This window comes from Rhodoferax sp. ZS1R8, from assembly GCF_056521325.1.
Map to the genome: position 1 here is coordinate 400,344 of NZ_JBWMBA010000004.1, position 111,997 is coordinate 512,340.

Consider the following 111,997-nt stretch of genomic DNA (forward strand, 5'->3'; position numbering starts at 1 on the left):
TGGCTGTGTGCGGGCATGGGTTCGCGCGGCCTGAGTTTTTCCGCACTATGTGCCGAGTTGTTGGTGGCACGCTTGGGGGGCGAGCCGCTACCGATTGAATTCAGCCTGTCTAGAAGCCTCGACGCGAACCGCGTGCGTCGTGGCTAACATCGGCCGCCGGTACAACCCTGCCTGGCCGCGCTCAGACTTTCTGCAACAAGCCCATCACTTGTGGTGGATTGAAAGGTATCTCAAGCAAACCTGCACACCCCATTTGCTCCGCTCTTTCCATCGCGGACCAGGACGGTTTTTCTGTAGCGATGATCACCGCATGGGGCGGATTAGGCGCCGCCTTCAAGGCCTGAACCAGCGTCCACGAATCGGTATCCGCGATTTCCAGGCTGACGATGGCAAGATCGTATCGGCGGTGGGTAACACTCATGCTGGCTTCGTCGGCTGTATCAACTTCATCTACATCGGTCAGCCCGGCCAGCGACAGGCGTGCGCGCAAGTACATGCGGTCTTCTGGCCGAAGGCCTACGACCAAAGAGACGCGCATGCCGGGCGGCGCGGAAGGTTCATCCAACTCGTCAAAACCCGTAACTACATCCACGTAGGCATGGGATGCAAAAAGGCCATCCAGCACTTGCACCATGGCATTCCAGTCCACTGGGCGTTGAAAGGATCGCCAGGCGCTACCGTGGGTCTTGGCCCCGACACAAATAATCTTCAGGTTGGGATTAAAAGTGGGTGAAACGAGTTCGACGTCAGCCTCGTGGCAATCCATGTCGATCAGCGACACGTGCGGCGGCGCAGGCGCATCTGGGGTCCACAGGCTGTAGGCCGGCGTCTGGCGCACAGAGAGGCGAAACAGCGTGTTGAGTGAATGCCGCTCCACTGCGCTAAACCCGACGACTTTGACCCAAATGCTCGAGGACATGCTGGTGCTGGCTGCTGGCTATGTTGTAACTACCGGACTCTAGCAGTGTTTGGCAGACTCAACCTGATCAGCGATCCTTGCTGTACGGTCGTCCCAAGGCCTTTGGCGCAACCGCCGTGCCGATGAAACCTGCGAGCAACACCACTGTCAGCACATAGGGCAAGGCCTGGATAGCCTGGACGGGTACCTCGCCAACGATAGGAAGAGCGACACCTTGCATGCGGATGGCGGCGGCGTCCAAAAAGCCGAATAGCAGACAGGCCCAGAACGCACCCACCGGGTACCAGCGCCCAAAAATCAATGCTGCCAATGCCATGAAGCCGCGGCCCGCAGTCATGTTGGGCGAGAAACTGGCGCTCTGTGCCAGCACCAGGTAACTGCCCGCCAGTCCACAAAATATGCCGTTCAGCGTAAGTGCGGTGTAGCGTAGGCGGGCTACCGAAACCCCCGCAGCTTCCACCATCTGGGGGTTTTCGCCTACTGCGCGAAGCCGCAGGCCAAAGCGGGTCCGGAACAACAACCACCAGCACACGGGGACCATGGCCAGCGCCAGGTACACCATTGCGTTGTGGCTCAGCAGCCCTTCGCCCACCAGCGGGCCAATCCACGGAATGCCACCAAGGGCCGTGGCAGCGTCCGGAAACAATGCCTGAATGCGTACCGCAGCGGTTACGGGCGGCGTCTGCCCGCCCTGCGCGAACCAGGCAATGCCCAGCACGACGGTCAGCCCCGAGGCAATGATGTTGATGGCAACGCCCGATACCACCTGATCACCCCGGTAGCTGACGCAGGCCAATCCATGCATCCACGACAGGGCGATTGCAACCCCAACCGCTGCCAGCAATGCCAGCGCCGTAGAACCCGCCAGGGCACCCGTGGCCCCGGCTGCAAAAGCCGCGAACAGCATCTTGCCTTCCAGGCCGATGTCGACCACCCCCGATCGCTCAGAGAACAACCCGGCCAAGGCACAGAAAATCAGCGGTGTTGCCAGGCGCAAGGTAGACGCCAGCATGGTCGCCAACAAAGCTTCATCCATGGGTGGCTCCCGAGGCGGGTGCTGCAGGCACGGAGCGCTGCAACAGTCGCGTGGCGTGCCTGATCACCCATCCCACCATGGGCGCGATCACATAAGCCATGGCGCCCGAAAACAGAACGATAAAGCCTTGCAGCATGACCACCATCTCGCGGCTGAACCCGCGCACCTCAAACGCAACCTCAGCGCCGCCCTGAAACAGAGCACCGAACAACAGGCTGGCCAGCACGATGCCCACCGGGTGGTTACGCCCCATCAAGGCCACGGCAATGCCGGTGAAGCCTGCGCCGCTGACAAACTCCAGCAGCAGCTTGCCGTTGACACCCGCTATTTCGTTCATGCCCACCAGACCGGCCAGAGCGCCGGACACGGCCATTGCAATCATGATCTGGCGCCGCGGGCTGATGCCGGCATACTCGGCCGCACTGGGGCTGGAGCCAACCGCTCGCAGGTGGTAGCCCGCGCGGGTGCGCCACAAAAACAGGTACACGCCGATGGCTGCCAGCACTGCCAGCAGCACGCTGAGGTTCAGCGGTGAACTGGGCCACTCCACACCCAGCCAGGCCAAAGCCTCGTGCATCGCAGGCAATTTGGCGGAGTCTGCAAACGGCCCGCTCTCCACCGACATCGAGCCCGCAGGCCGCAGATGGTTGACGAGCAAGTACACCAGCAAACTGCTGCCAATGAAATTGAACATGATGGTGGTGATCACCACATGGCTGCCGCGGTAAGCCTGCAAATACGCGGGCACCGCAGCCCAAGCCATTCCAAACAAGGCGCCAGCCAGCAGCATCAGTGGCAACATGATCCACGCAGGCAAAACCGGCGATAGCCACAGCGCAATGAGGCCGGTACCCAGTCCTCCCAGGATGGCCTGCCCTTCCCCGCCGATATTGAACAGCCCGCCATGAAAAGCCACTGCGACCGCGAGGCCGGTAAAAACAAAAGTCGTCGCGTAGTACAGCGTATAACTGAAACCGCGCGCTGTACCAAAGGCCCCGTGCACCAGTACGGCGATGACCTCGGCAGGGCTTTGACCAACCAGCGCCACTACGCCGCCTGCGGCCAGCAGGGCCACGCCCAGGCAGACCGCCGGCAACAGCACCAGATCCGCCCAGCGTGGCAATGCGTTGCTACTGCTGCTCATGCGGCCTCTCCCACCGCATCTCCCACCATCAGCAGGCCAATGCTGGCCTCGGTGCAATCTTCAATCGCCAGCTCACCGGTCACACGCCCTTGGTTCATCACTATTACCCGATTGGCAAGCGCCAGTATTTCGTCCAACTCGCTGGACACTACCAGCACCGCACAGCCCGCATCGCGCATGGCGCGCAACTGGCCGTAAATAAATTCGATGGCGCCGATGTCTACGCCGCGTGTGGGCTGGCCTACCAGCAACACTTTGGGTGTTTGCCCGATCTCACGCGCCAACACCAGTTTCTGTTGGTTGCCGCCTGAGAAGCTGCGGCTGCGCAATTCGGGTGCGCGCGGACGCACGTCAAAGCGTTCCATCATGTCGGCAGTTGCCCGGCGCATGGCCTTGTGGTTCATCCAGCCGCCAGCGGAATACTCGGGCTGGCTTTCATAGCCCAGCACGGCCGATTCCCAGGCTACAAAGTCCATGACCATGGCGCGCGCATGTCGGTCTTCCGGCACGTGCGCCAATCCGAGCGCGCGAGCGGTATGGGGTTCCAGCCAACCACTCGACTCGAACGTAACGCCGCCGAGTTGAAGCTGGCCTTGGGTCGGCTGCAACAAGCCAGACAGCACGTCCAGCAATTCGCTTTGGCCATTGCCCGAGACCCCGGCTACGCCCACGATTTCGCCACCACGCAGCGTCAAGTTCAAACCCTTCAAACGCACTACATTCAGCGCGTCACGCACTACAACATTCGTGGCCTGAAGCAAGACTTCGCCAAGGGGTTTTTCTTCTTCATCGACACGGCCCGTGTGAACTTTGCGCCCGACCATCGCCTCGGCGAGGCCTTCGCAAGAAGCCTGGGCAATCGGCAGCTCGTGCACCACGCGGCCGGCACGCATTACGGTCACCTGGTCGCACAAACGCATTACCTCTTTGAGCTTGTGGGTGATCAGCAAAATGGTCGTGCCCTGTTGGCGCAGTACGCGCAATACGTCAAACAGTTGCTCTGTCTCTTGCGGTGTCAACACCGCGGTGGGCTCGTCCAGAATCAGAATCTTGGCGCCGCGGTACAGCGCCTTCAGAATCTCAAGGCGCTGGCGGTCACCCACCGGCAGGTCGGCGACCTGCACGTCAAGGGCCACATGCAGCCCGGTGGACTGCATCAGCGCATTGAGTTTGCTGCGCACCTGTGCATCGGCGCGCTGCAGCAGCCAATGCGGCTCTGCACCCAGCATGACATTTTCGAGCGCAGTCAGAGTATCGACCAGCATGAAATGCTGGTGCACCATGCCGATGCCCAAGGCGATGGCGTCATCCGCATTGCGGATGGTCGCCGGTTTGCCAAAGACTTCGATGGTGCCAGCGTCGGCTTGGTAGAAGCCGTAGAGAACGGACATCAGCGTGCTCTTGCCCGCACCATTTTCGCCAACGATGCCATGCACCGTGCCAGAACAAATAGCCAGATTGACGTCAGCATTCGCTGCCACAGCGCCGAAGCGCTTGTGGATGCCGGTCATGCGGACCGCGATGGCCGCATGCGCGGCTGCTCCCGACATCAGTACTTGCAGGCGTTATCGGCCATGTAGTCAGCGGCCTTTATCTTGCCGCTGATGATGTCGGCTTTGATGGCCTCCACCTTCTTCTTCATGTCGGCACTCACCAGCTTGGCGTTGTGCTCGTCCATCGCGTAATCCACGCCGCCTTCCTTCAACCCCAGCACCGACACGCCTGGCTTGTGGCCCATGGCCACGTTGTACACCGCAACATCGACCTTCTTGATCATGGATGTCAGCATAGTGCCGGGTTGAATATGGTTCTGGTTGCTATCCACACCTATGGCCAGCTTGCCGCTGTCCTTGGCGGCCTGGTAGACACCCATTCCGGTGCCGCCAGCGGCCGCGAACACGACGTCTGCGCCCTTGGCAAACTGGGCCTTGGTCAGCTCTCCGCCGCGTGCAGGATCGCTCCATGCCGCACCTGTGGTGCCGGTCATATTGGCGAACACCTCCGCCTTGGGGTTGACGTACTTGGCGCCTTGCTCGTAGCCGCACTGGAATTTGCGGATCAGCGGGATGTCCATGCCGCCCACAAAGCCAACCTTGCCGGTCTTGCTGGCCATGGCGGCCATCGCGCCGACCAGGAAGCTGCCTTCGTGCTCTTTGAACACCACGGACTGCACATTGGGCTGGTTCACCACCATGTCGATGATTGCAAATTGCAGCTTGGGGAATTCCTTGGCAATTTTTTCGATGCTGGATGCCTGGCCAAAACCAATGCCGATGATGGGGCTAGCGCCCCGTTCGGCCATGCGGCGGACAGCCTGCTCGCGTTGTGATTCGTTGGCAATTTCGAAGTCAAGATAGGACTTACCAGTTTCCTTCTTCCACCTTTCCATGCCGCGGTACGCCGCTTCGTTAAAGGACTTGTCAAACTTGCCGCCCATGTCAAACACGACGGCCGGCTCGGCCATTGTTTGGAAACTCGCGGCCAGCGCAAGGCCCAACAAACCCACGCGCGCCACATTTGTAAAACTCATATCGAACCTTTTGTTGACTAAATGATCAGGAAAAATGGTGTAAGGTTATAGTCTACGCACACCGCTTGCAATCAGGGTGTTTCCCTAGCGCAAATATTAGAGTCCCTGTATTTTCCACTACACAATGGACGCCCCATTGCAACCGCCCAAGACTTCATGATACTGGTAGCAGGCTCCTCCAATCTGGACTTCGTCGTCCGGGCCCACCACATTCCCGCACCGGGGGAAACAGTTCTGGGCCGCGATTTCAAAACATTTCCCGGCGGCAAGGGTGCCAACCAGGCTGTGGCCTGCGCGCGCGCAGGCGGTGCCTCTACAACGCTTCTCACTGCCATGGGGGCTGACAACTTTGCCGCGCCTATAGAAAACTCGCTGCGCGACGCGGCAGTTGTGCTCAACATCGTTCGTATCAACGACCAGCCCACCGGCACAGCCTTTATATGCGTGTCGGAAGATGCTGAAAACGCCATCACCGTGGCCCCGGGCGCCAACCTCTGTCTGCTGGAGCAACACCTGCCCAACTTGCAAGATGTGAGCCACTTGCTGATGCAGCTGGAAATCCCGCTCCCCACGGTTATTGCGTACGCCAGGGCTGCGCGCCAGCAAGGCGTCACAACCGTGCTCAATGCTGCGCCAATTCAGCAGCTGCCTGCCGAGCTGTTGGACTGGGTAGACATTCTTGTGGTCAACGAGGGCGAGCTCGCCAGCCTGTCCGGCCACAGTGGCAGCATTGCCGACTGCCTGGAACGTATCGCCGTGCCGACCGTGGTCGTCACCCTGGGCCACCGCGGTTGCTGCGCACGCTCTCAAGGCACGTTTTTGGTGCAACCAGCCTGTTCTATTTCACCGGTGGACACCACGGCCGCTGGCGATACCTTCTGTGGCAGTTTGGTAGCCGCCCTGAGCCATGGCGCCAGCATGCACCAGGCCTTGGCACTCGCTAGTGCAGCAGGCGCTTTAGCGTGCACCCGTTTGGGTGCGCAATCCAGCATTCCGCAGCAGGGGGAAGTGGCCGCCTTCCTGGACCAACAGCCCGCAAAAACCGCTGCAGCTATGGACGCCCTGGGCGCATATTGCGGTTTGCCAACCGGCACTTATTCTTGATGGATCCAATAATAAATATGAACAAGCAAGCTCCCCGCAAAGTCATCTATGACACCGATCCCGGGGTCGATGACGCCATGGCCCTGTACTTCGCCATGGCCCACCCTGGCATTGAGTTGGTGGGCATCACCACGACCTTTGGCAATGTGTCTGTCGACCAGGCCGCCACCAATGCGCTTTACCTGACGGCGCTAGCCGGGCAGACCATACCGGTGACCAAGGGCGTGAAGGCGCCCTGGGTCAAGCCCGGGGCTCCTCCACCGGACTTCATCCATGGCGCTGACGGACTCGGCAATTTGCCCAGCCGTGTCGCCGTGCGCAATGTTGTAGACCCCCGCTCATCCGCCCAGCTGATCGTCGATATGGCGCGCGCAGAGCCAGGCGAGATCACGCTGGTGGCCGTAGGTCCATTGGGCAATCTGGCATTGGCCTTGAAGCTCGAACCGAATCTGCCCAAACTCGTGCGCGAAGTCATCATCATGGGTGGCACAGTCAATGAGCCAGGCAATGTATCGCCCGTGGCCGAAGCCAATATCTGGAACGATCCGCACGCCGCAGATTTAGTCTTTACCGCAGGCTGGAAACTGACCATGGTAGGCCTGGACGTCACCCACGGCGTGGTGACCCACCTGGAGTTGTTCAAGAAGATTGCCGACCACCACAAGCATGTAGCGACGGATGTCCTGCACCACGCGGTTGCCTTCTATTCAAATTTTTACAGTGGCCTGCATCCGCACCTGGCTGCCAAACCAGGCTGCTTCGCGCACGACCTGCTCGCGTTCATTTATCTGACCAATCCCGAGCTGTTCAAGTTGGAAACCGGAGGCGTGCGTGTGGTGACCGAAGGCATTGCCCAAGGCCAGACGATGCTGAACCGCCGCGGCTATATCAACTATCCCCAACCGGGCTGGGGCAACGATCTGCCAGTAACCGACGTCTGTATGCACGTCGACGCACCAGGGTGCCTGGCGTTGTTTGAACAAATCCTGCTGTCCGACTGGTTGAAGAAAAACTGAGAAAGCACAAGAGGCGAGCCATGCATTTACCCGTCGTTGATTTCCGCAGCTCTACCGCTGCCCAAGACTTTTGCCGCAGCCTGCACGAAACGGGTTTCGGCGTGCTGCGCAACCATCCACTAGAACAATCCATGGTGGAAGGCATTTATGCCGAATGGCTGGCCTTTTTTCAAACGGAGGCCAAGCACAAGTATTTGACCGATCCCGCCAAGCACGATGGGTACTTTCCGCCCTCGGTGTCGGAGATTGCCAAGAACCACACCCGGCGTGACCTGAAGGAGTTTTTCCATATTTATCCGTGGGGCCACTACCCCGCTGAGGTGTCAGACACCGCGCGCCGCTATTACGACCAAGGCAATGCATTGGCGCGCACGCTGCTGAACTGGGTAGAAGAAAACTCACCAGCGGACGTCAAGGCTCGCTATTCGATGCCACTGCCCCAGATGCTGGAGGGCAGCGACAACACGCTGCTGCGCGTGCTCCACTACCCGCCCTTGCGTGGCGATGAAGAGCCCGGCGCTGTGCGCGCCGCAGCCCATGGCGACATCAATCTGTTGACCATACTGCCCGCTGCCACCGAGCCGGGCCTGCAGGTCTTGGGCAAAGACGAGGCCTGGTATGACGTGCCCTGCGATTTTGGCTTGTTGATCGTCAACATCGGCGACATGTTGGAAGAGGCTTCGGGTGGCTATTACCCGTCCACTGTGCACCGCGTGCTGAACCCCGTGGGCGAAGCGCGTTTCAGGCCGCGCATATCGCTGCCGCTCTTCCTGCACCCCCAGCGCGACGTGGTGCTGTCGGAACGCTACACCGTCGGAAGCTATTTCGACGAACGCATGCGCGAGTTGCGTGGCGAAAAGTAGAGCAACCTGCGCATCGGCGGAGCGTGGGGGCGACAACCCGCCGCAGGGCCGCCCCAAGGCGTGTTAACCCCCTCTCGGGGCAGCGACCCGCGCAGCGGCGGAGCGTGGGGGCTCCATATTTCTAGGCCAGCAGCTTGAACAGCATGAAGAGCATCAGCCCCAACTGAATGCTCCAGAAAGTCGCCCGCACCAGGACGTGCAATTGGCCAACGCCGATCAGGTGTGTTACCGACTGCCCGATTCGCGCATACAAAACCCAAGGGGCCAGCGCGGCGATCGCTTCCAGGCGCCCGGAAGCGGCAGCGCCCAATACGATTACAGCAAACACCGGCAGGTTTTCCAGGCAATTGGCATGCGCATCACCCAGCCGCGTGACGAAGGCTGCGTCACCGGTGTGCTTGGCCCCGCGCGGCCAAGCATTGATAGGGGTACCCGTCACAAAGCGTAGCCCGCGGTACAAAAACACGCCCAAGACCAGTAGCGCGGTCCACGCGGCAAAACCCAAGAGTGCTTGAATGGCTGTCATGTGCTGGAGTCCCTGAAAGGTGGAAACGCATACGTTAACCGATGACCCAAGTGCTCTATATGCAAATTGAGAATAACGAAATAGCTAAAAAATATTTTTCAATATAAGCGGGCCCGCCTACAGTCCACCCCATGCATGAATTAGCGTTTGTACTTGCGGGTTTTTTTGTTGGCACCATCGTTGGGTTGACCGGTGTCGGCGGTGGCTCGTTGATGACGCCTATTTTGATCTTCTTCTTTGGCATCAAGCCCTATCTGGCAGTCGGCACGGATCTGCTGTTTGCAGCCTTCACCAAGATGGGCGGAACCATCAAACTGGCGCGCGCCAAGTCCATTGATTGGCCCGTGGTGTTCAATCTGTCGGCCGGCAGTATTCCCGCATCACTGATTACGCTGTACCTTTTGCACAACTTCGGTGCCACCAGTGTGCAGGTGCAAAAGGTCATGACACTGACACTGGGTGCGGCCCTGCTGCTGACGGCCGCCGCGACGCTGTACAAGGTGCTGCGCGGCAAGATCACGCCCACCACCATTGCAAAAGGCCAGGAAGCTGCCGCCGCCCGCCCCCGCCACTGGAGCCTGCCGCTGCTGTTTGGCGCGCTGATCGGCACGCTGGTCACGCTGACGTCGGTGGGCGCCGGCGCGATTGGCGTCACCGTGCTGATGATTTTGTACCCCAAGCTGCCGCTGTCCCGCATTGTTGCGGCCGATATTGCCTACGCCGTACCGTTGACCCTGGTGGCCGGCTTTGGCCACGCATCCCTGGGCTCGGTCGACTGGTCCATGCTGGCCTGTCTGCTGGCTGGCTCCCTGCCCGGCATCTGGGTCGGCTCGCACCTGATGTCCAAGACACCCGAACGCGTGATCCGCTCCCTGTTGTCCGTATTGCTGGCTTACGCCGGTTTGAAACTTATTGCCCTCTGATATGTACCAATACACCGACTTCGACCGCCAATTCATCCGCAGCCGCGCTGCCCAGCACCGCGACCAGCTGGAGCGCAACCTGGCCGGCACTCTGAGTGACGACGAGTTCCGCCCGCTGCGCCTGCAAAACGGCTGGTACATCCAGCGTTACGCGCCTATGCTGCGCGTGGCCGTGCCGTATGGCGAGCTGTCCAGCAAACAACTGCGCGCACTGGCCAAAATTGCCCGCGAATTCGACCACCCCAGCAAAGATGTGTTCGACACGGCAATCGGCGCCCAAGCCGCCTGGGGCACAACGCACCTGCCGGTGGGCTACGGCCACTTCACGACCCGCCAGAACGTGCAGTTCAACTGGATTCCGCTGGAAAAAAGCGCCGACGTCATGGACCTGCTGGCCAGCGTGGACATGCACGGCATCCAGACCAGCGGCAACTGCATCCGCAACATCACCAGTGACGAACTGGCCGGCATTGCACCGGACGAGATTGCCGACCCCCGCCCCTTTGCCGAAATCATGCGCCAGTGGACCACGCTGCACCCGGAATTCGCGTTCCTGCCGCGCAAGTTCAAGATCGCCATCACTGGAGCCACGGCCGACCGCGCCGCCACCTACTGGCATGACGTGGGCCTGCACCTGATCAAGAACGCTGCTGGCGAACTGGGCTTCAAAGTGCTGGTCGGCGGTGGCATGGGCCGCACACCGGTCATTGGCATCACCATCCGCGAATTCCTCCCCGCACTACAGATCATGAATTTCCTGGAAGCCGTGGTGCGCGTCTACAACCGCTGGGGCCGCCGCGACAACATGTACAAGGCGCGCATCAAGATCCTGGTCAAGGCCGAGGGCCAACGCTATATCGATGAGGTGGATGCCGAGTACCAGCAGATCATCACCGTGGACGGGGCGCCGCACACCATCACCCAGGCAGAGTTGGACCGGGTGTCTGCATCATTTGTGCCGCCAGCCCTCGCGCAGCGCCCACAAGCAGCTATCAAAACCGTAGCAGTTCCGGCGGATCGCCTGAAGGACTACGAACGCTGGTTGAAGCAAAACGTGGCCGCCCACAAGAACCCCACGCTGCGCGCCGTCACGCTGTCGTTCAAGCGCCTGGGCCAAGCCCCCGGTGATGCCGATGCCGACCAGCTCGACACTGCCGCCGCGCTGGCTGACGAGTTCAGCGCCGGCGAAGTGCGCGTCACGCACGACCAGAACCTGCTGCTGCCCTGGGTGCGCGCGGAAGACCTGCCCGCACTGTGGGTGGCGGCTTGCCACGCCGGCCTGGCGCGCTCCAACATCCGCCTGCTGACCGACATGATCGCCTGCCCCGGCGGCGATTTCTGCGCACTGGCCAATGCCCGCTCCATCCCGATTGCCGCATCGATCACCGAGCGCTACCAGGACATGGATGAGTTGCACGACCTGGGCGAGATCGACCTGCACATCAGCGGTTGCATCAACTCCTGCGGCCACCACCACAGCGGCCACATCGGCGTGCTGGGCGTGGACAAGGACGGCAAGGAGTGGTACCAGATCTCGCTGGGCGGCTCGGATGGTTCCGTGCTGAGCGGTACCGCCGTGCCCGGCAAGGTGGTGGGCCCGTCCTTTGGCGCGGGCGAAGTGCCCGGCGTCATCGAAGCCCTGCTGGACACCTTCCGCCTGAACCGCACCGGGCGCGAGACTTTTATCGACTGCGTGAAGCGCGTCGGCTTTGACGCCTTCAAGACGGCGGCCAATAGCGCCCGGCTGGCCGACAAACACGAAGATTTGCATGCGCTGCCCAAGTCGGCAGGCTATGCCAAAGACGCACAAGAAGCGTAAAGGCAAGGAATAATCACTATGAAATTGATAGCTGCTTACGCGCATTCCACGGGGGCTAAAGCCCCAAACACCTTAGAGATTGCCAACGATGTGGACCCCCGCACGCTGGCCCTCGATGGTGTCGAGCGCATCGACCTGGTCTTCCCCAAGTTCACCGACGGCCGCGCTTTCAGCCAGGCCTTTCTGCTGCACCGCCGCTTGGGCTTCCAGGGCGAGATCCGCGCCACCGGCGACGTGCTGGTCGACCAGCTGGTGCAGATGCAGCGCAGCGGCTTCACATCCGCCGTTCTGCGCGAAGGTCAGGACATGGCCGTCGCCCAGAAACAACTGGACCGCTACAAGGCCTTCTACCAAGGCGACGCCGTTACGGTGAAGCCGATATTCGCAAGGGAAGCCGCATGAGCACAACAACTACCCTCGACTTCGCACAGGTCAACGCCCAGTTCGGCCACGACGCGCCCGGTCTGGTGGCATGGGCCCTGGGCCTGAACCAGAGCCCCATCGTTACCACCAATTTCCGCCCGTTTGAGGCGGTGATCCTGCACATGGTCACGCGCGTCAAACCCGACGTGCCCGTGGTCTGGATGGACAACGGCTACAACACCGAAGCCACCTACCGCTTCGCCGATGAAGTGACCAAGCAACTCGGCCTGAACCTGCGCATCTACCTGCCGCTGCGCACGCGCGCGCACCGCGAGGCCGTGGAAGGCCCGCTGCCCGGGCTGGACGACCCGCGCCACGCCGCTTTCACCGAAGAGGTGAAGCTGGAGCCCTTCACCCGTGCGCTGCGCGAGACGGCACCCAAGGTCTGGTTCACCGCACTGCGCGCGACCGACAGTGCCGTGCGCGCACAGATGGAACCGGTCAGCATCAACCCGGACGGCCTGATCAAGGTCGCGCCGCTGCTGCACTGGTCCTCCAAAGACCTGTACCAGTACTGCGAGGCCCACGGCCTGCCCAACAATTTCGACTACGTGGACCCCACCAAGGGCGAAGAGCAGCGCGAATGCGGCTTGCACATTGCGCATTGAGCAAGCCCACAGAACACGACAACGCCATGAACGCTATGACCGACACCTCGCATTTCAATTTATTGTCCAACCGCCACCTCGACGCGCTGGAAGAGGAAACCATCTTCATCCTGCGCGAAGTGGCCGCCGCCTTTGAGCGCCCCACGCTGCTGTTCTCGGGCGGCAAGGACTCGCTGGTCATGCTCAAGTGCGCCGAAAAGGCATTTGGCGTGGGCCGTATCCCCTACCCGCTGTTGATGATCGATACCGGCCACAACTTCCACGAAGTGACCGATTTCCGCGATCTGCGCGCCAAGGAACTGGGCGCCGAGCTGATTGTGCGCAGTGTTGAAGACTCCATGAAACGCGGCACGGTGCGCCTGGCCCACCCCGGTGAAAGCCGCAACGTGCACCAGTCGGTGACACTGCTGGAGGCGATTGAAGAATTTCGCTTTGACGCCCTGATCGGTGGCGCCCGCCGCGACGAGGAAAAGGCCCGTGCCAAGGAACGCATCTTCAGCCACCGCGACAGCTTTGGCCAATGGCAGCCCAAGGCCCAGCGCCCCGAGCTGTGGACGCTGTTCAACACCCGCCTGCAACCGGGAGAACACTTCCGCGTATTCCCGATCAGCAACTGGACGGAGCTGGACGTGTGGCAGTACATCGAGCGCGAAAAGATCGCTTTGCCGTCGCTGTACTACACGCACAAGCGTGACGTGGTCGAGCGCAAGGGCCTGCTGGTGCCGGTGACGGACCTGACGCCCGCCAAGGAGGGCGAAAAGATCGAGAGCCGCGACGTACGCTTCCGCACTGTGGGCGACATCACCTGCACCTGCCCGGTGGACAGCCTGGCTGCAACCGCAGCCGATATCGTGGTTGAGACGCTGGCGGCCGACGTCAGCGAACGCGGTGCCACCCGCATGGACGACAAAACCTCTGAAGCTTCGATGGAAAAACGTAAAAAGGATGGGTACTTCTAAGGACCCGGATCGGGCAGGCGCGGCACTCTCCTCCGCGAATGTCCCCCGGCCTACGGCCTCCTCCTTTATTTCGCTGCGCAGAGCGCCCCACCTTCCCAATCCTAGCCACCTGTGCTGGAAAGTGATCCCTGACATGACAACCGCTACAAATTCAATAGCTGCTTACGCCAACTCTACGGGGGCTACAGCCCAGAATGGCTCCAATGTCGACACGCAAAGTGCCCTGCGCTTCATCACCTGCGGCAGCGTGGACGATGGCAAGAGCACGCTGATCGGCCGCCTGCTGGTCGACAGCCGTTCGGTGCTGCAAGACCAGTTGGCCAATGTGTCCAAGAGCGGCGAGGCCGACTTGGCCTTGTTCACCGACGGCTTGAGCGCCGAGCGCGAGCAGGGCATCACGATCGACGTGGCCTACCGCTACTTCGCCACCCCAACCCGCAAGTTCATCATTGGTGACGCGCCCGGCCACGTGCAGTACACCCGCAACATGGTCACCGCTGCCAGCAGCGCCCACGCTGCGGTGGTGCTGGTGGATGCCACCAAGCTGAAATGGGACGTGGAAGGTTTGGTGGACCTGTTGCCCCAAACCCGCCGCCATTCGCTGTTGGTGAACCTGCTGCGCGTGCCCAGCATCATCTTTGCGGTCAACAAGCTGGACGCGTTGGGTGATGGAGCCGCCAAGGCTTTTGCCAAGATCACCGAAGCGCTGCAAGCCTTCGCCGCGCAAGCAGGCATCACTGTCACCGCCAGCATCCCGATGTCGGCGCTCAAAGGCCACAACGTGGTGACGGCGTCTGAAGGCTGGTGTGGCTACACCGGCCCCAGCTTGCTGAGCCTGCTGGAGACTTTGCCCGTGACGGCCGCCGAGACCGATGTGCCCTTCGCTTTCCCGGTGCAGTGGGTGGAAAAATTCCACGACTCTGCCGACACCACGCAAGGCCGCCGCGTGTTCTGGGGCCGTGTGGCCACTGGCACCGTGCAGCCTGGCGACACCATTTCAGTCTTGCCCAGCGGCCAAACTGCCAAGATCGCCCAAGTGCTGGACCACGCGCGCACACCCAAGAACGTGGGTGCGGGCCACGGCGCCGGCATCGTGCTGGACCGTGAAGTGGATGTGTCGCGTGGCGACTGGCTGCTGGCCTCGAACGACGCACCCAGCCACTTTGAGACCACTAGCGAGATCAAGGCGACCGTCGCCTGGATGGATGACGAACCCCTGGTTGCCGGACGCGTCTACTGGGCGTTGCATGGCCATCGCTGGATCAAGGCCAAGGTCAAGCGCATTGTCCACAGCCTGGACATCAACACGCTGGAAGAGCATGATGCGACGCAGATCGAGCCCAACGCCATTGGTCACATCGAACTCAGTCTGCAGGAGCCCATTGCTGCCCTGCCCTACACCCAGTCGCGCATTTTGGGAGCCCTGATTCTGGTGGATACGGCCAGCCACAAGACCTCGGGGGCCTTGCTTCTGAACTAACTTGCTGTTTGTCCGGGGGGCGCAGCGACGTTGCAGTGAACCCCTGTGACAAAGCCGCCTGCAAAAAGCCAATAAAATCAATGGGTTGATAAATACCTCCCTCTCGTCCTAGAAAACAAAATGACCCATACCGTCACCGAAGCCTGCATCAAGTGCAAGTACACCGATTGCGTCGACGTTTGCCCCGTGGATTGCTTCCGCGAAGGCCCCAACTTCCTGACCATCGACCCTGATGAATGCATCGATTGCGCGGTCTGCATCCCCGAATGCCCGGTCAACGCCATCTATGCCGAAGAAGATGTGCCGGCAGACCAGCGCCACATGACGGCGCTGAACGCTGAACTGGCCAAGCTGCCTACCTGGAAAAGCATCACCAAGCGCAAGGCCGAGCTGCCTGATGCGGATGAGTGGAAAGACAAGACCGGCAAGCTGGTGCATTTGATCCGTTGATCTGGCAAAGAACCACACCGTGACAACCATAGAGACCGATGCCCTCATCGTAGGCGCAGGTCCGGTCGGCTTGTTCCAGGTGTTTCAGCTGGGCCTGCAGGACGTCCGGGTGGACGTGGTGGACGCATTGCCCGGCCCCGGTGGCCAGTGCGTGGAGCTGTACGCCGACAAACCCATTTACGACATTCCGGCCTTGGCCGTCTGCACCGGCAGCGAGTTGGCGGACAAACTGATGGCCCAGATTGCTCCCTTTGGTGCGCGCTTCCATTGGGGCCAGTTCGTCTCGGGCTTGCAGAAGCAGCCCGATGGCCGCTTTCTGGTCGAGACCTCCCAGGCCCAGCGCTTTCTGTGTAAAACCGTTTTCATTGCTGCGGGCGTAGGGGCCTTCCAGCCACGCACCCTGCATGTGGACGGGCTGGCCGCGTTTGCCGGCACGCAGTTGCTGCACAGCCTGCCCGACGCTGCGGTGTGTGCGAATCGAAACGTCGTGATCTTTGGTGACGGCGATGAGGCACTCGAATCAGCGCTGAAGCTCTGCGCCGCCCACGCCGACAGCCATCCCCACAAAGCCAAGCGCGTCACCCTGGTGCACCGCCGCGAGGTGTTCAGCGCCGCACCCCAAACTGTGGAGCGCTTTCGTGCACTGGTTCAACAAGGCCACATCCACTTCGTGGCCGGCCAGGCACAGGGCATCGAGACTGTCAACGAACGCCTGACCGGCATCCAGATCCTGGACGCCGAAGGCCAGACGCGCACACTGCCGCTGGAAATGCTGCTGGTGCTACAGGGCTTGTCCCCCAAGCTTGGTCCGGTGGCGCAGTGGGGCCTGGACATGGAACGCAAGCAGTTGCAGGTGGATACCGAGAAGTTTTCCACCAGCGAGCCCGGTATCTTCGCCGTGGGCGATATCAACACCTATCCCGGCAAGAAGAAGCTGATCCTGTGCGGATTTCACGAAGCCACGCTGGCCGCATTTGGTGCCATGCCGTTCATTGCGCCTGAGAAGAAGGTAATGCTGCAGTACACGACCACCAGTCCCAAGCTGCATAAGTTGCTGGGTGTAATGCCCGAGGTTTCGGGCGGGTCAGATCGATAAATTGTGCACGTTTCAGGAAATTCTGTGCGCTCTACGGAAAACCCAATTTTTCCACGCTATAATTTGAGGCTTCATTCCTCAATAGCTCAGTTGGTAGAGCGCCGGACTGTTAATCCGTAGGTCCCTGGTTCGAGCCCAGGTTGAGGAGCCAAATTTAAGAACCCACCATCGAAAGATGGTGGGTTTTTTCATTTACGGTCTCTACCTGCTGGATTGCCCGCCGTAACCCAAGCGCAACAGAAAACAAGGTCAAGCATGCACAACGATGAACCGATCAATGCAACTTCCAATCTCATTCTAGAAGGCACAAAACAAATCTCCGCACTGCGTGGCGAAGATGCCGTAAGCGAAGGCCACATTGCCGAGCACATTCGCGGTATGGTTGCAGCCACCATGGGCAATTTGTCTATTGACGCACCCGACGCGACACGTACCCAAGCGGCGCATTGGCAACAGTGGGCTTTGGGAGTTGCCGACAGCATGGAATTGCCCGTTGCCGGCTAACGACCAGCTAAATACAACCCTTGCAACAGGAAGAAACGATGTTTGATAAAAATGGTGGATGGATTCCGCTTGAGACCTTCGATGACTTTGACAATGGCTTGTCAGATCTGATTGAATTGTGGTCTTCCGAGACGGTAACTCAAGCCGTGAAAGACTCCGCATTCGCCCACTTCAAAGAGGACCTCGAAGCCGTTACGCTACAGTGGATCGACAACAGAGCCAAATCCAAGAAGTACGCGTCCATTGCCCAGGAATTAGCCGAGTTTGAAGAAGTCTTAAAGCAAGGCTGAAAATTACGCAACAGGGTGCGATGACGGTCCCCCTCCGCCTTCGAGTTGGATCATTCGCTGCATGAGAATCAATTTAGCTACACCCTCTCGCTGAGAAGGATGCTCGCGCGTGGGACGGCTGCCCCCATAGCGCCGCAGCGTCCTGAGCTAAAATTTGTCTGCGACTAACCCATTGCGTCGCCGTAAGCGTTTACGTCAATCAACGCGCTAACCGCCGCCGGACGTGTCCGGGGTTGTAATCTTCCGGCTATTGAGGCTGCGGGGGACGGCGCCTTGTTTTGTCCGGCTTATGGAACTTGAATGAATCATCAATCTAATCGTCGCAAGACCCGCTTTCTCGGCTTCAAAAAGCTTCCGGCCCGTTGCGCCACCTGGGTCATGCCGCTGTTGCTATCCATCCTCATGACTTTCATCGTATCGATGATCAGCACGCTCAGAGGAGTCGGTTTGTCACCCGACATGCCCCGAATCTGGATGAGTTCATGGGCTCTTTCTTGGGTATTTGCGTTCCCCACGCTGCTGCTGGTTTTGCCACTGGTCCGCAAGGCAACCGCCGCCATAGTTGATGTGAGCTGATCTCGACCTCGTCGCGAGCCCTGTCACGTTAACGCCGCTGCCAATCGCTTTCGATGAACTCCACCACGCTGTCCGTGTGGTGTGGGCCAATCACGGTGTGCGCCTCCTGCTTCACCGCATCAATGGCATTGCCCATCGCAATACCGCGGTGCGCGGCCCGCAGCATGCTGACGTCGTTGACATGGTCGCCGAACACCACAATCTCACGCTCCACCAAACCATAACGCTCGGTTAGCGTTTGTATTGCCTGGTCTTTGCTGGCCCGCTTGTCATGCACAGTGAGCCACGGCCAATCGGGGGAATACAGGTCATCGGCCAAATGCGTTTCCACCGCACTACCGCACAGTTCGCATATGGCCGCTTGCAGCGCCCGCAACGGAGCTTCACGCTCAATCAAAACAAAGGTCACTACCGGGTCACGCAATTCGTCTTGCAAGCGCGTGGAATGGCGCAAGCGGGGGTCGCCAATGCTTAATCGCTCGTCCAGAAAACTCTGCTGGCCTGCATTGCTCGCAGAGTGATAAAACAACCGGTCACCCTTGGGGCCATGGGTAGAGAAAAAAGGCATCAGGCCATGGGCGCGCACCAGCGCGAAAATCGACTGTGCCAGCGCAGGCTCTATGGCGTGCACCAGTTCATGGCGGCCGCTGCGCATATCGCTGATATATGCGCCATTGCCCGAAATGACAGGCAACTGCAACGGTAGGTCGCCCAACAGGCTATTGATGGACGACACGTGGCGGGCACTGGCCACTGTGAACAGCAAGCCCTGCTCCAGCAAATGCGTCAGTCCCAGGCGGCTACGCTCTGATAGCTTACCCTCGCGGTTCAGCAAGGTGCCATCCAGATCCGATACGTACAACGTCATCCCAAGTTTCCCGTCTGAACAATAAAAAAGGCCGGGACCCTCTGCGGAGCCCCGGCCTTGATTATCGAAGCAAGCTGCTTAGTGGAACTGCTCTTCTTCGGTGGAACCAGTCAGCGCCTTGACGGAGGATGTTCCGCCCTGGATCACTGTGGTCACGTCGTCGAAGTAGCCAACGCCCACTTCCTGCTGGTGCGACACGAAGGTGTAACCCTTTTCGCGGGCAGCGAATTCGGGCTCTTGCACCATCTCGGTGTAGTGCTTCATGCCTTCGCCCTGGGCGTATGCATGGGCAAACTGGAAGGTGTTGAACCAGTTGATGTGGATACCGGCCAAGGTAATGAACTGGTACTTGTAACCCAGTGCGGACAGGTCTTCCTGGAAGGAAGCGATCTGCGAATCGCTGAGGTTTTTCTTCCAGTTGAAGGAAGGCGAGCAGTTGTACGACAGCAGCTTGCCTGGGCTGGCGGCGTGTACGGCTTGCGCGAATTCGCGGGCAAAGCCAATGTCTGGCACACCAGTTTCGCACCACACCAAGTCGGCGTAAGGGGCGTAGGCCACGCCGCGGCTAATGGATTGCTCCAGGCCGTTCTTGACACGGTAGAAGCCTTCTTGTGTACGCTCACCGGTGATGAAAGGCTTGTCGTTGGCGTCGTAGTCGCTGGTGATCAGGTTGGCGGCTTCCGCATCCGTGCGGGCCAGGATGATGGTGGACACGCCCATGGTATCTGCAGCAAAACGAGCGGAGATCAGCTTTTCGATCGCTTCACGGGTAGGCACCAACACTTTGCCGCCCATGTGGCCGCATTTCTTAACAGCAGCCAATTGGTCTTCAAAGTGCACGCCGGCAGCGCCGGAGGCAATCATGTTCTTCATCAGTTCAAACGCGTTCAACACACCGCCGAAACCGGCTTCTGCATCAGCCACGATAGGCAAGAAGAAATCGATGAATTCCTTGGAACCTGGCTCGATACCGCGACCCCACTGGATTTCGTCGGCACGCTTGAACGTGTTGTTGATACGGCGCACCATGGTGGGCACGGAATCGTAGGCGTACAGCGACTGGTCGGGGTACATGGTTTCAGACGTGTTGCCGTCGGCGGCGACTTGCCAGCCCGACAGGTACACGGCTTCCAGACCCGCTTTGGCCTGCTGCATGGCCTGGCCGGCGGAGATGGCACCAAAGGCGTTGACGTAGCCCTTCTTGGCACCACCGTTGACCTTTTCCCACAGCTTTTCGGCACCGCGCTTGGCCAGCGTGTGCTCGATGTTCACGCTACCGCGCAAGCGAACGACGTCAGCTGCGGTGTAGCCGCGCTTGACGCCCTTCCAGCGGGGGTTGGTGGCCCAGTCTTTTTCAAGGGCTGCGATTTGCTGTTCACGGGTCTGGGTAGTCATGGAATCACTCCGTCGTAGTTAAAGAATTTCGGTGCCTGAAGGGAGCTTTGCAGTTCAAGCTGGACTCTATTGTAGTCTTCTATAAGACTTAAATTGTATCTTATGTCTTATAGATGACTAAATATTTTTTCTATATAAATCAATCACTTAGCTCTGGATTTTCTCAATACGAAAAGCGTAGATTGCGATGTGAAAACGTTGGTAACGAAAAGCACGAAGCAAGCCAACCCTTTTAAGCCTGTGTTCGCGGCATCTTGCGGGTTCGATATGCACTGACGGTGACAATCACCATACAAACTGTTGGGATAATGCGCAGTTTTTTCAATTTAAGGAGTGCGCCGTGCTGTTGACCCTGGTCATCGTCTACCTGCTGATCACCATCGCCATTGGCCTCTATGCGGCCAAACGTGTCAAGAATACGGCGGACTTTGCGATTGCAGGCCGCAATTTGCCGATGGTCATGATTGTCACTACCACATTCGCCACCTGGTTCGGATCGGAGACCGTGCTCGGCATTCCGGCCAAGTTCGTCAACAGTGGACTCAACGGTGTGGTGGAAGACCCGTTTGGCGCCGGCACCTGCCTGATCCTTGTGGGCATGTTCTTCGCTGCCAAGCTGTACAAGATGAACTTGCTGACCATCAGCGACTACTACCGCGAGCGTTTTGGCCGCACCGTGGAAATCGTCTGCTCCCTGATCATCATGCTCAGCTACCTGGGTTGGGTATCGGCGCAGGTCACGGCCCTGGGCCTGGTGTTCAATCTCTTGTCGGGCGGCGCCATCAGCATACCCATGGGCATGACGATCGGTGTGGTCTCCATCTTGGCCTACACGCTTTTCGGCGGCATGTGGTCGGTGGCAGTGACCGACTTCATCCAGATGATCATCCTGGTGGGCGGACTGGCAATCCTGGCGGTGTTTGCGGGCGACATGGCTGGTGGCGCGGACAAGGTGGTGTCGCTGGCCATGAGCAAAGACATGTTCAAGTTTCTGCCCGAGCCTAAATTCAAAGACATCATGTTCTTCTTTGCAGCCGCCATCACGATGATGCTGGGCTCCATCCCCCAGCAGGACGTTTTCCAGCGTGTGATGTCTGCCAACACCCCCAGCGCGGCCACCAAGGGCCCTGTCATCGGCGGCATCTGCTACATCCTGTTTGCTTTTGTGCCCATGTTCCTCGTTGCCAGCGCGCTCATCATCATGCCGGAGCAAACGGCGACGCTGCTGAAGGAAGATCCTCAAAAGGTGCTCCCTACGCTCGTGCTGGAGAAAATGCCCTTTGTGATGCAGGTGCTGTTCTTTGGTGCGCTGCTGTCGGCCATCAAATCCACCGCGTCGGCCACCCTGCTTGCACCCAGTGTGACCTTTGTTGAAAACATCTGGCGTCAGTTCAAACCCCGAATGGGTGACAAGGAAGAGTTGCGCACGATGCGCATCACGGTGCTGGTATTCAGCGCCTCGGTGCTCACCTACGCGATCCACACCCAAGGCACACCCATCTATGAGATGGTGTCCGGTGCGTACCAGGTGACGCTGGTGGGAGCCTTCGTTCCGTTGGTGTTCGGTCTGTACTGGAAACGCGCCACCACCCAAGGCGCCCTGCTCTCCATCGTGTTGGGCCTGACGACTTGGCTGCTGTTCCTCTCAACAGCTGCCGGGACCGAGTTTCCCGCCCAGCTGGCGGGCGTGCTGGCGGGACTGCTGGGCATGTTGGCGGGTTCCCTAGGGCCACAGGTCATCAAGAATGCGCACGATAGCCACCACAAGCTGACAGGCGTGTCCGAGTGACCGGTTCCACCCCGCGGCGCTGGCTGGCCTATGCCAGCCTGGGCTTGAGCATGGCGCTGGTCGGCAGCTACGTCGCACTGTCCAAGCCGCTGGTGGCCGCGCTGTCGGTGTTCTTGCTGGCCTGGCTGCGCTTCGGCATTGGCGGCGTGGCCATGCTGCACTGGCTCAAACGCTCGCCACACGAGGCGCCGTTAAGCGGTGCCACCAAGCGCCTGCTCTTCCTCGAATCCTTCTTCGGCAATTTTCTGTTCTCCATCGCCATGCTGTATGGCGTCAGCATGACCACGGCAGTGTCGGCGGGCGTCATCATGGCAACCATTCCAGCGGCCGTCGCGCTGATGAGCTGGGCATTGCTCAAGGAGCGCATTGGCTTGCGCGTGTGGGCTGCCATCGCCTGTGGCGTGCTGGGCATTGCTGTCTTTGTGCTATCAAAAAGTGAGCTACTTACGCACGGCCCACGAGGGCTAGAGGCTGATTTGGCCAATAGCAATGCGCTGTGGGGCAATGTCTTGGTGTTTGTAGCAGTGCTGTGCGAAGCGGCCTACGCCGTCATCGGCAAGAAGCTAACTGGCGTGCTGACGCCCAAACGCATTGCTGCGCTCATCAATCTGTGGGGATTTGTGTTGGTGACACCCCTCGGGCTCTACGCAGCATGGCACTTTGAGTTTTCCTCCGTGGCGCCATCGTTGTGGTTGCTGTTGGTGTTTTATGCGCTGGCGGCCAGCGTGTGGACCGTGTGGCTATGGATGACCGGCCTGCAAACGGTACCAGCCGCACGGGCCGGCGTGTTCACGGTGATGCTGCCAATCACCGCCGCACTGGTGGGCGTGCTCGTACTGGGTGAAACGCTGACAGGCCTGCAGATGCTGGCCTTTGGCATCGCATTGGTGGGCGTGCTGCTTGCAACCCTGCCCTCTGGCACAACAACTACACCAGTGCCTTAGGCGACAGCACGATGCCGTCTTCGTCGGCGTACAGCCAGTCCCCCGGCCGTACCCATACACCCTGCACCTGAACGGCCACGTCTGCCTGGCCCTGCTGGCGTTTCTCGGTGGGCATGGGCATGGAGGCCAGCGCGCGTATGCCGACAGCGTGGTTGGAAAGCTCAGCCGTATCGCGCACACAGCCATCTATCACGACACCGGCCCAGCCATTGCGCGCGGCAGCGGCGCCCAGGTTGCCCCCCAGCAGCGCCTTACGCATGGATCCACCACCGTCTACGACTAGCACCTTGCCCACGCGGCCCTGGGGCGTATCCAGATAGCCCCCAGAGTCCACCGCCGCTTTCACCAGCGTGTTGTCCTCGAAACACTTGACGGTGACCACCGGGCCAGCGAACTTTTTGACCGCACCAAAGTCGCGAAACGCCGGGGGCAGAACCCGAAAATCGCCAGTGGTATCACCCTTGTGAACGTCACAGAGGTCACAGGTGGAAAACACGTACGTGATTGCAATCGCCATAGCCAGCCACTCCTTTTTGACAAATACGCCCATTCTCCAATGGAAAAAACAACATTTCCCAATGAAAAAGTCATTTCCCCTCTGGATTAGCCCCTTTTTCTCCAGTAGCATCCGGGTACCAGAGAGGAGGCAGCTTTTCACTGGTGATTAATCAACTTCAAGAAGGACAATCAATCATGGCAACTGCAAAAAAAGCTCCGGCTAAAAAAGCGGCACCTGCAAAGAAGGCAGCAGCTCCGGCAAAGAAGGCAGCTCCTGCTAAAAAAGCAGCCGCTCCAGCCAAAAAGGTAGCCGCCAAGGCACCAGCCAAGAAGGCTGCTCCCGCCAAGAAGGCTCCTGCGAAGAAAGCCGCTCCCAAGGCTCCAGCCAAGAAGCGCACAGTGAATGCTGCGTTCATGAAGGCTTTGACACCTAGCGCCGCTTTGGCCGCTATCGTGGGCGCAACACCGCTGCCACGCACTGAGGTGGTGAGCAAGCTGTGGGCTTACATCAAGAAGAACAAGCTGCAAGACGCAGTGAACAAGCGCATGATCAACGCGGATGCCAAGCTGAAGGAAATCTTCGGCAAGATGCAAGTGTCCATGTTTGAAATGGCTGGCCTGATCGGCAAGCACCTCAAATAATTGGCAATTGCGCCATGCTGAAAAGGCCGGATCTTCCGGCCTTTTTTTTGCGTCTGAAACACAGGGAAAACCAGCGGATGGCGTGTTTTTTGCGTTGGTAGAATTCGGCACCCTGTGCACCACCCCGGTGCACCCCTTTTTGTCTATACAACTCCCACTCACCAACCCATGCTGCGCTTTCTGTTCACGCGCTTGAGCCTGATCATCCCGACGTTTTTCGGCATGACACTGGTGGCGTTTTTTCTGATTCGCCTGGTCCCCGGCGATCCCATCGAAACCCTGGCGGGCGAACGCGGCATCGACGCCGAACGCCATGCCGTGCTCCTGAAAGAGTACGGCCTGGACCGCCCCGTCCTCGTGCAATACGGCATCTACATTGCCAAGGTGTTGCATGGGGATCTGGGCAAGTCCGTCATCACGCAGAGCCCGGTTATGACCGAGTTTGCCGCGCTGTTCCCGGCCACCATCGAACTCGCGCTGTGTGCCATTCTGTTCGCGCTGTTGATTGGCATACCGGCCGGCATCATCGCCGCGGTCAAACGCAATTCCATCCTGGACCACGGCGTCATGGGCGTATCACTCACTGGCTACTCCATGCCCATTTTCTGGTGGGGCTTGCTGCTGATCTTGTTTTTCTCGGTGCAGCTCGATCTGACCCCGGTGTCTGGGCGTATCGCAGTGCAGTACTTCATCGAGCCGGTGACGGGTTTTCTGTTGATTGACACTTTGCTGGCCAATGACAAGGGCGCCTTTTGGTCAGCGGTCAGCCACCTGATCTTGCCCACCATTGTGCTGGGCACCAACCCGCTGGCGGTGATTGCCCGCATGACCCGCTCGGCCATGCTGGAGGTGCTGGGTGAAGACTACATCCGCACCGCTCGCGCCAAGGGTTTGCCCACCCTTCGCATCGTCGCAGTACACGCGTTGCGCAACGCGCTGATACCAGTGATCACCGTCATTGGCTTGCAGGTAGGCGTGCTGTTTACCGGCGCCATCCTGACCGAAACCATCTTCTCTTGGCCCGGTGTTGGCAAGTGGCTGATCGAAGCCATCAGCCGGCGCGACTACCCCGTGTTGCAAGGCGGCATGCTGCTGCTGGGCACCATGGTCATGGCTGTCAACCTGTTGGTGGACGTGACCTACGGCATCATCAATCCGCGTATCCGGCACCAAAAATGACGACGAGCACACACACTATGGCTGCATCTTCCGAATCGTCTGCGCCCGCCGCGCCCTTGCATCCACTCAAAGATTTTTGGCGCTACTTCAGTGCCAACCGCGGCGCTGTGGGTGGGTTACTGATCGTAGTGACCGTGCTGTTGCTGGCTGCGTTTGCCAATGTGGTCGCACCCTACAACCCCGACCTGACCGACAACGCCGTCTTTCTGGTGCCGCCCGCATGGCAAACCGGAGGCTCTTCGGCCCATTTGTTGGGGACCGACGCCATCGGCCGTGACATTCTGTCGCGCCTGATCCATGGCGCGCGCCTGTCATTGACCATCGGTATTGCAGTAGTGGCCCTGTCTGTGCTGGTAGGCACCACGTTGGGCCTGCTGGCCGGATACTTCCGCGGTGTGTTCGAGATCGCAGTGATGCGCATCATGGACATCATCCTGACCCTGCCCAGCCTGCTCTTGGCGATTGTGATCGTCGCCATCCTCGGCCCAGGCTTGATGAATGCCATGCTGGCCGTCTCCATCGTCGTGCTGCCCCACTATGTGCGCATCACGCGCGCGGCAGTCATTTCGGAGACGTCGCGCGACTATGTGACCGCGGCCCGCATGGGCGGCGCCGGCCACTGGCGCATCATGTTCAGCGAGGTGCTGCCCAACTGCACAGCGCCGTTGATCGTGCAGGCTTCGCTGGGTATCTCTACCGCCATTCTGGATGCAGCCGCACTCGGCTTTTTGGGCCTGGGTGCACAACCGCCCTCACCCGAATGGGGCACCATGCTGGCTGACGCACGTGAATTCGTGCTGCGCGCCTGGTGGGTGGTGACCTTCCCCGGCCTGGCCATTCTGATCACCGTATTGGCCTTTAACCTGCTTGGCGATGGCCTGCGCGATGCGCTGGACCCCAAGCTGAAACGCTAACAACCAAACGACAGCACACCACCATGGCATTGCTAGAAATTGAAAATCTGTCGGTAGAGTTCCCCTCGCACAACGGCACCATGCACGCGGTCGACGGCGTGAGCCTGTCACTGGACACTGGCGATGTGCTGGGCATCGTCGGAGAATCCGGCTCCGGCAAAAGCGTCACGATGATGGCCCTGATGGGTCTGGTGGCCTACCCTGGCCGCGTCAAGGCAGACAAACTGCGCTTTGACGGGCATGACCTGTTGGCCTTGTCCGACCGCGAACGCCGCCGCCTGACCGGCAAAGACCTGTCGATGATCTTCCAGGACCCAACCACCAGCCTGAACCCCTGCTTCACCGTGGGTTTTCAACTGGCCGAGACGCTGAAGTTGCATATGGGCATGGACAAGGCGGCAGCCCGCAAGCGCTCCATCGAACTGCTGGAGCAGGTCGGCATCCCCGCGCCAGAGAGCCGTCTGGCCGTCTACCCACACCAGCTGTCCGGCGGCATGAGCCAGCGCGTGATGATTGCCATGGCGATCGCCTGCAACCCCAAACTGCTGATTGCCGACGAGCCCACCACGGCATTGGATGTAACCATCCAGGCGCAAATTTTGGACCTGCTGCGCAGCCTGCAAAAGGACCGTGGCATGGCCCTGGTGCTGATCACGCACAACATGGGCGTCGTTAGCGAAATGGCGCAGCGTATCGCCGTGATGTACGCCGGCCAGATCATGGAAGAGCGCGGTGCCGACACGCTGTTCACCGCGCCGCAACACCCCTACACCGAAGCCCTGATGGCTGCCTTGCCCGAACGCAACGACGGCCATTCCCGCCTGGCCACGATTCCCGGCATGGTGCCCGGCCTGTATGACCGGCCCAAGGGCTGCCTGTTTGCGCCCCGCTGCAGCTACGCGAATGATGGCCTGTGCATGACGCGCCCGCCGCTGCGTGCATGGCAGGATGGCGCCGTGCGGTGCTACTACCCGCTGGGTGATCCCGATCGTCACTTGCATGCACCCAAACACGCGGAGGTGGCAGCATGAGCACCCCACAAACCAACAGCAACAACGCCGGCACAACCGTTGTCACAGCCAAGGACCTGCGCCGCGTCTACCCCATCAGCCGTGGCATGTTCAGCAAGCCTGATCTGTTGCAGGCAGTAGGTGGCGTTTCGTTCTCGGTGCAGGCCGGCAAGACACTGGCCATCGTCGGCGAATCCGGCTGTGGCAAGTCCACACTGGCGCGGATGGTCACGCTGATCGAGCAGCCCACGGGCGGTAGCCTGCAACTGGGCGGCGTAGATGTGGTCAACGCATCCGCAGACGAGAAGAAAGCCTTGCGCCAAAAGGTACAGCTGGTGTTCCAGAACCCCTATGGCTCGCTGAACCCGCGCAAGCGCATCGGCCAGATTCTGGAAGCCCCACTGGAGATCAACACCGAACTCACCGCGGCGCAACGTGCCGAAAAAGCGCGCGCCATGCTGGCCATGGTCGGCTTGCGCCCCGAGCACTACGACCGCTACCCGCACATGTTTTCTGGCGGCCAGCGCCAGCGTATTGCGATAGCGCGCGCGCTGATGCTGGAGCCATCCCTGGTAGTGGCCGATGAGCCCGTGTCGGCGCTGGACGTATCCATCCAGGCACAGGTGCTGAATCTGCTGGCCGACCTGCAGCGCGACCTGGGCCTGGCCTACCTGTTCATCTCGCACGATCTGGGCGTGGTGCGGCATATCGCCCATGACGTGCTGGTCATGTACCTGGGCCACACGGTAGAGCACGGTGAGAAAAACGCCATCTTCAGCCGCCCTTTACACCCTTACACCCAGGCGTTGTTGGCCTCTACACCCGGCCTGGCCGGCAGTGGCCCTGCGGCCCAGCGCACCGTGCTCAAGGGTGAGCTGCCCTCGCCGCTTAAACCACCGACGGGCTGCGTGTTTTCCACCCGCTGCCCGCATGCCACCGACCAATGCCGCAAAGAGCGCCCCGTACTGCAGGAACTGCATGGCCGCGCCGTGGCCTGCTTTGAAGCGCCGCGCTTGGCCGCGGCAGCAAATCCCCCACAGTAGGAACCCCAATACGGGCCAGCACTTTACTCGCGTAACATGGTCGGCTCGGAGACCGGGCCACAAGTTCGGTTCAATTGTTCATAGTGGGGTTGTACGTCACCCCTTTTTTAAATGGAGTTTTCTGGATGACCACTTCTTTCCCGCGCAAAACGACATTGCGTGTCAGCAAAGTTGCCATGCTCTGCGCCGTGGCACTGCCCGCGCTGATGGCCTTGACGCCGGCTGCCGCCAAGACCCTGGTGTATTGCTCCGAAGGCAGCCCAGAAAATTTTGCACCCAGCATCAACACCACCGGCACGTCGTTTGATGCTACGGAACAGATTTACGACAACCTCGTCAAGTTTGAACGCGGCGGCACACAAATTACCCCCGGTCTGGCTGAAAAATGGACCGTGTCCAAAGATGGCCTGGAATACACCTTCAACCTGCGCAAGGGCGTGAAATGGCATTCCAACAAGAACTTCAAGCCATCGCGCGACTTCAATGCGGATGACTTCTTGTTCACGATGAACCGCCAGTGGGTAGAGACTGACCCCTACTTCAAGGTCACCAGCTCCAACCACTCTTACTTCAACGACATGGGCATGCCCAAGCTGCTGAAGTCCATCGAAAAGATCGACGAATACACCGTCAAGGTCACGCTGAACAAGCCCGAGGCGCCATTCCTGTCCAACCTGGCCATGCAGTTCGCCGGCATTCAATCCCAGGAATACGCCATTGCCATGCTGAAGGCTGGCACACCCGAGAAGATTGACCAGGAACCACTGGGCACCGGCCCCTTTACGCTGGTGCAATACCAAAAAGACGCCATCATCCGATACAAGGCCTTCCCCCAGTACTGGAAGGGCGCGGCCAAGATTGATGACCTGATTTTCTCCATCACACCCGACGCCTCGGTGCGCTGGGCCAAGCTGCAAAAGGGTGAGTGCCATGTCATGCCCTACCCCAACCCCGCCGACCTGGACGCGATCCGCAAGGACGGCAATGTGACGGTGCTGGAGCAACCTGGTTTGAACGTCGGTTACCTGGCCTACAACACCACCAAGAAGCCTTTTGATGACGTGCGCGTGCGCAAGGCTATCAACATGGCCATCGACAAAAAGGCCATCGTGTCTGCCGTGTACCTGAGCACCGGCATTGCGGCCACCAACCCGATCCCACCGACACAATGGTCTTACAACAAGTCCATCAAGGACGACGCGTTTGATCCCGCGGCAGCCAAGAAAGCCCTGGCCGCCGCTGGCTACCCCAACGGCTTCACCACCGACCTGTGGGCCATGCCCGTACAGCGCCCCTACAACCCCAACGCCAAGCGCATTGCCGAGCTGATGCAGGCGGACCTCGCTAAGATCGGCGTCACGGCCGAGATCAAGAGCTTTGAATGGGGCGAGTACCGCAAGCGCATGCAAGCTGGCGAACACCAGATGGGCATGCTGGGCTGGACTGGTGACAACGGAGACCCAGACAACTTCCTGAACACTTTGCTCGGTTGCGATTCCGCCAAGACCAACGGCTCCAACGTGGCCAAGTTCTGCTTCAAGCCTTTTGAAGACCTGGTGCAAAAAGCCAAACTGGTGTCCAACCCTGCAGAACGTACCAAGCTGTACGAACAAGCCCAGGTCATCTTCAAGGAACAGGCCCCCTGGTTCACGATTGCCCACGCGGTACAACTCAAGCCGGTGCGCAAGGAAGTCATCGATTTCAAACTGAGCCCGTTTGGCCGCCACACCTTCTATGGCGTGGATATGAAGTGATTGCGACAGTGGTTGGTTGAGGTTTCTCAAGAAGTTAAGGCCGGTGCAAACCGGCCTTTTTTTTGTCCAACTCCGGCAACCGCTAGGCGCAAGAAGCTCGACGCGCCCCAAGTCCGGAGCCAATATGAAACGGCCGCAGCGATACATTTCAGTTAAAGTGAATGTTCCGGTGCAATTTGCAAAAGTCTAGCCCCTGCTGGACGGGTCAACCAAAATGAGGCTATGAGCAAATCGGCAAAAGAGAGCTTGTCACAAACCATGGCACGGCCTGTTCTGAGCGAGGCCCAGAGTCAATTGCTGTGGGAGATCGCATCCGATGCCGTGGTCCTCATTGATGCCCACAGCATCATCCGGTACGCCAACCCAGCACTGCGTGCTATTTTTGGTTTTTCACCCGACGAAGCGCAAGGACAACCCCTATCGATATTGCAGCCACCGCATCTGCGGGAAGCCCATCTACGGGGGCTCGACCGTTACATGGCCTCGGGTCGGAAGCTGCTCGACTGGCGTGCCGCTGAAGCCGTCGGACTGCATCGGGACGGCCATGAATTTCCGATCGAAATTTCTTTCAGTGACCTCGAAATCGACGGCGTACGGATGTTCGCCGCATTCCTCCGCGACATAACTGAGCGCATACTGGCCGAACGCAAGAAGCTACAGCTCCAGTCTGTGTTGAGAATGCTGACGGACAGGGTCGCGCTTAGAATCATCCTGGACCGAATTGTTCGCGACGTGGAAGAACTGCATGCCGGCGCGTTGTGCAGCATCATGTTGTTGGACAAAGACGGGGTGACTTTGCGCCATGGTGCCGCACCCAGTCTGCCAGATTTTTTCATGCAGGCGCTCGACGGTATGCCTGTTGGTCCAACGGCCGCCTGCTGCGGCGCAGCCGTTTTTTCAGGTAGCACGGTGATTGCGCAAGACATCCAGACGCACTCCGGTTGGACTACCCATAGTGGACTCGCCACACGTGCTGGGTTAGCGTCGTGCTGGTCGCAGCCCATCATCTCGGGGGCGGGAAAGGTTCTAGGAACGTTTGATATCTATCACCGCCATCCTCGAACGCCCACTCCAGCGGATCTGAAATCCTTGGAAGACCTCGCAGTCCTCACCGCACTGGCGATCAGCAAAAGTGCTGACTCCGAGAAACTGCAACTCGCTGCCAGTGTGTTCACGCACGCCCGAGAGGGTATTCTGATAACCGACGTTGAGGGCAAGATCGTTGATGTCAACGAGACCTTCAGCCTGATTACCGGGTATTCGCGGGATGAGGCGCTGGGGCAAAACCCCAGGTTTCTTAAATCGGACCGTCAGCCAGCCAATTTTTATATGCCCATGTGGACCAGCCTCGCAGAGAGCGGACATTGGTCGTGTGAAGTCTGGAACCAGCGCAAGAACGGCGAGGTCTATGCCCAAATGCAGACAGTCAGTGTGGTGCGCGATGCCAACGGCACACCGCAGCATTATGTCTCGCTGTTTACCGATATCACCAGCCAGAAGTTGCAGCAACAACAGCTGGAGCACATCGCGCACTATGACGCCCTGACCAATTTGCCCAACCGTGTTCTGCTGGCTGACCGGCTATCCCAGGCCATGCTGCAGGGCCAACGCCGAGGAGGTGTGATTGCGGTTGCCTACCTCGATCTCGATGGATTCAAGCAGGTCAATGACATGCATGGCCACAGCGTGGGGGATCAAATGTTGGTCCTGCTTGCACAACGCATCAGTGGGCAACTGCGCGAGGGTGATACGCTGGCGCGTATTGGTGGCGATGAATTTGCGGCGGTGATGGTAGACCTGGAAGGGCCGGCAGATTGCGAAGCCGTATTGGCCCGCATGCTGGAGGCTGCGTCCCAACCCGTTATGGTGGGTGAGGCTGTCCTCAGCGTGTCTGCAAGTATTGGCATCACGATGTATCCGCAGGATGTTGCCGATGCCGACTTGCTGCTGCGCCACGCTGACCAGGCGATGTACTTGGCCAAGGACTCAGGCAAAAACCGGTACCAATTTTTTGACGTAGCCTCGGCCACAGCCCTGCAAAGCCAGCGCGAAAGCTTGAATGGGATCGCGCGAGCCTTGGCGCAAGAAGAGTTTGTGCTGTATTACCAGCCAAAGGTGGACATGCAAACGGGTGCAGTGGTGGGTGCCGAGGCCTTGATTCGCTGGCAGCACCCTGAGCGGGGTCTACTCGCGCCTGCCGACTTCCTGTACATCATCGAAGGGCACCCACTGAGCGTCACACTGGGCGATTGGGTGATTGCCGCAGCTATCGCACAGATGGGTGCCTGGCGCGAACAAGGCTTGGAAGTACCTGTCAGCGTCAACATTGGCGCAAGCCAGTTGCAGCAGTCTGATTTTGTTGAACGCCTCTCTGCCATGCTGTCGACCCGCCCGGATGTCAACCCAAACTGTCTGCAGCTCGAAGTACTGGAAACCAGCGCCTTGGAGGACACAGTCCGCGCCGGCGAGGTTATGCAGGCTTGCAAGGCCATTGGAGTGGGCTTTGCATTGGATGACTTTGGCACCGGGTATTCGTCACTGACCTACCTCAAGCGTTTGCCTGCGGAAACACTGAAGATTGATCAGAGCTTTGTGCGCGATATGCTAAGCAACCCGGATGATCTGGCAATTGTCCAAGGGATTATTGGGCTGGCGGGCGTATTCAAGCGCAGCGTTATTGCCGAGGGTGTAGAAACTGCTGCACACGGGCAACTCTTGTTGTCGCTGGGCTGTGCGCTGGCTCAAGGGTATGGCATCGCCCGTCCTATGCCCACCAGTGAATTTCCGGCTTGGGTGGAGCGTTGGCACGCCGGCGCCCATTGGACTGCATGAAGAAGGTGCAGAAGCGCCGTACCTGAAGCACAACCCATGCACCGAATGGCCGTCAAAACTTACGTTCAAACTTGGCCAGCGCATCTTCTAGTTGCCACTGCAACTTGGCCTTCGGACTTTGCTCCAGGAAGCGTTCGCAACGTGCAGTGGCTTTAACAACTCCAGGTCGATTCTCAGCACAGTCAGCCGCCGGCTGACCACGCTCCACATCCTTCCAAAGCCCCGCCCCCTCCACAAACGCATACTGCAAACTATTGCGCGCCATGGTCTTCAACTGCCGGTAGCTGATGTTCTGCTCCTGCACCGCTTTCACATACTCATGCGTCATCTCCGAGCGGGACACGCCCTCGTCATCGGTCGCCAAAGCAGTGGGCACGCCGTACTTGAGGTAAGCCGACAGCGGATGCTGGGTGCCGCTGACACCCAGGATGCCGGTGTTGCTGGTCAGGCAGATCTCCACCATGATCTTGTCGCGTGCCATGCGTTTGAGCAGACCCACGGCGTCGTCTTCCTGCATCACGGCCACGCCGTGGCCTATGCGGGTAGCGTGTCCCTGTTCAATGGACTGCCGGATATGGAAGCGCAGGCCTTCGGGCGGCACCAGTCCGGGCGCAAGCTCACCGGCGTGCAGCGTGACCTGCACCTTGGGGTAGACGCTGTGCAGGTAGTCCAAGAGGCGCATGTGCAGCGAGAAATCGCGCATCGGCACCAACGCGTCTTCTGGCATCACCAGATTCAGGCCAACCACTTGGGATTCGGCACGGCTGGTCAGCTCGAAGCCCGCCAACATCTGCGCAAAGACGATTTCCTTGGGCAGGCCCCGCAGCACCTGGTAGAGGTAGCGCACGGCGACGGCGCAGCCGGGCGATGCCTGGGGCGTGCCGCAGCGCAAGAGTTCGGCTTTGCGTGCGCCGGCGCGGGCCAGTTCGTCGGCAGCAGCTTTGGCTGCATCGGGCAAGCCGTTCTCCAGCATGGTGGCGCGCATCTTCGCAAAATCTTCGTTCCAGCCGGCCTTGGCGGCGACCTTGGACACTTCCGAGCCAGCTGGCGTCAGCATCAGCTCCAGGTAGCTGACGTTGCCTGCGCTGGCACGTGCCGCCACCTCTGCCAACATGTCTCCATTGCGGTTGCGGTTGGCGCCACCAAATTTTCCAAAGCTGTCGAAGAACTGGTCGTGGCCGCTCAGGCCCGACGTCTGTGCGTTGCGCATGGACCAAGCGTCAATCATGCGGCGGTACAGCAGGCCATCTGCCTGCGCTTCCTTGGCACCCACCTGCCCTTGCGCAGCGTCGCAAGGCGGCTTGACCACGGTCAGCGTTTTTGTGTCCACGCACAGGCCGTCTTCGGCCGCCCAGCCGATCATCGATTCGGCATAGATAGCGCCGGACAAATGGCTGTGCAGGTCGCCGCCTTTGGGCATGTCTTTCAAAAAGGCCCACAGCTCGGGCGGCTGCGTTTTGACGTTTTTGAAGTGCGCTTCAGTACGCTGTTGCGCGGTGGCAGCTGATTTGGCGGCTTGGCCAAACGCGGGGGCAGTGATAGTGGCAACCAGGGCCAGGCTTGTGCAGAGCGCCTTCCATGGCGGGGTGTTTGTATTTTTATTCATAGTATTGGTGCGCAGACCTGCTGCGTAAAAAGAGAAAAGCCCCACTGAAGGGGCCATCATTCGCGGTGCAGTATCTATTTCTGCGGCGCTTCGCCGGCGGTGGGTGCCGGCTTCTTGCTGTTGAATTTAGCCGCAACCTCTGCCTGCTTGCGTTTGCGCTCGGCGTTGGTGCGCTCTAGTTGCGCCTGGTTGGTTTTCTTCATGTTGGGATCTTTCCCGAATACGCCTGCCATAGTGTGGACTCCTTCGTTTCAGTCTAACTGAAAATTTGCGCCTTTTGCCTGTGCAAGCCCATCCCGGGGGTGCTCCACTTTTTATAGCGGGTTACGCACAGCTGACGGGGGCTACAGGCCGTTTTATTCTATGCGATGGCTTCAGGTGCTGCCCCGCACCAGCACCTCATAGCCCAGGTCCACGCAAGGCGACGCCACGGCCTCACCCCGCATCAGCGCCATCAGCATGGTAGCCGCTGCATTGCCGATCTCGGCACGTGGGGTGCGCACCGTGGTCAGCGGTGGCAGCATCTGGTCGCTGCCGGTCAAGTCGTTGAAACCGGCAACGGCCACGCGCTGCGGCACGGCAATACCCAAGCGCAACGCAGCCAGCAGCGCGCCCTGGGCCAGGTCGTCGTTGCAGAAGAAGATGGCATCCACGGCAGGATGTTGGCCCATGATCTGCTCGAACATGCGTGCACCCAGCGAGATGGATGAAGGCGCGGGGTTCAACCACTCCAGCGTGGTGTCATACAAGGCCGCGGCCTGCAGGGCCTTGCGCCAGCCTTCCAGCCGCTGCAGCGTGCGCGGGTCCAGTTGCGCCGCGGCAAAGGCGATGCGTTGGTGGCCACGGCCCAGCAAATGGCGGGTCAGCTCTTCACCGGCATCGGCCTGCGAAAAACCCACGCAGTGGACTCCGGCCGTGCCGGACGCCTCCATCAGGTGCACGCAGGGCACGCCGCTCTGCGCTATCAGGTTACGGGTCGCCTCACTGCGCTCCAGGCCGGTGACCAGCAGGCCCGCGGGGCGGTGCAGCAGTTGCTCGCGCAGCAGCGTCTCTTCTTCGGCCGGGTCGTAGTGGGTCACGCCAATCAGTGTCTGGTAGCCGCCCTGGCGCAATGTGCGCTGAATGCCTTCCAGCAGATCGACGAACAGCGCATTGGACAGCATGGGTATCAGAACCGCCACGTGCGAGCCCACACCCGACGCCAGCGCACGCGCAGCCGGGTTGGGCAGATAACCCAGCTTGGCCACCGCGGCTTGCACGCGGGCCACCAGCTCCGGGTCTACCGCCCGCTCACCGCGCAAAGCACGCGACACGGTGATGGGGCTGACGCCTGCAGCATGGGCAACATCGGCCAGCGTGATGCGGCCGGTGGCGCGGGAATGGGCGGCGTTGGGTTTCATGGTCCTAGGGAAAATACGGATGGTTGGTCTGCAATATTCACATAGGATAGCGCTATCCAACAGCAAATGGCAGGCGGACAATCCCTAGGTAGCAGGATTTTTTTCTGCACTGGGGCTTTTCCCAACCCGCTATTTGCCTTTTTATAACCTTGATTGGATAGCGCTATCCAGTTTAATGCAAAACATGGATGCAATAGTGATCATGGGTGTGGCCGGTTGCGGCAAGTCCAGTCTGGCGGCGGTGGTCTCACAAGCCGCCGGTTTGCCGCTGGTCGAGGGCGATGATTACCACAGCCCTACCAACCGCGACAAGATGGCCCGCGGCGTGCCGCTGACCGATGCCGACCGCGACGGCTGGTTGGCCATACTGTGCAACCAACTACGCCAACACCCCCTCGGTGTGGTGATGACCTGCTCGGCGCTCAAAAGGTCCTACCGTGTCCGCCTGCGCGAAGCAGCACCCGGTCTGCGCTTTGTGTTCATGGAAATCCAGCGCGAGCAGGCTTTATTGCGCGTGGCCGCACGAGGAGGAGCGCACTTTTTCTCCACCACGCTGGTGGACAACCAGTTCACGACGCTGGAGGATCCCACCGCAGAGGCCGGCGTGCTGAAGGTGGATGCTACTGAACCACTTACACAGCTGCAGAGCCAGGTCAGCCACTGGCTGCAAAAACCCCAGGAAACCGTATGAGCGACAACACCGTGCCCACACCTGCTAAGCCCCCGGGGCACTTCGAGCGCGTCACCAACACCTTGATGGCTACCTGCCTGGGTGTGATGGCCGTCTCGGTCTTTGTCAATGTGGTGCTGCGCTACGGTTTTGGCAGCGGCGTGGCGGCCAGCGAGGAGCTGTCGCGCCTGCTCTTCGTGTGGATGGTCTTCATAGGCGCCACGGCGGCCTACCCGGCTGGCGAGCACATGGCCTTTACCAGTTTGGTCGGCATGTTGAAAGATAAACCGCTGGCCTTGCGGCTGATGACCGCGCTGATACGCGTGGCCGTGATCCTGGGCTGCACGCTGGTGGGCTGGGGTGCCTGGCAGCAAGTAGGGGTGGGGCTGGACAGCAAGTCCGTGGTGCTGGGCTACCCCACCGCCCTGCTCCCGCTGCCCGCCCTGCTGTGCACCGCCGCTATCGGCGTCATGGCAGTTGTTGAACTCATAAAACAAACACCGCTGGACCTGGGTCACGGCGCAGAGGTCGAATAAATATGTACCCCCACGTTCACATTCGTTCACTGCCCCCCGAGGGGGCCGCAGCCCTCCTAGAGGCGGCTCGTCGGAGGTCTGATGTCTAACGAAGGACTCGCCTTTATCGTTTTCTCCGCCGGCATGTTGGTGCTGATGGGCATTGGCATGAACATGGCACTGGCTCTGGTGCTCACCGGCGCTGGCATGGCCTGGGTGCTGGGGTTTTGGGACACGCAATTGCTGGCGCAAAACCTGGTGGCAGGTGTAGACAGCTTTCCGCTGTTGGCCGTGCCCTTCTTCATCCTGGCTGGCGAGCTGATGAACAGTGGCGGCATCAGCCGGCGCATCATCACGATGGCCCAGGCCTGGGTTGGCCATATCCGCGGCGGACTGGGCTATGTAGCGATCGGCGCCGCCGTGCTGATGGCCAGCATGAGCGGCTCGGCCCTGGCCGACACGGCAGCGCTGGCAACCATCCTGATGCCGATGATGCGTTCGCAGGGCTACCCCATGCACACGTCCGCCGGCTTGATCGCATCGGGCGGCATCATCGCGCCCATCATTCCACCGTCCATGCCGTTTGTGATTTATGGCGTAACGACGAATACATCGATTTCCGCACTGTTCCTTTCGGGCATCGTCCCGGGGCTGATCATGGGGGGGGGCTTGATCGTGGCCTGGAGATATGTGTTGCGGGATATGGACCTGCCCCAAGGCACACCGTTGCCCATGAAAGAGCGCCTGCGCGCCACGCTGAAGGCTTTCTGGGCCATGCTGATGCCCATCATCATCATTGGCGGCATGAAGAGCGGTGTCTTCACGCCAACCGAGGCGGCTGTGGTGGCTGCGTTCTATGCGCTGGTGGTGGCCCTGTTCATCCACCGCGAGATGAAGGTGGTGGAAGTGCATGGCGTGCTGGTGCGCGCCGCCAAGACCACCGCCATCGTCATGTTCTTGTGTGCGGGTGCCCAGGTGGCCAGCTACATGATCACGCTGGCCGACCTGCCCGCCACCCTCACCGGCTGGCTGGGACCACTGGTAGATAGCCCCAAGCTGCTGATGCTGGTGATGATGATTGTGCTGATCGTCATCGGTACGGCGCTGGACCTGACACCCACCATTCTGATCTTCGCCCCGGTCATGCTGCCCATAGCCGTCAAGGCTGGCATAGACCCGGTGTACTTTGGTTTGATGTTTGTGCTCAACGGCGCCATCGGCCTGATCACCCCGCCAGTGGGCACCGTGCTGAACGTAGTCGCAGGCGTCGGCAAGCTCTCCTTACACCAGGTCATCAAGGGCGTGAACCCCTTCCTGCTGACCTACACCGTGATCCTGTTCCTCTTCGTGCTGTTCCCGCAGATCGTCACTCTGCCAGTGGCGTGGATGCGATAGACGGATCCATTGACAAACACAAGCTTTCAACCCAGGAGACAACCCCATGACCACAACCCTCATTCGCCGCACACTGATTGCTGCCACCACCGCTGCCTTGCTAAGCGCATCTTTCAGTGCAGTAGCGCAGGACATCAAACCCCGCCTCATCCGCTTTGGCTACGGCCTCAACGAGCAAAGCAACCAGGGCCGCGCCGCCAAGGTATTTGCTGATGCCGTGGACAAGGCATCTGGCGGTAAAATGAAGGTGCGCGCCATTGGCGCCGCCGCGTTGGGCCCCGATACACAGATGCAGCAGGCCCTGATTGGCGGTGCGCAGGAGATGATGGTGGGGTCGACAGCCACCCTGGTTGGCATCACCAAAGAGATGGCGTTGTGGGATACCCCGTTTTTGATAAGCAACACCAAAGAGGCCGATACGCTGCTGGACGGCCCGATTGGTGACAAGATCCGCAACAAGTTGCAAGAGAAAGGCCTGGTCGGCCTGGTGTACTGGGAAAACGGTTTCCGCAACCTGACCAACAGCAAGCGGGCCATCACCAAGATGGAAGACCTGGGTGGCGTGAAATTGCGGGTCATGCAAAACAATGTATTCCTCAGCAGCTTCCAGACCTTGGGCGCGAATGCCGTGCCAATGGCATTCTCCGAACTCTTCAGTGCATTGGAGACCGGCACCGTGGACGGGCAAGAAAACCCGTTCAACACCATTCTGTCCAGCAAGTTCTACGAAGTGCAAAAGTACATGACGGTGACCAACCACGTCTACAGCCCCTGGATCGTGACCGCCAGCAAGAAGTGGTGGGATCAGTTGTCCAAAGACGAGCAAAAGGTGCTGATGGACGCTGCCAAAGTCAGCCGCGACTTTGAGCGTAAAGACACGCGCGACGAAGCCGCCAGGGCGGTCGGCGACCTCAAGGCCAAGGGCATGCAGATCAATGAGCTGTCGCCCGCCGAATCCGCCCGCATGCGCGACAAGTTGACCAAGGTCTACGCATCGATTGGTGCCGACATCGGCATGGACTTGTGGAACGAAACGCAGACCGAGCTAACCAAGATACGCGCCAAGAAGTAAGAAACTTTCACCTACCGAACCCAGGCGGGGAAATATCCCAGCGCCTCTTGCACCGCGGCGTCGTGAGCGGGCACCACCACCACATCCGGGTACAGGCGCATCACATCGCGCACTTTTTCCACGCTGCGCAGTGTCTGGTCGCGGTCCCGGTCCACAACCATGCTGGCTGCCCAGAACTTGGGTGCACCGGCCTGTACGGCACCGGTCTTCCAGGCCACATCGCCGATGAAGAAATAACACTTACCGCTGTCCCCGGTGACAAACATACCGATCGACCCGGCGGTGTGGCCGGGCATGGCCACCAGCACCACGCTGCCGTCATTGAACAGGTCCAGGCTCTGTGCATACCCCTTGTAGGCCACAGGCTGCAACTGCAGCGCCGTCCAGCGGGTGGATGGGTTTGCCACCTGGGAGGGCCAGGCGCTACCCGCACCGGATTTGGCGTCAACAATCGTTGGCATCTCCTCAGCAGATGCGAAGATTTGTGCCTCGGGGAAATCCGGCACACCGCTGGCGTGGTCCCAGTGGCTATGGCTGACGATGACGCGTTGCACCGGCGCAAAACCCGCCGCGTCAAGCTGCTTGCGGGCCGGCTCCACAGGCTTTTCGTACTTGAAGCCTATGCGCGCCCAGTAGGGCATGTCCTGCGCGTACTGCGCGTCAATGTTGGCGCCCAGGCCAGTGTCCAACAACAGGTATTCGTTGTTGTGCTTGATCAAAAACGCCGAGAAGTTGGTGTCAATCTTCTTGGTCAGGCTGCCATCGGGCAACAGCAGGCGCTCGGTCACCGATACCTTGCCGGTTTTAATGACAGAAAAGCCTATGCGGGGCCGTGCAGCTTGCGCCTCGGCCGGTTCCTGAGCCTGTGCAGCGCCGCACAGCAGCGCGGCGGCCAATGTGAAAGACTTGAACAGTGAAGAATGTGTCATGGGAATACTGATGAGTGAACGTACGGGAACTCTAAAGCCTGGACTATGCTCCAAGGTCAAGCAATTTTTTATACGATGAATATCAGCGAACTCGCCAAGGCCAGCCAAGTGTCGACCGACACTGTGCGCTATTACGAAAAGCAGGGCCTGATTGCCGCGCCCACGCGCCAGCCCAACGGCTACCGCGCCTACACTGCAGCGCATGTCGAGGCCATGCGCTTTGTTCGTGGGGCGCAGTCGCTGGGGTTTTCGCTGACCGAAATCCGCACGATATTGCCGCGGTTCACGCGAGGGCAATTCGGCCGAGCCGACATAGAACAGCAACTCAACGCCAAGATGGCCGAAATCGATGCCCACATTCGCCAACTGCAGACGCTGAAGAAAGAGCTCAAGGCCACGTTTGCATCACTGACCTGCGCACCGGACCAATTGCTCAGCACCGCGCAAGGAACGGCGATCGATTCCGGTAGCGGTGCAGGCGCCGCGCGGGCCCGCAAGTCGTTCACCAAACCGGCCACGCAGTAGACGCCGTCCTTTGACCCATGGCCGACCCCAAACCAACCGACACCCCCACCCCACACGCGAACGGCAGCCTCACCGCGCTGATGCTCGCCAAACCGCGCAGTGTGCCCATCACCACCGGCCTAGTGGCTGTCAACGTGGGCGTCTTTTTGATGATGCTACTAGCCGGGGCGGGCTTTTGGCACACGCCCAACGGTGTGCAGCTGGCGTGGGGAGCCAACTTTGGGCCCGCCACGCAAGATGGGCAGTGGTGGCGGCTGTTCACTGCGCTGTTCATCCACTTTGGTGTGGTCCATCTGGCACTCAACATGTGGGCTCTGTGGGACGTGGGCCGCTTGGTGGAGCAGCTTTTCGGCCGCTGGCGCTTTGTGACGCTGTATGTGCTGAGCGGCCTGCTGGGCAATCTGCTGTCATTGGTTTTGCATGGCAACCAGGCTGTGTCGGGCGGTGCGTCTGGTGCCATCTTCAGCCTGTACGGCGCGCTGCTTGTCTTTTTGTGGCGCGAACGGCGCAATGTGGAGCCCGGAGAGTTCCGCTGGCTGTTCGGCGGCGCCGCGGTGTTTGCATCGCTGATGCTGGGCGTTGGCTTCGCTGTGCAGGGCATAGACAACGCAGCCCATGGCGGCGGCCTGGTTGCCGGCGCGCTGCTGGGCCTGGTATTGGCGCGGCGATGGGGGCCCGATGGTGCTGCCATACCGCGCCACCTCTGCGGCGGAATCGCAGCGCTGATGGTGCTGGCCACCGCCGTCCTGGTGTGGCGCCTGCCCGAGCCCAGCTACCGGCTGGGCGAAGAGCAGAAGGCCCGCGACGCGATCCAGCAATTCCTGGCGGAAGACCAGCGCGTCAGCCGGCGCTGGGGCAGCCTGCTGGCGCGCGGGCCGGGCACGGGCGAGACTTTTGACGAGCTCGCAGGCCACATTGACGCCGAGGTAGCCGCCGTTTATGAGCGCAGCTTTGACCAACTGGTACTGGCGCAGCCCGGCGGTGCGGCGCCATCGGCACCCAAGCTGGAGTTGCTGCAGAACTACGCCAATGAACGTGCCGAGGCCGCGCGTGCGCTGGCGCAAGGGCTGCGCGAGCAGGACTCCGAGCAGATCCGCCAGGCGCTGGAACACGCACGCACGGCCTCCGCACCTGCCGCAAAAAAATAATAGCGAGTTGCCCGCAGTGTGCGGAGACGCACCGATTGCAGCGATGCAAACGCCTACCCTTGGAACCCTCTCACTCTACAAGGGGAATCATGGTGATTTTTGCTAATGCTGGCGTCTATCCAGGTGCTCGGCGCCCACCCGTACTGTTAATGGATTGGGAGCTTGCAGGTATCACGCCTCCGAGTATGCACACGCCCGTCCCAGAGATTCCTCCCACATTGCCGCCAGAGATGCCCGGCGGCCATGAGCCCTTGGGCGCCCCCCCTCCCACTGAAAATCCTGTCCCGATGCGGGAACCTCCGATGACATTGCCGCCACAGTCGTAAGCGCGCGCTATGGAAGGTGCGTCCCCGTCCGCTGCCACCGCCAAGCAGCGCTGGCAGCCACTCATACACCGCATTGGCAACTGCCATTGCGGCTACCCGGTTTTCTTTCGCAACTACCTGTGCCTGCACTGCGGCAGAGCGCTGGGGTACGAACCCGAAAAGGCACGCGTGTTGTCGCTAGAGCCTGTGGCCAAGGGCGATGACCGCTGGCGTGTTGCCGGCGAATCGGCCGAGAGTACGCTGTACAGGCGTTGCGCCAATTTTGGCCTTGCGCCCCAGTGCAACTGGCTGGTTACGGTGGACGACGCGCAAAATCAAATGAACGACCCGAAGGCTGAAGAGCATCAACAGATCCAGTCTGACACGCTATCTGTAGACAGCGTCCCGCACGAAGGGCTGTGCCAGTGCTGCCGGCTGAACCGCATAGTGCCAGACCCGAACATCGCTGACAACGCGCCCCGCTGGCGCAAGGTCGAAGTAGCAAAACGCAGGCTCGTCTCGTCGCTGATCGCGCTGGGCCTGCCGGTTGCCTCGCGGGTGGGCGAAGACCTGGAGCAGGGGCTGGCCTTTGACTTGCTGGTGGAGGTGGCGCCCACGCCCATCACCACAGGTCACAAAGACGGCATCATCACAATCAACCTTAAAGAGGCAGACGATGCAGCGCGTGAGGCCATCCGGTCTGCGTTAGACGAGCCCTACCGCACGGTACTGGGCCATGTACGACACGAATCGGGCCACTACTATTGGGCCCGGCTGCTGGAGCACAGCCCGTGGCTGGAGCCGTTTCGTGCGCTCTTTGGTGACGAACGCCATGATTACAGCGAGGCCCTGAAAAAACACTATGCCCAAGGTGCTGATCCGCAGTGGCAGGAAAACTGTGTCAGCGCGTATGCAAGCTCCCACCCTTGGGAGGATTGGGCCGAAACCTGGGCGCACTACCTGCACATGGTGGACACGCTGGACACTGCCCTGGGCTCAGGAATGGATAGCGAGCACGTGGACCTGCTGAAAGACCCGTTCGGCGCGGAGGTGCTGTACCGGCTGGACGGCGAAACAGAGGGCGAGGTCAGCCAGGCCGACCATGCCTTCCTGAATTTTTTCAACGCCTGGGCTGGACTGACCAGTGTGCTCAACGAGTTCTCGCTCGGCATGGGGCTGCCGGACTTCTACCCCTTTGTTCTCAGCAAGCGCTCCATTACCAAACTGCATTTTGTGCACCGGTTCATCCAGGCATGCAGTGCGGCGCGCGGTACCGGCCTGCCGCCCGCGCTGGCCAACGCCGGCGCTCCTGCGGCCAATACACCCGAGGCGCCCAGTGAAGACCACACCAGCGACGCCGCTCAAGCGCTGGCCTGAACCAGGTCCCAGAGGTTGCCAAACAGGTCTTCGAACACGGCCACGGTTCAATACCCGCCCGGTAGGTATGGAAGTCGCGCCAGAAGTCTGCGCCCGTTGCCCAACCATGGCTACAGTTGCTTGGCTAGCACTACGTCATCGGAACCCAGCGCCAAAACCTCGTCCAGGGTTTCCATGAACTGGTCCACACGAATGGGCTTGGTCAGATAACGGAAAAACCCCGCCGCCAGACCTTTGGCAATATCGCTGGGCATGGCATTGGCACTGATGGCGATAACCGGTATCTGCGCAGTGGCAGGGTCGGCTCTGAGAATGGCCAGCGCCCTGGTGCCGCTCATCCCCGGCAAATTGATGTCCATCAAAATGACATCGGGCCGTACGCTGCGCGCAATCTCGATCCCGCCAGCTCCGTTCCTGGCAGACAACAAACGCATATCGGGGCGCCGTTCAATCAGCGCCTCCACCAACATCAGGTTGGCGGGGTTGTCCTCCACATACAGCACGGTGCGGACGTGGGGGCCAGCTACCACGTGCACAGGTGCCAGCGCTGCAACATCCACATCCCCCGTGGCTTGAAGCTGCGCGGCCAGTTCGAGTTCTATCCAGAAGGTGCTGCCCTCACCTACCTTACTATCGACGCCTATGGTTCCACCCATCAACTCCATCAGCCGCTTGCACACCACCAGGCCGATACCGGTCCCTTCCTCCGTGGTGGCCTCCTGACCGAGTCGGTTAAACGGCTGAAACAGCTGTACAATTTTTCCCGCGCTCAGGCCTTCACCGGTATCGGCCACGCCAATGCGCAAGCGCCCGGGCGTGTTCGTCGCCAGTGACACCACCACCGTGCCGCCCGACCGGTTGTACTTGATGGCGTTTGAAAGCAGGTTGATCAGCACCTGCTTGACCCGCGTGCGGTCCGCATTCACACAGTAAAAGCGGTCGAAGACAGGGAAATCCACTCGGATCTCACGCCGTTTGGCCTGCGACTCGACCATGGTTTCGCATTCGGCCATCACCTCGGCCAGCGACACAGTTTCAGGCGTCAGCATCAGCTTGCCGGATTCAATGAGGGCCAGGTCCAGAATCTCATTGATCAGCTCCAGCAGGTACCAACCCGCCTGCAGGATCTGGTCTGTAGAGCGCTTTTGCGCGGTGGTGGGTGCGGGGTCTCCGGACTCGATGAGCTGGGCAAAACCAAGGATCGCGTTCAGCGGTGTGCGCAGCTCATGGCTCATGCTGGACAAGAAGTCGGATTTGGCCAGATTGGCCTTCTCGGCGACAGACTTGGCCATCTCCAGCTCGATGTTGTTCTCTTGCAGCGCCTGGTCCAGCAGCTTGCGCTCTGTCACGTCGCGCGCAGCGGCAAACACCCCCTGCAGATTGCGGTCGCGGTCGTAAAAGGTGGTGGCGTTGTATGACACCACGGTCTCCTTGCCGTCCCGGGTGCGTGCTGTCAGCTCGTAGTTGGCGACCTTGTTCTCTTTCAATACGCGTTTGATACCGGCTTCGGCCCGCAAGGGGTCGGTGAAAAAGCTTTTGAACGGTGCACCAATCAACTCGTCGCGTGTGCAGCCGGTCAGGGCTTCCATTTGCTTGTTCACGTCGGATATGACACCGGCAGGGTCAGTGGTCATCAGCGCGTCGATATGGGATTCGATCAACGAACGGGTGTAGAACTGCTGGTCGCGCAGACGCTGGTCCAGCTTCTTGCGTTCGTCTTCCACCTGCTGGCGTGCCGTGTTGTCGGTGCCAATCAGCAGGTAACCAATGATGATGTTTTGCGCGTCGCGCAGCGCCGTGACCGACACCACCGCAGGCAGGCGACTTCCATCCTTGCGGATGTAGGTCAGCTCGTAAATGTCTTCAATGCCGCGCGAAGCTTTGAACACCAGCGCCTCAAAGCCCGGAGTGATGGTGGTGTCCAGCTCCAGGCTCAGGGTCTGGGCGCGCTCAATCACCTCTTGGGGATCGGAGATGTCGGCCGGTGTGATCTTGTTGACCACGTCGGCGGCCGTGTAGCCCAGCATGCGCTCGGCCCCAACGTTGAAAATCTGGATCACACCCGTGGCATCAGTGGCAATGGAAGAAAAATTGGCGCTGTTGAAAATGGCGTTTTGCAGCGCGCCGGCCTTCAGCAGGGCCTCTTCTGCCTGTTTGCGTGCAGTGTTGTCGGTGCCGATCAGCAGGTAGCCGATGATGACGTTTTGCGCATCCCGCAGCGCCGTGACCGACACCACGGCCGGGAAGCGGCTGCCGTCCTTGCGGATGTAGGTCAGCTCATAAATGTCTTCGATACCGCGTGCTGCCTTGAACACCAGGGCCTCAAAGCCGGGCGTGATGGTGGTGTCAAGCTCCAGGCTCAGGGATTTGGCGCGTTCTATCACTTCCTGCGGGTCGGAAATATCCGCCGGGGTGATCTTGTTCATGACGTCGGCTGCAGCGTAACCCAGCATGCGCTCTGCACCCACATTGAAAATCTGGATCACGCCCTTGGCATCGGTGGCGATGCTCGAGAAGTAGGCGCTGTTGAAGATGGCGCTCTGCAAGGCCCCGGCCTTGAGCAGAACCTCCTGGTGCTGGGCGTCAACCGCGCCGTCCAGGGTGCCTACAGCGGGAGGCTGTGGCTGCGTGTGTTCTGTGTCGGACATGTTCCATTTCCAAAATAGCGCATACCTACCTGAACATGAAAATGGCTCAGCGAACCTGCATCAATTAACTGAAGCGCCTAGCACGAATGCATGGGGGCGCACAAGGGCCAAGCGTACATAGGGATGCACTTTTTGCTATGTGCGGTAGCGCACATAGCTTTGATTTGGGCGGAAATGCGTTACCTGGAGGCCCATAGAGGGCTCAGACCTTGGATTGCACCAGATCCCATAGATTACCGTACAGATCTTGAAACACAGCCACGGTTCCATAGTGCTCTTCCTTTGGCTCGCGCACAAAAATCACGCCCTGGGCCTGGTAGTTGTTGAAGTCACGCCAGAAGTCGTCGGTGTACAGGAACAGGAAAACACGGCCACCCGTCTGGTTGCCCACGCGCGACGCCTGCTCATCACCCACTGCACGCGCCAGCAACAGGCGCAGTCCGTTGGAGCCCGGCGGAGCCACCACCACCCAGCGCTTGTTCTGGGCGGGCATAAGCGTGTCTTCGACCAGCGTAAACCCCAACTGGTGGACGTAGAAACGGATGGCTTCGTCGTAGTCGCGCACGACTAGGGAGAGCTGGCCGATGGATTGCTTCAAAGATTTGCTCCTGATTTAATAGCTGCGTACGCTTGCCATACGAGGGCTAGCGGCTGATTTGGCATATGAAGCCTTGGCAATCAGCGTTTCAGCGCCGCCTGCGTGATGCCGGCCAAAGACACCCGGGTGCTGATCAACTCGGGCTCCAGCATCACCTCAATCAACGTGCCCTCGGGCCGCGCCAGCGCCGCCAGCAGCTCGGCCTCAAAGTCGGCCGTACGCTGGATGCGCACACCGGCGTAGCCATATGCGCGGGCCAGTGCGGCAAAGTCGGGGTTGTGCAGTGAGGTGCCTGCACCTGCCACGTGCTGCGGGTATTCGCGCTCCTGGTGCATGCGTATCGTGCCGTACATGCCGTTGTTCAACAGCAGGATGATGGTCTTGGCGCCGTGCTGCACAGCGGTGGCCAGCTCTTGGCCGTTCATCAGAAAGTCGCCGTCACCGGCAATCGTGAACACCACCCTGCCCTGCCCGGCTGCCGTTGGACTCGCCTTGCTGGTGATGGCGGCGGCAATGCCGGCCGGCACGCCGTAGCCCATCGCCCCATTGGTCGGCGCGAGTTGCGTCTTGAAACCCTTGGCCAGCCCGCTGTAGCGGTAAAAACGGTGCAGCCAGCTGGCGAAGTTGCCGGCGCCATTGGTCAGCACCGCATCGACCGGCAAATGTTTTTGCACCGTGGCGATGACGCTGTGCATGTCCACCAGCCCGCGCTCGGTATCGGCCGGCAGGTCCTTGATGGGGCTGGCTTGCAGGTTGGCCACGTAGTCGGCATTGCAGGCCTGCGCCCATGCTTCCCACACCACATCTTTGGGGGCAGCCAGCACCTCCAGCGAGCGGGCCGCGGCGCGCATGCTGGCGTGGATGGCCAGGTCGGCCTGGTAGACACGGTTCAGCTCTTCGGCGCTGGAGTGGATGTGCACCAGGGTTTGTTTACTGCGCGGTGCTTGCAGCAGCGTGTAGCCGCCGGTCGTCATCTCGCCCAGGCGCGGGCCGATGGCAATGACCAGGTCAGATTCGCCAATGCGCTTGGCCAGCGCGGGGTTGATGCCAATACCGACATCACCGGCATACAGCGGGTGGTGGTTGTCAAACGTGTCCTGGAAGCGGAAGGCATTGCCCACCGGCAGGCGCCAGGCTTCGGCAAAACGCTGCAGGGCCTGGGCGGACTGGGGTGTCCAGCCGCTGCCACCGGCAATTACAAAGGGTCGCTCGGCCTTCATCAGCATCTCGCGCAGCGTGCGCAAAGCGCCAGGGTCGCTCCAGGCATCCGACGGCTCGACACGGGCCAGGGGGGCAGGTACCACACCGGTCATGTGGTGGGCCGCAACAGCTTGCGTCAGCATGTCTTCTGGCAGCACCAGCACCACCGGGCCGGGGCGGCCGTTCATCGCGGTGGCAAACGCGCGGGCAATGTATTCAGGGATGCGGGCCGCGTCGTCAATACGCTCCACACGCTTGGCCATGCCCAGCGCGCTGGGGCCGAACATGACGCGGTAGTCCATCTCTTGAAAGGCTTCGCGGTCGCGCTGGTCGCTGGCTACGTCGCCAATCAGCAGCACCATCGGTGTGGAATCCTGGAATGCGGTGTGCACGCCGATGCAGGCGTTGGTGGCGCCGGGGCCGCGCGTTACAAAGCAAACGCCGGGGCGGCCGGTCAGCTTGCCGTGGGCCTCGGCCATGAAGGCTGCGCCGCCCTCTTGCCGGTTGACGACAAACTGGATGCGGTCGCGGTAGAGATGGAAGCCATCCAAGACTGCCAGATAGCTTTCGCCGGGTACTCCAAAGGCGTGGGTAACGCCTTGTTCAATCAGGCATTGCACGAGCAGGTGGCCGGCAATCTGGGGAGCGGGTGTAGAGGGGGTAGGTGTCAAATTCATGGGCACTATTGTCCACGCTCACGGCCCCCTTTTTGCCGCCCCTTCCCTTGGGGTTTACACCTTGGCAGCCGCCAATACAGCACGTGCGCGGTGGTAGCTGCCGGTGCCACGGTGTGGCACCACGTCGGTGGGCAACACGTCGCCCGGTTGGTAGGTGGGGCCGCTGTCCAAGCGTGCGTAGTACGGCGCGAACTCCGTGTTGGCCAGCGCCAGCAGGTCTTCCAGCTTGTCCAACACGAAATAGGTTTCCTGGAAATCGTCGATGCGGTAGTTGGTGCGCATCACGCGCTCCAGCTCAAAGCCAATGCGGTTGGGCGAATCGCTTTGGACGGAAAAGGTGCTCTCGGAAAACGAGGATGCGATGCCGGCGCCGTAAATGCGCAAGCCTTCCTTTTGCTGCACCAGGCCAAACTCCACCGTGTACCAGTAGACCCGTGCCAGGTTCGTCAGCTTGCCCAGCTTCTGGGCACGCAAACCACCCTGGCCATAGGCCTGGATGAAGTCCGCCATCACCGGGTGCATCAGCATGGGGACGTGGCCAAACACGTCGTGGAACACATCAGGCTCTTCCAGGTAATCCAGCTCGTGTGCCCCGCGGATGAAGTTGCCAGCGGGGAAACGTCGATTGGCCAGGTGTTCAAAAAACACATCGTCAGGCACCAGGCCGGCCACCGCTACGATCTGCCAGCCGGTCTTGCGCATCAGCGTTTCGGACAGCTTCTCGAAATTAGGAATTTCGTCGGCGGACATCGGCAAGTTCTGCATGCCCTCAACAAAATCGTCGCAGGCCAGGCCCGGCAACAGCTTGGTCTGGCGGTCAAACAGCGTCTTCCATACGGCGTGTTGCTCAGGGGTGTAGTTATCCCAACCCTGGTCTATGGTCCAGTCGGCGCGCTGCGGTGCGGCTGCAGGGCCTGCAGCCAGACCGTGTTTAACCTTCGCGGGTATTGCTTGCATATCAGCCCCCTGGTTTGTAGCCGGTAAACGCCTGGTCACACATGCGGGCCAGCGCGATGTCATTGCTGCTAAGGCCCTGCACATCGTGTGTGGTCCACGTGATCAGCACCTTGTTGTACACGTTGCTCCACTCGGGGTGGTGGTTGTACTTTTCAGCGGCAATCGCAATCTGGGTCATGAAGGCATAGGCCTGCATGAAGTCTGCCAGCACAAATTCACGCGTGATGGCGCCCAGCTTGGCATCAAAAATCCATAGCGGCAAGGCCTTCAGTTGTTGTGCAGCTTCTTGCCCATCGAGTTTTTGAATGGCCATCATCAATCCGCCGTGATGACGCCGCGGCGCAACTGGTCGCGCTCCAACGATTCAAACAAGGCCTTGAAGTTGCCTTCGCCAAATCCATCATCGCCCTTGCGCTGGATAAATTCAAAGAACACCGGGCCCAGCACCGTAGCCGAGAAGATTTGCAGCAGCAGGCGGCGGTCGCCGTCCTTGCTGACGCCGTCCAGCAGGATGCCACGGCTCTGCAGCGCACCCACGTCTTCACCGTGGTTAGGCAGTCGGCCTTCCAGCATTTCGTAATAGGTGGCGGGAGGTGCCGTCATCAGTGGCACGCCGGCCGCTTTCAGGCTATCCAGCGTGGCAACCAGGTTGTCGCAAATCAAGGCAATGTGTTGAATGCCTTCGCCGTTGAATTGCATCAGATACTCTTCAATCTGGCCGGTCTTGCCCGATGCTTCTTCGTTCAACGGGATGCGGATCATGCCGTCCGGCGCAGTCATGGCGCGCGAGGTCAGGCCGGTGTATTCGCCCTTGATGTCGAAGAAGCGGATCTCGCGGAAGTTGAAAATCTTCTCGTAAAAACCACCCCAGTAGGCCATGCGGCCACGGTACACATTGTGGGTCAGGTGGTCGATGAGTTTGAGGCCATGGCCGAAGGGGTGGCGGTCCACACCGGGCAAGAATTCAAAGTCGATGTCGTAGATGGACTTGCCTTCTTCAAATCGGTCGATCAGGTACAGCGGCGCACCGCCAATGCCCTTGATGGCGGGCAAACGCAGCTCCATGGGGCCGGGTTGGATCTCGATCGGTTGTGCGCCCAGTTCCAGCGCGCGGGCATAGGCCTTGTGTGAATCGCGCACCCGGAAAGCCATGCTGCAGGCGCAGGGACCGTGCTCGGCCGAAAAGTAAGCTGCGTGGCTCTTGGGCTCGCGGTTGATGATGAAGTTGATGTCGCCCTGGCGGTACAGGTCCACATCCTTGGAGCGGTGGCGCGCCACGTGCTTGAAGCCCATCTTTTCAAAAATGGGCTCGATCAGGCCGGGTGTGGGGGATGCAAATTCGACAAACTCAAACCCCATGAGTCCCATCGGGTTGTCAAACAAATCGGCCATTGTGCTGCTCCTGTTTTTTGTGAAATGGATGGTCTAGATTGTGGACAAAAGCACGCGCACAGTGTGAGCAATTTGCGCCATAGAACACTAAATATATGCATAATTCATGCATGAATCAAGAGAAATATGACGATTTGCTGCTCGACAAGTTCGATATCAGCTTGCTGGCCGCATTGCAAAAGGATGCCCACGCAACCAACCAGCAGGTGGGCGAGCAGATCCATTTGTCGGCGTCCCAGGTCAGCCGGCGCATCCAGCGGCTGGAGGGCATGGGCATAGTACGCCGCTACGTTGCGCTGCTAGACCCGGCCGCCATCGGCCTGGGTGTGCGTGCCATCAGTTATGTGACGCTGAGCCGCCACGGCGGTGACGAAGGTTCAGCCTTTGAGCGCGAAATTACGGCCATCCCCGAAGTACTGGAGTGTTACGCAGTGGCCGGTGAATCCGACTACATACTGCAAATCGTCGCCGCCGATCTGGGTGTGCTGTCAGAGTCCGTGCTGCGCGTGCTGACCCGCATCAAGGGTGTGGCCAATATCCGCTCCAACATCGTGCTGAACTGCATCAAATCCAGCACCGAGCTGCCGTTGGGCCATATCGGCAAGGCGGCGGACGGTGCAGCGCGCAAGGTACGCATCGCCGGGTAATACCTTCGCAAGTTTTCTCCCGTGAATAGCTCCGCTGTGTAGGGAATCGTCTTGACAGCGCCTGCGACAACTCTCTAAAACGTCCTTTCAATAGCGAATAAAAGGGAGGACGCATGGGGATGGCCGTAAATCCGTGCATTGACACGAAGAGTTTTTTAAACCGGCGCAATACGGCCGTCCTGGTGGGCGCCTTGGTTTTATGGCGCCTGTACCTGTCAGCAACGCTGCAATTGCACCCCGACGAGGCTTACTACTGGCTGTGGTCACGCAACCTGGACATCGGCTATTTTGACCACCCGCCCATGGTGGCCTATTTCATTTGGTTCACGACGCTGTTGTCCAAGTCTGAGCCGTGGGTGCGGCTGTCGGGCACGCTGGTGTCGCTGGCGCTGAGCGTACTGATCTGGCGCCTGGCCATGCAGCTCTACAAAAGCGAACGCGTGGCCGCCGGTAGCGTCATCTTGTTCAACGTGCTGCCACTAACCACCTTGGGCCTGGTGGTGGTGACGCCGGACACGCCGGTGCTGTTGTTCTGGTCGCTGGGCATCTATGTGTTTTGGCAGGCCCTGCACAGCGAGAAGACCTGGCTGTGGTATCTGCTGGGTGTCATCCTGGGGCTTGCCCTGCTGTCCAAATACACGGCCGTCCTGATGCTGCCGTGCATGCTGCTGTACCTTGCATCCACCGAGCACCGCCGCTGGCTGAAGACGCGCTACCCCTACATGGCTGTGCTGATCGCTTGCGTGTGCTTCTCGCCCGTGGTGGTGTGGAACAGCCAGCACGGGTGGATATCGTTTACGTTCCAATTGAAAAATGGCCTGGACAGCGACACTTATTCACTGGCCAAGGTCGGCGAATACATCGGCGGGCAGATGCTGGTTACCGGTCCCATCCTGTGGATCGCGGGCCTGTGGGCGGCCGCTGTGGGTGTCTTCTACCGCAGGGACAAGAATACGCTGTTGCTGGTCTGCACAGCTATTCCTGTCATCGCGTTCTTTGCCCTGTCGTCGCTCAAGAAAGCCGCTGGACCCAACTGGCCTGCCTTTGCCTACGTCAGCTTTTGCATACTGGTGGCATGGTATTGCCTGGGTGCCACGTCGCAGGGCAAAGCCAAGCGCCAGTGGCTGTGGTCCACTGCCGTGGTTTCGAGCCTGGCACTGTCGGCCGTTTCGTCGTTGCATGCCCGATTCAACTTGATTCCGTTGAGCCGTTTCTCGCAGGAGCTGGCCGCGGCCGACGCCACCAACTATTTCTATGGCTGGAAGGAGTTGGCAGCCGAGGTTGCCAAGTACCCGGACAAACGCATCGCGATGACCCCATCGCACCAGCTCAGCGCCGAGATCATCTATTACACCGATGGTTACCTGCGTGCTGGAACGGCGCGCGCCTCGCGCCCCAGCCAGTTCAACCTGTGGAGCTGGTCCAAAGGCCTGCCCGGGCAAGAAGAACTTTACGTATGGACCGACAGCGATTCGATAGGCCGCAATATCAACTACCTGATATCACCTGCGAACAGCGATTCGCTAGCAATCGTGCGGGACGGCAGCGTAGTGCGCACCTTGCACTTGGTACCGGCTGAATACTTTGAACTGGAGCCTTTCGCCGTCCAATAAGGTCCCGAGGCGCCCGTCAGCGGGACCCAGCTGTGCTATTGCGCCCTGCTCCACGCTTGCCGGCCCACGTAGTCCATCAGGTATTCAGAAAAGCGACGTGCGGCGGGCGAAAGCGGCCGGTCTTTGCGCGTGAACACCAAAAACTTGCGCCGCGCTACCGGGTCTAGCAGGGGCCGGCTTTGCAGTTGGTGCAGGCGGATAAGGCTGCTGGCATAGGGCAAGCAGGTGGTCACACCCAGTCCGGCGCTGACCATTGCAAAGGCCGTTGTCATGAAGCCGACCTCGTTGGCCGGGTTCAGCGCCTCGTCGTGCAGGGAGTCGTGCAGGTCCACCCGCAGGCGGTGTGTGAACTCGCCCTTGAGCGCAATCACCGGGTAGCGCAAGGCATCGTCCCAGGTCACGCGCTTTTTCTTGTTCAAGGGGTGATCGCTTCGGAACACAACGACGAACGGGATCTCGAAGAGAGTCTGGGCTTCAATATCAGCCGATGGCTCGCGCTCCGGACCGACGCCAAAGTCCACCTCACCGCTATGCACCTTGGGCAGCACATGCTCCACCATGCAGTCCGACAGACGGATCTCAATGTCGGGGTACTCCTGCTTGAAGCCGGCTATCACCTCCGGCAGCACGGATGCCGACATCAGCTGCGGCGCCGCCACGCGCACCAGGCCGCGTTTGAGCGCCTTTAGATCAGTGATGGTGTCCAGCGCGCCATCCAGGTCTTGCAGCAGCCGCGCGACCAGCGGGTAGAACTCGCGCCCTGCTTCCGACAGGCTGACCTTGCGCGTGCTGCGGTTGACCAGCTGCACGCCCAGCGTCTGCTCCACCTCCTTGATCAGGCCGCTGAGCGCGGACTGCGTCACATGCAGGCTGGTGGCAGCATCGGTAAAACTGCCGGTGTCGGCCAGCGCCACAAAGGCCCGCAGCTGGCGCAGCGTGATATTCATAAGTTATCTGTATAAATTCATCAGAAAAATCTGTTTGAATGATAGATCAAACTCCCCTCTAATAGCGGCCATTGCGCCCCGACTGCGCTGCTCAGGAGAAAACCATGCTGATCCAAAAAATCCACCATGTGGCCTACCGCTGCATCAACGCCAAGCAAACCGTGGAGTGGTACACCAAGCACCTGGACATGGGCTTTGTGCTGGCCATCGCCGAGGACGAGGTGCCATCTACCAAGGCGCCTGACCCCTACATGCATGTCTTCCTGGATGCGGGCAATGGCAATGTGCTGGCCTTCTTCGAGCTGCCCAACAGCCCCCCTATGGACCGCGACCACAACACGCCGTCGTGGACGCAGCACCTGGCATTTGAAGTCGGTACGCTGGCCGAACTGGAAGCGCAAAAGGCCAAGCTGGAAGCCGCAGGCATCGAGGTGATTGGCGTAACCGACCACACGATCTTCAAATCCATCTACTTCTTTGATCCCAACGGCCACCGCCTGGAGCTGTCGGTCAACGTCGCCACACCGGCCATGACCAAGGCGCTGGACGATGTGAAGTGGGACATGCTCAACGAATGGGACCGCACCAAGAAAGCACCCAAACACGCCGCGTGGATGCACAACGGCAAGGGCATTCCCGGCCAATGAGCATGACGAACACAATGACAATATCCGCCAACGAAACCCATAACCCGGAGTTGCGCAGCTGGGTCGCCTCTGCCAACGCCGCAGGCACTGACTTCCCTATCCAGAACCTGCCCTTTGGCGTGTTCCGCCGTTATGGCAGCGCCGAGGCATTCCGCGTCGGTGTAGCCATTGGAGACCAGATACTGGACCTGACCGCCGCCCACACCAAGAGCATCTTCACCGGCGATGCTGGCACTGCCGCCCAAGCCTGCTGTGCGCCCACGCTGAATGCCTACATGGCTCTGGGTACCCACGCCTGGTCTGCACTGCGCTTGGCCCTGTCACGTGCGCTGCGAGAAGGCTATGCGTTGCAGTCCGCGCTGAGCACCTGCCTGGTCGCGCAGGCCGATGCCGAATTTGCCGTGCCCGCGCAAATTGGCGATTACACCGACTTCTACACCTCGGTCCACCACGCGACGAATATCGGCAAGCTGCTGCGCCCGGACAACCCGCTGTTGCCCAACTACAAGTGGATTCCCATTGGTTACCACGGCCGGTCCTCATCCATTGGCATATCCGGCCAGGAACTGCGCCGCCCGGTGAGCCAGGTCATGCGCCCCGGCGCGACCGAGCCTGTGCTGGCGGCCAGCGCGCGCATGGACTACGAATTGGAGATGGGCATCTTCATCGGCCCTGGCAATGCGCTAGGCGAGCCGGTGCCTATGGTTGAGGCTGAGCAGCATGTGTTTGGCCTGTGCCTGTTCAACGACTGGTCCGCACGCGACGTGCAGGGTTGGGAATACCAGCCGCTGGGCCCTTTCCTGGCCAAGAATTTTGCGAGCACGGTGTCACCCTGGATCGTGACGATGGAGGCCCTGGCACCCTATCGCCAGGCGTGGACCCGTGCCGAGGGCGATCCACAACCCCTGCCCTACCTGGATTCGCCAGGGCTGCGCGAACAAGGCGCGGTCAACATCGGGCTGGAAGTCCTGATCCAGACCGCCGCGATGCGCGAACAAGGCTTGGCCGAGCACCGCCTATCCCACAGCAACTTCCGCGACGCCTACTGGTCCGTGTCGCAAATGGTGGCGCACCACACAGTCAATGGTTGTAACCTGCAGCCCGGCGATCTGCTGGGCAGTGGCACGCAGTCCGGCCCTGCGTTGGATGAAGCAGGCTCCATGATGGAGCTGTCCAAAGGCGGCAAGGAAGCCATCACGCTGCCCAACGGCGAGAAGCGCACATTTCTGGAAGACGGCGACACCATCATCTTCCGTGGCAGCTGCCAGGCACCCGGAGCGGCACGCATTGGCTTTGGTGAAGTGCGCGGCACGGTGCTGCCTGCCCGATCCTTGGCTTGAAGGAGTTGATGTCCATGCTCCAGCTCTACAGTTACTTTCGCAGCTCAGCCTCGTACCGCGTGCGGATTGCGCTCAACCTCAAGGGCCTGCCGTTTGAATACGTGCCCGTGCATTTGCTGAAAGACGGCGGCCAGCAGCACGCAGCGGACTACCAGCGCATCAACCCGGCCGAACTGGTGCCAGCGCTCGTAGACGATGGGCATTCCATTGGGCAATCATTGGCCATCATGGAATACCTGGATGAAACCCACCCCGAGCCCGCACTGCTGCCGCGTGACGCGCTGGGCCGGGCTCGCGTGCGCGCACTCGCACAAAGCATTGCCTGCGAAATCCATCCGCTGAACAACCTTCGCGTGCTGCAGTACCTGGAGCACGACCTGAAAGTGGACGAAGCCACCAAGGCCACCTGGTACCGCCACTGGATCACGCTGGGCTTTACCGCTGTGGAGGCCATGCTGGCCGACAACCCGCACACAGGCACCTTCTGCCATGGCGAGACGCCTGGTCTGGCCGACTGCTGCCTGATCCCGCAGATCGCGAATTCACGGCGCTTCGAGACGCCGCTGGACGCCTTTCCGACGATCCGCCGGATTGAACAAGCCTGCCTGGCGCTGGATGCCTTTGCCAAGGCCGCGCCGCAACTGCAGCCAGACGCGGTGTAGTTAAGACGATTCCTCAGGCAAGACCAACAGCGTTTGCACCTGCGCCAGCAGTGCGTCCAGGCGCTGCGCCGGGAATCCGGCTTTGCGCAAGGTAACCAAACCAAACACCAGCGCCAGGGCTGCTGCTGCCCTGTCGCTGGCGAGCGGGGGCGCAAAGCCCGCCTCCACCAGCAGGTCAGCCACCACTTGGGTCATCCGTGCAATGTGGGCCTGGCAATAGGCGGTGAGCTCCGCGTCGTGCAGCGCAAGTTCCGTCACCGTGTTGACGATGAAACATCCCTCCGACCCGCCCCGGGTATCTGCCATCGTGGCAAGAATGGTCTGTACAGCCTCCATCGGGTCGGCGCCTGACCGGGCCATATCGCCCATGGCCTCCAGAAACCGCTCCGCGTAGGCACGAATGGCTTCGTCATACAAGGCCTGTTTGGAACCAAAGCAGGCATAGAAGCTGGACTTGCTTAGGCCCATGGCCGCAAGCAAATCGTCCAGTGACGTGGCCTCAAAACCCTTGCGCCAGAACACCTCCATAGCTTTCTGCAGAGCGTCCTCGTGCGTGAACTGGCGCGGACGACCCGCGCAGTTTGGGGTCTTTGGAAGGGCGTTAACCTCGGTCTGCTTCAACATGGTTTACATTATGGACCAGTCAGTCCTTAATCTTGCCGATGCGCTCCATTCACCACACGAACATGCTTGTATGACCCCTACTCCACCACCCCCCGCCTTTGAACTTTTTGCCTTCTGGCGCACATCGGCAACTTACCGCGTGCGGGTGGCGCTAAACCTTAAAGGACTGATGGCGCATGAGCGCATCGTCAACCTCGATTTGGGTGAGCAGCGCAGCCCGGAATTCCTGAAAATCAACCCGCTGGGCGCTATACCAGCGCTGGTAGAACCCGGCCATGCCCCGCTGACCCAGTCGCTGGCAATTCTGGAATATTTGGAAGAATTTCAGCCCACTCCACCCCTGCTGCCCACCGATCTGCACGGACGCGCGCGGGTCCGATCCTTGGCCGCCATGCTGGCCGCCGACACACACCCGCTGATCACGCCGCGTGTCAAAAAATACTTGACATCGAACGCCGCCTTTGACGATGCCGCGTGGCGCGCCTGGCAGATCCAGTGGCTCGGCACCGGCTTGGCTGCCGTTGAACAGCGCCTGGCCAGTGAGAAAGAGACCGGCAGGTTCTGCCACGGCGACACACCCACGATGGCCGACATCCTGTTGTCCAGCATCGTCGTCATGACGCGCGTGTTCAAAATCAACGTGCCCGACATTCCCACCATTGATCGCATCATGCAGGCCTGTGACGCGCATGATGCCTTTGCGCAGGCCGAGCCGTCTCGCCAAGTCGGCTCACCGGCCTAATCGTTTTCCCCTCAACCTCAACTTCAAACGACTTATGAACATCCAGAAATCCGTTTTAAACATTGCGCTGAGCACAGCGTTGGCAGTCGCCGCATTGGGCATGGGCGTGGTTGGCACGGCACACGCCGCAGCACCCATGGTCAAGACATCGGCCCCGGGTTACTACCGCATGATGCTGGGCGACTTTGAAGTGACCGCCCTGTCCGACGGCACGGTTAAGCTGCCGGTCGACAAGATTCTGACCAACACCACGCCGGCCAAGGTCAACAAGGCCCTGGGCAAGGTGTACCAGTCTGCACCGCTGGAGACCTCGGTCAACGGCTATCTGATCAATACCGGCAGCAAGCTGGTTCTGATCGACACCGGTGCGGCCAAGCTGTTTGGCCCTACGCTGGGCGATCTGGCCGCCAACCTGAAGGCCGCTGGCTACCAACCCGAGCAGGTGGACGAGGTCTACATCACCCACATGCATGCCGACCACGTCGGTGGCTTGATGGACGGCGACAAGCTGGCGTTCCCCAATGCCACCGTTCGTGCGGACAAGCACGACGCCGACTACTGGCTCAGCCAGGCTAACCTGGACAAGGCGCCGGCCGATGCCAAAGGTTTTTTCCAAGGCGCCATGGCGTCGTTGAACCCCTACGTCAAGGCCAACCGGTTTTCGACATTCGATGGCGACACCGAGTTGGTTCCGGGCGTCAAGGCCATGGCTTCGCGCGGGCACACCGCTGGCCACAGCACTTATGTGGTGGAGAGCAAAGGCCAGAAGCTGGTGCTGTGGGGCGACCTGATGCACGTGGCCGCCGTACAGTTTGACGAGCCATCGGTCACGATCGCGTTTGACTCTGACAGCAAAGCCGCCGCCGCTCAGCGCAAGGCAGCCTATGCCGACGCTGCCAAGGGTGGTTACCTTGTAGGCGCATCGCACATATCTTTCCCAGGCCTGGGACGTTTGCGTGCCAATGGCAAGGGTTACACCTGGGTGCCACTGAACTACAGCGTGGTCCGGTAAGCGCCAGGTACCGCGGCGCAGCGCCCGGTTTAAGCTGCAGGCTTTGCAAACGTAGGGAGTGGAACATGACGACATCCGATACGAACCAAAGCCTGTCAGCTTCAGAATTGATCTCGGAAAAAATAGCCGCACTCGGAGGCTGGCGCGGGCAGACGCTGGCCCGGATGCGCCAACTCATCACCGAAGCCGTTCCGGACGTGGTTGAGACGTGGAAGTGGATGGGCACCCCGGTCTGGGAGCACAACGGCATCCTGTGCACCGGGGAATCCTACAAAGACAAAATCAAGCTGACCTTCGCCAAGGGCGCGTCGTTGAAGGACCCTAAAAAGCTCTTTAACTCCAGCCTGGACGGCAACGCGCGCCGGACACTAGACATCTTTGAAGGGGACGAAGTGGACGCAACCGCGTTCAAGGCACTCATCCGCGAGGCCGTGGATCTGAATGGCGCTCCCAAGTCCAAGCCTGCCAAGAAAGCCAAGGCATGAAGGCGTTGTCGGCATCGTCATTTGGCACACCTCAGGGATCCGTTTGCAGGCCGTGTGCGTTTCTGCGGTCGCAGGGCGCAGAGGTAGGTCGCTTCCTGGCACGCTGATCCAAGCCTAGATGCACCAGAATTCGCTATCAATCTGGTAGCGGCTTACGCTCGTCCGGCGGGGGCTACAGCCCGATTTGGCTTGGAAAACTTGGTGTAGATGACACACCAGTTAGCAGATCAACATACGCACCCTCAACTAGCTGCGACTGCGCTACTCCCAGCTTGGCCATCATTGCGTAGGCCTCTTGCACACCTGCCCAGGCAGCTTCGCCATCGGTCAACATAACCTCCAGTTCGAGGAAGTCACCCAGGCCTTCAACACTGTCCAAATGAATGCGCGTCTGCCCCGCTGCAAACAGCGTGCGGTGTTTTTTGACACGGCCAGACTCGCCGCAAGCCAGGGACAGCGTCTCACGCAGCGCATCCGGCGAGTGGGTGGGCGCGGTGGTGAAAAAGCTCTCCTTCGGCCCTTTTTCATCGGACCGTTGGTAGAAGATCAGTACGCCGGAGCCATCTGCGAAAGCACGCAACTTGAGGCGCCCTGTCGCACATCGGAAGAACGTGTCGTCCTGCCGGATTTCGACCGGGTCGCCGCCGCTTATGGCGGCAGCGATGGGCTTGAGTTGCTCTACGCTGTCGATGCGGGCTTTGATTTCGATGTTTTTCGGCATGGCGCTATGGCGTGACGTGGGATCAGGCCATCGCAATGGTCGACGCCAGCGCCACACCGTGTGGCGCTACATAGTTCGCAACCACCCAGGCGCGACTGCGGTGGCTGGACGCGTCGGCCAGCAACTCCAGCATCGCTCCTGTGGATGCCTTGTCCAGCGCCGCAAAGGGCTCGTCCAGCAACGTAACGGTGGCTCCGCTGGCGAACGCTGCGGCCAGGTAGACCTTGCGTTTGGTGCCGGTGGACAGCATGTACAGCGACTTGGGTAGATGGGGCAGCAGCGCAAAGGCTTCGGTCAATTCCGCCAGCAGTGCGCTATCGAAGCTGGGGTACTGCTTGCGCACGGCATCCCAGTAGGCCTGCGGCGTCAGCGCGTCGAACGCGTCGGTGCGCGGATCCACCCAAAAGATCTGGCTGCGATAGGACTGGGCGGTGCCAGCCATGGGCAGGCCATTGATCAGCAGGCTGCCGCTGTGGGCTGCCAGCTCGCCCGCAAGCAAGCGCAACAACGTAGTCTTGCCGGTGCTCTCGTCACCACCCAGCCAGGTCACGCCGGACGGGACGTTGACCGAGAAACCGTTGAACAGCGCCTGCTTGCCAAAGCCAAAGACCAAGCCTCGGGCCTGCAATACAGCGGCGTTGGGTGTCGGCTCAGGAGCAGCGTCAGCCATGCCGGGTGCCACGCCTTTCGCGCGAGGTCAGGCTTTTTCGCTGGGTGGCGTGACCGTGGCGCGCGCCAGCATGCGGCTGACAGTCCGAGGGTCCAGGCCGTACATGTCGGCGAAGACTGCGACCGGTTTGCCGCTGGCCGTGAATGCCTGTAGCAAGGCTTCGGTCTTGGCGGCGCGGGCCTCTGCCTCCACCACGGCCTCGTCCAACACGGCGTTGGCGGCTTCGTCGCGGCTGCGGACGAGTTCGCCATAGGCCAGCGGCGTCAGGCCTGAAGCTTCCCAGGCGGTCACGATGCGTTGGACCAGTTTGGGGCGCAAGTCTTCCTTGCTGCGCGTCTGGCGGCGGCGAAACACTTCGAGCAGCGCGTGGTGCACGTGCTCGGGCGCCATGGCTTCTACTGGCTTGCCCTGCAGGTCGTGCCGATCGGCACCGGACGCAACAGCAGTCAGGTAGCGGGTGGAGCGGGTGTGCAGCGAAAGCGCGGCCTTCAGGCTGTCGCGTTCGAAGACTTCCGGATGCGCTTCTTGCAGGTCTTGGAAAATGCCGCGCTTCAGCGGCAAAAACACCGCGCCGAAAAGCTGGGGGTACAGCGCCGCCATTTTTTCCAGCACCGGAAAGACGTCGGGCTTGGGCGCACGCTTGGGGGCAGCGTTGGCGGTCCCAAGGGTCTCGGCGGGCGCATCAGCCGGAGCAACGGCGACGGCTTCAGCCGGGGTAATTGGCGCTACGGTTTCAACCGCTTCGGAAGGAGAAGGAGGCAAGGTGTCGGTCATGGAAAACGAATGAAAGCTGGCGAAAAAGCCCTCCATCATGCCAGCGATTGGGTTTGCCCCCCTGACAACGCTCTAACGCGCCACCGTCCGCAAGCCCACGCCCAGCGCTGCACCCACGCTCAACAGCAGCACCAGCGCGGCTCCCAGCAGGGTTGCGCCATACCAACCGCGGTCCATGAATACGCCAAAAACGATGGGCGAAATCGCAAAACCGGTGTCCAGGCCCGAATACACCAGGCCATAAACCCTGCCGGTTGCGCCCTTGGGCGTGGCCTTTTTGATCATCATGTCGCGCGACGGACCGCCAATGCCGACCGCAAAGCCGGTGATGGCCAGCACCACCATCGTGGCCGTACCGCCGAGCCAGCCTGTGCCGCAAATTGCCAGCAACACCGCTCCCGTGGCCATCGCCATGGCGACCACGCGGTCGCTATTGGCAGCGCGAGCGGCGATGAAGCCGCCCACGAACATGCCCACGGCGCCGCACAGCATGTAGGCCGTCAGCGTGTAGGTGGCCGCCTCAAAGCTGATGCCGTGCATGGCCTTGAGGATGGATACAGAGAAACTCTGCACCACGGCCAGCGTCATCGTCGACAGCAAAAAGAAACCAAAGCACCACCACACCACCGGCAGCTTCATGAAGGCCATATCGTGCTCGGCATCGCCCGCGGCCTGCGGGTCGCGGCGCACCACCTGGGTGCTGAGCTTGTCGCGCTGCAAGACGAGCAGGACCAGGATGACCACGTACATCAATGCGGCGGCCACATAGGCATTGCGCCAGCCAATCGCTGCGCCAAATCCGGCAAAAAACACCGGAGCCGCGGCCCAGCCCAGGTTGCCGGTCAAGCCGTGGGCGCTGAAGGCATAGCCCAGGCGGGGTGCCGACACGCGCTGGTTCAAAATCGTGAAGTCCACCGGGTGGAAAGTGGCATTGCCCAGGCCCGCCAGCGCGGCGACCAGCATCAGGCCGACATACCCCGTGACCATGGAAGCCGCCACGCAGGCCGCAATGAAAATGCCCAAGGCCGTGAACATCAACGGCCGTGCACCCACGCGGTCCACGACAAAACCCGCGCAGGCCTGGCCCACGCCAGAGACCACAAAAAAGGTCGTCATCAGCAGGCCCAGCTCGGAATAGCTCAGGCCAAATTCCTTCATGAACACCGGAAACATCAGCGGTAGCAGCAGGTGCCCAAAATGGGAACTGGCGTGTGCCAAGCCGACCAGGCCGATGATGGTGGCGTCTTGTTGCATGGGCACAGCCGGGGCCGCGGCGGGGGCACTGGAGAAGGTCGTCGTGTTCATGGCGCAATAGTAGGACGCAGTGCCGCATGCAGGAATACGACAATAAGACAATAATCGTCGAAATCCAGCCAAACACCCTGCTCACTTTCAGACGCACCATGCCTGCCCCGAAGACTCGCTCAACGCTCACGCCGGTCAGCATTGATAACTCCGCCAACCGTGCCCCCTCACCCGAACGCCCCGTGCGCAGCCGGGCCCGCCCGCTGGCCATGGATGCCCACATTGAACCCCACCACCACGCCTGGTCGCAGTTCACCTACTGCGCCAGCGGCCTGATGCAGGTGACGGTCACCCAGGGTGGTGTGCAGACCACCTATATCGTCCCGCCCACCCGAGCCGTTTGGATACCGCCTCTGGTGCAACACCGTGTGGTGGTGCTGGAGGACGCCGAACTGCGCACGGTGGATTTGGACCCATCGGTCACGCCACCGGGCTGGGTCGATTGCCGCGTGCTGATGGTCAGCAAGCTGCTGCGTGAACTGGTGCACGCGCTGGAAGACTCGGCACCCGGACCGCGCGACGACGCCATCATGGCCTTGACCGTGGACGAAATGGCGAATGCCACCACGCAAGCCTTGGGCGTGCCCATGCCCCATGCCGAGCACGGTGACAAGCGCCTGCGTGCGCTGTGTGAGGCGGTGCTGCGCGACCCAGCCGAGCGCTCGCAGCTGCGCGACTGGGTGGCAGACGTCGGCGCTAGCGAGCGCACGGTGGCGCGTTTGTTCCGGGACGAGTTGGGTACCAATTTCCAACAATGGCGCCAGCAAGCCATCCTGGCCCACGCCCTGCCGCTGCTGGCACGCGGCCTGCCGATCAGCCAAGTGGCAGCCGCCAGCGGATACGCCAGCGACAGCGCCTTCAGCGCCATGTTCAAACAGGCCATGGGCAAAGCGCCCAGCCATTTCCAAAACAAAACGCTATCAAAGCAATAGCTGTATGCGCTCATTCCACGAGGGCTAGCGGCCATTTTCGCTGCAACCCTGCCCTTGCTGCAGGCGCTCAACCCCTTGCCGTGACCCGCGGCGTGCTGGCCGTGTGCAGCTGCAACACCGTGCACAACCTGCGAGCGCGGCAATCTCGATGCAGTCCTTCGCGTGGGGATAATGAGCCCATGTATATCCGAACCGATGACCTCACCGGCCCCGAAATTCACGGCCTGCTGGAAGAACACCTGCAGCATATGCACCAGCTCTCGCCACCCGGGAGCGTGCATGCGCTGGACCTGGACGCTCTGCGCCGGCCGGAAATCACGTTCTGGACGATCTGGTCCGAAGACGGCGCACTGATGGGCAGCGGTGCGCTCAAGTCGCTGGGTAACGGCCATGGCGAAATCAAGTCCATGCGCACGGCCGAGGCGCACCGCGGCAAGGGTGTGGGCCAAGCCATGCTGGGCCATATTCTGACCGAGGCCCGCAAGCGGTCTTACACGCGGCTCAGCCTGGAGACCGGTCCCGCACCGGGCTTCGCGTCCGCATTGCGGCTGTATAGCCGCTTTGGTTTCGCCGAGTGCGGGCCGTTTGCCGACTACGCCGAAGACCCTTACAGCGTCTTCATGACGATGGCGCTGTAGAGCAGGTGCAGGGCCGGGGCGCAGCATGAGCTTTGTTTGGATAGCCGCCCTTTACGCGGCAATGAGCGCCGTCACCTTCATTGCCTACGCGATGGACAAATCCGCCGCCAAGCGGGGCGATTGGCGCACGCCCGAGAGAACCCTGCATCTGCTGGCTCTGGCAGGCGGCTGGCCTGGAGCCTTGTGCGCGCAACAGCTGCTACGGCACAAGTCGTCCAAGGCTTCGTTTCGGTCCGTCTTCTGGGCAACCGTTTTTGCCAATGTGGGGGGCTTCGTACTTCTATGCACACCATTGGCAAACTTGCTACTGAAAAGATAGCTGCTCACGCATATTCGGCGAGGGCTAGAGACCTAAATGATCTATAGCCCTCCTCCAAACGGAATCCTCAGGCAAAGCTGAACTGCCCCGGCGCCTGAATCGTGTCCACGCCCACATGGATGGTGTCCTTGGGCGCAAACCTGCCCTCCAGCAACAGCTTGGACAGCGGGTTTTCAATCCGCTGCTGAATCGCACGCTTCAACGGCCGCGCACCAAACACCGGATCAAAACCCACCTTGGCCAGCTCGGCCACGGCGGCATCGCTGACGGCCAGCGTCAAGTCCATCTTGGCCAGTCGGGCCATCAGCACCTGCAACTGGATCTTGGCGATGTTGGCGATATGGGTCGCGTCCAAGGAATGGAAGACCACCGTCTCGTCAATGCGGTTCAAAAACTCGGGGCGGAAGTGGTTCTTCAGCTCACCGGTCACCGCATCCTTCACATCCTCGTAATCCTGGCCGACCATGGACTGGATCATCTGCGAGCCAATATTGCTGGTCATCACGATGATGGTGTTCTTGAAGTCCACGGTGCGGCCCTGGCCGTCGGTCAGGCGGCCATCGTCCAGCACCTGCAGCAGCACGTTGAACACATCGGGGTGGGCCTTTTCAATCTCGTCCAGCAGCAACACGGCATAGGGTTTGCGGCGGACGGCCTCAGTTAAATAGCCACCCTCCTCGTAACCCACATACCCAGGCGGCGCACCGATCAGGCGGGCCACGGAATGCTTCTCCATGAATTCACTCATGTCGACGCGGACCAGGTGCTCTTCGGAATCGAACATGAAGCCCGCCAAAGCCTTGCACAGCTCTGTCTTGCCCACGCCCGTAGGGCCCAGGAACAAGAAGGAACCCGTGGGGCGGTTCGGGTCGCTCAAGCCAGAGCGGGAGCGGCGGATGGCATTGGCCACGGCGGCAATGGCTTCGTCCTGCCCGACCACGCGGTCGTGCAGCTTGGTTTCCATCTGCAGCAGCTTGTCGCGCTCGCCCTGCAACATCTTCGCGACCGGAATACCGGTGGCGCGGCTGACCACTTCGGCAATCTCGTCAGCGCCCACCATGGTGCGCAACAGTTGGGCACGGCCACCGTCCTTGGCGTTCTTGGCCTTGCCGGCCTCTTGGGCCTGGGCGTCTTTCAGGCGTTTTTCCAGCTCGGGCAGCTTGCCGTATTGCAGCTCGCCAGCCTTGTTGAAGTCACCCTTGTCGGTCAGCTCCTTGATCTGCAGGCGGACCTTTTCCACCTCTTCCATGATGGTCTTGGAGCCTTGGGCCTGGGCCTTCTCAGACTTCCACAACTCATCCAGATCGGCGATTTCTTTTTGCAGCGCGGTGATCTCTTCGTTGATCAGCTCCAGGCGCTTTTGCGAGGCATCGTCCTTCTCACGCTTCACCGCCTCGCGCTCGATCTGCAGCTGGATCAGCCGACGGTCTTTCTTGTCCATGACCTCGGGTTTGGAGTCCAGCTCGATCTTGATTTTGGATGCGGCTTCATCGATCAGGTCGATCGCCTTGTCGGGCAGGAAACGGTCGGTGATGTATCGGTTGGACAGCTCCGCCGCGGCTACGATGGCAGGGTCGGTGATCTGCACTCCGTGGTGGACTTCGTAACGTTCTTTGAGGCCGCGCAAGATGGCAATGGTGGCTTCCACCGTGGGCTCGCCGACCAGGATTTTCTGGAAGCGGCGCTCCAGCGCGGCATCTTTTTCGATGTACTTGCGGTATTCGTCCAGTGTGGTGGCGCCCACGCAGTGCAGTTCGCCACGGGCCAGCGCGGGCTTGAGCATGTTGCCAGCGTCCATCGCGCCCTCGGCCTTGCCGGCACCCACCATGGTGTGCAGCTCGTCGATGAACACAATGGTCTGGCCCTCGTCCTTGGCCAGGTCTTTCAGCACATTCTTCAGGCGCTCTTCAAACTCTCCGCGGAACTTGGCACCGGCCAGCAGCGCGGCCATGTCCAGGCTCAACACGCGTTTGCCCTTCAGCGATTCGGGCACTTCACCGGCCACGATGCGCTGGGCCAGGCCCTCCACAATCGCGGTCTTGCCTACGCCGGGTTCGCCAATTAGCACGGGGTTGTTCTTGGTGCGGCGTTGCAGCACCTGAATGGCACGGCGGATCTCGTCGTCGCGGCCGATCACCGGGTCCAGCTTGCCCATGCGGGCGCGTTCGGTCAGGTCGATACAGTATTTCTTCAGCGATTCGCGCTGTTCTTCGGCATCGGCGTTGTCCACGCTCTGGCCGCCGCGCACGGTGTCGATGGCACTCTCCAGACTTTTGCGGGTCATGCCGCTGGCGCGGGCAATGTTGCCGATCTCGGCCTTGCTGTCGGACAGCGCCAGCAGGAACATGTCGTTGGAGACAAACTGGTCCTTGCGCTTGATGGACTCTTTCTCGGACGCCTGCAACAGGGCGCCCATGTCGCGGTCCACGGATATCTGATCCTGCCCCTGCACCTGGGGCTGCTTCTTTACGTAGGCCTCGGCAGCCGACAACAACTGCGGCACGTTGACGCCCGCGCGCTGCAGCAAGGCCTTTGGGCCGTCGTCCTGGCGCAGCATGGCCACCAGCAAGTGGGCGGGGGTGATGTAGGCGTGGTCGTTGGACAGCGCCAGTGTTTGCGCTTCCCCCAAGGCTTCCTGGAATTTGGTGGTGAGTTTGTCCATTCGCATTTTGAAATTCTCCGGTTAGCAGTGAGCTTGGGCTCCAAGGGCATATTTCAAGTGCTAACGCGCGTCTACGACTTGACTAAAATCAATCCATGGACATACGCCAGATATCGATCCGCTACCGCCAGGAACAAGATCGTATTCTGGTTGACATTAACACCGGTGCAGACGCTGAAGTGCAGGTATGGCTGACGCGGCGCATGACTTTGCGCTTGTGGCCGCTGCTGAACCGTGTGGTTGTTGACCATTTTGCGATCCCCCAAGATGCCAAGACGGATGGTTTTGTGAATCTGGCTGCTATGGACACCCCCACCAAGACCTTGCTGGCCGATTTCAAAAGCGAAGAGGTGATTCAGAAAGCAGACTTCAACACGCCCTACCAGGCCGGCGCGGCCCTGCACCCACTGGGCCACAACCCTTTGCTGGTCACCGAAGTCAACTTGACGCCGTACGGCAACGGCCAGTTGCGACTGAACTTCAACGAAAAGCTCGAAGACCCACCCTCCACCCGTGGCTTCCAGATGGATTTATCGACCGAGCTGGTGTTTGCCGTTATCAAACTGTTGGGGAACGCGCTGGAGCAATCGCATTGGAACATCGGCCAACACGCTGTACCGCCGCCCATGGTGGCGGAAGAAGCGGCCGATGAAATTGACTTGAGCCCGGATGCGACGCGGCCTACCTATTTGAATTGAGCCCGAGCGGCGCCTTTTTCATCAGGCGTTTTTGGACGCAATCCCCCACCGGGCCAAGGCCTCATCATCACTCACCCTTGCATCAACCCATTGGGCACCTGCGGCCGTCTGCTCCTTTTTCCAGAACGGCGCCTGGGTCTTTAAATAATCCATCAAAAATTCGCAGGCCTTAAAGCTTTCACCGCGGTGCGCAGACGTCACCGCCACCAACACGATCTGGTCGGTGGGCTGCAGCAGGCCGACGCGGTGGATGACGCGTGCGGCGAAGATGTCAAAGCGGCGGTGCGCCTCGTCGATCATGTCTTCGATCGCTTTTTCGGTCATGCCGGGGTAGTGTTCCAACTCCATGGACATCACGGGGCCTGACCCGACCGCATCTGTTTTGTTGCGATCTCTGACAGTACCTACAAAGGTACATACGGCACCAACCCGCGCGTCATTCGCGCGCAGCGCATGCACCACCTCGCTCAGGTCAAAGTCTTGTGTCTGGATGGAAACGCGGAGGGCCTGGCTGCTGCTGTTCATGGTCGAATTGTGGCACTTGCGCGCTGCTACACTCCAGCCATGCCCGCAACCCACCACTGCATCCCCACCATGGCCTTCACAAGCCATGTTGTGCCCTGCACGGTGGCCTCTGCCAGCAAAGCAAAAAAACCCAAGCTCATCTGACCGGAGCTTCGTGGTTCCGTTCTCAGATGAGCGACGGAACCACCAAAACTACCACCCCCTCTTTTTTGGTTTTCGCGCGCATCCGATGGCGGTTTTTTACCATCGGTCGTTTTCGAAAAGGAAAAATGCATGTCTAGCTCTGTTGACTTCTCTGGCCTCTGGATCGCGTTGATTACCCCCTTCAAGGGCGACGCGGTCGACCACCCTGCTCTGACAGGTCTGGTGAAACACTACGCCGAGGCAGGCGTCAACGGTTTTGTGGCCTGCGGTTCCACCGGCGAAGCCGCCGCGCTGGATAAAACCGAGCAGCTGGCCGTGCTGGACACCGTGCTAAAAGCCGCCGGCGCGCTGCCCGTGGTCATGGGCTTGTCGGGCTACCACATGGGCCAAACCCTGGCTTGGTACAAGGAACTGGCGCTGCGCCCCGTCGCGGGTTTGCTGGTGTCGGCACCCCATTACATCCGCCCCGCACAGGCTGGCCTGGTGCACTGGTTTACCACGCTGGCCGATGCGTCGACCAAGCCACTGCTCATCTACGACATTCCCTACCGAACCGGCGTAAGCATGACGCTGGAGACGTTGTTGACGCTGGCCGCGCACCCCAATATCCAGGGCATCAAGGACTGCGGAGGCGATGCGGGCAAGACGCAGGCTCTGGTTGCCGATGGACGCCTGCGCGTGCTGACCGGTGAAGATGGGCAAATTTTCAACATGCTGGCAATGGGTGGAGCAGGTGCTATCTCAGCCTGCGCCCACTTGTGCACGACGCAGTTCGTGCAAGTGATACGTTGCCTGCAGAACGGTGACCTGCAGACGGCCCGCACGCTGTGGCAACCCCTGGTGCCTATAGTGAACGCGGCGTTTGCCGAGCCCAACCCTGCAGTGATCAAAGCCGTGCTGGCTCAGCAGGGCTTGATTCAGGATGGGCTACGGCTACCGATGACGACCGCCAGCGCAGGCGCAACCGAGCGGTTGCTAGCGGTGATGGGGCGCGTGACTACAGCCTGAAGGCCCGGGCGGCAGAGCGTTCTGCGCAGGTAAAAGGAGGAGCCCGCGTAGCGGGCGGAGCGAAAATGTAAAAAAGTGGAGCAGAACGTTCTGTCGCCCGGGCCCTAGCCTCCAGTAACGGGCGGAAAGAACGCGACTTCAGCGCCTTCGGCCAAAGGCGCAGCCTCAACAGCCAATGTCTGGTTGATGGCCACGCGCACCGCCTTGCCGTGGGCCAGCGATTCAGCGTACACGCCACCGCGGGCGATCAGCTCATTGCGCAAACCGGCCACGTCCAACGCTGCCGTCTCTACTGCCTCGCCGGTGCCCAGCGCTTCGCGGATGGATGCGAAATATTTGACGTGGATCTTCATGCCAGCAACTCCGCAAAGGAAATGAATTGCACCGTGTCGCCCGGCGCAATCGTGCGGCTTTGTGGGTTGTCGACCAAGCCATCACCCCACACGGCCGACGTCAACACGCCCGAACTCTGGTTGGGAAACAATTCGAGGCCACCGTCGGCTCCTCGCCGCACACGCAAGAACTCGCGACGTTTGTCCGCCTTGGCCCAGGTGAAGTTGGCACGGGCGGCCACCGTTTTTATCGCCACGTCCTGCATACCCTGCAGTTGCAACAAGAAGGGTCGCACCAGCACCAAAAAAGTTACATAGCTGGACACCGGGTTGCCCGGCAGGCCGAGGAAGTGCGCGCTGCCAATGCGGCCATACGCAAAGGGTTTACCGGGCTTGATCGCGATCTGCCACAGGTCCAGCGCTCCCAGGGCTTGCACCGCAGGTTTGATATGGTCTTCTTCTCCGACTGAAACACCCCCGCTGGTCAGGATCACATCGTGCGACTGGGCTGCTTCGCGCAGCGCGTGCACGGTAGCGTCCAGCCGGTCCGGAACGATGCCCAGATCGGTGACGACACAGCCCATGCGGCGCAGCAGCGCGGCCAGGAAGTAACGGTTGGAGTTGTAGATGGCGCCGGGTGCCATGTCCTGTGGGGCCACGGTGCCCGGCATGACCAGCTCGTCGCCGGTAGAAAACAACGCCACGCGCGGACGGCGGGTTACCGCCAGCTCGGCCATGCCTATGCTGGCAGCCAGGCCCATCTCGGCCGGGCCCAGGCGCTGGCCGCTGGACAGCACCACGTCGCCGCGTGCCACGTCTTCACCGGCACGGCGTATGTTTTGGCCTGCATTAAGTATCGAATTAATCTGAACGACCGCAACATCGGACGCAACACCAACAGCAGGCGGCAACACCGAGCAATCTTCCTGCATGACCACCGCGTCGGCGCCAGGCGGCACGGGCGCGCCGGTGAAGATGCGGGCGACGGTGCCGGCTTGCAGCGGCTGGCCGGCGGATCCTGCGGCGATGCGCTGCGACACCGGCAAGGCCGTGGCACCAGGCTGCACAACATCAGCACAGCGCAGCGCATAGCCATCCATCGCGCTGTTGTCCTGTGGCGGCACATGCAGCGCAGACACCACATCCTGTGCCAACACGCGGCCATCGGCGTCGCCCACCCGCACCTGCTCCGCGGGCAGCTGCGGGCTGGCAAAGGCCAACAGCCTCCCCAGGGCATCGTCCAGCGGCAACAAAGGGGCGCGGGCTGCGGTGTTCATGCTGGTTTCCTCGTTTTATTTGCTACGCTATTGATAGCGGCTTACGCTCGACCCGCGGGGGCTACAGCCCAGATTAGCTCAAATTACCTGGCATTCACGCGCAATCAAGGCCTGGATGGCGGACACATCGGCATCCATCACCATCACACGTTTGGGCAAGTTTTCTATGCCGTCAAACTTGGCTGGCCGATCGGGCTCACGGCCCAGGGCTTCGACAATCGTTTCGGCAAACTTGATGGGCAGCGCGGTTTCCAGCACGATCATCGGCCCGCCGCGCAACTCCAACCGGTTGCGGTGCTCGTGCGCCACTTTCAGGCCGTCAGCGGTATGGGTGTCGATGACCATCGCATGCTGGTTCCACGTCGCGCGAATAGTGTCCAGCCGGTCGGCGTGCGTGCTCTTGCCGCTGATAAAACCATAACGGCTGGCGGCCTGCGCAAACGCGGGGTCGGCACTCAGGTCAAACTGGCCGGTCTTGGACAGGCCTTCGCCAAACAGCGCCTTCACGCGCGCGCCATCACGGCCCAGCAGGTCGAACACAAAACGCTCGAAGTTCGACGCTTTGGAAATGTCCATCGACGGGCTGGAGGTCTCGTGTGTATCCGCACTGCCGCGCACGCGGTAGACGCCGGTGCGGAAGAACTCGTCCAACACATCGTTCTCGTTGGTTGCGACTACCAGCTTCTCGACCGGCAGACCCATCATGCGGGCCACATGGCCGGCGCAGACATTGCCGAAGTTGCCCGACGGCACGGTGAAGCTGACCTTTTGCACCACCTCTTTGCGCGGCGCCAACGAATCGCGGGGGCCTGGAGGTTTGGGTACGGATTCTTCGGTGGCCTGCAGATAGCCCGCAAAGTAATACACCACCTGGGCCAGCAAACGCGCCCAGTTGATGGAGTTGACGGTGCCGATGCGGTATTTGCGTTTGAATTCCAGGTCGTTGGACACGGCCTTGACCATGTCCTGGCAATCATCAAACACGCCTTTGACGGCGATGTTGTAGATGTTGGCGTCCATCAGGCTGAACATCTGTGCCTGCTGGAAGGCGCTCATGCGGCCGTGTGGGCTGGTCATGAAGACACGCACGCCCTTCTTGCCGCGCATCGCGTATTCGGCGGCGCTGCCCGTGTCGCCACTGGTGGCACCCAGGATGTTCAGCTCTTCGCCGCGGCGGCCCAGTTCGTATTCGAACAGGTTGCCCAGCAGCTGCATGGCCATATCCTTGAAGGCCAGCGTGGGGCCGTTGGACAAAGCTTCGAGGTACAGGCCGGGCTCGCCCGCTTTGGCGTTCGGCGTTTCCAGCGTCTTCAGCGGCACGATTTCGGAGGTACCAAACACGTCTTCGGTGTAGGTCTTCTTGCAGATGGCCTTCAGGTCATCCGCAGAAATGTCGTCGATGAACAGCGACAGGACTTCAAACGCCAGATCGGCATAACCGCCAGGCGCGCCTTGGCGGTAAGTGCGGCGCAGGCGTTGCAGTGCCGTGGCGTTGATCTGCGGATAAGACTCCGGCAGATACAGGCCGCCATCGGGCGCCAAGCCTTCGAGAAGGATTTCACAGAAGCGTTTGCGATCGGGGTGGCCGCGGGTCGACAGATACAACATCAGGCCAACTCCTCCTTGCGGATACGCACGATGGGGGCCAGCACTGTTGTCAGACTTTGCATCTGGGCCAGGGCGGCGTTCATCTTGGCTTCCACACAGTCGTGGGTCAGGATGATCAGGTCGGTTTGCGGGATGCCACGCGTCCCATCCGGTCCGGTGCCCTCACCACCCACTTCATCCGCTTCGCGTTGCAACACGGCGTCGATGCTGATATCGGCTTCGGCCAGGATGCCGGTCACCTTGGCCAGCACACCGGCCTGGTCGGCCACGCGCAGGCGCAGGTAGTAGCTGGTCACCACGTCACCCATGGGCAATACGGGTGTGTCGCTCATGCTATGCGGCTGGAAGGCCAGGTGGGGCACGCGCTGCGCTGCATCTGCAGTGTGCAGGCGTGTGATGTCGACCAGGTCGGCAATCACCGCGCTGGCGGTGGGCTCGGAGCCCGCACCCTTGCCGTAGTACAGCGTGTTGCCGACCGCGTCGCCATTGACGACGACAGCGTTCATCGCGCCTTCGACATTGGCTATCAGGCGCTTGGACGGGATCAGGCTGGGGTGGACCCGCAGCTCCACACCCTTGGCCGTGCGCTTGGTGATGCCCAAAAGCTTGATACGGTAGCCCAGTTGCTCGGCATATTTGATGTCGGCAGCGCCCAGCTTGGTGATGCCTTCTACATAGGCCTTGTCAAACTGCACGGGGATGCCAAAGGCTATTGCCGACATCAGCGTAACCTTGTGCGCGGCGTCCACGCCTTCGATATCAAACGTCGGGTCAGCCTCCGCATAACCCAGACGTTGTGCTTCTTTCAACACCACAGAGAAATCCAGGCCCTTGTCGCGCATCTCGGACAGGATGAAGTTCGTCGTGCCATTGATGATGCCGGCGATCCACTGGATGCGGTTAGCGGTCAGACCTTCGCGCAGCGCCTTGATGATGGGAATGCCACCGGCCACGGCCGCTTCAAACGCCACCATGACGCCTTTGGCGGATGCTGCAGCAAAAATCTCGGTGCCATGCACGGCCAGCAAGGCCTTGTTGGCGGTGACCACGTGTTTGCCGGCGGCAATGGCTTCCAGTACCAGTTGTTTAGCGATGCCGTAGCCACCGATCAGTTCGATGACGATGTCGATATCGGGGTTGGCGATGACGGCGCGTGCGTCGCTGACCACAGTGACATCGGGGCCGACCACGGACTGGGCACGGGCCACGTCCAGATCGGCCACCATGGTGATGGCGATGCCACGGCCGGCGCGGCGCTGGATTTCTTCCTGGTTGCGCTTGAGCACATTGAATGTGCCCGCGCCGACAACGCCAATGCCCAGCAGGCCAACTTGAATCGGTTTCATAAACTCTCTAACGGTAAAACAGGGCGCTAGCCCCCGTGGATCATGCGCGAGCCGCTACCAACTTGATAGCAGAGGCGGAAGCCTGCGTTTGTGCAGGCTGCGTGCCGTGGCTCTTGCGGTAGCTTTCCAGGAACTTGGCGATGCGGCTGATGGCCTCGCGCAAATCGTCTTCGTGTGGCAGAAACACAATGCGGAAGTGATCCGGTTGCTGCCAGTTGAAGCCTGTTCCTTGGACCAGCATGACACGGGTCTCGCGCAGCAGCTCCAGGAAGAATTGCCGGTCGTCCGCGATGGGGTACACCGCCGGGTCCAGCTTGGGAAACATATAGAGGGCGGCCTGGGGCTTGACGCAGCTCACGCCGGGGATGGCCGTGATCAGCTCATAGGCCAGGTCGCGCTGGCGGCGCAGGCGGCCACCTTCGCAGACCAGGTCGTTGATGCTCTGGTAGCCGCCTAATGCGGTCTGTATCGCCCATTGGCCCGGCACGTTGGAGCACAGCTTCATGTTCGAGAGCATGTTCAGGCCCTCGATGTAGTCGGTAGCCGACTTCTTGTCGCCCGAGACCACCAACCAGCCGGCGCGGTAACCGCAGGAGCGGTAGCTCTTGGACAGCGAGTTGAAGGTCAGCGTCAACACGTCGTTCGACAACGAAGCCAAGGCCGTGTGCTTAACGCCGTCATACAGCACCTTGTCGTACACCTCATCGGCCAGAATCACGAGACCATGTTCGCGGGCAATCTCGACAATGCTCTTCAACAAGCCATCGGAATACAGCACGCCGGTGGGGTTGTTGGGGTTGATGACCACGATGCCCTTGGTCTTGGGCGTGATCTTGGCGCGGATGTCGTCCAGGTTGGGCATCCAGCCATTGGCTTCGTCGCACAGATAGTGCACCGGTGTACCGCCGGACAGGCTGGTGGCGGCGGTCCACAGTGGGTAATCGGGCATGGGCAGCAGCAGCTCGTCGCCATCGTCCAACAGCGCATTCGTCGCCATCGTGATCAATTCACTGGCACCGTTGCCGAGGTAGATGTCATCGAGTGTGACGCCAGCAATGCCCTGCTTCTGGGTTTCGTGCATCACCGCCTTGCGCGCCGCGAATATACCCTTGCTGTCCGAATAACCCGCCGAGTTGGGCAGGTTGCGGATCATGTCCTGCTGGATTTCTTCCGGGGCATCAAAGCCAAAGACGGCGAGGTTGCCGAGGTTGAGCTTGATGATCTTCTGGCCTTCGTCCTCCATCTGGCGGGCCGCATCCATGATGGGTCCGCGAATGTCGTAAAGCACATTAGCCAGCTTGGCCGATTTTTGAATGGTACGCAAAAGTCCCTCCAGAAGTCTTTAGCACAGGGCGAAACCTATAATTTGACCACAGTTCCGCACAAACTTAGTGCGGTGCAGCATTCAATTTCACCCAGGCACCACCATGAAGTTTCTCCCAGACCCTACAGAATCGTCGTCAGTGACGGGATATGGTCCGGGTTGGGTGGTCGTAAACGGCGAAAAATACACGTCAAGCGTTGTCGTTAGCACCCTTGCCGCACCCTTTTTGTGGGAATGCACCGGATTTGACGGCCTGCAAGCCAGCCATTTCGAACGCCTGGCCGAGTTGGATGCTGAGCTGGTGATCTTTGGCAGCGGTGAACGCATCCGCTTTGTGCAGCCCGCGTTGTTGCAGGTCTTGTACGCCAAGCGCATCGGTGTGGAAACCATGGATACGCAGGCGGCCTGCCGCACCTACAACTTTCTGGCTGGAGAAGGCCGCAAGGTGGTTGCCGCGCTTTTGTTGTAAGCGCGTTTACCCTGAGGGCTCAGCAGGCGCTTTTCAGAGTAAAATAGTGGGTTGCAGTCGGGGATAAATACACGCTGTCACGTGTACACCCTCTACTTTGACTGACACATCCAGAACGCGAGACTAAAAGTACCATATGGCGATCGTTGTCAACAAGCCCCTACCTGAATTTGAAGCCAACGCCACCGGCGGCATTAGGGTTAGCAATACTAGCCACGTCGGAAAGACCATGGTGTTGTATTTCTACCCGAAAGACAATACCCCTGGCTGCACCACCGAAGCCATGCAGTTTCGTGACAAGTACAAGGATTTTGTGAAGGCCGGCGCCGCCGTATTCGGCGTCTCCCGCGACAACATGAAGTCGCACGACGAGTTCAAGACGAAGCTCGAACTCCCGTTTGAACTGATCGCCGATACCGAAGAAAAAATGTGCCACATGTTTGGCGTGGTCAAGAACAAGATCATGTACGGCAAGAAAGTCAAGGGCATTGAACGCAGCACCTTCCTGATCGGCGCTGACGGCCTGCTGAAGGAAGAATGGCGCGGCCTGAAGGTTCCCGGTCACGTGGACGATGTGCTTAAAGCCGTCAAGGCATTGAAAAAAGCCGTTTGAGGATCGATCGCCACCCCCAGGCTGTGGCGCGAATTTCAGCGCTAGTTGGGCAACGTGGTTTTTGCCACACGCCGTTCTGGTGGTGTCATTCGGGTCATGCATAATGGTCCAATGCCGTTGAATACCGCGAACGCGCCACAACAAAAAGCCGCCTTGGCTCAGGGCGGCTTTTTTGCTTTTGCGATTCCTTTTTCTTCCACTTCCCTGTCCGTGAGCCCTACTATCCATGCCACTGCCCCCCGCTCCCACCAAACCTGCTGACCGTCTTCCCCCCAAAGCTTTTGTTGCGGTAGCCCGCAGTGCTGCCCGCCCCGCGCAAAAGGCAGAACATTTCGAACCCGCCAAGGCGCCCACTGCACGGCCGCCTGTCGCGGAAAAAGTCGCCGTCAAGGAAGCCCCAAAGCGGGCGACGGCCGCGTTGTTGGACAAATCCCCGCGGGAGCAACCGCCGGTAGTAGAACCGGTCGCAGCCCCAGTCATGATTCAGGTGGAGACCCGCCCCAGCACGGCCCGTTCGCGCAAGCCGGTGCGCACCGGTCCGACCAAGCTGTTTGTGCTGGACACCAATGTGCTGCTGCACGACCCGATGTCGCTGTTCCGCTTCGAAGAGCACGACATCTACCTGCCGATGATCGTGCTGGAAGAGCTGGACGGCCACAAAAAGGGCATGACCGAAGTCGCCCGCAATGCCCGCCAGACCAGCCGCACGCTGGACGCGCTGGCCGGCGCGCCCGGCGCGGACATCACCGCAGGTTTCCAACTGTCCAGCACCGGCAACCGCGATGCGCGCGGCAAGTTGCTGTTCCAGACCCAGCCGCTGAACTACACACTGCCCACCAGCCTGCCGCAGGGCAAGGCCGACAACCAAATCTTGGGCGTGGTAGAGGCCCTGCGGCAGCACTACGCGCCGCGCGAAGTGGTGCTGGTGTCCAAAGACATCAATATGCGGGTCAAGGCCCGCGCATTGGGCCTTGCGACCGATGACTACCAGAACGACAAGACGTTGGAAGATGGCGACTTGCTGTATTCGGGCGCCACAGCCCTGCCCTCCGACTTCTGGGCTACCCATGGCCAGGCAGTGGAAAGCTGGCAGCAGGGCCAGCACACCTTCTACAAGATCGATGGGCCGGTAGTGCCCAGCCTGCTGATCAACCAGTTTGTGTATTTTGAGTCTCCCGGTGAGCCAAGCCTGTATGCCCGTGTGACCGAGATCCGCGGTACCACGGCTGTCATTAAAACGCTGCGCGACTTCACCCACCTGAAGAATGCGGTGTGGGGTGTCACCACCCGCAACCGTGAGCAGAATTTCGCAATGAACCTGCTGATGGACCCCGAGGTCGACTTTGTGACGCTGACCGGTACGGCCGGTACCGGTAAGACATTGATGGCGTTGGCCGCAGGCTTGACCCAGGTGTTGGACGACCGCCGCTACACCGAGATCATCGTCACCCGCGCTACCGTCAGCGTGGGTGAGGACATCGGCTTCCTGCCCGGCACCGAAGAAGAAAAAATGGGCCCGTGGATGGGCGCATTGGACGACAACCTGGAAGTGCTCGGCAAGACCGACACCAGCGCCGGTGAATGGGGCCGCGCCGCCACCAACGAGCTGATCCGCAGCCGCATCAAGGTCAAGAGCATGAACTTCATGCGCGGACGCACTTTCTTGAACAAGTACGTCATCATCGACGAAGCGCAGAACCTGACGCCCAAACAGATGAAGACGCTGATCACCCGCGCCGGCCCTGGCACCAAGATCATTTGCATGGGCAACTTGGCGCAAATCGACACGCCCTACCTGACCGAAGGCTCGTCCGGCCTGACCTTTGCCGTGGACAAATTCAAGGGCTGGCCACACGGCGGGCACATCACGCTGGCGCGCGGCGAGCGCTCGCGTCTGGCGGACTTTGCCAGCGAAGTGCTATAGATTCAGTAGCTGCTTACGCGCTCTGCACGAGGGCTAGAGGCCGATTAGGCTTCTAGCCTTTTTCTTTGCAGGCAGCAGCGCAACGTTAAGGCCGCAAATCCGCGCCCCCTTTGGGGGGCAGCGACCCGCGCAGCGGCGGAGCGTTGGGGGCCTTTTCAATAGTCGCCGCCACCACCGTGGGCCAGATTCTCGAACTTGGTGAACTGGCGCATGAAGGCGAGCTTCACGGTTCCGGTCGGGCCGTTACGTTGCTTGGCGATGATGACCTCGGCAACACCTGGCTCTTTGCACTGGTCCTTGGTGTAGTACTCGTCGCGGTAGATGAACATGATGATGTCGGCATCCTGCTCGATGGCGCCGGACTCGCGCAAGTCACTCATCATGGGGCGCTTGTCGGGGCGCTGCTCCACACTGCGGTTGAGCTGCGACAGCGCAATCACCGGGCACTTCAGTTCACGGGCCAGCATCTTCAGGCCCCGGGAAATTTCGCCGAGTTCAGTGGCGCGGTTTTCGCCGTCACCACCACTGCCACTCATCAGCTGCAAGTAATCGACGACGATCAGGCCGAGCTGGCCGCATTGGCGTGACAGGCGACGCGCATTGGCGCGCAGCTCACTGGACGTCAGGCCAGCGCTCTCATCAATGTGCAGCGAGATGGTACGCAGCCGCTCGATCGCCTCCGAGAGGCGCGGCCATTCGTCGTCGCTGAGCTTGCCGGTACGCAAATGGCCCTGGTCGATGCGGCCGATGGAACCCACGATACGCACCGCCAGCTGGGCGGCACCCATTTCCATCGAGAAAATGGCGACCGGCAGGCCTTCGTTCAGAGCCACATGCTCGGCAATATTGATGGCCAACGCCGTCTTGCCCATGGAGGGACGCGCGGCCAGCACGATCAAGTCGCCGGCCTGCAGGCCCGCCGTCATGCGGTCGAAGTCAATGAAGCCGGTGGGCACGCCGGTGACGTCATTGGGGTTGTCCGCCATCTCCTGCACGCGGTCCAGCAGCTTGACGACCAGCGAATCCATGGCCTGAAAACCCTGGTTGTTGCGTTTGCCGGCCTCACCAATCTTGAAAATTTTCTGCTCCGACTCGTCGACGATTTCCGCCACCGGCCTGCCCTTGGGGTTGAAGGCATTGGTGGCGATTTCGTCGCTGGCAGTGACCAGCTTGCGCAACAGCGAACGGTCGCGGACGATCTCGGCGTAGCGGCGAATGTTGCTGGCGCTGGGCACATACTGGGCCAGCGAGTTCAGATAGGCCAGACCGCCGATCTCTTCTGCCCTGCCCTGGCTTTGCATGTGCTCAAACACGGTGATCACGTCGGCCGGCTTGCTGGCGTTGACCAGGGCGCCAATGGCCGCGTAGATCAGCCGGTGCTCGTAGCGGTAGAAGTCGTTGTCCAGCAGGATGTCGCCCACCCGGTCCCACGCGGCGTTGTCCAGCAGCAAGCCACCCAGTACGCTGGATTCGCCCTCGATGGAGTGCGGCGGCACGCGCAACTGGGCGATCTGGCGGTCTTGGCCGTATTCGTCTACAGGGGATAGGACGGTGGACATGGATTTTCCTTGAAGCCTTCCATGCTAGGCGCTAGCCGCTGTCGCAGCAACGCATAACTCTGGGGAAAAGGCTGTGGACAACAACTAAATGCTGTGGGTAACTAAGGCCCGCAAAAACAAAAGCCGCCAGGGCGGACCCTTGCGGCTTTGGCTAACGGTACCAACCCCTGCGGGCCGGCCCATTGTTGACGCTGGTTAAGCAGTTTCGCCGTACACAGACACAGTGATGTCGACCACCACGTCAGTGTGCAGAGCGACTGCAACGGTGCTGTCGCTAACGATCTTGATAGGACCGTTGGGCATGCGGATTTGCGACTTGGCAACCTTGTAGCCATTCTTGACCAGCTCTTCAGCGATGTCAGAATTGGTCACAGAGCCAAACAGACGGCCATCCACACCAGCCTTTTGGGTCAGCTTGATGGTTGTACCACCCAGCTTTTCGCCCAGAGCCTGGCACTCGGCCAGCTTGGCGGCTGCAGCTTTTTCCAGCTCAGCGCGCTTGGCTTCGAAAGCAGCCTTGGCAGCTTCGGTGGCGCGGCGAGCGCGGCCCGAAGGGATCAAAAAGTTACGTGCGTAACCGTCTTTAACCTTGACGATATCGCCCAGGTTGCCCAGATTCACGACCTTGTCGAGCAGAATAATTTGCATGTTCGTACTCCTTAGATCTTGTGCTGGTCGCTGTAAGGCAACATCGCCAGGAAGCGAGCGCGCTTGATAGCGGTGTTGAGCTGGCGCTGGAAAATTGCGCGGGTGCCGGTCAGGCGTGCGGGAATGATCTTGCCGTTTTCGGCGATGAAATCACGCAGCGTGTCGATGTCCTTGTAGTCGATCTCTTCGACGCCAGTCACTGTGAAGCGGCAGAAACGCTTGCGCTTGAACAACAGGTTTTGTGCGGGACGCTTGGGGCGCTTGTCTTTACTGAATTTTTTGAACGTGGCCATGTGGGCCTCCTAAAAAACTAATCTTGCGAAAATTCTTGAATATGCAAAACGATGCTTTTACCGTGACGGGTGTTGCCTAGAAAACCGCTGAACCTCCAGACACTGCCAAGGGGTTGTTTGACCAACCGCTCTGCCAATGCGCCAAAAGCCACTGCTTTCACTGCCACCTTGATTTGCCTGGCAAGACCTGCTTCCTGTGTTTCAGACTCGTGTTCGAGTTTGAGGTTCAGGGCGGGTATTCCAGCTGGTGTGTAACGCATGGCATCAAGCTCAGCGATACAGGCACTCAGGATCAGGGAATTGGCAGGCACTCTCCGTCAGTAAAAAGTATCGTTAGGCGTTGTATTCAGCCTGTTGTGTCTTGCGTGTTTCTTCGCGCTCGACAGTCTTCATCATGGACGAAGGACCTGTCTCGGCCTTTTTCTTCAACACCGTAAGGTGGCGAAGAACAGCGTCATTGAACTTGAACGCGTGTTCCAGTTCGGACATCACAGCCTGGTCGGCTTCGATGTTGACACACAGGTAGTGGGCTTTGGCAAGCTTGTTGATCATGTAGACCAACTGGCGACGACCCCAGTCTTCAACGCGGTGGATCTTGCCACCGCCGGCAGTGATCATGCCTTTGTAACGCTCCAGCATGGCTGGAACTTGTTCGCTCTGATCCGGGTGGATCATGAGGATGATTTCGTAGTGACGCATTGATACTCCTTATGGATATCCCCCACTGGTGTGTTGGGGGTTTAAGAAAAGCTACCCTCAGCGTCTAATTGAGGTGCAGCAAGGCGAAGCCCAAGATTATAGCCCAGATAGGTCAGTCTAGGCTAGGGGCACGCTTTCCATAGGCTCTGCACGGGTGAAAAGGCTCACCACCACCGTAATGGTGAATCCGGCCGCAACACCGAAAACCCCGGCAGATACGGGTTGAATTCCCCACCACAGCCCCTCGCCGGCCAAGCCCCAGGCCGCGCGGACAGCGGGCAAATTGACGGCCATGTAGTACACGGTGACGCCCAGGCCCGCCAACATGCCCGCAACCGCGCCCGCCCGGGTAGCGCCCTTCCAAAAAATACCTAGCACCATCGATGGCACAAAAGCCGCGCCAGCCAGGGAAAACGATGCGGACACCAAGTACAAGATGCCCGCGGGCCGTTGCGCCGCCACATAGGCTGCTATCAGCGCTACGACCAGCAGGGCGAACTTGGACCACATGACGTGGAGCATGGCCTGCGCCTTGTTGCTGTCGCCCTCCCCTTTGAAGTAAATGTCGTGGGCCAGGGCGTTGCCAATGGTCAGCAGCAAACCGTCCGCGGTGCTCAGGGCCGCTGCCAGCCCGCCGGCGGCCACCAGTACCGACACCACATACGGCAGGCCACCAATCTCGGGCGTGGCCAGCATGATCAGGTCGGCACCCATCTTCAGCTCGGCAAACTGCAGGATATGGTCGCCATTGACATCGGTGGCGCTCAGCAGACTGGGATCGCGGGCCCACTGCGCAACCCAGGAGGGCAGGCTGTCAAAGGGCTGACCCACCAGATGCGCCATCACTTCATACTTGACCAGCACCGCCAAAGCCGGAGCAGACAGGTACAGCAGCGCAATGAAGAACAGCGACCAGGCCACCGAGCTGCGGGCCTCCGCTACAGATGGCGTGGTGTAAAAGCGTGTCAGCAGATGCGGCAGGCCGGCAGTGCCCACCATCAAACAAAACATTAGCGCCAAAAAATTCAGCCGCGAGGTTTCAAACGTCTGCTTTTCTTCCGCAGTACCCGACGGATCGCCAGAAAACGGCGTCGTGTGGGCAGGCATACCACCCAGAGGCTGGGCGCGCGACAGGTCTTCTGCCATCGCGCGGGTCCACTGCTCACGTGCAGCGGCGGCATCTTTCGGCAAAGCAGCCAACTCACGGCGCAAAGCGATGGCGCGGTCATCGTTGGCCCTCTGGTCACCCAGCGCCTGCAATTGCCGGCGCAACTCCAGGCGTTCCGTCTGCAGCGCAGCATCCACGTCCAGTAGTTTCTTTTCGTAGGACTTGGCACGTTGGGCATAGGCTTCTATGACCTGCTTCTCGGCAGGCGAGTCCCTCAAGGTCTGCTCCATGTCGGCAATTTTTTGCAATTGCTGACCATAAGCCAACGGCGCCAGCGGATTGCCGATTTGTTTGTAAGCCAGCCACGACACCGGAATCAAAAACGCAAGGATGATGACCACGTACTGCGTGACCTGGGTCCAGGTGACAGCCCGCATCCCGCCCAGGAACGAACACACCAGCACCCCGCCCAGCCCCAGGAGGATACCGATCTCAAAATTGACGCCCGTCAACCGCGATGTGATCAGACCAACACCATAGATCTGCGCAACCACATAGGTGAACGAGCACAACACGGCCGCACATGCGGCGATCAGACGCGGCCACCGGCCACCAAAGCGGTGGGCAAAATAGTCGGGCACGGTGTACAGCCGCAGCCGCCGCAAATACGGCGCGACCAGCAGCGCCACAAGGCAAAACCCGCCGGTCCAGCCCAGCACATACGCCAGGCCGCCAGCCTGCACGCCGGTTCCGGAAAAACCCTGCAGGTAAAGCCCCCCGGCCATGCTGATGAAGGACGCCGCGCTCATCCAGTCAGCGGCCGTGGCCATGCCGTTGTAGACCGCAGGGATGCGCCGGCCGGCAACATAGTATTCAGCGGCATCGGCCGTGCGTCCGTACACGCCCATCACGGCATACAACGTGAGTGTCGACGACAAGAAAATGCCCGCCACCCACACTTTAGACAACCCCCACTGCTCGGCCACCGCCAAGGCCAGCAAGAACAGTAACAGGCTCAGAACATAAACGGCGAAGCGCCGGTGCAAGCGGCTTTTGTAGGCCGCGTAGGCGATGCGCTCAGCACCGGGCCGAGCGCTCTCCCGGCGGTTGGCCCGCCATGCAAACACGACGACTATGGCGATAAAGACCAGCACCGAGCCCTGGGTTGCGAACCAAAATGCGACTGGCCAACCGGCGACCGTCCATTGCAGATCGCGTGCGAAAAAGACCACACCAAACGACGCCATGAACCACAGCGCCAGCAGACCCGCGTGCAGGCCCCACTGGCGAGGGGTCCGGGGCAGCGTCATTGCGCGGCGAGTTTTTGCCAGGTAGCGATGACGGAGTCCGGGTTCAGCGAGATGGACGAGATGCCTTCGGACACCAGCCACTGTGCAAAGTCGAGGTGGTCGCTGGGGCCCTGGCCGCAGATGCCGATGTATTTACCCTGCTTCTTGCAGGCTGCAATCGCCAGGCTGATCAGCGCTTTGACAGCAGGGTCGCGCTCATCAAAGTCTGCTGCGAGTAACTCCAGGCCCGAATCGCGGTCCAGGCCCAGGCTGAGTTGGGTCAGGTCGTTGGAGCCGATCGAGAAGCCATCGAAGTACTCGAGGAACTGCTCCGCCAGGATGGCGTTGCTGGGAATCTCGCACATCATGATCAGCTTGAGCCCGCCTTCGCCGCGGCGCAGACCGTGGCGGCCCAGCAGCTCAGTAACTTTCTTGGCCTGCCCCAGTGTGCGTACGAACGGCACCATGACCTGCACATTGGAGAGGCCCATCTCGTTGCGCACGCGCATGAGTGCCTCGCATTCCATCGCAAACGCTTCACCAAACTCGGTGCTGGTGTAGCGTACGGCGCCACGGAAACCCAGCATGGGGTTTTCTTCTTCCGGCTCGTAGCGGCTGCCCCCAATCAGCTTGCGGTATTCGTTGCTCTTAAAGTCCGACAGGCGCACGATGACAGGCTTGGGCCAGAAAGCGGCCGCAATCGTGGCCACGCCTTCGGCGACGCGGTCCACATAGAAAGCACGAGGAGACGCATGGCCGCGGGCTACGGACTCCACGGCTTTCTTCAGGTCGGCATCCACATTCGGGTAGTCGAGGATAGCCTTGGGGTGCACGCCGATGTTGTTGTTGATAATGAACTCCAGCCGTGCCAAGCCAACGCCTTCGTTTGGCAACTGGCAGAAGTCAAAAGCCAGCTGTGGATTACCCACATTCATCATGATCTTGACCGGGCTCTCGGGCATAGTGCCACGCACCACCTCGGTCACTTCGGTTTCCAGCAGGCCGTCGTAGATGAAGCCGGTATCGCCTTCGGCGCAGCTTACGGTCACCAGCATGCCGTCCTTCAGCAACTCGGTCGCATCACCGCAGCCGACTACGGCTGGTATGCCCAACTCACGCGCGATGATGGCCGCATGGCACGTGCGCCCGCCACGGTTCGTCACAATGGCCGCAGCGCGCTTCATGACCGGCTCCCAGTTGGGGTCGGTCATATCGGTCACCAGCACATCGCCAGCCTGTACCGTATCCATCTCGCTGATGTTATGCACGATGCGCACCGGGCCGGTACCGATTTTTTGGCCAATAGCGCGGCCCTCGACCAGCACCGTACCTGAGCCCTTGAGTTTGTAACGGTACTCGGCCTGGTTGCCCGCCTGGCTTTTAACCGTCTCGGGCCGGGCCTGCAGGATGTACAGCTCGCCGTCGGTGCCGTCCTTGCCCCATTCGATGTCCATCGGGCGGCCATAGTGTTCTTCGATGACCAGCGCGTACTTGGCCAGTTGCTCCACATCGGCATCGGTCAGCGAGTAGCGGTTGCGCAGTTCGGTGGGCACATCGGTGGTCTTGACCAGCTTGCCGCTGGCGGCTTTTTCTTCGGCGGTCGCAAATTGCATTTGCAGCAGTTTGGAGCCCAGGCTGCGGCGGATGATGGCCCGGTTGCCGGCCTTCAGCATCGGCTTGTGGACATAAAACTCGTCAGGGTTCACGGCACCTTGCACCACCGTCTCGCCCAGGCCGTAGCTGGACGTGATGAAGACCACGTCGGAAAAACCCGATTCGGTATCGATCGTGAACATGACGCCGGCTGCTCCGATATCGGAGCGCACCATGCGCTGCACACCGGCACTCAAGGCTACGACGTCATGGGCAAAGCCCTTGTGCACGCGGTAGCTGATGGCACGGTCGTTGTACAGGCTGGCAAACACTTCCTTCATCTTGTGCAGCACGTCCTCGATGCCGACGACGTTGAGGAAGGTTTCCTGCTGGCCGGCAAAGGATGCATCGGGAAGGTCTTCGGCCGTTGCCGAGGAACGCACTGCAAAGCTGGCCTGGGGGTTGCCGGCGGACAGCTTGGCAAACGCTTCGCCGATGGCTTTTTCGAGGTCGGCCGGGAAGGGTTGTGCCTCGACCATGCCGCGGATCTCGGCTCCCACGGCGGCCAGTGCGCGCACGTCTTCGGTATCTAGCGTCTTCAGCTTGGCGCTGATCTTGTCGGCCAGACCCGCATGTGCGAGGAACTGGCGAAATGCGTGCGCGGTGGTTGCAAAACCGGTGGGTACTTTTACGCCCTGGGGCAGCTGGGAAATCATCTCGCCCAGGCTGGCGTTTTTGCCGCCGACCGACTCGACGTCGGTCATACGTAAATTTTCGAAGGGGACGACCAGATCGGTCGGATCGAACAGGTTTGACATGCTACAAAGCTCCGGAGGTTAAAAAACCGTTTCGCTGCCACCTGCACCGGCACACGCCGCGCCCAGTCGGCAGCGATCATTCCATGTCAGCCCTCTGTTGTTGCTATTTGGGACGTCCGGGAATGAGAAAATGCATCTATTGCAGCCATTGTAGAGGCCGCACACCCCAGGCGATACGGCCCATCTGAGGCCTGCGCTTGCAAATCACTGACGATCACACCGATAACAACCCAGCGAGCGCGACCATGACCCAACGCAGCGTATTCTTCGTCTCCGACGGCACCGGCATCACCGCCGAGACTTTTGGCAACGCCATATTGGCCCAGTTTGAGACCAAGGCCCGCCACGTGCGCCTGCCCTTTGTCGACACCGTGGACAAGGCCCACCAGGCGGTGCGGCAAATCAATAATTCGGCTGTGGTGGACGGCGAACGCCCTATTGTTTTCACGACGCTGGTCAATATGGAGGTGCTCAAGGTCATACAGGACGGCTGCCAGGGCATGCTGCTGGACATGTTTGGCATGTTCGTGCACCCGCTGGAGCAGGAACTCAAGCTCAAATCCAACCACCGCATCGGCCGCTTCAGCGATGCGAGCAAGAGCAAGGCCTACCAAAGCCGCATTGAGGCTATCAACTTCTCACTGGCCCACGATGACGGGCAAATGAACCGTGACCTGGAACAGTCCGACGTGATCTTGGTTGGCGTGAGCCGCAGCGGCAAGACGCCGACCTCGCTGTACCTGGCCATGCAATACGGGCTCAAGGCATCCAACTACCCGCTGATTCCCGAAGACTTCGAGCGCAAGCAACTGCCGCCTGCCCTGGTGCCCCACAAGGCCAAAATTTTCGGGCTGACCATACAGCCCGAGCGGCTGAGCGAAATTCGCAACGAGCGCCGGCCCAATTCCAAATACGCTGCGCTGGACAACTGCCGCATGGAGATCAGCGAGGCCGAGGCCATGATGCGCCGCGCCGGCATACGCTGGCTGTCCACCACGACCAAGTCGATAGAGGAAATCGCCACGACGATATTGCAAGAGATCCACCCCGAGCGGCTGGTGTACTGACTTGTGCGGACCGTGGGATGCGAACGCCTATCAACCTCATACGTAAAAAGACCAGCAACACGTGGCTATTGGCGATTTCGCTTGGGAACCTGCGCGATGGAGGCGACAATAAGGACGAACTATTTTGAGGAGATTCCCATGAAGGGTGACGCACAAGTTATCACGCATTTGCAAGCGCAGTTGAAGAACGAACTGACCGCCATTAACCAGTACTTTCTGCACTACCGCATGCTGAAGCACTGGGGTTTCGAAAAGCTGGCGAAGAAAGAGTACGAAGAATCCATCGGCGAAATGAAGCATGCCGACAAGCTGATGGACCGCATCTTCATGCTCGACGGCCTGCCCAACTTGCAGGATTTATCCAAACTTATGGTGGGTGAAGATGTGCCGGAAATTCTGGCGTGCGACCTGCAGAGCGAACAAGGTGCTCAGGCAACGATCAAGGCCGGCATTGCACACTGCGAATCGGTGCGCGACTACGGCTCACGCGATCTGCTGCAGGGCATTCTGGACGATACCGAAGAGCACATCGATTTTCTGGAAACCCAGATTGACCTGATTGCCAAAGTCGGCCTGCAGAACTACCTGCAAAGCCAGATGGAAGCGTCCAGCTAGGGCGGCAGCTACGATCAGGACAGCACGCTGGCAGGCTGCCGGGCCGGCGCGGCCTGGCGATTGCTGTGGAACATGATGACTTGCGCTTCGCAAGCCAGGGCAGCTACAGGGTGCGTGCGATGGCACTGGGCGACAACATCGCGGGCGCACTCTTCGCACTTGCCGCACTGCGTGGCCACACCCAGTTCGAACTGAATGTCGTCAAAGCCCATGCCCGCACGGACATGGCGATGAATTTCTCGGTCAGAAACACGTTTGCAGACACAAACAATCATGGCGCTACGCCCCCCTACGGGTGGCTTGTAATGGAGTTTCCATTATAAATGCGAATTTCTCGCATTCGCAATAGCAATATTTCTTGCGGGGTCAATGGCGCTGTCGGGCTTTCGCACAAGCTGATAGGCGCTAGTAGCAGCGGCAAGGCTCAAAATCGCTATAATTTTGATAGCTGCTTACGCTAGGCTGGCGAGGGCTAGAGCCCGATTTCATGACTAGCTTTGCCGCCCATTTACGCATTGGCGGCCCCGTTCGGCAGGCCAACGGATGATGCAGTAACAAGCTCTCTATCGGCGTCTGATATTTGCTCCAGCCCGCGCACGAGCGAAGAAGTACTGGGGTTTTCGACAAAGACGCAGCGCTTGCCGGTGCGTTTACAGAAGTCTTTGACCTTCCAGTAAGCGTTGTGGCTGATGCAGCCTGTCTGGCAGATCACCAGGTCGGCGGCAGCCAGGCTGGCGTCCAGCACGCTCTGGTTGTCTTCCAGGCCGCCGTCGTGGTGCGCAAACCGCCGCCCGACGCGCTCGACTAGATCGCGGTAGTTGGCAATGTTGCCGGTGCGCCCTCCTACGCACAGCACGGTCTTTTGCTTCAGGTATAGCGTTACAGGAGACACGCGGGGTTCTGTGCGCTCGGTACTGGCCGGCCTCGGTGCGCTGGGTGGTTCGGTGTTCACTGCTTCCAGCGCCCTAGCGGCCACGAGCAGCTTGTGCCTAAGCGCGGCGTTTTGCGCCTCCAACTCGGCCTGTCGCTCAGCCATCTGGTCCATCTTTTTCAGGAGCCGCGTGCTGGCGTCCAGCGCGGGGTTGGACGCTTTGAGTGCGGCCAAATCCTCCGACAAAAAGGCGATGCGGCTTTCCTTGCTGATGTTGTCGGCCTTGACACGCATGTGCTGTGTGGTCAGGCGGGCGATCTCGGCGGATTTTTCGGCCAGTAGGCGGGTGCTGCGCTCCTGCACGCGGCCCAGCTCGCGGGTCAGCACGGCGTTCTCGTCCAGTACGGCGGTGAAGCGGGCCACGTCGATACGCACATTGGCACCGGCCTGGTGCTGGATCATGTGCATGTCGCGGCACAACACCTCCTGCAGGACTGCGTCGCAGCGCGGGTGCACCAGCGCGGCCCAGAAAGCGCCCGCCACATCGCCCTGGCGTATGGCCTGACTCCAAAGCTCAGCCAGGGACCGTGGGGTCTTGGCGGCCCTGAAACGCTGAATCTCCAGCGCGTAGCGCCGCTCCAGTTCATCTTGCAGCGCCTCAGACAGCCGGTTGCGGTGCATGCACTCAGCCACTGCGCCCACGTGTACCTCATAGTCATCGGCCAACGCTTTGCCGCCCAGAGCCTTGTTGACGATGCGGCGCAGAGTGTCCAATGGAATGCAGACGCCAACCACGGGGCAATGGCATTCGTGGCCCAACTCCCACAGCCGGCGCCTGCGTGATCCGGTTGAGGGCTTGGTTACCAGTTTTGCATCGTGATCACACATGACAGAGTCTCCTCTCATTGGGGTGGACGGCTTGCAGCCAGGGGGGTTGCAAAAACCAGGCACGGGTCCGGGCGCGGGTGTGCTGCCACGGTGATGGTCTCGTCATAGGCCGCGGGGTCAGGGGCGTCACCCTGCTCTACATAGCCAATTACTTTTGTATCGACACGCATTGCAGGCGGCAACCAACGAGGCACACCCAGATCCTTGCGCACATGGCCGTTGCCAGCCAGCAGCACTACGGCGGGTTTGGCATGCTCTAGCAGCATCTTGGCCATCCAGATATCGCGCACCACCTGGCCGCGGACCATGCCACTGACCACGGCGTCGGGCATCTTGCTACAGTGGCCTGTCTCGATGGCATGCCGCTGGCCGTCGAACAGGTCACTCGGAAGCTGCTCCTGCAGCCCGAAGGCTGCCGCGTTCTCTGCACCCAGCACCGCGGCCAAGCCTTGCTTCACGGCGATGGTCGCATCCGCACGCGACACATTGCCCGCCACCAACGAGAGCCGGTAGCGCAGAGCCAGCGCAATGACGGGTTCGTAATACGGCCATGCCCAGCGCTTGCCACCTGCAGCTGCAATGACGCATTGCGCGTCCGCACACGTTGCCAGTGCCTGCGTCAGTGCGGCTTGGTTCTCACGGTCGAACTGTTCCATGACGATGGCCGGTCGCCAACCGCCTTCCACCCGCTGGCGCAGGTCTTTAAACCGCTGCGTGTGGCCCAGCGGGTTGTCATGCACCTCGCCCAGCAGCAAGATGTTCGCCATCGGCTGCGGGGGCTGCACTGCGCAACCTACCAGGGCAGTAGTCAATAACATGCCCAACACGGAACGCACAGAGCTATCCGATAAAAGACTTCTGTTGGTTTGTTGTTCTTGCATCAACTATCCATTCAACGTAAAACGGATCGGAAACTCGACCCAGCTGGCCAGGCTTTGTTCACCCTTTTTTGCCGGCACAAAACGCCACTGCCGTACGGCACGCAAGGCCGCATCGTCCAGCAAGCGGTAGCCGCTGCCCTTGGCCAATTTGATCTCGCCGGGGTGGCCTTCGGTGTCTACCCATACTCGCAACCACACGACACCACCGATACCCTGCTCGCGCAACAGTACGGGGTAGTCAGGCTGAGGGTTGTAGGCGTAGTCCGGTTTGCCAGCCTGCAAAGGCGGTCCGTCGGCGCGCGTGTCGTCCGAGGGGTAACCGGCGGCTGGCGATTTGGGCTCTCGCACAGCGATGTCGGCGGCGCTGGCCATCAGCAAGGCCTGCGCAGCGACCATTGGCGCCGTTTCCGCAACGGGCTCGCGGCCCGCCTGCACCGACAGCGTGACCGGGTTAACCGCATGCTCTACGGGCCGGGTGTGCACGGGCCTTGGTGCAAGAGGGGCGAGCGTAGGTGCATGCGAGGCCGTTGACACACCGGACGGGACCTCTTCGACAAAAACCACCGAGATGGGCTGGTAGTTGCCAGCGCGGGTCTGCGGGATGCTGGGCGTGATGCCCGAGCGGCTGTACTGCACCAACCCAACCAACACCCCCGCGTGCAGCGCCACAGCCACCACGACCGCTGCACGAGCGGCGCGTGTGTCTAAGAATGGCCCAAGCAGGCTCATACCACCACGGTTTCCGTTCGCTGGTGCGCCAGGCTGCAGGCTCGCCTGCGCGTGGGTGTGATCACCAGGTCGCCGTGCGTATTCGTCGTGCAGGCAAGAGCAATGCCGTACAGCGCCTCCAGCGCCGGCACCACGGCAGCTGTGCAGGCCACATCGCCCACCATTTGGCCATCGGCCACCAGCCACAGGCGCTCAAATCCGAGCACGGCATGGTTGATATCGTGCAGGATGGCTACCACGGCATGGCCACGCTCAGAGGCATAGGCATCCAGACTGTCCAACAGATCGAACTGCAGGCTTGGGTCCAGCGCAGACAGGGGCTCATCGACCAGGACCAGGCCATCGCGCACGTCCCACAGTTGGGCAAAAACCCGCGCCATGTGCACCCGCGCGCGTTCGCCGCCGGACAGTGTGCCAAAACGCCGCCCTAGCAGATGTGCGGCACGCGCAAGACCCGCGGCCTGCAGCACCACCTCGTCCAGCAGAGGATCGTGCTCTCGGGCCACGCGGCCCAGGCCTATCACTAGCTCTACCGGCAGACCAAAGGCTACATCTGCGGATTGCGGCAACACGGCCCGATGCTGCGCGCGCTCCAGCACGCTCCAGCGGGCATAGGGCCGCCCCAAGAACTGAACCTGCCCGCCAGCCGCCCCGCGCTCGCCGGACATCAGACTCAGTAAAGTTGATTTGCCGGCACCACTTGGGCCCAGTATGGCAATACGCTCGCCCCCGCGCACGGTGGCGTTGAATGGTCCGAAGCGTTGGGAGGCAAGCGTGGTGGATGCTGCGTCCAACGCTAGCACTACGGTGGATAACCTGGTTTGCATCAGCATGGGAATTCGTCCTTCAGCCTATGCGGCCACGCGCACTACGCAACAGCAGCAAGAAAAACGGGCTGCCCAGCAGCGCGGTAAAGATACCTACGGGTATCTCTGCCGGAATCGCCACCGTGCGTGCCACCGTGTCAGCCAACAGCAGCAGCAAGCCGCCAGCCAACGTGGCCAGGGGCAACAGGCGCCGCTGGTCCGATCCGACCCAGGCTCTGACCAGGTGCGGCGCAACCAGACCTATGAAACCAATCATTCCGCACCAAGCCGCCGCAAAACCGGCCAGCAGCGCCACCAGCACAATGACATTGCGCCGCAAGTGCCGCACGTCCACACCCACGTGGGCGGCCGCAGGTTCCCCCAGCGACAGCGCATTCAATGCGCGCACCAATTTGTGCATACGCCAGCCTGCCACAGTCAACAAAGCAGACAACAACGCGACCAGCGCCCAGTTGGCACCCGCCAGTGAACCCAGGGTCCAGAACGAAAGGTTGCGCAACTGCTCGTCGCTGGCCAGGTACGTACACAGGCCAATGACAGCTGCAGCCATGGCGTTCAAAGCTACGCCGGTCAACAACAAGCCGGCGATAGAACCCGGTGTCACCCAGCGGGCGACCCAGTCCAACGTAAAACACACACCCAATGCTCCGCAAAAAGCGGCCGCGGGCAACAGCCAAATGCGCCAAGCCAATGGGACGGGCCAGTTGAAACCCGCAAACACCACGATGGTTAGCGCCACCGCACACGCGGCACCAGCGCTGACGCCCAGCAAGCCGGGGTCAGCCAGTGGATTGCGAAACAGACCCTGCGTCAACGCGCCCGCCATGCCCAAGCTGGCGCCAATCAGCACTGCAAATATTGCCCGTGGCAGGCGGATATTCCACAGCACATAGCTGCCGGCAGTTGTATTGGGCTGGTCCGCCTGGCCCAGGATGCTCAACCAGTCACTTCCCCGCACCGGAACCGCGCCACATTGCACTGCAACCGCAATGCTGGCCAGCACCGCCGCAAGGAGCAAGGCCGCCGGGCGGGCCTTGTCCAGTTGTAAAAAAGGGCGCAAGTGCAGAGACACTGCGTTCATGAACGCATTGCCTTTGCAATTGCCGTATCCAAGACGGATACCGCCGCGGGTAAACGCGGCCCAAAGCCCAGAAGAAACATGGCCTCCAGCGCGATGACGCGCCGACCGCGACCTGCCGGGCTTTGTGCAAGGCCCGGCAGCTTGAGAATTCCATCGATACCGCCTGCGGCCTGCAGCCCCTGGTCGGTGAGCAACACCACATCGGGCTGAGCCGCTATAACGGCCTCGGGTGTTAGCGGCTTGTAGCCCGAAAATCCGGTGATGGCATTGGTGGCACCCGCGTACTCCAGCATGGCGTGGGCGCTGGTCCCCAGCCCGGACACCATGGTTTGGTTGGGTGCATGGGCCAGCACAAACAAGACCCGCACCGGCTTGGCCGCGGCACGCCGCGCAACAGCTCCGCGCGACTGCTCCCAGTCTCTTTGCAGCACCTGTTGCATCGCACTGGCCTGTGCCGCCCTTCCCGTCAACTCCCCGACGCGTTTCACGCGTTCCAACAGACCTTCGAATTGGTGATTCGCAGCCAACACGGTTACCGGCACGCCGGCCGCGGACAACTGTCGCAACACGGCGGCAGGGCCCGCATCTTCCGTGGTTATCAACAGGGTTGGCGCAAGCGCCAAAACGCCCTCGGCGGACAGAGTACGCGCATATCCCACGCTGGGCAGCTTCTGAGCCTGCGCTGGAAAAAGCGACGTGGTATCCACGCCGACCAGTTCCCCGTCGGCTTGTAAGGCAAACACTATCTCGGTCAGAGCCCCACCTACGCTGACTATGCGCCTTGCGTTTGCTGAGATAGCAGCCCTGGCCCGTTCTGGCGCAAGGGATGCCACAAGCGCACCGCCCGCCAGCGCGGCCACTTGCTGCATGACTGAACGACGATCAACTACGCCGCGCACGGTTGGGGCTCCTGCGCGATGGTTTCGATCAGAGCCCGCCACTCGCACAGCTCTGGCTTGCCTGGCTTGCGTTCGCCAAAAAACATGGCGATGGTTTCGCCGTGTGCATCAAACAATTCCAGTGACGTGACCAGGCCATCCACCGTCGGTTTCTTGACGACCCAGGCGCTGGCGATGTGGTCTTCGCGCAGGTGCAGGTTGAAACCTGGGTCCAACACATTGACCCAGGGGCCCATCACCGCAATTTTCTTGACCACGCCAGAGTGGATCTGGATCATGCCGGGGTTGCCGACAAACACCATGATGGCAACGCCTTCGGATGCAGCTGCCTGCAACACGCTCTGGCAGTCGTCCACATCCACCTGTTGCACGTATTTGGGCTCAGCCAGGCGCAGGGCCTGGGTCCGCGACACGCCGTAGTTCTTCAGCAAACCGAAGAACTCGTGCGTATCCCGCAGCGAATCCCAGGCCTTTCGAAAGCCTGCGACATCAATGTCGGTATCAAGGCGTTCAGCGGCCTTGGGTTCCGTGGCCTGCACCGCGATGCCGGTGGTCTGGTCTCCAGCAGAGAAGCGCACGACCAAGCCGACATAGGCCGCCACATCGCTTTGCGGCCTCAGAAATATCTTGTGGATGGCAACGCCCGCCACGTCGAAAAATTGCAAACTGCGCTGCACGCCCTGTTCAGTTTGCTCGGACACCGCAAAGCCATGAGCCCACTGGTTGTAGAAGACGCGCAGGTCAATCTCACCACCCAACACCAGGCCCATCTGGCCGTGGTGGCTGGCCTTACGGTAGACGCCTGTTTTTTCATGTACACACGACACGTTGCGCGTCAGCGCCATCACCTCGCCCAGCGGCTCCAACGCTTCGACGATGAACGGCCATTCTGGTCGCAGGCGGGTGGCGTGCATCACAGCATTGGCGTGGCCACTCGCAATGCCGACGTGCGCGGCCATCAGCTCACCTTCGGATATTCGGAGCCTGTCCGCAATGTCGCGGTGGCGCGCCTTGCTGGTGCGTCGCAGTTCGGTAAAGGTATCGCGAATGGATGCGTGCAGTACGGACATGGAAATCTCCTTAGAAGTCGTAGCGAACGGAAACTTGAACGGTACGGCCGGGTGCGGTGTAGGCATCCTTCACCATGCTGTTGTCGGCAAGGCCGCTGACGTCGGACCAGCGCCAGTACTTGCTATCCAGCACGTTGTTCACATTGGCGTTGAGCGTCAGGCTGCGCACGGGTTTCCAGTACAGACCCATATCCAATACCGTGTAAGCCGATGGTGCAAAGGGCGTAGCCGCCGCGGGTGCAATGCGCCCGGCGTCCTTGCCTTCGCTGTAGACCACATTGGCACGCACACCCCAGGTACTGTCGTCAAACCGCAGGCCCCACACCGCCTTCAGCGGCTGCACGGTAGTCAGCGGCGTGCTGATGCCATAGGCTTCGCTGTCGCCCTTTGCAAAGGCTACGCCAGCATTGGTGGTCCAACGGGTGTCCAGTTGCCATTCCGCGCGCGCCTCCCACCCCTGGATGCGCGCATTGGCCAAGTTGATGTACTGGAAGACCGTGGGGTTGGCTGGTGTTCCTGCACCCCCCACGACCTGCTGGCTGATGAAATCCTGGTAGCGGTTGTTAAACGCAGCAACCGCGTAACGAAGGCCACCGCTCTTGCCTCGGAAGCCGATTTCCAAGCTGTCGGCCTGCTCGGCCTTCAGACTGGCATTGCCGATGCTGGTGTAGCCCGAGGCCAGATTGGTAAAGCCGTTGTTGACCTGGTCTGGCGTCGGTGCCCGGAAGCCCCGGGCGATTTGTCCGTACGGCGCAAATGCCGGCGCCAATTGCCACACCACGCCCAGCCGCGGTGTCGCGGCCTGGCCCGACAGTGCGGCCGCAGCGCCACTGGTGTAACCCGCGGTAGAGGGCGATAGGTCGTAGCGGTCATAGCGCAAACCGGGGATTACGCTCAGCGAGCCGGTCTCGATCTCACTTTGAACGAAGGCGCCTACAAGCGTGTAAGTGGTATCGGGAAAGGGCCTGGTCGGAAAAGTCTCTCCAAAGGGCGCCACGGTACCGTCGCGCACCCCACTCACCTCCGCGCGGCTCCAGTCGAGGCCATACGTCAGGCGCTGGTTAAACCCCGTGGTTACGTTGGTCTCCAGCAGAGTGGATGCACCCACCACTTTAGTCTGGTAGGTGTTGTCGCGTGTGCGATCGGCTGACGCTAACCGGTCTTCTATACCCAATTGGTTGACCTTGGCATCCTGAGCGTAGAAGCGGGTTTCTGCACGCTGCACCAGGGTTGCGTTCAGATCGTTGAAGCGGTGCTCCAGCGACACGCGGTCACGGTCCACCAGGTCGCGCGTGTCCAGGTCGATAACACTGGCCGCAGCCAGCGGCGGCACTGAGCGGCCTGAATAGACTTCTGTGTTTTGCCGGCGCTTCTGGCTCTCCCAGCTGACGACCAGAGTTTGCGCGGGGTCTATCGAAAATGCCGCTTTAGCCAGCAGATAGCGGTTGCTGTAGTCCACCGGGTTGGGGGCCGTGCGACTGGCGTTCTGCGCTTCGCTGTCCCCCTTGTTGGTAACCTCGTGGCCTTGGCGGAAGCTACCCAACAACAGACCCTGCCAGCCACCACTGGCGCCCGACACACCCACGGTGTTGGACCCCGAACGGTCAACACCGGCGTAGCTGGACCGCACAAAACCACCAACCGATTCGCCCGGCTTGCGCAGGTCAGCAGGGTCCAGCGTGCGGAAAGCCACCGCGCCCGCCAGGCCATCACTACCGAACTGCGTGGACGCTGGGCCGCGCAGTACTTCAACGGTCCGGATGCCGTCTACGTCCAGAAAATCACCCCGTCCGGTTGCAAACGAACCGAATGAGAAACTGTTGGGCACACGAATACCGTCCACCATCATCAGCACCTGGTTGCCTTCCAGCCCCCGGATATTGATGCCCTCGTTGCCAGCACGTCCCGTCGCGGCACCAGCAGCCGTAAAGCGCGTGGGAGCCGCGCGCACGGTCACGTCCAGCTCGTTGCGAAACACATCTTTGATGTCACGGGCGCCGTCTTGCTCGATCTTGGCCGCGGGAGTGACGGTGACAGTGCTGGGCACCTTATCAACGCGGCGCTCCGTACGTGTTGAGCTGACGGTAATTTCACTCAGTGTGGAAACATCTGATTCAGCAACCGGAAAAACGGTTGGCGGAACCTGGGCCGATGCCAGTGCGGGAGCCAGTCCCCAAGCGATACCTAGAGCCAGTGCGATTTGCGTCTTGCGCAGCATGGTGAGTCCTAAAAGTTGTTTTAGGCACTGGCTGGCGAAGGCTTGGCTGGTGCAGTGTGCGAATTAGCGGGCGCGCGCCTTATTTCGTCAGGATCAATTTTCCCAATGACGTCTGGCGCAATCGGTATAGCGCGCCGTTGTGCTCGATTTCAAGTTGGTTGTTTCCCCGGAGTAACGCCTGGCTGGAGATCCGCATCGTTGGCGCGGACAGTCCGCCAGCGCCGTCCGATGGCCACGTGTTCGGCTTTTGTGATGGGTTGTCGAGATCAGGTCGGTTGGATTGCATAGCTTCAATTATAAATGAGAATCGTTCGCATTTATGGGAAAAGTTTGCAGATGTGGAACATTTCGAGTCCATAGCTGGGCGGCGAGTCAATAGGTCAATGAACGAGTCATTGGATGCAAATGATTCTCATTTATATGTTAAGATATGTTAACAGCCAGCCAGCTCCACCAAGCGTGGCGCAGCCAGCCAGCAATCTTGGCCTGAGTTTTCAACATGCTGACGTATTCGCGCATTGCGCCCTCCTCCTCCTCGCTCTTTGAGTTCCCAACTTCTATCAAGAGTAAATCCTCCAAGGCCCCCACAAAACCTTCACAACGAGCTACACAATTAATAGCAATCCTGGCGCTTACGCCCGTGGCACTGGGCGTGTCCCAGGCAGTCCGGGCGCAAACCCTCCCTACGGTTACGGTTACGGCTTCTGCCGACGACGGCTACTCCCCCGCTGCGAGCAGCACCGCCACCAAGGGGAGCGCGCCGCTGCGCGACATTCCGCAGGCCGTCAATGTGATTCCGGGACAGTTGCTGAAGGACCAGGCCGCACGCTCCATGCAGGACGCCCTGCGCAATGTTCCTGGTGTGGCCTTTAGTAGCGGCGACGGCCAGCGCGACCAGGTCGTCATCCGCGGCTTTTCAGCCATTGCCGACCAGTTCATTGATGGCGTGCGTGACGATGCCTTGTACTTTCGCGACTTGTCCAATATCGACCGCGTGGAAGTGCTCAAGGGTCCGTCGGCCGTGCTGTACGGGCGTGGCTCCTCGGGCGGTTTGATCAACCGCGTCACCAAGAAACCCAAGTTTGGCGACACGTCCGGCGAGGCGATATTGAGTGTCGGCAGCTTTGACCTGAAGCGCATCGAAGGCGATTTCAATATCGCCGCCGGCGAGTCGGCCGCCTTTCGCCTGAGCCTAGCCCGAGAAGACTCTGGCAGCTACCGCGACCAGCAGTTCTTGGACCGCTACAGCATCGCACCGTCTCTGGCGCTCAAGCTGGCCAGCGCAACCGACCTGACATTGCAATACACCAAGGCGCGCGACCAGCGCCTCACCGACTTTGGCATCCCCGCGCTGAACGGCCGCCCGGTGGACGTCTCAGCAAACACCTACTACGGCTCAGGCACCGCCCGCAAGGACGACACCACGACCAGCCAGGTCGAATCCGTTACCGCCACGCTAAACCACCGCTTCACCGACTCCTTTAGCGTGCGCAACACCACCCGCTATTCCAGCTACGAACTCGACCGCTACAACACCTTGACGGGCGGCACCACAGATCCCGTGGCGCTGACCGTGGGGCGCACCCGTAGCTTCATCCTGCGCGACGAGTCAGGCTGGTTCAACCAAACGGATTTCACCTACAAGAATGCGGTTGGCGGCTTGCAGCAAGAGTGGCTATTCGGCTTGGAACTGGGTCAACAGACGCGCCGCGTGGAATCAGTCGCTGGTGGCACGGTGGACCGCGTGTCCATCCTGAACCCCGGCAGCATGCCAGTGCCGGCCATTCCCGCAGCCAGCTACCTCGCCGACAGCGCCATTCCCAGCCATACCCAACAGGACGTGCTGGGTGTGTACCTGCAAGATCGCGTCACGCTGGCAAAGGATTGGAAAGCCCTCGTTGGTGTGCGGTTCGACCAATTCAAGCAGGCCACCAACTTCGACCGCAAGCTCGCCGACCTGGCCCGTACGGACACCAGCTTCAGCCCGCGCGCCGGGCTGGTGTGGCAGCCCGCCGAGTCGCAGTCCTACTACCTGTCGTACAGCCGCTCGTTCCAACCGTCGGCAGAGGCGTTTGCGCTGGCGGCCAACAATGCGGCCAACGCGCCCGAATTCACCCGCAACATTGAAGCCGGCAGCAAGCTGGACTTTCTGGATGGTGCGCTGGCCGTGACCGCCGCCGTGTTCAACCTGGAACGCAGCGACATCAAAAACACCGATCCGGCCAATCCGGCGCAGCAAATCAATGTCGGCACCCAGCGCACCAACGGCCTGGAGTTGACCGCCAATGGCCGTCTGCCCGGAAGTTGGGATACCAGCGCAGGCTACGCGTTCCTGGATGGCCAGATGACGCAGTCGGTGGCCAAGGTCACGTCATCACAATTGCCGGTGGTGTCCGTGGCATCGCTGGGCAAGGTCCCGTCGCTCACACCACGCCACAGCGCCTTCATCTGGGGCATGAAAAACCTGGGCCAGGGATTCAGCCTGGGCGGAGGTTTGAACTACGTGGGTGAACGCTTCACCTCGCTGACCAACCTGGTCACGCTGCCGTCGTATGTGACGGCGGACTTGGCCGCCGTCTACAAGGCGGGACGGTTTGAAACCAGCGTGAACGTAAAGAACGTCACGGACCAGAAGTACATCGTCTCCAGCCACGGCAGCAACGACAACCTGATCGTGCCCGGCTCGCCGCGCGAGGTTCAGCTCACGTTGCGCGTGAAGTTTTAAACCGACACGGCGAAAACACCATGTTGAAAGCTCTTGCATCCTCCACACTCGCGGCGCTTAGCGTCGCTGCGCTGTGCGCATTGCCATCGGTGGCGCAGGCCCACTACATCTGGATTGAACGCAGCGCCAACACCGCACACATTTACTTCGGAGAAGTGGCCGAGGTGCGTGAACAATCGCCTGGGCGCATGGACGACATCCGCTCGCCCGAGGCCTGGGCCTTGGGTGGGGCACTGCCCGGCGCGGCGGGCTCCGACCATACGCTCACCGTAGAGCGCACCCAGCACTACTTCACGCTGGGCGGCCCTCTGTCACACCAGCTCATAGCCCGCGAGACCCAATACCCGGTAAAGGACTGGACCGCCCACGGGCTGGGCGTCGTCAAGCCCATGTATTACGCGCGCCATAGCGTATGGCCGCTGAAACAGCCCATTGCACCCACTACCGAGCTCCCGCTGGATATTCAACCGGTACCTGGCAGCAAGGACACGATTCTGGTGTTGTTCAATGGCAAGCCTTTGGCGAACACCAAGCTCGTCGTCTATGCACCCAACGACTGGCAGCAGGAGCACAAGACGGACGATGCCGGGCGCCTGCGGTTCACTTTGCCCTGGCGCGGGCAATATGTGCTGGAAGCCATTTACAAGGAGGCACAAGCCGGTGAGTTTGAGGGCAAGCCCTTTGACGCCATTCGCCACCGCGCCACGTTAACGGTAGTTCAGGCACGCGGCATCAGTACCAAGGGCACGGGTGGTGGAGCATCCGGCCCCGGAGCCATGCACTGATGGCGTCGCCGCTCCACTCACCGCCCAACCGCATGCAACGCGTCACGGTCGCCACGGCGGTGTCGATATTGCTGCGGGTGGTCGGTGCGGTGCTGGGCGGCTATGGATTCAGTGCCGCGTTGGTGGCATTGGTTGCAGTGAGCCTGACCGCGCTGGGCCTGGCCCGCAGCGAAGCCGTGGTGGCCGCGTCCCTATTGGGTTTTGTTCTGTATCTGCTGGTGCTGCTGTGGGCCTTTAGTGTGCGAAGTCTGGCGCGGCTCTGGCTTTGCCTGGGCTGTGGCACGGCACTGGCGTACGGGCTGATGCTGGCGATCCAACGGCAGATCGCATGACGAATACGGAGCGTAGGTAAGGATGGAGACGACTTTTCGCAAATCGATGGCCTGGCTGCATACCTGGGCTGGGGTGGTCATCGGCAGCTTGCTGTTTGCCATCTTCTGGATGGGCTCGCTGAGTGTGTTCGACCGCGAGTTGGACCAGTGGATGCGGCCCGGAACGCGCCTGGTCGCAGCGCCCAATCCGTCCGCAGTGCAACTGGACGGCCCTATCACCGTCAGTGCAAATCGGTTGGCCCATGGCGCTTCGCAGTGGTTCATTCGCCTGCCCAGCGATCGCACGCCGTACATTGAACTGCGTTGGCGCGACGAAGCCACCAAAACCACGGAGCGCCGTTACCTGCACCCGCAGACGGGTGCCGTGCTGGCGCACACCGATACCCTGGCGGCCACTGGATTTATCTTCCCGTTTCATTACAGCCTGCACCTCAAGTGGATGGATGTGGGCTATTGGCTGGTCGGCTTGGCTGGCATGGCCATGCTGGTCATGGTGGTCAGCGGCGTGGTGATTCACCGCAAGATATTTGCCGACTTCTTCTTGTTTCGCCCCCACAAGCGTGTGCAACGCGCCAGCCTGGACCTGCACAACCTGACCGGCGTGCTGGCCCTGCCTTTTTATTTTGTGGTGGCGCTGTCAGGGCTGATGATTTTGTTCAGCATCTATTGGCCCAGTGCCCTGGCTGCGTACCCAGAGGCCAGCGATGCGCGCCAGGTTTTCCACTCCGAAGCCTTGGGCCAATACCGGCGGGCGAAGGCCGAGCCGCCGGAAACAAAGCCAGCCAAACAAGCCCCGTCCCGACCCATGGCTTCGCTGGACGCCATGGTGTCGCAAGCCCAGGACCACTGGCACGGCGGGCAGGTCAACTTCGTGCGGGTCTGGCATCCGGGCAATGCCAACAGCTATGTGGAACTGCGCCGCAGCTACGCCGACAGCGTGACCATGCACCTGGACCAGATGTACCTGGATGCGGCCACGGGCGACGTGCTCAAGCGCTTTGAAGCCGCGCCGATTGCCACGGCCTCGCGCTTCACCAACGGCATGCACTTCATCCAGTTCCAGCATTGGACGCTGCGCTGGTTGTACTTCTGGGCGGGCTTGGCCGGATGCGTGATGATCGCCACCGGTTTCTTGTTCTGGCTGGAAAGCCGGCGCGCCAGCCATGCCAAAAAAGGCTTGGTTGGTGTGCGTGTCGTGGAGGCGCTCACGGTGTTCAGCGTGCCGGGCATCCTGCTTGCCACAATGGGATTTTTGATCGCCAACCGGCTGCTGCCGGCCGAAGTGAATCTGGGCGGATACGGGCGCGCGGACTGGGAAGTCTGGGCGTTCTTCGTGACCTGGCTGGTTGCCTTGGCCCACGCTGCGCTGCGCAAACGCGCCGCCTGGCGTGAGCAGGCGATGGCCGTAGCGGGTCTGGCACTGTTTGCCGTGGCCCTCAACTGGGTTACTACCGGCCACCACTTGGGCGCGACGTTGGAGCGGGGTTTGTGGGCGGTCGCAGGTGTGGACCTGCTGCTGTTGGGGTTGGCCGCGTTGGCCGGCCTGGTCGCGCGGCGTTTGACACGCCGCGCACCGGACACGACCGCCCAGCTAGCCACTGCGGAGAGAGCATTCCCATGCTGATCGCATTGCTGTTGAATCTGCTGGGCTTCGCGCTGCTGGCGCTGAGTCAGCCCCGCCACCTTCAACGGGTGTTTGGAGAAAACTGCGCTGTAGCCCTCGCCCCTACTGCGCAGCGCGCTATTGGTTTTATAGCAATTAGCTTGAGCCTGGTGGTTTGCTGCATCAGCCAGGGCGCCAGCTTCGGCAGCCTGCTCTGGATGCTGGAGATGGCCGCGGCGGCCATGGCCGTGGCGTTGACGCTGACCTGGCGCCCGCACTGGTTGCGTGGCGTGGGCAATGTGGTCCGCCGTTTGGAGCGACGTCCACTCCCTTGAGCAGTCATTTATTCGCGAGCGGGCTTCAGGGCGGCGCTCGCCGCGTCTTTTTATTCACTATCCAAACGATTCCGTACCATGCATTCGGCAAATATTTACACCCGTTTTCAACGCACCGCCATCGCGCTCGCTGCCACGTTTCTGTCAACGCCATCCTGGTCCCAGGTGTCCTCGGAGGCCCCGAGTCAAGCGGCCCAGATGCAGCCCACCCTACTCGCCTCCGCCGACAGGGAGACGATGTCACCCGTGGTTGTTACCGCTACGCGCGGCAGCAAGGCGGTTGACCGCATCCCGGGGGCGGTGAGCGTGATCTCGCGCACCGATCTTGACGAGCAACTGCGCGTGGCCGAGGATCTCAGCGCGGTGCTTGCCAGCCAGGTTCCCGGCTACGCACCATCCACACAGAAACTCACCAGCGCGGGCGAGTCCATGCGCGGGCGCACTGCGCTGATTCTGTTCGACGGCATTCCGCAAAGCAATCCGCTGCGCGCCGGTGCGCGTGAGGGTTACTTCGCCGACCCCGCGCTAATCGAACGCATCGAAGTCATCAGCGGGCCCTCGGCAGTCCAGGGCCTCGGCGCCACTGGCGGCATCATCAACTATATCTCGCGCACGCCGCGCAAGGAAGGCACCACCCACACAGTGGACGCCAAGCTCGGCACCCAGGGCCGCTCCGACGACGCCACGGTCAAGCTCGGTTATCTGCTCGAACACAAACGCGACGCCCTCGATGCCGTGGTCTACCTCGGCGGCGTGCAGCGCGGCGTGAGCGTGGATGGTGACGGCCGTCGCCTCGGCGTGGAAACCACCCAGGGTGATTTGCAGGACAGCTCCGGCCAGGACATCTTCGCCAAGGTCGGCTGGCGTTTTGCGCCCGACCAGCGCGTGGGCGCTTCGTTCAACCAGTTCCGCATCACCGGCAACGGCGACTGGACACTTGTCAGCGGCAACCGCGCGACAGGCCTGCCAACCTCCGCCCAAAAAGGCGGCACCGTGCGGGGAAACACGCCGCGCAACGAGGTGCGCACTGCGTCACTGGATTGGACGCACGAAGCGCTGGCCGGTGGCTCGGCCACCGTTCAGGTGTACAAGCAGGACTTCCGGTCGCTGTACGGCGCCGGCACCTTCGCCAATTTCCAGGACGCGCGCATCGCGCCCAACGGCACGTTGGTGGACCAAAGCGACATCGTCGCCGACAAACGCGGGCTGCGCGCCTCTTGGGTGCGACCCGATGTCGTTGTGCGCGGCCTGGAACTCACCGGTGGCCTCGACTGGCTCTCCGACACCTCCAAGCAGCGCCTGGCGCTGACCGGGCGAGACTGGGTGCCGCCACTTGCATTCCAGAGCATCGCACCGTTCGCACAGCTGGAGTACGAGGTCGGTCCCGTCACGCTGCGTGGCGGCCTGCGCCGCGAGCACGCTGCACTCGCGGTTGACACCTACACCTCGCTGGCCGCTTACGGCCGCCGCCAGGTCCAGGGCGGTGAACGCTCCTTCGACGCGCTGGTAAAGAACCTCGGCGCGGTGTGGCGTTTCGCGCCAGGTTGGTCCGGCTTTGCCGCCTACAGTGAAGGCTTCGGCCTGCCCGACGTGGGCCTGGTGCTGCGCGCCGTCAACGTCGAAGGTCGCTCGGTAGAAAACCTTGTGGCGTTGCAACCCATCGTCACCAGCAACAAGGAGGCCGGCTTCACCTGGCAGCACCGCTTGGGCAGCCTCACCACGTCGGTATACGAGTCATCGTCGGACCTGAGCGGACAGGTGCGTATCGATGCTGCCACCGGCATCGGCTCGGCGGTGCGCGTGCCGGTGCGCGTGCGCGGCCTGGAACTAGCAGGCGAACTGCGTCCGTCGCGCGACTGGACGCTCACCGCCACCTATGCCCGCACCGACAGCGTGACGGCCGCCGCCGAAGGGCAGCCCTTGGACGTGGCCCTGAGCTCGCGCTACCAGGGACCGGAAAAACTGGTGCTTGCCACGCGCTGGGCCTTCGCGCCGGGCGCCTCGGCGCGGCTGCAAGCCTCGCACTACGCGTCGCGCCACATCAACATCGGCCGAACAGCCGGTACCGCAAACCTGGAGGAACACTTCGACGGCTACACGCAGGCGGACGCTTCGCTGGCCTGGTCTTCGCCGGTCGGTGATTGGAGTCTGGGTATCGAAAACCTGTTCAACCGCCAATACATCGGCTACTACGCCCAATCTCGCCCATCGGGGACCAGCGACGACTATTTTGCCGGGCGTGGGCATACCTACACCCTGTCGTGGAGGCGCCAGTTTTAACAGCGCGCACCAAACGCTCCGATCAACGCCCCTTAGCCTGCGGGGGGCTTTCTCGCACAACCGCACCGAAGTCTCGACGGGCCCAAAAATGTTTCAGGGTTACCGCTAATGACAACGATTCGCATTTAGAATAACGCAACGCTATTTTTGTCAGCCATACCGCTGGAGTTACGAGCTCCGGTGAGTTTCCCCCTAGCCCTATACGACCCAAGTCGCACCATGACCCACCGCAAAGCCTCCAAGCAAAACCAGCCTCCAGCCCTCATCCGCACGGCGATGGCAGCTCGTAGAACAATAGCATCCGGACGAAACTCCAAACAACTTCCGCTGGGCGCCTTGTTGTTGATGGGCTCGCTCAGTGCTATGGCGCAAAACACCGGCGCATTGGAAACCAAGACGCTCAAACCGGTCGTCATCAAAGAGACCGCGGTAGCGCCTGAAGGCAAAGACGGCGTGCGCGCCACCACAACCACCATCGGCAAGGGCAACCAGGCCTTACGCGACATTCCCCAGTCCGTGACTGTCGTAACTGAAAAACTGATCGATGACCGCAACCTGGACACCCTCAAGGATGTCCTGCACAACACCGCCGGCGTAACCTTTCAGGCGGCCGAAGGCGGCGAAGAAGACATCCGCCTGCGCGGCTTTTCTTTAGCCACCACCGGCGACATTTTTGTGGATGGCATGCGCGACCCCGCCTTCTACGACCGCGACACCTTTAACAACGACCGTATTGAATTGCTGCGCGGCTCTGCCTCCATGCTGTTTGGTCGCGGCTCCACCGGCGGCGCCGTGAACCAAGTGTCCAAAGCACCACGCGCGATTGACCAACACGATATTTCCACCACCGTCGGCAGCTTCAACTACCGCCGTGTCACCGGTGATTTCAATGTGCAGACCGGCGAAAACGCTGCCGTGCGCGTCAACGCCATGGTGACTAAGGCCGACAACAATGGCGCGGGCAGCAGCATCGACAAAAAAGGCATTGCTGGCGCCTACCGCTTTGGCATTGGCACCGCAGATGAATTCTCGGTGGGTCTGTACAGCCTGCAAAACAACAACGGCATGAACTATGGCTTGCCATGGATCAGGCCCACCGCTAGCGCGCCGGTGTCGGCCGTCACTGTGAATGACAAGCTCGACCCCAGCGCCTACTTCGGCTTGGCAAGCGACTACAACAACGGTACGGCCAAGTACATCACCGCCAGCCACCTGCACCGCTTTGACCACGATAGTGAAATCAAGACCGTGGTGCGCAAGGGTTCCTACGAGCGCGACCAGCGCGCCGGCACCGTCCGCCACTGTGTCCGCAGCACCAATGCCGCTACCGGTGTGGTGACCAACCCCCAGTGCCCTACTACGGTGGCCTTGGATACCTTCGGTCCTGGCACGATTTTGAACCGCGGCAACAATGCCAAGATCCAGGACCTGGACTCGCTGTACGCACAAAGTGACTACAGCAACAAACTCACCGCATGGGGTGTCAAGCACGAGATCCTGGCTGGGCTGGATTTTGCCCGCGAGTCCAAGAACGTATACGTTGTCGCCGCTGTTCCCAAGCCCACCACGTTGGCCGGTACGCCTTTTGACGGCGCAGCCATCAACGAAGGCGCCCGCACCGTCTTGCGTGCAAGCGCTTTCCAGGCCCAAAACCTGGGCGTCTATGCGCAAGACATGGTGCAGGTGGCTCCGGCTTGGAAGGTGCTGGGCGGCCTGCGGTTTGACAGTATGCGTGGCGACTACAACACGCTGACCACGGCCACTGGCGCCGTAAGTTCCAGCTATGCACAAAACATTGGTGACTGGAGCCAACGCTTGGGCGCGCTGTTCCAACCCAATTCCCTGACCTCATACCACTTCTCTTGGGGTACGTCATTCAATACCTCGGCAGATACCTACTCCTACAGCGCCCTGAGCGCCAACACGCCGCCCGAGCAAAGCAGGAACATCGAATTCGGCGCCAAGCTGGATTCATCGGACAAACGCTTCACGACCCGGTTGGCAATTTTCCAATCCACCAAATTCAACGAGCGCAACACCGACCCAGACTCTGCGGCCCAACAGTTTTTGCTGTCCGGCCAGCGCCACAGCAGCGGTTTCGAAATCGATCTGTCTGGGCACCTGAGCCCCAAGTGGGAAGTGTTTGGTTCTTACATGTGGATGCCTGACGCGATCATCGACGTGGCGGCACCCACTGCTGGCGTGGGTGACCGCGCGGGCGAACGCCCTGCCCTGACGCCCGTCCACAGCGGCACCGTATGGACCACCTACCAGATCGATGCGCAGTGGCGCGTCGGAGCCGGCATCAATTTCCGCAGCGAACAAACGCCGCTGCGCAACCCCGGTTGGTCCGCACCTGCTTTCACCACCGTGGACTTGATGACCGAGTACACCTTCAATGAAAAGGTATCTCTCAAGGGCAACGTGGCGAACATCAACAATGTTGTGTACGGCGACTCCCTGTACACCGGCCACTACATCCCCGGTGCAGGTCGCAATGCACAACTCACGCTGAATGTGAAGTTCTGATACCCGCACCATGCTGCTCCATCTACCCAACATACTGACGCCTGAAGAGGTGCAACAGGCGCAAACCGCGCTGGCCACTGCGCCGTGGGCGGATGGGCGCAAGGGCACCGGCGAATTGGCCCGCCAGGTCAAGAACAACGAGCAGCTGGACCACGACTGCGAAGCCGCCCGCAGCTTGCGCACCGTGGTGTTGGGCGCACTGGAGCGCAGTCCCTTGTTCTTCTCTGCTGCCTTGCCCAAACGGGTGTTTCCACCGCGCTTCAACCGCTATGGCGGCGACAGTAACTACTACGGCAATCACATCGACGGCGCGGTGCGCTACCTGCCCGAAAACGGGCAACGCGTGCGCACCGATGTTTCGTGCACGATCTTTTTGTCGGACCCCCGCAGCTACGACGGCGGCGAACTGTGCATTGCCGACACCTTCGGCGAACAGGCGGTAAAGCTCCCTGCGGGCCACATGATCTTGTACCCGGGCACCAGCCTGCACCAGGTAAAACCGGTCACCCGGGGTCACCGCCTGGCCTGCTTTTTCTGGATCGAGAGCATGGTGCGCGGCGATGAACAGCGCCGCCTGCTGTACGAGCTGGACATGAATTTGCTGGCACTACGCCAGCGCCATGGCGATTCCGCTGAGACCACTGCGCTGACTGGCGTTTACCACAACCTGCTGCGCATGTGGGCCGATACCTGAAGTACCACCGATGAGCCGTAATCTCCGTATCGTTACTGCCGTTTTACTGCTGCACATGGGCGCACTGTGGGCGTTGCAGGCTGGGCTTTTGCGCCGGGTTGTTGAAGTGTTTGTGCCCGCCCAAGTGCTGGTAGAGATGTACACCCCGCCGGTCGACACACCCGTGCCACCGCGCGCAGCGCCAACGCCGGTGCAGACCAAGCAGGCCCCGGCCGCCCCGCCCACACCGTTGGCGGTGGCAACACCCGCGCCACAGCCATCAGAACTGGCGCCGGCTCCAGTAGCCCCATCTGCGCCTACGAACACCGGCGAGAAGACACCCAGCACCGCCACGGCAACGACCAGCACGGCGGTAGCCCCAGCTCCGCCCAAGCTGGAGCTGCCGTCGAGTGACGCGGACTACCTGAACAATCCCAAACCCCCTTACCCGCCACTGAGCAAGCGCATGGGTGAACAGGGCAAGGTCGTGATCCGCACACTGATTGGTGCTGACGGTGTGGCCCAGGACGCCAACATTCAACAGTCCAGCGGCTTCGAGCGCCTGGACCAGGCCGCTTTGGCCACGGCACGCAAGTGGCGCTACGTGCCCGGCAAACGCGCGGGCGTTGCCGAGGCCATGTGGTTCAACGTGCCGTTTACCTTTGTTCTTGAGTAACCAACCCGCCCCGGTCGGTCCCATCATTTTTTAGTGGAGTATTTATGGAATCGCAAATCGGATTAATCGCCGTCTGGAACCAGGGCGACTGGGTCACCAAATCAGTGGCCCTGCTGCTGCTGGTCATGTCCTTAGCGTCGTGGATGGTCATCCTGATCAAAGCGCTGGACATCATCAAATACAAATCGCTGGCGCAGCGCACCGAAGATTTTTGGCACAGCGCAGACTATCCCAACGGCGTAGCGCAGTTGGGTACGCAAGCCGGTAATCCGTTTGTGCAACTGGCCAACGCTGGCCGTGAGGCCACGGCCCACCACCGCCACACGCAAACCCAACTGCACGACACGCTGGACATTAGCGACTGGATCAGCCGCTCGCTGCGCAACTCCATTGACGACAGCACAGCCCGCTTCCAGAGCGGCCTTGCCGTGCTTGCGTCGGTAGGCTCCACAGCACCGTTTGTTGGCCTGTTTGGCACCGTCTGGGGCATCTACCACGCATTGATGGGGATTGGTGTTTCGGGCCAGGCCACGTTGGATCAGGTGGCAGGCCCCATTGGCGAGTCACTGATCATGACTGCGCTGGGCCTGGCAGTGGCAATACCTGCCGTGCTGGGTTACAACGCCTTGGTGCGCGGCAACAAATCCATCCTGACCAAGCTGAACCGCTTCGCCCACGACCTGCACGCCTATTTCGTGACCGGCGCCCGCGTCGGCAGCAACCCGGCAGACGGCAAAATCATCGCCATGAAGAAAGCTTAGAACCATGGCCTTTGGAATGCAAGAAGCCACCGGCGGTGACGATACCGAGGTCATGAACGAGATCAACATGACGCCGCTGGTCGACGTCATGCTGGTGCTGCTGATCATCTTTATCATCACCGTGCCGGTCATGAAACACGCAATCAAGGTCGAGTTACCCAGTGCCACCGTCCAGCGCCAGGACATCAAACCCGAGACCATTCAGCTCAGTGTGGATGCGCAAGGTGATTACTATTGGAACCAGACCGTTGTTTCGCGGGATGTACTGGCGGGGATGCTGGAAGCCGAAGCCCGCAAGGAACCCCAAGCTGAGCTCCACATCCGCGGCGACAAGGCTGTGCGTTACGAATTCGTCGCACATGCGATGGCGTCTGCCAAGCAGGCTGGCTTGCGCAAAATTGGGTTCATCACGGATCCCACCAAGTAGCCTACTCCACATGCTGCCTGGTCGATAGCGCAGCGGCACCAATTTGAATCCATCGACACCCGTTGCAGCACGGTGCAGCGGTTTTGTCACTACTTCGTCATCCAAGCTTCATGTAACTGACATTTTCGAACGCGAAACTCTCGGTTTTCAAATTTGAACGTC

Annotated in this window: 110 protein-coding genes and 1 tRNA gene (1 of these 111 running past the window's edge); 61 read left to right on the forward strand and 50 right to left on the reverse strand. The window is 60.6% G+C overall.

Going from position 1 to position 111,997, the window contains the following annotated elements; translation table 11 throughout:
* Positions 1 to 147: the 3' end of an FAD-dependent oxidoreductase gene (locus AC097P_RS15950; protein WP_479611416.1), read on the forward strand. It extends 1,500 nt beyond the left edge of the window; only the last 147 of its 1,647 coding nucleotides appear in the window; its start codon lies beyond the left edge, outside the window; it ends in the stop codon at positions 145 to 147.
* A 34-nt stretch (positions 148 to 181) separates the two neighbouring features.
* On the opposite strand, the gene AC097P_RS15955 is transcribed toward AC097P_RS15950, so the two are convergent.
* The 5 genes from AC097P_RS15955 to AC097P_RS15975 all read right to left on the reverse strand — a co-directional run bounded on the left by AC097P_RS15955 (position 182) and on the right by AC097P_RS15975 (position 5,629).
* Positions 182 to 919, reverse strand: a complete 738-nt coding sequence (locus tag AC097P_RS15955; protein WP_479611417.1) for a hypothetical protein — start codon at positions 917 to 919, stop codon at positions 182 to 184.
* A 67-nt stretch (positions 920 to 986) separates the two neighbouring features.
* Entirely contained in the window at positions 987 to 1,955 is a 969-nt protein-coding gene (locus AC097P_RS15960; RefSeq protein ID WP_479611418.1) for an ABC transporter permease, read from the reverse strand.
* The gene (locus tag AC097P_RS15965; protein ID WP_479611419.1) at positions 1,948 to 3,099 is read right to left on the reverse strand and encodes an ABC transporter permease; all 1,152 of its coding nucleotides are present in this window, start codon (positions 3,097 to 3,099) and stop codon (positions 1,948 to 1,950) included. The genes AC097P_RS15960 and AC097P_RS15965 overlap by 8 nt, the downstream gene beginning before the upstream one ends.
* Positions 3,096 to 4,649 carry an ABC transporter ATP-binding protein gene (locus AC097P_RS15970; protein WP_479611420.1) on the reverse strand — a complete coding sequence of 518 codons (1,554 nt, stop codon included), beginning with the start codon at positions 4,647 to 4,649 and terminating at the stop codon, positions 3,096 to 3,098. The genes AC097P_RS15965 and AC097P_RS15970 overlap by 4 nt, the downstream gene beginning before the upstream one ends.
* Positions 4,649 to 5,629 (reverse strand): BMP family lipoprotein, encoded by a 981-nt coding sequence (locus AC097P_RS15975; RefSeq protein WP_479611421.1) that lies wholly within the window; start codon positions 5,627 to 5,629, stop codon positions 4,649 to 4,651. The genes AC097P_RS15970 and AC097P_RS15975 overlap by 1 nt, the downstream gene beginning before the upstream one ends.
* 156 nt (positions 5,630 to 5,785) lie before the next feature.
* On the opposite strand from AC097P_RS15975, the gene AC097P_RS15980 reads away from it, so the two are divergent.
* From AC097P_RS15980 to AC097P_RS15990, 3 genes are read left to right on the forward strand one after another with little or no spacing between them, the layout of a single operon-like run.
* Positions 5,786 to 6,733, forward strand: coding sequence for a ribokinase (locus AC097P_RS15980; RefSeq protein WP_479611422.1), 948 nt, complete (start codon positions 5,786 to 5,788; stop codon positions 6,731 to 6,733).
* A gap of 17 nt (positions 6,734 to 6,750) precedes the next feature.
* Positions 6,751 to 7,749 (forward strand): nucleoside hydrolase, encoded by a 999-nt coding sequence (locus AC097P_RS15985; protein ID WP_479611423.1) that lies wholly within the window; start codon positions 6,751 to 6,753, stop codon positions 7,747 to 7,749.
* A gap of 20 nt (positions 7,750 to 7,769) precedes the next feature.
* The gene (locus tag AC097P_RS15990; RefSeq protein WP_479611424.1) at positions 7,770 to 8,612 is read left to right on the forward strand and encodes a 2OG-Fe(II) oxygenase family protein; all 843 of its coding nucleotides are present in this window, start codon (positions 7,770 to 7,772) and stop codon (positions 8,610 to 8,612) included.
* Positions 8,613 to 8,733: 121 nt separating this feature from the next.
* Here the strand turns inward: AC097P_RS15990 and AC097P_RS15995 are convergent, their stop codons facing one another.
* Complete coding sequence (locus AC097P_RS15995) at positions 8,734 to 9,138, reverse strand: MAPEG family protein (protein WP_479611425.1); 405 nt, start codon at positions 9,136 to 9,138, stop codon at positions 8,734 to 8,736.
* 131 nt (positions 9,139 to 9,269) lie between these two features.
* On the opposite strand from AC097P_RS15995, the gene AC097P_RS16000 reads away from it, so the two are divergent.
* The 12 genes from AC097P_RS16000 (at position 9,270) to AC097P_RS16055 (ending at position 18,266) form a co-directional block, all read left to right on the forward strand.
* Entirely contained in the window at positions 9,270 to 10,061 is a 792-nt protein-coding gene (locus AC097P_RS16000) for a sulfite exporter TauE/SafE family protein (RefSeq protein ID WP_479611426.1), read from the forward strand.
* A 1-nt stretch (position 10,062) separates the two neighbouring features.
* Positions 10,063 to 11,880, forward strand: a complete 1,818-nt coding sequence (locus AC097P_RS16005) for a nitrite/sulfite reductase (RefSeq protein WP_479611427.1) — start codon at positions 10,063 to 10,065, stop codon at positions 11,878 to 11,880.
* Positions 11,881 to 11,898: 18 nt separating this feature from the next.
* Entirely contained in the window at positions 11,899 to 12,282 is a 384-nt protein-coding gene (locus tag AC097P_RS16010) for a DUF934 domain-containing protein (RefSeq protein WP_479611428.1), read from the forward strand.
* The gene (locus AC097P_RS16015; RefSeq protein ID WP_479611429.1) at positions 12,279 to 12,911 is read left to right on the forward strand and encodes a phosphoadenosine phosphosulfate reductase domain-containing protein; all 633 of its coding nucleotides are present in this window, start codon (positions 12,279 to 12,281) and stop codon (positions 12,909 to 12,911) included. Before AC097P_RS16010 ends, AC097P_RS16015 begins: the two co-directional genes overlap by 4 nt.
* Positions 12,912 to 12,937: 26 nt before the next feature.
* Entirely contained in the window at positions 12,938 to 13,870 is a 933-nt protein-coding gene (gene cysD, locus AC097P_RS16020) for a sulfate adenylyltransferase subunit CysD (RefSeq protein WP_479611430.1), read from the forward strand.
* 133 nt (positions 13,871 to 14,003) lie between these two features.
* On the forward strand, positions 14,004 to 15,350 hold the full coding sequence (locus AC097P_RS16025) for a sulfate adenylyltransferase subunit 1 (RefSeq protein WP_479611431.1): 1,347 nt from the start codon (positions 14,004 to 14,006) through the stop codon (positions 15,348 to 15,350).
* Positions 15,351 to 15,470: 120 nt separating this feature from the next.
* Positions 15,471 to 15,800 carry a ferredoxin FdxA gene (fdxA, locus tag AC097P_RS16030; RefSeq protein WP_209395732.1) on the forward strand — a complete coding sequence of 110 codons (330 nt, stop codon included), beginning with the start codon at positions 15,471 to 15,473 and terminating at the stop codon, positions 15,798 to 15,800.
* A 1-nt stretch (position 15,801) separates the two neighbouring features.
* Positions 15,802 to 16,896, forward strand: a complete 1,095-nt coding sequence (locus AC097P_RS16035; protein WP_479611651.1) for an NAD(P)/FAD-dependent oxidoreductase — start codon at positions 15,802 to 15,804, stop codon at positions 16,894 to 16,896.
* Between the two features lie 75 nt (positions 16,897 to 16,971).
* Positions 16,972 to 17,047: transfer RNA gene (locus AC097P_RS16040), tRNA-Asn, on the forward strand.
* A 104-nt stretch (positions 17,048 to 17,151) separates the two neighbouring features.
* Complete coding sequence (locus tag AC097P_RS16045) at positions 17,152 to 17,400, forward strand: hypothetical protein (RefSeq protein ID WP_479611432.1); 249 nt, start codon at positions 17,152 to 17,154, stop codon at positions 17,398 to 17,400.
* Positions 17,401 to 17,420: 20 nt separating this feature from the next.
* Positions 17,421 to 17,690, forward strand: a complete 270-nt coding sequence (locus AC097P_RS16050; RefSeq protein ID WP_479611433.1) for a hypothetical protein — start codon at positions 17,421 to 17,423, stop codon at positions 17,688 to 17,690.
* A gap of 300 nt (positions 17,691 to 17,990) precedes the next feature.
* Positions 17,991 to 18,266, forward strand: a complete 276-nt coding sequence (locus AC097P_RS16055; RefSeq protein ID WP_479611434.1) for a DUF2798 domain-containing protein — start codon at positions 17,991 to 17,993, stop codon at positions 18,264 to 18,266.
* Positions 18,267 to 18,294: 28 nt separating this feature from the next.
* On the opposite strand, the gene AC097P_RS16060 is transcribed toward AC097P_RS16055, so the two are convergent.
* Both AC097P_RS16060 and aceA read right to left on the reverse strand, forming a co-directional pair.
* Positions 18,295 to 19,134, reverse strand: a complete 840-nt coding sequence (locus AC097P_RS16060; protein ID WP_479611435.1) for an HAD family hydrolase — start codon at positions 19,132 to 19,134, stop codon at positions 18,295 to 18,297.
* A 78-nt stretch (positions 19,135 to 19,212) separates the two neighbouring features.
* On the reverse strand, positions 19,213 to 20,529 hold the full coding sequence (aceA, locus tag AC097P_RS16065; protein WP_479611436.1) for an isocitrate lyase: 1,317 nt from the start codon (positions 20,527 to 20,529) through the stop codon (positions 19,213 to 19,215).
* A 340-nt stretch (positions 20,530 to 20,869) separates the two neighbouring features.
* On the opposite strand from aceA, the gene AC097P_RS16070 reads away from it, so the two are divergent.
* Complete coding sequence (locus AC097P_RS16070; RefSeq protein WP_479611437.1) at positions 20,870 to 22,318, forward strand: high affinity choline transporter 1; 1,449 nt, start codon at positions 20,870 to 20,872, stop codon at positions 22,316 to 22,318.
* 50 nt (positions 22,319 to 22,368) lie between these two features.
* Positions 22,369 to 23,262: a DMT family transporter gene (locus AC097P_RS16075; protein ID WP_479611652.1), complete on the forward strand. Its 894-nt coding sequence runs from the start codon at positions 22,369 to 22,371 to the stop codon at positions 23,260 to 23,262.
* Here AC097P_RS16075 and rraA read toward each other — a convergent pair.
* A complete protein-coding gene (gene rraA, locus AC097P_RS16080; protein WP_479611438.1) occupies positions 23,246 to 23,779 on the reverse strand; it encodes a ribonuclease E activity regulator RraA in 534 nt (177 codons plus the stop codon). The genes AC097P_RS16075 and rraA overlap by 17 nt on opposite strands.
* Before the next feature lie 176 nt (positions 23,780 to 23,955).
* Here rraA and AC097P_RS16085 point away from each other — a divergent pair, with 176 nt between their 5' ends.
* From AC097P_RS16085 to AC097P_RS16115, 7 genes are all read left to right on the forward strand, one after another.
* Positions 23,956 to 24,402, forward strand: a complete 447-nt coding sequence (locus AC097P_RS16085) for an SWIB/MDM2 domain-containing protein (protein ID WP_479611439.1) — start codon at positions 23,956 to 23,958, stop codon at positions 24,400 to 24,402.
* Positions 24,403 to 24,570: 168 nt separating this feature from the next.
* Positions 24,571 to 25,581 (forward strand): ABC transporter permease subunit, encoded by a 1,011-nt coding sequence (locus AC097P_RS16090; RefSeq protein WP_479611440.1) that lies wholly within the window; start codon positions 24,571 to 24,573, stop codon positions 25,579 to 25,581.
* 17 nt (positions 25,582 to 25,598) lie between these two features.
* Positions 25,599 to 26,495 carry an ABC transporter permease subunit gene (locus AC097P_RS16095; protein WP_479611441.1) on the forward strand — a complete coding sequence of 299 codons (897 nt, stop codon included), beginning with the start codon at positions 25,599 to 25,601 and terminating at the stop codon, positions 26,493 to 26,495.
* Between the two features lie 23 nt (positions 26,496 to 26,518).
* Complete coding sequence (locus tag AC097P_RS16100) at positions 26,519 to 27,526, forward strand: ABC transporter ATP-binding protein (protein ID WP_479611442.1); 1,008 nt, start codon at positions 26,519 to 26,521, stop codon at positions 27,524 to 27,526.
* Positions 27,523 to 28,548, forward strand: coding sequence for a peptide ABC transporter ATP-binding protein (locus AC097P_RS16105; RefSeq protein WP_479611443.1), 1,026 nt, complete (start codon positions 27,523 to 27,525; stop codon positions 28,546 to 28,548). Before AC097P_RS16100 ends, AC097P_RS16105 begins: the two co-directional genes overlap by 4 nt.
* 125 nt (positions 28,549 to 28,673) lie before the next feature.
* Positions 28,674 to 30,302 (forward strand): ABC transporter substrate-binding protein, encoded by a 1,629-nt coding sequence (locus tag AC097P_RS16110; RefSeq protein WP_479611444.1) that lies wholly within the window; start codon positions 28,674 to 28,676, stop codon positions 30,300 to 30,302.
* 258 nt (positions 30,303 to 30,560) lie between these two features.
* Positions 30,561 to 33,134: an EAL domain-containing protein gene (locus AC097P_RS16115; RefSeq protein WP_479611445.1), complete on the forward strand. Its 2,574-nt coding sequence runs from the start codon at positions 30,561 to 30,563 to the stop codon at positions 33,132 to 33,134.
* Positions 33,135 to 33,186: 52 nt separating this feature from the next.
* Here the strand turns inward: AC097P_RS16115 and AC097P_RS16120 are convergent, their stop codons facing one another.
* The 3 genes from AC097P_RS16120 to gntR all read right to left on the reverse strand — a co-directional run bounded on the left by AC097P_RS16120 (position 33,187) and on the right by gntR (position 36,140).
* The gene (locus tag AC097P_RS16120; protein ID WP_479611446.1) at positions 33,187 to 34,740 is read right to left on the reverse strand and encodes an adenosine deaminase family protein; all 1,554 of its coding nucleotides are present in this window, start codon (positions 34,738 to 34,740) and stop codon (positions 33,187 to 33,189) included.
* A 74-nt stretch (positions 34,741 to 34,814) separates the two neighbouring features.
* The gene (locus AC097P_RS16125; protein WP_479611447.1) at positions 34,815 to 34,973 is read right to left on the reverse strand and encodes a hypothetical protein; all 159 of its coding nucleotides are present in this window, start codon (positions 34,971 to 34,973) and stop codon (positions 34,815 to 34,817) included.
* A gap of 141 nt (positions 34,974 to 35,114) precedes the next feature.
* Positions 35,115 to 36,140 (reverse strand): HTH-type transcriptional regulator GntR, encoded by a 1,026-nt coding sequence (gene gntR / locus AC097P_RS16130; RefSeq protein WP_479611448.1) that lies wholly within the window; start codon positions 36,138 to 36,140, stop codon positions 35,115 to 35,117.
* 184 nt (positions 36,141 to 36,324) lie between these two features.
* On the opposite strand from gntR, the gene AC097P_RS16135 reads away from it, so the two are divergent.
* The 4 genes from AC097P_RS16135 (at position 36,325) to AC097P_RS16150 (ending at position 39,792) form a co-directional block, all read left to right on the forward strand.
* Positions 36,325 to 36,831, forward strand: a complete 507-nt coding sequence (locus tag AC097P_RS16135; protein WP_479611449.1) for a gluconokinase — start codon at positions 36,325 to 36,327, stop codon at positions 36,829 to 36,831.
* Positions 36,828 to 37,346, forward strand: coding sequence for a TRAP transporter small permease (locus AC097P_RS16140; protein ID WP_479611450.1), 519 nt, complete (start codon positions 36,828 to 36,830; stop codon positions 37,344 to 37,346). The genes AC097P_RS16135 and AC097P_RS16140 overlap by 4 nt, the downstream gene beginning before the upstream one ends.
* A gap of 81 nt (positions 37,347 to 37,427) precedes the next feature.
* The gene (locus tag AC097P_RS16145) at positions 37,428 to 38,720 is read left to right on the forward strand and encodes a TRAP transporter large permease (protein ID WP_479611451.1); all 1,293 of its coding nucleotides are present in this window, start codon (positions 37,428 to 37,430) and stop codon (positions 38,718 to 38,720) included.
* Between the two features lie 46 nt (positions 38,721 to 38,766).
* Positions 38,767 to 39,792 (forward strand): TRAP transporter substrate-binding protein, encoded by a 1,026-nt coding sequence (locus AC097P_RS16150; RefSeq protein WP_479611452.1) that lies wholly within the window; start codon positions 38,767 to 38,769, stop codon positions 39,790 to 39,792.
* A gap of 11 nt (positions 39,793 to 39,803) precedes the next feature.
* Here AC097P_RS16150 and AC097P_RS16155 read toward each other — a convergent pair whose 3' ends face one another.
* Positions 39,804 to 40,721 (reverse strand): MBL fold metallo-hydrolase, encoded by a 918-nt coding sequence (locus tag AC097P_RS16155; RefSeq protein WP_479611453.1) that lies wholly within the window; start codon positions 40,719 to 40,721, stop codon positions 39,804 to 39,806.
* A gap of 75 nt (positions 40,722 to 40,796) precedes the next feature.
* Between AC097P_RS16155 and AC097P_RS16160 the strand changes: the two genes are divergently transcribed.
* From AC097P_RS16160 to AC097P_RS16170, 3 genes are all read left to right on the forward strand, one after another.
* Complete coding sequence (locus AC097P_RS16160; RefSeq protein WP_479611454.1) at positions 40,797 to 41,246, forward strand: heavy metal-responsive transcriptional regulator; 450 nt, start codon at positions 40,797 to 40,799, stop codon at positions 41,244 to 41,246.
* Positions 41,247 to 41,263: 17 nt separating this feature from the next.
* Entirely contained in the window at positions 41,264 to 42,394 is a 1,131-nt protein-coding gene (locus tag AC097P_RS16165; protein ID WP_479611455.1) for a rhomboid family intramembrane serine protease, read from the forward strand.
* Between the two features lie 335 nt (positions 42,395 to 42,729).
* Positions 42,730 to 44,076, forward strand: coding sequence for a zinc-binding metallopeptidase family protein (locus tag AC097P_RS16170; RefSeq protein ID WP_479611456.1), 1,347 nt, complete (start codon positions 42,730 to 42,732; stop codon positions 44,074 to 44,076).
* A gap of 110 nt (positions 44,077 to 44,186) precedes the next feature.
* On the opposite strand, the gene AC097P_RS16175 is transcribed toward AC097P_RS16170, so the two are convergent.
* The 6 genes from AC097P_RS16175 to hppD form a co-directional block, all read right to left on the reverse strand.
* On the reverse strand, positions 44,187 to 46,724 hold the full coding sequence (locus AC097P_RS16175; RefSeq protein WP_479611457.1) for a PAS domain S-box protein: 2,538 nt from the start codon (positions 46,722 to 46,724) through the stop codon (positions 44,187 to 44,189).
* A gap of 202 nt (positions 46,725 to 46,926) precedes the next feature.
* Positions 46,927 to 47,322, reverse strand: coding sequence for a VOC family protein (locus AC097P_RS16180; protein ID WP_479611458.1), 396 nt, complete (start codon positions 47,320 to 47,322; stop codon positions 46,927 to 46,929).
* A gap of 80 nt (positions 47,323 to 47,402) precedes the next feature.
* Positions 47,403 to 49,199, reverse strand: a complete 1,797-nt coding sequence (locus tag AC097P_RS16185) for a thiamine pyrophosphate-binding protein (protein ID WP_479611459.1) — start codon at positions 49,197 to 49,199, stop codon at positions 47,403 to 47,405.
* Between the two features lie 54 nt (positions 49,200 to 49,253).
* Entirely contained in the window at positions 49,254 to 50,156 is a 903-nt protein-coding gene (gene phhA, locus AC097P_RS16190) for a phenylalanine 4-monooxygenase (protein WP_479611460.1), read from the reverse strand.
* Position 50,157: 1 nt separating this feature from the next.
* Positions 50,158 to 50,469, reverse strand: a complete 312-nt coding sequence (locus AC097P_RS16195) for a 4a-hydroxytetrahydrobiopterin dehydratase (RefSeq protein ID WP_479611461.1) — start codon at positions 50,467 to 50,469, stop codon at positions 50,158 to 50,160.
* Positions 50,470 to 50,471: 2 nt separating this feature from the next.
* Positions 50,472 to 51,548: a 4-hydroxyphenylpyruvate dioxygenase gene (hppD, locus tag AC097P_RS16200; RefSeq protein WP_479611462.1), complete on the reverse strand. Its 1,077-nt coding sequence runs from the start codon at positions 51,546 to 51,548 to the stop codon at positions 50,472 to 50,474.
* Positions 51,549 to 51,658: 110 nt separating this feature from the next.
* Between hppD and AC097P_RS16205 the strand changes: the two genes are divergently transcribed.
* Together AC097P_RS16205 and AC097P_RS16210 are read left to right on the forward strand one after the other, a co-directional pair.
* Positions 51,659 to 52,195 carry an Lrp/AsnC family transcriptional regulator gene (locus AC097P_RS16205; RefSeq protein ID WP_479611463.1) on the forward strand — a complete coding sequence of 179 codons (537 nt, stop codon included), beginning with the start codon at positions 51,659 to 51,661 and terminating at the stop codon, positions 52,193 to 52,195.
* A gap of 119 nt (positions 52,196 to 52,314) precedes the next feature.
* Entirely contained in the window at positions 52,315 to 53,808 is a 1,494-nt protein-coding gene (locus AC097P_RS16210) for a glycosyltransferase family 39 protein (RefSeq protein ID WP_479611464.1), read from the forward strand.
* 35 nt (positions 53,809 to 53,843) lie between these two features.
* Here AC097P_RS16210 and AC097P_RS16215 read toward each other — a convergent pair whose 3' ends face one another.
* Positions 53,844 to 54,755 carry a LysR family transcriptional regulator gene (locus tag AC097P_RS16215; RefSeq protein WP_479611465.1) on the reverse strand — a complete coding sequence of 304 codons (912 nt, stop codon included), beginning with the start codon at positions 54,753 to 54,755 and terminating at the stop codon, positions 53,844 to 53,846.
* Between the two features lie 104 nt (positions 54,756 to 54,859).
* Here AC097P_RS16215 and AC097P_RS16220 point away from each other — a divergent pair, with 104 nt between their 5' ends.
* Genes AC097P_RS16220 through maiA (AC097P_RS16230) form a run of 3 tightly spaced genes read left to right on the forward strand, consistent with a single transcriptional unit; the run spans position 54,860 to position 57,404 of the window.
* On the forward strand, positions 54,860 to 55,402 hold the full coding sequence (locus tag AC097P_RS16220; protein ID WP_479611466.1) for a VOC family protein: 543 nt from the start codon (positions 54,860 to 54,862) through the stop codon (positions 55,400 to 55,402).
* A gap of 14 nt (positions 55,403 to 55,416) precedes the next feature.
* The gene (gene fahA / locus AC097P_RS16225) at positions 55,417 to 56,742 is read left to right on the forward strand and encodes a fumarylacetoacetase (protein WP_479611467.1); all 1,326 of its coding nucleotides are present in this window, start codon (positions 55,417 to 55,419) and stop codon (positions 56,740 to 56,742) included.
* A gap of 14 nt (positions 56,743 to 56,756) precedes the next feature.
* Positions 56,757 to 57,404 carry a maleylacetoacetate isomerase gene (gene maiA, locus AC097P_RS16230; RefSeq protein ID WP_479611468.1) on the forward strand — a complete coding sequence of 216 codons (648 nt, stop codon included), beginning with the start codon at positions 56,757 to 56,759 and terminating at the stop codon, positions 57,402 to 57,404.
* On the opposite strand, the gene AC097P_RS16235 is transcribed toward maiA (AC097P_RS16230), so the two are convergent.
* A complete protein-coding gene (locus tag AC097P_RS16235; RefSeq protein ID WP_479611469.1) occupies positions 57,405 to 58,028 on the reverse strand; it encodes a TetR/AcrR family transcriptional regulator in 624 nt (207 codons plus the stop codon).
* Positions 58,029 to 58,098: 70 nt separating this feature from the next.
* Between AC097P_RS16235 and maiA (AC097P_RS16240) the strand changes: the two genes are divergently transcribed.
* The 3 genes from maiA (AC097P_RS16240) (at position 58,099) to AC097P_RS16250 (ending at position 60,267) form a co-directional block, all read left to right on the forward strand.
* Positions 58,099 to 58,770 carry a maleylacetoacetate isomerase gene (gene maiA / locus AC097P_RS16240; RefSeq protein WP_479611470.1) on the forward strand — a complete coding sequence of 224 codons (672 nt, stop codon included), beginning with the start codon at positions 58,099 to 58,101 and terminating at the stop codon, positions 58,768 to 58,770.
* A gap of 34 nt (positions 58,771 to 58,804) precedes the next feature.
* Positions 58,805 to 59,782: an MBL fold metallo-hydrolase gene (locus AC097P_RS16245; protein ID WP_479611471.1), complete on the forward strand. Its 978-nt coding sequence runs from the start codon at positions 58,805 to 58,807 to the stop codon at positions 59,780 to 59,782.
* Positions 59,783 to 59,847: 65 nt separating this feature from the next.
* Positions 59,848 to 60,267 carry a DUF1801 domain-containing protein gene (locus AC097P_RS16250; RefSeq protein ID WP_479611472.1) on the forward strand — a complete coding sequence of 140 codons (420 nt, stop codon included), beginning with the start codon at positions 59,848 to 59,850 and terminating at the stop codon, positions 60,265 to 60,267.
* Positions 60,268 to 60,439: 172 nt separating this feature from the next.
* Here the strand turns inward: AC097P_RS16250 and AC097P_RS16255 are convergent, their stop codons facing one another.
* The 4 genes from AC097P_RS16255 to AC097P_RS16270 form a co-directional block, all read right to left on the reverse strand.
* Positions 60,440 to 60,988, reverse strand: a complete 549-nt coding sequence (locus AC097P_RS16255; protein WP_479611473.1) for a class IV adenylate cyclase — start codon at positions 60,986 to 60,988, stop codon at positions 60,440 to 60,442.
* Positions 60,989 to 61,010: 22 nt separating this feature from the next.
* Positions 61,011 to 61,658: an ABC transporter ATP-binding protein gene (locus tag AC097P_RS16260; RefSeq protein ID WP_479611474.1), complete on the reverse strand. Its 648-nt coding sequence runs from the start codon at positions 61,656 to 61,658 to the stop codon at positions 61,011 to 61,013.
* Positions 61,659 to 61,685: 27 nt separating this feature from the next.
* Positions 61,686 to 62,432, reverse strand: a complete 747-nt coding sequence (locus AC097P_RS16265; RefSeq protein ID WP_479611475.1) for a ProQ/FINO family protein — start codon at positions 62,430 to 62,432, stop codon at positions 61,686 to 61,688.
* A gap of 72 nt (positions 62,433 to 62,504) precedes the next feature.
* Positions 62,505 to 63,737 carry an MFS transporter gene (locus AC097P_RS16270; protein WP_479611476.1) on the reverse strand — a complete coding sequence of 411 codons (1,233 nt, stop codon included), beginning with the start codon at positions 63,735 to 63,737 and terminating at the stop codon, positions 62,505 to 62,507.
* A gap of 98 nt (positions 63,738 to 63,835) precedes the next feature.
* Here AC097P_RS16270 and AC097P_RS16275 point away from each other — a divergent pair, with 98 nt between their 5' ends.
* The 3 genes from AC097P_RS16275 to AC097P_RS16285 all read left to right on the forward strand — a co-directional run bounded on the left by AC097P_RS16275 (position 63,836) and on the right by AC097P_RS16285 (position 65,626).
* Positions 63,836 to 64,669, forward strand: a complete 834-nt coding sequence (locus AC097P_RS16275) for an AraC family transcriptional regulator (RefSeq protein WP_479611477.1) — start codon at positions 63,836 to 63,838, stop codon at positions 64,667 to 64,669.
* A gap of 179 nt (positions 64,670 to 64,848) precedes the next feature.
* On the forward strand, positions 64,849 to 65,307 hold the full coding sequence (locus tag AC097P_RS16280; RefSeq protein ID WP_479611478.1) for a GNAT family N-acetyltransferase: 459 nt from the start codon (positions 64,849 to 64,851) through the stop codon (positions 65,305 to 65,307).
* 61 nt (positions 65,308 to 65,368) lie between these two features.
* Entirely contained in the window at positions 65,369 to 65,626 is a 258-nt protein-coding gene (locus tag AC097P_RS16285) for a DUF1294 domain-containing protein (RefSeq protein WP_479611653.1), read from the forward strand.
* A gap of 67 nt (positions 65,627 to 65,693) precedes the next feature.
* Here the strand turns inward: AC097P_RS16285 and clpB are convergent, their stop codons facing one another.
* Positions 65,694 to 68,294, reverse strand: coding sequence for an ATP-dependent chaperone ClpB (gene clpB, locus AC097P_RS16290; protein WP_479611479.1), 2,601 nt, complete (start codon positions 68,292 to 68,294; stop codon positions 65,694 to 65,696).
* 89 nt (positions 68,295 to 68,383) lie between these two features.
* Here clpB and AC097P_RS16295 point away from each other — a divergent pair, with 89 nt between their 5' ends.
* Positions 68,384 to 68,986 (forward strand): hypothetical protein, encoded by a 603-nt coding sequence (locus tag AC097P_RS16295; RefSeq protein WP_479611480.1) that lies wholly within the window; start codon positions 68,384 to 68,386, stop codon positions 68,984 to 68,986.
* Between the two features lie 21 nt (positions 68,987 to 69,007).
* Here the strand turns inward: AC097P_RS16295 and AC097P_RS16300 are convergent, their stop codons facing one another.
* On the reverse strand, positions 69,008 to 69,511 hold the full coding sequence (locus AC097P_RS16300; protein ID WP_479611481.1) for a molybdenum cofactor biosynthesis protein MoaE: 504 nt from the start codon (positions 69,509 to 69,511) through the stop codon (positions 69,008 to 69,010).
* A 26-nt stretch (positions 69,512 to 69,537) separates the two neighbouring features.
* Positions 69,538 to 69,786, reverse strand: a complete 249-nt coding sequence (locus tag AC097P_RS16305) for a hypothetical protein (RefSeq protein WP_479611482.1) — start codon at positions 69,784 to 69,786, stop codon at positions 69,538 to 69,540.
* On the opposite strand from AC097P_RS16305, the gene dapA reads away from it, so the two are divergent.
* The gene (gene dapA / locus AC097P_RS16310) at positions 69,785 to 70,663 is read left to right on the forward strand and encodes a 4-hydroxy-tetrahydrodipicolinate synthase (protein WP_479611483.1); all 879 of its coding nucleotides are present in this window, start codon (positions 69,785 to 69,787) and stop codon (positions 70,661 to 70,663) included. The two genes, AC097P_RS16305 and dapA, sit on opposite strands and share 2 nt — an antisense overlap.
* Positions 70,664 to 70,767: 104 nt before the next feature.
* Here dapA and moaD read toward each other — a convergent pair whose 3' ends face one another.
* The 5 genes from moaD to AC097P_RS16335 form a co-directional block, all read right to left on the reverse strand.
* Entirely contained in the window at positions 70,768 to 71,016 is a 249-nt protein-coding gene (moaD, locus tag AC097P_RS16315) for a molybdopterin converting factor subunit 1 (RefSeq protein WP_479611484.1), read from the reverse strand.
* Positions 71,013 to 72,272, reverse strand: coding sequence for a molybdopterin molybdotransferase MoeA (locus tag AC097P_RS16320; RefSeq protein ID WP_479611485.1), 1,260 nt, complete (start codon positions 72,270 to 72,272; stop codon positions 71,013 to 71,015). Before AC097P_RS16320 ends, moaD begins: the two co-directional genes overlap by 4 nt.
* 78 nt (positions 72,273 to 72,350) lie before the next feature.
* The gene (gene thrC / locus AC097P_RS16325; RefSeq protein WP_479611486.1) at positions 72,351 to 73,880 is read right to left on the reverse strand and encodes a threonine synthase; all 1,530 of its coding nucleotides are present in this window, start codon (positions 73,878 to 73,880) and stop codon (positions 72,351 to 72,353) included.
* Positions 73,880 to 75,226: a homoserine dehydrogenase gene (locus tag AC097P_RS16330; RefSeq protein WP_479611487.1), complete on the reverse strand. Its 1,347-nt coding sequence runs from the start codon at positions 75,224 to 75,226 to the stop codon at positions 73,880 to 73,882. Before AC097P_RS16330 ends, thrC begins: the two co-directional genes overlap by 1 nt.
* Before the next feature lie 40 nt (positions 75,227 to 75,266).
* A complete protein-coding gene (locus AC097P_RS16335) occupies positions 75,267 to 76,550 on the reverse strand; it encodes a pyridoxal phosphate-dependent aminotransferase (RefSeq protein ID WP_479611488.1) in 1,284 nt (427 codons plus the stop codon).
* Positions 76,551 to 76,653: 103 nt separating this feature from the next.
* Between AC097P_RS16335 and AC097P_RS16340 the strand changes: the two genes are divergently transcribed.
* The 3 genes from AC097P_RS16340 (at position 76,654) to AC097P_RS16350 (ending at position 79,556) form a co-directional block, all read left to right on the forward strand.
* The gene (locus AC097P_RS16340; RefSeq protein ID WP_479611489.1) at positions 76,654 to 77,019 is read left to right on the forward strand and encodes an Mth938-like domain-containing protein; all 366 of its coding nucleotides are present in this window, start codon (positions 76,654 to 76,656) and stop codon (positions 77,017 to 77,019) included.
* Between the two features lie 136 nt (positions 77,020 to 77,155).
* On the forward strand, positions 77,156 to 77,632 hold the full coding sequence (locus AC097P_RS16345; protein WP_479611490.1) for a peroxiredoxin: 477 nt from the start codon (positions 77,156 to 77,158) through the stop codon (positions 77,630 to 77,632).
* Between the two features lie 226 nt (positions 77,633 to 77,858).
* Positions 77,859 to 79,556: a PhoH family protein gene (locus AC097P_RS16350; protein WP_479611491.1), complete on the forward strand. Its 1,698-nt coding sequence runs from the start codon at positions 77,859 to 77,861 to the stop codon at positions 79,554 to 79,556.
* A 155-nt stretch (positions 79,557 to 79,711) separates the two neighbouring features.
* Here AC097P_RS16350 and dnaB read toward each other — a convergent pair whose 3' ends face one another.
* From dnaB to ppsA, 7 genes are all read right to left on the reverse strand, one after another.
* Positions 79,712 to 81,115, reverse strand: coding sequence for a replicative DNA helicase (gene dnaB / locus AC097P_RS16355; protein WP_479611492.1), 1,404 nt, complete (start codon positions 81,113 to 81,115; stop codon positions 79,712 to 79,714).
* Positions 81,116 to 81,310: 195 nt separating this feature from the next.
* Entirely contained in the window at positions 81,311 to 81,763 is a 453-nt protein-coding gene (gene rplI / locus AC097P_RS16360) for a 50S ribosomal protein L9 (RefSeq protein WP_479611493.1), read from the reverse strand.
* 11 nt (positions 81,764 to 81,774) lie between these two features.
* Positions 81,775 to 82,056: a 30S ribosomal protein S18 gene (gene rpsR, locus AC097P_RS16365; protein ID WP_209395813.1), complete on the reverse strand. Its 282-nt coding sequence runs from the start codon at positions 82,054 to 82,056 to the stop codon at positions 81,775 to 81,777.
* 17 nt (positions 82,057 to 82,073) lie between these two features.
* A complete protein-coding gene (gene priB / locus AC097P_RS16370; RefSeq protein WP_479611654.1) occupies positions 82,074 to 82,349 on the reverse strand; it encodes a primosomal replication protein N in 276 nt (91 codons plus the stop codon).
* 40 nt (positions 82,350 to 82,389) lie between these two features.
* On the reverse strand, positions 82,390 to 82,755 hold the full coding sequence (gene rpsF, locus AC097P_RS16375) for a 30S ribosomal protein S6 (protein WP_209395814.1): 366 nt from the start codon (positions 82,753 to 82,755) through the stop codon (positions 82,390 to 82,392).
* A 117-nt stretch (positions 82,756 to 82,872) separates the two neighbouring features.
* Complete coding sequence (locus AC097P_RS16380) at positions 82,873 to 85,173, reverse strand: VC_2705 family sodium/solute symporter (RefSeq protein ID WP_479611494.1); 2,301 nt, start codon at positions 85,171 to 85,173, stop codon at positions 82,873 to 82,875.
* Positions 85,170 to 87,563, reverse strand: a complete 2,394-nt coding sequence (ppsA, locus tag AC097P_RS16385; RefSeq protein ID WP_479611495.1) for a phosphoenolpyruvate synthase — start codon at positions 87,561 to 87,563, stop codon at positions 85,170 to 85,172. The genes AC097P_RS16380 and ppsA overlap by 4 nt, the downstream gene beginning before the upstream one ends.
* Before the next feature lie 245 nt (positions 87,564 to 87,808).
* Here ppsA and ppsR point away from each other — a divergent pair, with 245 nt between their 5' ends.
* Positions 87,809 to 88,630 (forward strand): posphoenolpyruvate synthetase regulatory kinase/phosphorylase PpsR, encoded by an 822-nt coding sequence (gene ppsR, locus AC097P_RS16390; RefSeq protein ID WP_479611496.1) that lies wholly within the window; start codon positions 87,809 to 87,811, stop codon positions 88,628 to 88,630.
* 138 nt (positions 88,631 to 88,768) lie between these two features.
* Positions 88,769 to 89,245, forward strand: a complete 477-nt coding sequence (gene bfr, locus AC097P_RS16395; RefSeq protein ID WP_479611497.1) for a bacterioferritin — start codon at positions 88,769 to 88,771, stop codon at positions 89,243 to 89,245.
* Positions 89,246 to 89,259: 14 nt separating this feature from the next.
* On the opposite strand, the gene AC097P_RS16400 is transcribed toward bfr, so the two are convergent.
* The 10 genes from AC097P_RS16400 to hemP form a co-directional block, all read right to left on the reverse strand.
* Positions 89,260 to 89,520 (reverse strand): (2Fe-2S)-binding protein, encoded by a 261-nt coding sequence (locus tag AC097P_RS16400; RefSeq protein ID WP_479611498.1) that lies wholly within the window; start codon positions 89,518 to 89,520, stop codon positions 89,260 to 89,262.
* A gap of 233 nt (positions 89,521 to 89,753) precedes the next feature.
* A complete protein-coding gene (locus tag AC097P_RS16405; protein WP_479611499.1) occupies positions 89,754 to 91,004 on the reverse strand; it encodes a DUF2325 domain-containing protein in 1,251 nt (416 codons plus the stop codon).
* Positions 91,005 to 91,018: 14 nt separating this feature from the next.
* A complete protein-coding gene (locus tag AC097P_RS16410) occupies positions 91,019 to 91,771 on the reverse strand; it encodes a ChaN family lipoprotein (protein ID WP_479611500.1) in 753 nt (250 codons plus the stop codon).
* 117 nt (positions 91,772 to 91,888) lie between these two features.
* On the reverse strand, positions 91,889 to 92,614 hold the full coding sequence (locus tag AC097P_RS16415; RefSeq protein ID WP_479611501.1) for an energy transducer TonB: 726 nt from the start codon (positions 92,612 to 92,614) through the stop codon (positions 91,889 to 91,891).
* Positions 92,611 to 93,447, reverse strand: a complete 837-nt coding sequence (locus AC097P_RS16420) for an ATP-binding cassette domain-containing protein (protein ID WP_479611502.1) — start codon at positions 93,445 to 93,447, stop codon at positions 92,611 to 92,613. Before AC097P_RS16420 ends, AC097P_RS16415 begins: the two co-directional genes overlap by 4 nt.
* 13 nt (positions 93,448 to 93,460) lie before the next feature.
* Positions 93,461 to 94,522, reverse strand: coding sequence for a FecCD family ABC transporter permease (locus AC097P_RS16425; protein WP_479611503.1), 1,062 nt, complete (start codon positions 94,520 to 94,522; stop codon positions 93,461 to 93,463).
* Positions 94,519 to 95,421 carry a heme/hemin ABC transporter substrate-binding protein gene (locus tag AC097P_RS16430; protein ID WP_479611504.1) on the reverse strand — a complete coding sequence of 301 codons (903 nt, stop codon included), beginning with the start codon at positions 95,419 to 95,421 and terminating at the stop codon, positions 94,519 to 94,521. Before AC097P_RS16430 ends, AC097P_RS16425 begins: the two co-directional genes overlap by 4 nt.
* Positions 95,409 to 96,491, reverse strand: a complete 1,083-nt coding sequence (locus AC097P_RS16435) for a hemin-degrading factor (RefSeq protein ID WP_479611505.1) — start codon at positions 96,489 to 96,491, stop codon at positions 95,409 to 95,411. Before AC097P_RS16435 ends, AC097P_RS16430 begins: the two co-directional genes overlap by 13 nt.
* A gap of 10 nt (positions 96,492 to 96,501) precedes the next feature.
* Complete coding sequence (locus tag AC097P_RS16440) at positions 96,502 to 98,709, reverse strand: TonB-dependent hemoglobin/transferrin/lactoferrin family receptor (protein ID WP_479611506.1); 2,208 nt, start codon at positions 98,707 to 98,709, stop codon at positions 96,502 to 96,504.
* A 79-nt stretch (positions 98,710 to 98,788) separates the two neighbouring features.
* Positions 98,789 to 98,995, reverse strand: a complete 207-nt coding sequence (gene hemP, locus AC097P_RS16445; RefSeq protein ID WP_479611507.1) for a hemin uptake protein HemP — start codon at positions 98,993 to 98,995, stop codon at positions 98,789 to 98,791.
* Between the two features lie 213 nt (positions 98,996 to 99,208).
* Between hemP and AC097P_RS16450 the strand changes: the two genes are divergently transcribed.
* The 11 genes from AC097P_RS16450 (at position 99,209) to AC097P_RS16500 (ending at position 111,835) form a co-directional block, all read left to right on the forward strand.
* The gene (locus AC097P_RS16450) at positions 99,209 to 101,434 is read left to right on the forward strand and encodes a TonB-dependent receptor (RefSeq protein ID WP_479611508.1); all 2,226 of its coding nucleotides are present in this window, start codon (positions 99,209 to 99,211) and stop codon (positions 101,432 to 101,434) included.
* A 20-nt stretch (positions 101,435 to 101,454) separates the two neighbouring features.
* Positions 101,455 to 102,219, forward strand: coding sequence for a DUF4198 domain-containing protein (locus AC097P_RS16455; protein WP_479611509.1), 765 nt, complete (start codon positions 101,455 to 101,457; stop codon positions 102,217 to 102,219).
* Positions 102,220 to 102,251: 32 nt separating this feature from the next.
* Positions 102,252 to 102,551, forward strand: a complete 300-nt coding sequence (locus tag AC097P_RS16460) for a hypothetical protein (protein WP_479611510.1) — start codon at positions 102,252 to 102,254, stop codon at positions 102,549 to 102,551.
* Positions 102,552 to 102,573: 22 nt separating this feature from the next.
* The gene (locus AC097P_RS16465; protein ID WP_479611511.1) at positions 102,574 to 104,175 is read left to right on the forward strand and encodes a PepSY-associated TM helix domain-containing protein; all 1,602 of its coding nucleotides are present in this window, start codon (positions 102,574 to 102,576) and stop codon (positions 104,173 to 104,175) included.
* Positions 104,169 to 104,489 carry a DUF3325 family protein gene (locus tag AC097P_RS16470; protein WP_479611512.1) on the forward strand — a complete coding sequence of 107 codons (321 nt, stop codon included), beginning with the start codon at positions 104,169 to 104,171 and terminating at the stop codon, positions 104,487 to 104,489. The genes AC097P_RS16465 and AC097P_RS16470 overlap by 7 nt, the downstream gene beginning before the upstream one ends.
* Positions 104,490 to 104,687: 198 nt before the next feature.
* A complete protein-coding gene (locus AC097P_RS16475; protein WP_479611513.1) occupies positions 104,688 to 106,769 on the forward strand; it encodes a TonB-dependent receptor in 2,082 nt (693 codons plus the stop codon).
* Positions 106,770 to 106,988: 219 nt separating this feature from the next.
* Positions 106,989 to 109,298 carry a TonB-dependent receptor gene (locus AC097P_RS16480; protein ID WP_479611514.1) on the forward strand — a complete coding sequence of 770 codons (2,310 nt, stop codon included), beginning with the start codon at positions 106,989 to 106,991 and terminating at the stop codon, positions 109,296 to 109,298.
* Positions 109,299 to 109,308: 10 nt separating this feature from the next.
* Complete coding sequence (locus AC097P_RS16485) at positions 109,309 to 109,992, forward strand: Fe2+-dependent dioxygenase (protein ID WP_479611515.1); 684 nt, start codon at positions 109,309 to 109,311, stop codon at positions 109,990 to 109,992.
* Between the two features lie 10 nt (positions 109,993 to 110,002).
* A complete protein-coding gene (locus AC097P_RS16490) occupies positions 110,003 to 110,647 on the forward strand; it encodes an energy transducer TonB (RefSeq protein ID WP_479611516.1) in 645 nt (214 codons plus the stop codon).
* Between the two features lie 44 nt (positions 110,648 to 110,691).
* Positions 110,692 to 111,408 carry a MotA/TolQ/ExbB proton channel family protein gene (locus tag AC097P_RS16495; RefSeq protein ID WP_479611517.1) on the forward strand — a complete coding sequence of 239 codons (717 nt, stop codon included), beginning with the start codon at positions 110,692 to 110,694 and terminating at the stop codon, positions 111,406 to 111,408.
* A gap of 4 nt (positions 111,409 to 111,412) precedes the next feature.
* Positions 111,413 to 111,835 (forward strand): ExbD/TolR family protein, encoded by a 423-nt coding sequence (locus AC097P_RS16500; protein ID WP_479611518.1) that lies wholly within the window; start codon positions 111,413 to 111,415, stop codon positions 111,833 to 111,835.
* Positions 111,836 to 111,997 lie beyond the last annotated feature (162 nt).

What these genes read in the sequence shown, in the direction of transcription:
- AC097P_RS15955 (WP_479611417.1), bottom strand. Translation starts at nt 919, where the DNA reads ATGTCCTCGAGCATTTGGGTCAAAGTCGTCGGGTTTAGCGCAGTGGAG.
- AC097P_RS15960 (WP_479611418.1), bottom strand. Translation starts at nt 1,955, where the DNA reads ATGGATGAAGCTTTGTTGGCGACCATGCTGGCGTCTACCTTGCGCCTG.
- AC097P_RS15965 (WP_479611419.1), bottom strand. Translation starts at nt 3,099, where the DNA reads ATGAGCAGCAGTAGCAACGCATTGCCACGCTGGGCGGATCTGGTGCTG.
- AC097P_RS15970 (WP_479611420.1), bottom strand. Translation starts at nt 4,649, where the DNA reads ATGTCGGGAGCAGCCGCGCATGCGGCCATCGCGGTCCGCATGACCGGC.
- AC097P_RS15975 (WP_479611421.1), bottom strand. Translation starts at nt 5,629, where the DNA reads ATGAGTTTTACAAATGTGGCGCGCGTGGGTTTGTTGGGCCTTGCGCTG.
- AC097P_RS15980 (WP_479611422.1), top strand. Translation starts at nt 5,786, where the DNA reads ATGATACTGGTAGCAGGCTCCTCCAATCTGGACTTCGTCGTCCGGGCC.
- AC097P_RS15985 (WP_479611423.1), top strand. Translation starts at nt 6,751, where the DNA reads ATGAACAAGCAAGCTCCCCGCAAAGTCATCTATGACACCGATCCCGGG.
- AC097P_RS15990 (WP_479611424.1), top strand. Translation starts at nt 7,770, where the DNA reads ATGCATTTACCCGTCGTTGATTTCCGCAGCTCTACCGCTGCCCAAGAC.
- AC097P_RS15995 (WP_479611425.1), bottom strand. Translation starts at nt 9,138, where the DNA reads ATGACAGCCATTCAAGCACTCTTGGGTTTTGCCGCGTGGACCGCGCTA.
- AC097P_RS16000 (WP_479611426.1), top strand. Translation starts at nt 9,270, where the DNA reads ATGCATGAATTAGCGTTTGTACTTGCGGGTTTTTTTGTTGGCACCATC.
- AC097P_RS16005 (WP_479611427.1), top strand. Translation starts at nt 10,063, where the DNA reads ATGTACCAATACACCGACTTCGACCGCCAATTCATCCGCAGCCGCGCT.
- AC097P_RS16010 (WP_479611428.1), top strand. Translation starts at nt 11,899, where the DNA reads ATGAAATTGATAGCTGCTTACGCGCATTCCACGGGGGCTAAAGCCCCA.
- AC097P_RS16015 (WP_479611429.1), top strand. Translation starts at nt 12,279, where the DNA reads ATGAGCACAACAACTACCCTCGACTTCGCACAGGTCAACGCCCAGTTC.
- cysD (WP_479611430.1), top strand. Translation starts at nt 12,938, where the DNA reads ATGAACGCTATGACCGACACCTCGCATTTCAATTTATTGTCCAACCGC.
- AC097P_RS16025 (WP_479611431.1), top strand. Translation starts at nt 14,004, where the DNA reads ATGACAACCGCTACAAATTCAATAGCTGCTTACGCCAACTCTACGGGG.
- fdxA (WP_209395732.1), top strand. Translation starts at nt 15,471, where the DNA reads ATGACCCATACCGTCACCGAAGCCTGCATCAAGTGCAAGTACACCGAT.
- AC097P_RS16045 (WP_479611432.1), top strand. Translation starts at nt 17,152, where the DNA reads ATGCACAACGATGAACCGATCAATGCAACTTCCAATCTCATTCTAGAA.
- AC097P_RS16055 (WP_479611434.1), top strand. Translation starts at nt 17,991, where the DNA reads ATGAATCATCAATCTAATCGTCGCAAGACCCGCTTTCTCGGCTTCAAA.
- AC097P_RS16060 (WP_479611435.1), bottom strand. Translation starts at nt 19,134, where the DNA reads ATGACGTTGTACGTATCGGATCTGGATGGCACCTTGCTGAACCGCGAG.
- aceA (WP_479611436.1), bottom strand. Translation starts at nt 20,529, where the DNA reads ATGACTACCCAGACCCGTGAACAGCAAATCGCAGCCCTTGAAAAAGAC.
- AC097P_RS16075 (WP_479611652.1), top strand. Translation starts at nt 22,369, where the DNA reads ATGGCGCTGGTCGGCAGCTACGTCGCACTGTCCAAGCCGCTGGTGGCC.
- rraA (WP_479611438.1), bottom strand. Translation starts at nt 23,779, where the DNA reads ATGGCGATTGCAATCACGTACGTGTTTTCCACCTGTGACCTCTGTGAC.
- AC097P_RS16085 (WP_479611439.1), top strand. Translation starts at nt 23,956, where the DNA reads ATGGCAACTGCAAAAAAAGCTCCGGCTAAAAAAGCGGCACCTGCAAAG.
- AC097P_RS16090 (WP_479611440.1), top strand. Translation starts at nt 24,571, where the DNA reads ATGCTGCGCTTTCTGTTCACGCGCTTGAGCCTGATCATCCCGACGTTT.
- AC097P_RS16095 (WP_479611441.1), top strand. Translation starts at nt 25,599, where the DNA reads ATGGCTGCATCTTCCGAATCGTCTGCGCCCGCCGCGCCCTTGCATCCA.
- AC097P_RS16100 (WP_479611442.1), top strand. Translation starts at nt 26,519, where the DNA reads ATGGCATTGCTAGAAATTGAAAATCTGTCGGTAGAGTTCCCCTCGCAC.
- AC097P_RS16105 (WP_479611443.1), top strand. Translation starts at nt 27,523, where the DNA reads ATGAGCACCCCACAAACCAACAGCAACAACGCCGGCACAACCGTTGTC.
- AC097P_RS16110 (WP_479611444.1), top strand. Translation starts at nt 28,674, where the DNA reads ATGACCACTTCTTTCCCGCGCAAAACGACATTGCGTGTCAGCAAAGTT.
- AC097P_RS16115 (WP_479611445.1), top strand. Translation starts at nt 30,561, where the DNA reads ATGGCACGGCCTGTTCTGAGCGAGGCCCAGAGTCAATTGCTGTGGGAG.
- AC097P_RS16120 (WP_479611446.1), bottom strand. Translation starts at nt 34,740, where the DNA reads ATGAATAAAAATACAAACACCCCGCCATGGAAGGCGCTCTGCACAAGC.
- AC097P_RS16125 (WP_479611447.1), bottom strand. Translation starts at nt 34,973, where the DNA reads ATGGCAGGCGTATTCGGGAAAGATCCCAACATGAAGAAAACCAACCAG.
- gntR (WP_479611448.1), bottom strand. Translation starts at nt 36,140, where the DNA reads ATGAAACCCAACGCCGCCCATTCCCGCGCCACCGGCCGCATCACGCTG.
- AC097P_RS16135 (WP_479611449.1), top strand. Translation starts at nt 36,325, where the DNA reads ATGGATGCAATAGTGATCATGGGTGTGGCCGGTTGCGGCAAGTCCAGT.
- AC097P_RS16140 (WP_479611450.1), top strand. Translation starts at nt 36,828, where the DNA reads ATGAGCGACAACACCGTGCCCACACCTGCTAAGCCCCCGGGGCACTTC.
- AC097P_RS16145 (WP_479611451.1), top strand. Translation starts at nt 37,428, where the DNA reads ATGTCTAACGAAGGACTCGCCTTTATCGTTTTCTCCGCCGGCATGTTG.
- AC097P_RS16150 (WP_479611452.1), top strand. Translation starts at nt 38,767, where the DNA reads ATGACCACAACCCTCATTCGCCGCACACTGATTGCTGCCACCACCGCT.
- AC097P_RS16155 (WP_479611453.1), bottom strand. Translation starts at nt 40,721, where the DNA reads ATGACACATTCTTCACTGTTCAAGTCTTTCACATTGGCCGCCGCGCTG.
- AC097P_RS16160 (WP_479611454.1), top strand. Translation starts at nt 40,797, where the DNA reads ATGAATATCAGCGAACTCGCCAAGGCCAGCCAAGTGTCGACCGACACT.
- AC097P_RS16165 (WP_479611455.1), top strand. Translation starts at nt 41,264, where the DNA reads ATGGCCGACCCCAAACCAACCGACACCCCCACCCCACACGCGAACGGC.
- AC097P_RS16170 (WP_479611456.1), top strand. Translation starts at nt 42,730, where the DNA reads ATGGAAGGTGCGTCCCCGTCCGCTGCCACCGCCAAGCAGCGCTGGCAG.
- AC097P_RS16175 (WP_479611457.1), bottom strand. Translation starts at nt 46,724, where the DNA reads ATGTCCGACACAGAACACACGCAGCCACAGCCTCCCGCTGTAGGCACC.
- AC097P_RS16185 (WP_479611459.1), bottom strand. Translation starts at nt 49,199, where the DNA reads ATGAATTTGACACCTACCCCCTCTACACCCGCTCCCCAGATTGCCGGC.
- phhA (WP_479611460.1), bottom strand. Translation starts at nt 50,156, where the DNA reads ATGCAAGCAATACCCGCGAAGGTTAAACACGGTCTGGCTGCAGGCCCT.
- AC097P_RS16195 (WP_479611461.1), bottom strand. Translation starts at nt 50,469, where the DNA reads ATGGCCATTCAAAAACTCGATGGGCAAGAAGCTGCACAACAACTGAAG.
- hppD (WP_479611462.1), bottom strand. Translation starts at nt 51,548, where the DNA reads ATGGCCGATTTGTTTGACAACCCGATGGGACTCATGGGGTTTGAGTTT.
- AC097P_RS16205 (WP_479611463.1), top strand. Translation starts at nt 51,659, where the DNA reads ATGAATCAAGAGAAATATGACGATTTGCTGCTCGACAAGTTCGATATC.
- AC097P_RS16210 (WP_479611464.1), top strand. Translation starts at nt 52,315, where the DNA reads ATGGCCGTAAATCCGTGCATTGACACGAAGAGTTTTTTAAACCGGCGC.
- AC097P_RS16215 (WP_479611465.1), bottom strand. Translation starts at nt 54,755, where the DNA reads ATGAATATCACGCTGCGCCAGCTGCGGGCCTTTGTGGCGCTGGCCGAC.
- AC097P_RS16220 (WP_479611466.1), top strand. Translation starts at nt 54,860, where the DNA reads ATGCTGATCCAAAAAATCCACCATGTGGCCTACCGCTGCATCAACGCC.
- fahA (WP_479611467.1), top strand. Translation starts at nt 55,417, where the DNA reads ATGACAATATCCGCCAACGAAACCCATAACCCGGAGTTGCGCAGCTGG.
- maiA (WP_479611468.1), top strand. Translation starts at nt 56,757, where the DNA reads ATGCTCCAGCTCTACAGTTACTTTCGCAGCTCAGCCTCGTACCGCGTG.
- AC097P_RS16235 (WP_479611469.1), bottom strand. Translation starts at nt 58,028, where the DNA reads ATGTTGAAGCAGACCGAGGTTAACGCCCTTCCAAAGACCCCAAACTGC.
- maiA (WP_479611470.1), top strand. Translation starts at nt 58,099, where the DNA reads ATGACCCCTACTCCACCACCCCCCGCCTTTGAACTTTTTGCCTTCTGG.
- AC097P_RS16245 (WP_479611471.1), top strand. Translation starts at nt 58,805, where the DNA reads ATGAACATCCAGAAATCCGTTTTAAACATTGCGCTGAGCACAGCGTTG.
- AC097P_RS16250 (WP_479611472.1), top strand. Translation starts at nt 59,848, where the DNA reads ATGACGACATCCGATACGAACCAAAGCCTGTCAGCTTCAGAATTGATC.
- AC097P_RS16255 (WP_479611473.1), bottom strand. Translation starts at nt 60,988, where the DNA reads ATGCCGAAAAACATCGAAATCAAAGCCCGCATCGACAGCGTAGAGCAA.
- AC097P_RS16260 (WP_479611474.1), bottom strand. Translation starts at nt 61,658, where the DNA reads ATGGCTGACGCTGCTCCTGAGCCGACACCCAACGCCGCTGTATTGCAG.
- AC097P_RS16265 (WP_479611475.1), bottom strand. Translation starts at nt 62,432, where the DNA reads ATGACCGACACCTTGCCTCCTTCTCCTTCCGAAGCGGTTGAAACCGTA.
- AC097P_RS16270 (WP_479611476.1), bottom strand. Translation starts at nt 63,737, where the DNA reads ATGAACACGACGACCTTCTCCAGTGCCCCCGCCGCGGCCCCGGCTGTG.
- AC097P_RS16275 (WP_479611477.1), top strand. Translation starts at nt 63,836, where the DNA reads ATGCCTGCCCCGAAGACTCGCTCAACGCTCACGCCGGTCAGCATTGAT.
- AC097P_RS16280 (WP_479611478.1), top strand. Translation starts at nt 64,849, where the DNA reads ATGTATATCCGAACCGATGACCTCACCGGCCCCGAAATTCACGGCCTG.
- AC097P_RS16285 (WP_479611653.1), top strand. Translation starts at nt 65,369, where the DNA reads ATGAGCGCCGTCACCTTCATTGCCTACGCGATGGACAAATCCGCCGCC.
- clpB (WP_479611479.1), bottom strand. Translation starts at nt 68,294, where the DNA reads ATGCGAATGGACAAACTCACCACCAAATTCCAGGAAGCCTTGGGGGAA.
- AC097P_RS16295 (WP_479611480.1), top strand. Translation starts at nt 68,384, where the DNA reads ATGGACATACGCCAGATATCGATCCGCTACCGCCAGGAACAAGATCGT.
- AC097P_RS16300 (WP_479611481.1), bottom strand. Translation starts at nt 69,511, where the DNA reads ATGAACAGCAGCAGCCAGGCCCTCCGCGTTTCCATCCAGACACAAGAC.
- dapA (WP_479611483.1), top strand. Translation starts at nt 69,785, where the DNA reads ATGTCTAGCTCTGTTGACTTCTCTGGCCTCTGGATCGCGTTGATTACC.
- AC097P_RS16305 (WP_479611482.1), bottom strand. Translation starts at nt 69,786, where the DNA reads ATGCATTTTTCCTTTTCGAAAACGACCGATGGTAAAAAACCGCCATCG.
- moaD (WP_479611484.1), bottom strand. Translation starts at nt 71,016, where the DNA reads ATGAAGATCCACGTCAAATATTTCGCATCCATCCGCGAAGCGCTGGGC.
- AC097P_RS16320 (WP_479611485.1), bottom strand. Translation starts at nt 72,272, where the DNA reads ATGAACACCGCAGCCCGCGCCCCTTTGTTGCCGCTGGACGATGCCCTG.
- thrC (WP_479611486.1), bottom strand. Translation starts at nt 73,880, where the DNA reads ATGTTGTATCTGTCGACCCGCGGCCACCCCGATCGCAAACGCTTCTGT.
- AC097P_RS16330 (WP_479611487.1), bottom strand. Translation starts at nt 75,226, where the DNA reads ATGAAACCGATTCAAGTTGGCCTGCTGGGCATTGGCGTTGTCGGCGCG.
- AC097P_RS16340 (WP_479611489.1), top strand. Translation starts at nt 76,654, where the DNA reads ATGAAGTTTCTCCCAGACCCTACAGAATCGTCGTCAGTGACGGGATAT.
- AC097P_RS16345 (WP_479611490.1), top strand. Translation starts at nt 77,156, where the DNA reads ATGGCGATCGTTGTCAACAAGCCCCTACCTGAATTTGAAGCCAACGCC.
- AC097P_RS16350 (WP_479611491.1), top strand. Translation starts at nt 77,859, where the DNA reads ATGCCACTGCCCCCCGCTCCCACCAAACCTGCTGACCGTCTTCCCCCC.
- dnaB (WP_479611492.1), bottom strand. Translation starts at nt 81,115, where the DNA reads ATGTCCACCGTCCTATCCCCTGTAGACGAATACGGCCAAGACCGCCAG.
- rplI (WP_479611493.1), bottom strand. Translation starts at nt 81,763, where the DNA reads ATGCAAATTATTCTGCTCGACAAGGTCGTGAATCTGGGCAACCTGGGC.
- rpsR (WP_209395813.1), bottom strand. Translation starts at nt 82,056, where the DNA reads ATGGCCACGTTCAAAAAATTCAGTAAAGACAAGCGCCCCAAGCGTCCC.
- rpsF (WP_209395814.1), bottom strand. Translation starts at nt 82,755, where the DNA reads ATGCGTCACTACGAAATCATCCTCATGATCCACCCGGATCAGAGCGAA.
- AC097P_RS16380 (WP_479611494.1), bottom strand. Translation starts at nt 85,173, where the DNA reads ATGACGCTGCCCCGGACCCCTCGCCAGTGGGGCCTGCACGCGGGTCTG.
- ppsA (WP_479611495.1), bottom strand. Translation starts at nt 87,563, where the DNA reads ATGTCAAACCTGTTCGATCCGACCGATCTGGTCGTCCCCTTCGAAAAT.
- ppsR (WP_479611496.1), top strand. Translation starts at nt 87,809, where the DNA reads ATGACCCAACGCAGCGTATTCTTCGTCTCCGACGGCACCGGCATCACC.
- bfr (WP_479611497.1), top strand. Translation starts at nt 88,769, where the DNA reads ATGAAGGGTGACGCACAAGTTATCACGCATTTGCAAGCGCAGTTGAAG.
- AC097P_RS16400 (WP_479611498.1), bottom strand. Translation starts at nt 89,520, where the DNA reads ATGATTGTTTGTGTCTGCAAACGTGTTTCTGACCGAGAAATTCATCGC.
- AC097P_RS16405 (WP_479611499.1), bottom strand. Translation starts at nt 91,004, where the DNA reads ATGTGTGATCACGATGCAAAACTGGTAACCAAGCCCTCAACCGGATCA.
- AC097P_RS16410 (WP_479611500.1), bottom strand. Translation starts at nt 91,771, where the DNA reads ATGGCGAACATCTTGCTGCTGGGCGAGGTGCATGACAACCCGCTGGGC.
- AC097P_RS16415 (WP_479611501.1), bottom strand. Translation starts at nt 92,614, where the DNA reads ATGAGCCTGCTTGGGCCATTCTTAGACACACGCGCCGCTCGTGCAGCG.
- AC097P_RS16420 (WP_479611502.1), bottom strand. Translation starts at nt 93,447, where the DNA reads ATGCTGATGCAAACCAGGTTATCCACCGTAGTGCTAGCGTTGGACGCA.
- AC097P_RS16425 (WP_479611503.1), bottom strand. Translation starts at nt 94,522, where the DNA reads ATGAACGCAGTGTCTCTGCACTTGCGCCCTTTTTTACAACTGGACAAG.
- AC097P_RS16435 (WP_479611505.1), bottom strand. Translation starts at nt 96,491, where the DNA reads ATGTCCGTACTGCACGCATCCATTCGCGATACCTTTACCGAACTGCGA.
- AC097P_RS16440 (WP_479611506.1), bottom strand. Translation starts at nt 98,709, where the DNA reads ATGCTGCGCAAGACGCAAATCGCACTGGCTCTAGGTATCGCTTGGGGA.
- hemP (WP_479611507.1), bottom strand. Translation starts at nt 98,995, where the DNA reads ATGCAATCCAACCGACCTGATCTCGACAACCCATCACAAAAGCCGAAC.
- AC097P_RS16450 (WP_479611508.1), top strand. Translation starts at nt 99,209, where the DNA reads ATGCTGACGTATTCGCGCATTGCGCCCTCCTCCTCCTCGCTCTTTGAG.
- AC097P_RS16455 (WP_479611509.1), top strand. Translation starts at nt 101,455, where the DNA reads ATGTTGAAAGCTCTTGCATCCTCCACACTCGCGGCGCTTAGCGTCGCT.
- AC097P_RS16460 (WP_479611510.1), top strand. Translation starts at nt 102,252, where the DNA reads ATGCAACGCGTCACGGTCGCCACGGCGGTGTCGATATTGCTGCGGGTG.
- AC097P_RS16465 (WP_479611511.1), top strand. Translation starts at nt 102,574, where the DNA reads ATGGAGACGACTTTTCGCAAATCGATGGCCTGGCTGCATACCTGGGCT.
- AC097P_RS16470 (WP_479611512.1), top strand. Translation starts at nt 104,169, where the DNA reads ATGCTGATCGCATTGCTGTTGAATCTGCTGGGCTTCGCGCTGCTGGCG.
- AC097P_RS16475 (WP_479611513.1), top strand. Translation starts at nt 104,688, where the DNA reads ATGCAGCCCACCCTACTCGCCTCCGCCGACAGGGAGACGATGTCACCC.
- AC097P_RS16480 (WP_479611514.1), top strand. Translation starts at nt 106,989, where the DNA reads ATGACCCACCGCAAAGCCTCCAAGCAAAACCAGCCTCCAGCCCTCATC.
- AC097P_RS16485 (WP_479611515.1), top strand. Translation starts at nt 109,309, where the DNA reads ATGCTGCTCCATCTACCCAACATACTGACGCCTGAAGAGGTGCAACAG.
- AC097P_RS16490 (WP_479611516.1), top strand. Translation starts at nt 110,003, where the DNA reads ATGAGCCGTAATCTCCGTATCGTTACTGCCGTTTTACTGCTGCACATG.
- AC097P_RS16495 (WP_479611517.1), top strand. Translation starts at nt 110,692, where the DNA reads ATGGAATCGCAAATCGGATTAATCGCCGTCTGGAACCAGGGCGACTGG.
- AC097P_RS16500 (WP_479611518.1), top strand. Translation starts at nt 111,413, where the DNA reads ATGGCCTTTGGAATGCAAGAAGCCACCGGCGGTGACGATACCGAGGTC.